The 95,864-nt window shown below is 70.6% G+C and carries 82 protein-coding genes, 1 tRNA gene and 1 pseudogene; 52 read left to right on the plus strand and 32 right to left on the minus strand.

Annotation, left to right across the window (positions count from 1 at the left end):
• Positions 1-419: pentapeptide repeat-containing protein (locus ABT025_RS17090; protein WP_350994699.1), on the minus strand; the 419-nt coding region annotated here is incomplete at its 3' end.
• Between ABT025_RS17090 and ABT025_RS17095 the strand changes: the two genes are divergently transcribed.
• The gene (locus tag ABT025_RS17095) at positions 338-868 is read left to right on the plus strand and encodes a transposase (protein ID WP_350994702.1); all 531 of its coding nucleotides are present in this window, start codon (positions 338-340) and stop codon (positions 866-868) included. The two genes, ABT025_RS17090 and ABT025_RS17095, sit on opposite strands and share 82 nt — an antisense overlap.
• A 463-nt stretch (positions 869-1,331) precedes the next feature.
• Here ABT025_RS17095 and ABT025_RS17100 read toward each other — a convergent pair whose 3' ends face one another.
• Positions 1,332-1,703, minus strand: coding sequence for a DUF6193 family natural product biosynthesis protein (locus tag ABT025_RS17100; protein WP_350994704.1), 372 nt, complete (start codon positions 1,701-1,703; stop codon positions 1,332-1,334).
• A 9-nt stretch (positions 1,704-1,712) separates the two neighbouring features.
• Positions 1,713-6,578, minus strand: coding sequence for an RHS repeat-associated core domain-containing protein (locus ABT025_RS17105; protein WP_502971963.1), 4,866 nt, complete (start codon positions 6,576-6,578; stop codon positions 1,713-1,715).
• Between the two features lie 589 nt (positions 6,579-7,167).
• Here ABT025_RS17105 and ABT025_RS17110 point away from each other — a divergent pair.
• Positions 7,168-7,764, plus strand: coding sequence for a TetR family transcriptional regulator C-terminal domain-containing protein (locus tag ABT025_RS17110; RefSeq protein WP_350994709.1), 597 nt, complete (start codon positions 7,168-7,170; stop codon positions 7,762-7,764).
• Positions 7,765-8,378: 614 nt separating this feature from the next.
• On the opposite strand, the gene ABT025_RS17115 is transcribed toward ABT025_RS17110, so the two are convergent.
• The 3 genes from ABT025_RS17115 to ABT025_RS17125 all read right to left on the minus strand — a co-directional run bounded on the left by ABT025_RS17115 (position 8,379) and on the right by ABT025_RS17125 (position 9,566).
• Entirely contained in the window at positions 8,379-9,050 is a 672-nt protein-coding gene (locus tag ABT025_RS17115; RefSeq protein WP_350994711.1) for a nucleotidyl transferase AbiEii/AbiGii toxin family protein, read from the minus strand.
• The gene (locus ABT025_RS17120; protein WP_350994713.1) at positions 9,047-9,394 is read right to left on the minus strand and encodes a transcriptional regulator; all 348 of its coding nucleotides are present in this window, start codon (positions 9,392-9,394) and stop codon (positions 9,047-9,049) included. The genes ABT025_RS17115 and ABT025_RS17120 overlap by 4 nt, the downstream gene beginning before the upstream one ends.
• 98 nt (positions 9,395-9,492) lie before the next feature.
• Positions 9,493-9,566, minus strand: a tRNA-Gly gene (locus ABT025_RS17125).
• Between the two features lie 503 nt (positions 9,567-10,069).
• Here ABT025_RS17125 and dcd point away from each other — a divergent pair.
• Entirely contained in the window at positions 10,070-10,645 is a 576-nt protein-coding gene (dcd, locus tag ABT025_RS17130) for a dCTP deaminase (protein WP_136326616.1), read from the plus strand.
• 4 nt (positions 10,646-10,649) lie between these two features.
• Entirely contained in the window at positions 10,650-11,150 is a 501-nt protein-coding gene (locus ABT025_RS17135; protein ID WP_350994715.1) for a phosphoribosyltransferase, read from the plus strand.
• Positions 11,151-11,293: 143 nt separating this feature from the next.
• Here ABT025_RS17135 and ABT025_RS17140 read toward each other — a convergent pair whose 3' ends face one another.
• From ABT025_RS17140 to ABT025_RS17155, 4 genes are all read right to left on the minus strand, one after another.
• The gene (locus ABT025_RS17140) at positions 11,294-12,247 is read right to left on the minus strand and encodes a Yip1 family protein (protein WP_350994717.1); all 954 of its coding nucleotides are present in this window, start codon (positions 12,245-12,247) and stop codon (positions 11,294-11,296) included.
• A 109-nt stretch (positions 12,248-12,356) separates the two neighbouring features.
• Positions 12,357-13,589, minus strand: coding sequence for an FG-GAP repeat domain-containing protein (locus tag ABT025_RS17145; protein WP_350994719.1), 1,233 nt, complete (start codon positions 13,587-13,589; stop codon positions 12,357-12,359).
• Positions 13,590-13,800: 211 nt separating this feature from the next.
• Positions 13,801-16,068: a (Fe-S)-binding protein gene (locus ABT025_RS17150; protein WP_350994721.1), complete on the minus strand. Its 2,268-nt coding sequence runs from the start codon at positions 16,066-16,068 to the stop codon at positions 13,801-13,803.
• 92 nt (positions 16,069-16,160) lie between these two features.
• Positions 16,161-16,859 (minus strand): sugar transferase, encoded by a 699-nt coding sequence (locus ABT025_RS17155; protein ID WP_350994723.1) that lies wholly within the window; start codon positions 16,857-16,859, stop codon positions 16,161-16,163.
• A gap of 342 nt (positions 16,860-17,201) precedes the next feature.
• Here ABT025_RS17155 and dnaK point away from each other — a divergent pair, with 342 nt between their 5' ends.
• The 4 genes from dnaK to ABT025_RS17175 all read left to right on the plus strand — a co-directional run bounded on the left by dnaK (position 17,202) and on the right by ABT025_RS17175 (position 21,422).
• Positions 17,202-19,052 (plus strand): molecular chaperone DnaK, encoded by a 1,851-nt coding sequence (gene dnaK / locus ABT025_RS17160; protein ID WP_350994725.1) that lies wholly within the window; start codon positions 17,202-17,204, stop codon positions 19,050-19,052.
• A complete protein-coding gene (grpE, locus tag ABT025_RS17165; protein WP_350994727.1) occupies positions 19,049-19,699 on the plus strand; it encodes a nucleotide exchange factor GrpE in 651 nt (216 codons plus the stop codon). The genes dnaK and grpE overlap by 4 nt, the downstream gene beginning before the upstream one ends.
• A gap of 81 nt (positions 19,700-19,780) precedes the next feature.
• A complete protein-coding gene (gene dnaJ / locus ABT025_RS17170) occupies positions 19,781-20,974 on the plus strand; it encodes a molecular chaperone DnaJ (protein ID WP_350994729.1) in 1,194 nt (397 codons plus the stop codon).
• 1 nt (position 20,975) lies between these two features.
• Positions 20,976-21,422 carry a heat shock protein transcriptional repressor HspR gene (locus ABT025_RS17175; RefSeq protein ID WP_093899393.1) on the plus strand — a complete coding sequence of 149 codons (447 nt, stop codon included), beginning with the start codon at positions 20,976-20,978 and terminating at the stop codon, positions 21,420-21,422.
• 30 nt (positions 21,423-21,452) lie between these two features.
• Here ABT025_RS17175 and ABT025_RS17180 read toward each other — a convergent pair whose 3' ends face one another.
• The 3 genes from ABT025_RS17180 to ABT025_RS17190 all read right to left on the minus strand — a co-directional run bounded on the left by ABT025_RS17180 (position 21,453) and on the right by ABT025_RS17190 (position 24,658).
• Positions 21,453-22,463: a helix-turn-helix transcriptional regulator gene (locus tag ABT025_RS17180; protein WP_350994731.1), complete on the minus strand. Its 1,011-nt coding sequence runs from the start codon at positions 22,461-22,463 to the stop codon at positions 21,453-21,455.
• A complete protein-coding gene (locus ABT025_RS17185) occupies positions 22,460-23,440 on the minus strand; it encodes a LuxR C-terminal-related transcriptional regulator (protein ID WP_350994733.1) in 981 nt (326 codons plus the stop codon). Before ABT025_RS17185 ends, ABT025_RS17180 begins: the two co-directional genes overlap by 4 nt.
• A 192-nt stretch (positions 23,441-23,632) precedes the next feature.
• A complete protein-coding gene (locus ABT025_RS17190; RefSeq protein ID WP_350994735.1) occupies positions 23,633-24,658 on the minus strand; it encodes a helix-turn-helix transcriptional regulator in 1,026 nt (341 codons plus the stop codon).
• Between the two features lie 101 nt (positions 24,659-24,759).
• On the opposite strand from ABT025_RS17190, the gene ABT025_RS17195 reads away from it, so the two are divergent.
• The 3 genes from ABT025_RS17195 to ABT025_RS17205 all read left to right on the plus strand — a co-directional run bounded on the left by ABT025_RS17195 (position 24,760) and on the right by ABT025_RS17205 (position 26,395).
• Entirely contained in the window at positions 24,760-24,999 is a 240-nt protein-coding gene (locus ABT025_RS17195; protein ID WP_350994737.1) for a hypothetical protein, read from the plus strand.
• Position 25,000: 1 nt separating this feature from the next.
• A complete protein-coding gene (locus tag ABT025_RS17200) occupies positions 25,001-25,321 on the plus strand; it encodes a (2Fe-2S)-binding protein (protein ID WP_350994739.1) in 321 nt (106 codons plus the stop codon).
• Positions 25,322-25,516: 195 nt separating this feature from the next.
• Positions 25,517-26,395 carry a hypothetical protein gene (locus tag ABT025_RS17205; RefSeq protein ID WP_350994741.1) on the plus strand — a complete coding sequence of 293 codons (879 nt, stop codon included), beginning with the start codon at positions 25,517-25,519 and terminating at the stop codon, positions 26,393-26,395.
• Between the two features lie 30 nt (positions 26,396-26,425).
• Here ABT025_RS17205 and ABT025_RS17210 read toward each other — a convergent pair whose 3' ends face one another.
• The gene (locus ABT025_RS17210) at positions 26,426-26,830 is read right to left on the minus strand and encodes a pyridoxamine 5'-phosphate oxidase family protein (protein WP_350994743.1); all 405 of its coding nucleotides are present in this window, start codon (positions 26,828-26,830) and stop codon (positions 26,426-26,428) included.
• A gap of 185 nt (positions 26,831-27,015) precedes the next feature.
• Between ABT025_RS17210 and clpB the strand changes: the two genes are divergently transcribed.
• The gene (gene clpB / locus ABT025_RS17215; RefSeq protein WP_350994745.1) at positions 27,016-29,610 is read left to right on the plus strand and encodes an ATP-dependent chaperone ClpB; all 2,595 of its coding nucleotides are present in this window, start codon (positions 27,016-27,018) and stop codon (positions 29,608-29,610) included.
• A gap of 161 nt (positions 29,611-29,771) precedes the next feature.
• The gene (locus tag ABT025_RS17220) at positions 29,772-30,332 is read left to right on the plus strand and encodes a YbjN domain-containing protein (RefSeq protein ID WP_350994747.1); all 561 of its coding nucleotides are present in this window, start codon (positions 29,772-29,774) and stop codon (positions 30,330-30,332) included.
• A gap of 70 nt (positions 30,333-30,402) precedes the next feature.
• On the opposite strand, the pseudogene ABT025_RS17225 reads toward ABT025_RS17220, so the two are convergent.
• Positions 30,403-30,837 (minus strand): annotated as a pseudogene (locus ABT025_RS17225) (aminotransferase class I/II-fold pyridoxal phosphate-dependent enzyme); the annotation flags it as partial.
• Positions 30,838-30,986: 149 nt separating this feature from the next.
• Here ABT025_RS17225 and ABT025_RS17230 point away from each other — a divergent pair.
• Together ABT025_RS17230 and ABT025_RS17235 are read left to right on the plus strand one after the other, a co-directional pair.
• Positions 30,987-31,472, plus strand: coding sequence for a prevent-host-death family protein (locus tag ABT025_RS17230; protein ID WP_350994749.1), 486 nt, complete (start codon positions 30,987-30,989; stop codon positions 31,470-31,472).
• Positions 31,469-31,819: a hypothetical protein gene (locus ABT025_RS17235; RefSeq protein WP_350994751.1), complete on the plus strand. Its 351-nt coding sequence runs from the start codon at positions 31,469-31,471 to the stop codon at positions 31,817-31,819. Before ABT025_RS17230 ends, ABT025_RS17235 begins: the two co-directional genes overlap by 4 nt.
• Before the next feature lie 67 nt (positions 31,820-31,886).
• Here the strand turns inward: ABT025_RS17235 and ABT025_RS17240 are convergent, their stop codons facing one another.
• Entirely contained in the window at positions 31,887-32,276 is a 390-nt protein-coding gene (locus tag ABT025_RS17240) for a hypothetical protein (RefSeq protein ID WP_350994753.1), read from the minus strand.
• Between the two features lie 217 nt (positions 32,277-32,493).
• Positions 32,494-33,678 (minus strand): pyridoxal phosphate-dependent aminotransferase, encoded by a 1,185-nt coding sequence (locus tag ABT025_RS17245; protein WP_350994754.1) that lies wholly within the window; start codon positions 33,676-33,678, stop codon positions 32,494-32,496.
• 736 nt (positions 33,679-34,414) lie between these two features.
• On the opposite strand from ABT025_RS17245, the gene ABT025_RS17250 reads away from it, so the two are divergent.
• From ABT025_RS17250 to ABT025_RS17320, 15 genes are all read left to right on the plus strand, one after another.
• Entirely contained in the window at positions 34,415-34,939 is a 525-nt protein-coding gene (locus ABT025_RS17250) for a DUF2617 family protein (protein WP_350994756.1), read from the plus strand.
• Between the two features lie 84 nt (positions 34,940-35,023).
• Entirely contained in the window at positions 35,024-36,622 is a 1,599-nt protein-coding gene (locus ABT025_RS17255) for a polyamine aminopropyltransferase (protein ID WP_350994758.1), read from the plus strand.
• Positions 36,623-36,708: 86 nt separating this feature from the next.
• Complete coding sequence (locus ABT025_RS17260; RefSeq protein ID WP_350994760.1) at positions 36,709-37,776, plus strand: SRPBCC domain-containing protein; 1,068 nt, start codon at positions 36,709-36,711, stop codon at positions 37,774-37,776.
• Between the two features lie 21 nt (positions 37,777-37,797).
• Positions 37,798-38,595, plus strand: a complete 798-nt coding sequence (locus ABT025_RS17265; protein ID WP_350994762.1) for an aldose epimerase family protein — start codon at positions 37,798-37,800, stop codon at positions 38,593-38,595.
• A gap of 108 nt (positions 38,596-38,703) precedes the next feature.
• On the plus strand, positions 38,704-39,243 hold the full coding sequence (gene pyrE, locus ABT025_RS17270) for an orotate phosphoribosyltransferase (protein WP_311311598.1): 540 nt from the start codon (positions 38,704-38,706) through the stop codon (positions 39,241-39,243).
• Between the two features lie 219 nt (positions 39,244-39,462).
• Positions 39,463-40,485, plus strand: a complete 1,023-nt coding sequence (gene fbaA / locus ABT025_RS17275) for a class II fructose-bisphosphate aldolase (RefSeq protein ID WP_350994764.1) — start codon at positions 39,463-39,465, stop codon at positions 40,483-40,485.
• Between the two features lie 94 nt (positions 40,486-40,579).
• Positions 40,580-41,746 (plus strand): MalY/PatB family protein, encoded by a 1,167-nt coding sequence (locus ABT025_RS17280; RefSeq protein ID WP_350994766.1) that lies wholly within the window; start codon positions 40,580-40,582, stop codon positions 41,744-41,746.
• A 239-nt stretch (positions 41,747-41,985) separates the two neighbouring features.
• The gene (locus tag ABT025_RS17285) at positions 41,986-43,494 is read left to right on the plus strand and encodes an MFS transporter (protein ID WP_350994767.1); all 1,509 of its coding nucleotides are present in this window, start codon (positions 41,986-41,988) and stop codon (positions 43,492-43,494) included.
• 71 nt (positions 43,495-43,565) lie between these two features.
• Complete coding sequence (locus tag ABT025_RS17290; protein WP_350994768.1) at positions 43,566-43,979, plus strand: DUF3151 domain-containing protein; 414 nt, start codon at positions 43,566-43,568, stop codon at positions 43,977-43,979.
• 166 nt (positions 43,980-44,145) lie between these two features.
• Positions 44,146-44,994 carry a tryptophan 2,3-dioxygenase family protein gene (locus ABT025_RS17295; protein WP_350994770.1) on the plus strand — a complete coding sequence of 283 codons (849 nt, stop codon included), beginning with the start codon at positions 44,146-44,148 and terminating at the stop codon, positions 44,992-44,994.
• Positions 44,987-46,183 (plus strand): kynureninase, encoded by a 1,197-nt coding sequence (kynU, locus tag ABT025_RS17300; RefSeq protein ID WP_350994772.1) that lies wholly within the window; start codon positions 44,987-44,989, stop codon positions 46,181-46,183. The genes ABT025_RS17295 and kynU overlap by 8 nt, the downstream gene beginning before the upstream one ends.
• A 260-nt stretch (positions 46,184-46,443) precedes the next feature.
• Entirely contained in the window at positions 46,444-47,319 is an 876-nt protein-coding gene (locus ABT025_RS17305; protein ID WP_350994774.1) for an alpha/beta hydrolase family protein, read from the plus strand.
• 162 nt (positions 47,320-47,481) lie between these two features.
• Positions 47,482-48,801 carry a sensor histidine kinase gene (locus tag ABT025_RS17310; RefSeq protein ID WP_350994776.1) on the plus strand — a complete coding sequence of 440 codons (1,320 nt, stop codon included), beginning with the start codon at positions 47,482-47,484 and terminating at the stop codon, positions 48,799-48,801.
• The gene (locus ABT025_RS17315; protein WP_350994778.1) at positions 48,798-49,475 is read left to right on the plus strand and encodes a response regulator; all 678 of its coding nucleotides are present in this window, start codon (positions 48,798-48,800) and stop codon (positions 49,473-49,475) included. Before ABT025_RS17310 ends, ABT025_RS17315 begins: the two co-directional genes overlap by 4 nt.
• 239 nt (positions 49,476-49,714) lie before the next feature.
• Positions 49,715-50,950 carry a cytochrome P450 gene (locus ABT025_RS17320; RefSeq protein ID WP_350994780.1) on the plus strand — a complete coding sequence of 412 codons (1,236 nt, stop codon included), beginning with the start codon at positions 49,715-49,717 and terminating at the stop codon, positions 50,948-50,950.
• 80 nt (positions 50,951-51,030) lie between these two features.
• Here the strand turns inward: ABT025_RS17320 and ABT025_RS17325 are convergent, their stop codons facing one another.
• Both ABT025_RS17325 and ABT025_RS17330 read right to left on the minus strand, forming a co-directional pair.
• On the minus strand, positions 51,031-52,659 hold the full coding sequence (locus tag ABT025_RS17325; RefSeq protein ID WP_350994782.1) for an ABC transporter permease: 1,629 nt from the start codon (positions 52,657-52,659) through the stop codon (positions 51,031-51,033).
• Positions 52,656-53,582: an ABC transporter ATP-binding protein gene (locus ABT025_RS17330; protein WP_350994784.1), complete on the minus strand. Its 927-nt coding sequence runs from the start codon at positions 53,580-53,582 to the stop codon at positions 52,656-52,658. Before ABT025_RS17330 ends, ABT025_RS17325 begins: the two co-directional genes overlap by 4 nt.
• Before the next feature lie 152 nt (positions 53,583-53,734).
• On the opposite strand from ABT025_RS17330, the gene ABT025_RS17335 reads away from it, so the two are divergent.
• Positions 53,735-54,337: a GbsR/MarR family transcriptional regulator gene (locus tag ABT025_RS17335; protein WP_350994786.1), complete on the plus strand. Its 603-nt coding sequence runs from the start codon at positions 53,735-53,737 to the stop codon at positions 54,335-54,337.
• Positions 54,338-54,560: 223 nt separating this feature from the next.
• Here ABT025_RS17335 and ABT025_RS17340 read toward each other — a convergent pair whose 3' ends face one another.
• Positions 54,561-55,421, minus strand: a complete 861-nt coding sequence (locus ABT025_RS17340) for a diacylglycerol kinase family protein (protein ID WP_350994788.1) — start codon at positions 55,419-55,421, stop codon at positions 54,561-54,563.
• A 186-nt stretch (positions 55,422-55,607) separates the two neighbouring features.
• Here ABT025_RS17340 and ABT025_RS17345 point away from each other — a divergent pair, with 186 nt between their 5' ends.
• Positions 55,608-56,891: an adenylosuccinate synthase gene (locus ABT025_RS17345; protein WP_350994790.1), complete on the plus strand. Its 1,284-nt coding sequence runs from the start codon at positions 55,608-55,610 to the stop codon at positions 56,889-56,891.
• 250 nt (positions 56,892-57,141) lie between these two features.
• On the opposite strand, the gene ABT025_RS17350 is transcribed toward ABT025_RS17345, so the two are convergent.
• Complete coding sequence (locus tag ABT025_RS17350; protein ID WP_350994792.1) at positions 57,142-58,677, minus strand: substrate-binding domain-containing protein; 1,536 nt, start codon at positions 58,675-58,677, stop codon at positions 57,142-57,144.
• A 233-nt stretch (positions 58,678-58,910) separates the two neighbouring features.
• Between ABT025_RS17350 and ABT025_RS17355 the strand changes: the two genes are divergently transcribed.
• Complete coding sequence (locus ABT025_RS17355; RefSeq protein ID WP_502971967.1) at positions 58,911-59,846, plus strand: glycoside hydrolase family 19 protein; 936 nt, start codon at positions 58,911-58,913, stop codon at positions 59,844-59,846.
• A gap of 314 nt (positions 59,847-60,160) precedes the next feature.
• Entirely contained in the window at positions 60,161-61,051 is an 891-nt protein-coding gene (locus ABT025_RS17360) for a glycoside hydrolase family 19 protein (RefSeq protein WP_350994796.1), read from the plus strand.
• A gap of 62 nt (positions 61,052-61,113) precedes the next feature.
• Here ABT025_RS17360 and ABT025_RS17365 read toward each other — a convergent pair whose 3' ends face one another.
• The gene (locus ABT025_RS17365; protein WP_350994851.1) at positions 61,114-62,583 is read right to left on the minus strand and encodes a helix-turn-helix domain-containing protein; all 1,470 of its coding nucleotides are present in this window, start codon (positions 62,581-62,583) and stop codon (positions 61,114-61,116) included.
• A gap of 381 nt (positions 62,584-62,964) precedes the next feature.
• On the opposite strand from ABT025_RS17365, the gene dnaN reads away from it, so the two are divergent.
• Complete coding sequence (gene dnaN / locus ABT025_RS17370) at positions 62,965-64,089, plus strand: DNA polymerase III subunit beta (RefSeq protein ID WP_350994798.1); 1,125 nt, start codon at positions 62,965-62,967, stop codon at positions 64,087-64,089.
• A gap of 118 nt (positions 64,090-64,207) precedes the next feature.
• On the opposite strand, the gene ABT025_RS17375 is transcribed toward dnaN, so the two are convergent.
• Together ABT025_RS17375 and ABT025_RS17380 are read right to left on the minus strand one after the other, a co-directional pair.
• Positions 64,208-66,193, minus strand: a complete 1,986-nt coding sequence (locus tag ABT025_RS17375) for a YncE family protein (RefSeq protein ID WP_350994800.1) — start codon at positions 66,191-66,193, stop codon at positions 64,208-64,210.
• 225 nt (positions 66,194-66,418) lie between these two features.
• Positions 66,419-67,042, minus strand: coding sequence for a hypothetical protein (locus ABT025_RS17380; protein ID WP_350994802.1), 624 nt, complete (start codon positions 67,040-67,042; stop codon positions 66,419-66,421).
• A gap of 211 nt (positions 67,043-67,253) precedes the next feature.
• Between ABT025_RS17380 and ABT025_RS17385 the strand changes: the two genes are divergently transcribed.
• Positions 67,254-68,513 (plus strand): tetratricopeptide repeat protein, encoded by a 1,260-nt coding sequence (locus ABT025_RS17385; protein WP_350994804.1) that lies wholly within the window; start codon positions 67,254-67,256, stop codon positions 68,511-68,513.
• A gap of 68 nt (positions 68,514-68,581) precedes the next feature.
• Positions 68,582-70,108: a nickel transporter gene (locus ABT025_RS17390; RefSeq protein WP_502971966.1), complete on the plus strand. Its 1,527-nt coding sequence runs from the start codon at positions 68,582-68,584 to the stop codon at positions 70,106-70,108.
• Here ABT025_RS17390 and ABT025_RS17395 read toward each other — a convergent pair whose 3' ends face one another.
• The 3 genes from ABT025_RS17395 to ABT025_RS17405 all read right to left on the minus strand — a co-directional run bounded on the left by ABT025_RS17395 (position 70,109) and on the right by ABT025_RS17405 (position 73,418).
• Positions 70,109-72,154, minus strand: coding sequence for a serine/threonine-protein kinase (locus ABT025_RS17395; protein ID WP_350994808.1), 2,046 nt, complete (start codon positions 72,152-72,154; stop codon positions 70,109-70,111).
• A gap of 107 nt (positions 72,155-72,261) precedes the next feature.
• Positions 72,262-72,750, minus strand: coding sequence for a MarR family winged helix-turn-helix transcriptional regulator (locus tag ABT025_RS17400; RefSeq protein WP_350994853.1), 489 nt, complete (start codon positions 72,748-72,750; stop codon positions 72,262-72,264).
• A gap of 68 nt (positions 72,751-72,818) precedes the next feature.
• Positions 72,819-73,418, minus strand: coding sequence for a type 1 glutamine amidotransferase family protein (locus ABT025_RS17405; RefSeq protein WP_350994810.1), 600 nt, complete (start codon positions 73,416-73,418; stop codon positions 72,819-72,821).
• Between the two features lie 170 nt (positions 73,419-73,588).
• Here ABT025_RS17405 and ABT025_RS17410 point away from each other — a divergent pair, with 170 nt between their 5' ends.
• The 3 genes from ABT025_RS17410 (at position 73,589) to ABT025_RS17420 (ending at position 76,624) form a co-directional block, all read left to right on the plus strand.
• Positions 73,589-74,950: an aspartate aminotransferase family protein gene (locus ABT025_RS17410; protein ID WP_350994812.1), complete on the plus strand. Its 1,362-nt coding sequence runs from the start codon at positions 73,589-73,591 to the stop codon at positions 74,948-74,950.
• Positions 74,951-75,033: 83 nt separating this feature from the next.
• Positions 75,034-75,798, plus strand: a complete 765-nt coding sequence (locus ABT025_RS17415) for a GntR family transcriptional regulator (RefSeq protein ID WP_350994814.1) — start codon at positions 75,034-75,036, stop codon at positions 75,796-75,798.
• Positions 75,799-75,973: 175 nt separating this feature from the next.
• Positions 75,974-76,624, plus strand: a complete 651-nt coding sequence (locus ABT025_RS17420) for a putative DNA-mimic protein (RefSeq protein WP_350994816.1) — start codon at positions 75,974-75,976, stop codon at positions 76,622-76,624.
• 53 nt (positions 76,625-76,677) lie between these two features.
• Here the strand turns inward: ABT025_RS17420 and ABT025_RS17425 are convergent, their stop codons facing one another.
• Positions 76,678-77,472: an SLATT domain-containing protein gene (locus tag ABT025_RS17425; RefSeq protein ID WP_350994818.1), complete on the minus strand. Its 795-nt coding sequence runs from the start codon at positions 77,470-77,472 to the stop codon at positions 76,678-76,680.
• A 377-nt stretch (positions 77,473-77,849) separates the two neighbouring features.
• On the opposite strand from ABT025_RS17425, the gene ABT025_RS17430 reads away from it, so the two are divergent.
• From ABT025_RS17430 to ABT025_RS17445, 4 genes are all read left to right on the plus strand, one after another.
• Positions 77,850-78,185: a YbaB/EbfC family nucleoid-associated protein gene (locus tag ABT025_RS17430; RefSeq protein WP_350994855.1), complete on the plus strand. Its 336-nt coding sequence runs from the start codon at positions 77,850-77,852 to the stop codon at positions 78,183-78,185.
• 184 nt (positions 78,186-78,369) lie between these two features.
• Positions 78,370-78,969, plus strand: a complete 600-nt coding sequence (recR, locus tag ABT025_RS17435) for a recombination mediator RecR (RefSeq protein ID WP_266780167.1) — start codon at positions 78,370-78,372, stop codon at positions 78,967-78,969.
• 101 nt (positions 78,970-79,070) lie between these two features.
• The gene (locus ABT025_RS17440; RefSeq protein WP_350994827.1) at positions 79,071-79,730 is read left to right on the plus strand and encodes a DUF5063 domain-containing protein; all 660 of its coding nucleotides are present in this window, start codon (positions 79,071-79,073) and stop codon (positions 79,728-79,730) included.
• Between the two features lie 75 nt (positions 79,731-79,805).
• The gene (locus ABT025_RS17445) at positions 79,806-80,393 is read left to right on the plus strand and encodes a GNAT family N-acetyltransferase (RefSeq protein ID WP_350994828.1); all 588 of its coding nucleotides are present in this window, start codon (positions 79,806-79,808) and stop codon (positions 80,391-80,393) included.
• A 734-nt stretch (positions 80,394-81,127) separates the two neighbouring features.
• Here ABT025_RS17445 and ABT025_RS17450 read toward each other — a convergent pair.
• The gene (locus ABT025_RS17450) at positions 81,128-81,412 is read right to left on the minus strand and encodes a hypothetical protein (protein ID WP_350994830.1); all 285 of its coding nucleotides are present in this window, start codon (positions 81,410-81,412) and stop codon (positions 81,128-81,130) included.
• A gap of 242 nt (positions 81,413-81,654) precedes the next feature.
• Here ABT025_RS17450 and ABT025_RS17455 point away from each other — a divergent pair, with 242 nt between their 5' ends.
• From ABT025_RS17455 to ABT025_RS17475, 5 genes are all read left to right on the plus strand, one after another.
• Positions 81,655-84,192: a hypothetical protein gene (locus tag ABT025_RS17455; protein ID WP_350994831.1), complete on the plus strand. Its 2,538-nt coding sequence runs from the start codon at positions 81,655-81,657 to the stop codon at positions 84,190-84,192.
• A 287-nt stretch (positions 84,193-84,479) separates the two neighbouring features.
• The gene (locus ABT025_RS17460) at positions 84,480-85,751 is read left to right on the plus strand and encodes an aspartate kinase (RefSeq protein ID WP_148019924.1); all 1,272 of its coding nucleotides are present in this window, start codon (positions 84,480-84,482) and stop codon (positions 85,749-85,751) included.
• Complete coding sequence (locus ABT025_RS17465) at positions 85,748-86,812, plus strand: aspartate-semialdehyde dehydrogenase (RefSeq protein ID WP_350994834.1); 1,065 nt, start codon at positions 85,748-85,750, stop codon at positions 86,810-86,812. The genes ABT025_RS17460 and ABT025_RS17465 overlap by 4 nt, the downstream gene beginning before the upstream one ends.
• Before the next feature lie 358 nt (positions 86,813-87,170).
• Positions 87,171-87,746, plus strand: a complete 576-nt coding sequence (locus ABT025_RS17470; RefSeq protein ID WP_350994836.1) for a SigE family RNA polymerase sigma factor — start codon at positions 87,171-87,173, stop codon at positions 87,744-87,746.
• A gap of 98 nt (positions 87,747-87,844) precedes the next feature.
• Positions 87,845-89,053 (plus strand): hypothetical protein, encoded by a 1,209-nt coding sequence (locus tag ABT025_RS17475; protein ID WP_350994838.1) that lies wholly within the window; start codon positions 87,845-87,847, stop codon positions 89,051-89,053.
• Positions 89,054-89,141: 88 nt separating this feature from the next.
• On the opposite strand, the gene ABT025_RS17480 is transcribed toward ABT025_RS17475, so the two are convergent.
• Both ABT025_RS17480 and ABT025_RS17485 read right to left on the minus strand, forming a co-directional pair.
• Positions 89,142-90,011 (minus strand): SURF1 family protein, encoded by an 870-nt coding sequence (locus ABT025_RS17480; RefSeq protein ID WP_350994840.1) that lies wholly within the window; start codon positions 90,009-90,011, stop codon positions 89,142-89,144.
• A 296-nt stretch (positions 90,012-90,307) separates the two neighbouring features.
• Positions 90,308-92,146, minus strand: a complete 1,839-nt coding sequence (locus tag ABT025_RS17485) for a S9 family peptidase (protein WP_350994842.1) — start codon at positions 92,144-92,146, stop codon at positions 90,308-90,310.
• Positions 92,147-92,216: 70 nt separating this feature from the next.
• Here ABT025_RS17485 and ABT025_RS17490 point away from each other — a divergent pair, with 70 nt between their 5' ends.
• Positions 92,217-93,065, plus strand: a complete 849-nt coding sequence (locus ABT025_RS17490; RefSeq protein ID WP_350994844.1) for a class I SAM-dependent methyltransferase — start codon at positions 92,217-92,219, stop codon at positions 93,063-93,065.
• A 75-nt stretch (positions 93,066-93,140) separates the two neighbouring features.
• Positions 93,141-93,542: a nuclear transport factor 2 family protein gene (locus ABT025_RS17495; RefSeq protein ID WP_350994846.1), complete on the plus strand. Its 402-nt coding sequence runs from the start codon at positions 93,141-93,143 to the stop codon at positions 93,540-93,542.
• A 191-nt stretch (positions 93,543-93,733) separates the two neighbouring features.
• On the opposite strand, the gene ABT025_RS17500 is transcribed toward ABT025_RS17495, so the two are convergent.
• Entirely contained in the window at positions 93,734-94,294 is a 561-nt protein-coding gene (locus tag ABT025_RS17500) for a winged helix-turn-helix transcriptional regulator (protein ID WP_350994848.1), read from the minus strand.
• Positions 94,295-94,340: 46 nt separating this feature from the next.
• On the opposite strand from ABT025_RS17500, the gene ABT025_RS17505 reads away from it, so the two are divergent.
• A complete protein-coding gene (locus ABT025_RS17505) occupies positions 94,341-95,777 on the plus strand; it encodes an MFS transporter (RefSeq protein WP_350994850.1) in 1,437 nt (478 codons plus the stop codon).
• Positions 95,778-95,864: the final 87 nt, after the last annotated feature.

The raw sequence follows: 95,864 nt of genomic DNA on the forward strand, positions 1-95,864 counted from the left end.
ATGGAGTCGTCGGCACGAGCCCTCGTCAGGTCGGCGTCGCCGAGGTCGCAGAGGCCGGCGTTCACCCGGGTGAGTGCGGCTCCCGCCAGGCTCGCCCCGCGCAGGTCGGCACCGGTCAGGAAAGCGTCGGTGAGGTCGCAGCCGGTGAGGGTGGCGCTACGCAGGTCCGCATAGCCGAGGTGGACGCCTGCCAGGTCCAGACCCGAGAGATTCGCACCGGCCAGTGGGATGCCGCCCAGGTCGTTCTCGGTGACCCACGGCTGCGTCCATGAGCGCACCATCGCGCGCCAGTCGCCGGTGCCCGCGGTCAGGGCGGACCGGAGCCCGACCAGGAAGGGTGCGTTCTCAGGCTGAGCCCATCGCCTCCGCAACTCGGTTGCGTGGCTCTCTTCGTCCGGGATGCCGGGAGGAGTGGTCATGCGGCTGGCGTTCCGTCTCTCTCGCAGTCCCCGAGGGCCAACGTGAACTCTTCACCGCCTGGCGCTTCCACGCCGCGTTCACCGACAGCACCCTGTCGCTGGCCGACGCCGAGAAGTATCACCGCAGGCACGCGATCGTGGAACAGGTGATCGCAGAGTTGAAGAACGGTCCGTTCGCCCACGCGCCCTCGGGGAACTTCCAGGCCAACGCCGCCTGGCTCGCGCTGGCCGCCCTTGCCTTCAACCTGATGCGAGCCTGCGGCACCCTCGCCGACACCTTTCACGCCCGCGCGACCTGCGCAACCATTGGCGAACACCTGATCAACGTGCCTGCCCGCCTCGCCCGTTCGGCCCGCCGGCTCACCCTGCACCTGCCCGAACACTGGCCCTGGCAAGACGCCTTTGACACCCTCTTCCATGTCGTCCACGTCCCACCCCCACCAGCCTGACCAGGACGTATCCGACCCGCCCGCGAGGGCCCGAGAACTGTGGACAAGTGGAAAAGCTGGGCAGACCAGCGGCCACCCCGCGCCCGAAAACTGAACCACCGACCCGACCACGAAATCAATCACTCACGAACCGAGCCGGTGGATCCAGGATGAGGCAGGATCTTTGACCGCTCGTCTTCGTGCACCGAAAATGCTCGTGGGTCGCCGTCATAATAGGCCTCCCTCCCGAAAATCGGACTCGTTCCACAGTTCCAAGTGAGGGGAGGGAAATAGTCGGACTCGAGCTGGGGATGTCGCGGTCGGCGGCAGGGCGGGGGAAATGACGGTGAAAGCTCGGGTGTCGAATGGGGTGGACTGCCTCAGCCCGCCCTCGTTGGATTGGGCACGGAAGGAGGTGGTAATTTTGCGGCGAGTGGAAATTTCAAGCACCACGTACGCATGCCCGTCGGTGAGATGACAGAGGTCATAGGTCTTCCGCCGTGCCGTCGATTGCTGGTCCACAGCCTTCAGGGAGGTTGGCTGTGATCAGTTCATACGCTTCCTCCACGGTTTCAACTACCCCGATGAGAGTATGGTCGGACTCCCGACGCACGCGGTATCCGCCGACGGCCTGCGGGAAGGCGGTTCCGACGTCGTGTGTCCAGGGGTATTTGATGCACCGGCTCAAGTACAGAACGCCATGGCTGACCATGGGGAAAAGGTTGCGAAGCGGCCGGTGACCATAGGCGGTTCGGGGCACAATCGGGTTGATGCGATCTTGGCCGTAGGCCAGAACCGTCGCCCATTCTGCGGCCACGATGTCTTCTGCATTCTGTGGCGCTTCAATGTTTCTCATGAATTATTATTACCTCAAGCTTTCCGGTAGTCTCGACAGGTCCGGCTGTATTTCTGGAATATCGGGCTTGGGTACTTTGATCTCCTTGTAGCCGCCGTTCTCTTCGTCGCGCGTATACCACTGAATCTCCTCCCAGGGGCGACCGGGGCGCTCGTCCTCGGGATCCCTCCACGCAGCAGCTCCATCGTAGTTGCGGACTGCGTAGGCCACTTCACTCATCTCCCACGCAGTTCCGTCACCGCGGCGAGGGTAGTTGGCTTCATTCGAGGTATTGAACTGCGACCCGTGCTGGGCCGCTCTCTGGAATGCGTCCGTGATGTCTTGTGGGGTGTTCCAGTCGGCTATCTCGCCCCGACTGTTCGGCATTCCGTCGAGGGTGATTGACAGGGTGGTGTCGCGATCTCCGATAGCGCCCATCACGTTCGTCATCCACACAGGGCCTCCGGCCTCCTGGTCGGCGTAGTCCGGGCCGTTGTAGGTATGGGCTCCTGGGTCTCTGTCCCGGTTCGGATCGTGGCCGTCGACCGACGGATCGTTGCGGAGGTAGCTTGCCAGCGACTCCGACGGGTGATTCGGCGGCACATCGACCCCCAGCACCACGCTGTGCCGAGGCCGGCCCGCCGCGCGATGCGGGCACCCTGCCAGCCCCAGCGGGTCGATCCATCGTGTGGGGTTATCGACGTAGGTGGCTGGATTCGGGGCCGGGGTCAGGCCGAGAGGGTCGGGCGAGAGGTAGCGGCCGGACTCGGGGTCGTAGTGGCGGTGGCGGTTGTAGTGGAGGCCGGATTCGGGGTCGAAGTACTGGCCCGGGAAACGCAGCGGGGTGTAGGCGCCGGCGCCACGGTTCCATGAGGTGGTGCCCCACAGGCTGGCGCGGGTGTGCCACGCCACCTCGCCCTGTTCGTCGATGAGTTCACGGGGCGTTCCGACCAGGTCGGTGATGATCGCAAAGAAGCGGTGGTCGACTTCCGACTGGTCAAGAAGCCTGCGTTCCACCTGGGTGACCGGCTTCACACCGTCGTGGTCCCAGGTGAGGACGACGGAGTCCGGGGAGCCCGCTACGGAGCTGACCTGTTCGCACAGGGTGTCGCCGTCCCAGGTGAAGGTCACCTCCTCGGCGACCGTCGCGCCATCCCCCGACAGGCGCTGTTTGGCGGTGCGGCGCCCAAGGGCGTCGTAGATGTAGCGCCAGCGAGTCCCGTCCGGTGTGGTGACCGAGATCAGGCGGTCCTCGACGTCCCAGCCGTAGCGCCAGGTATCGGGCTTGCGGGAGAGGCGGACATTCTGGCGCAGTACCACCCGTCCTTGGGCGTCGTGCTCATATCGGACGCGGCCCGCGCGGGTGATGCGGGTCCCGCTGTACTCGCGCGGACCGGTGGCGTCGCCCGTACCGGGCCAGGTCGCGGTGGTCTGGTTGCCGGCCTCGTCGTATGCGTATCGCTCGGACCAGTTGTCAGCGGTGATACCTGTGACCCGGCCCTCACGGGTAACTTCCAGCCGCTTGCGTCCGCTGGTCAGTTCATCTACCGAGGTGAGGTGGCCGTCGGCGCGGTAGGTGTACGTGCGGCGCTGGAGGGGCCGGGCGCCCGGGGTGCGGACGTGCTGGTCGGTCAGGCGGCCTGCCGGGTCGTAGGTGTACTCGACGGTCAGCGTGTCACCGACCCGGCGTGACCTCTCGCGGCCCGACTCGTCGAAGGCGAAGTCCACATGATGGCCGGAGGCGTTCAGCTCAGCGGTGGAGCCGGATGGGAAGGACCAGGTGCTGACCGCTCCGGACGGGGTCACACGGCGGATGCGCCGTCCGGTTTTGTCGTAGGTGTTGCTCAGTTCGCGATTGTCGCAGATCTCGCGGAGGATCCTGCCCGAACTGTCGCGGACGTAGGAGATCTCCGTGTCCGGGCCTGTCGCCGAGGCGAGGCGGCCGTGGATGTTGTAGGTGAAGTGGGTGACCGTGCCGGCTGCGTCCTTGGCGGTGATGCGGCCGACGAGGTCACGCTCGTAACGGACGGTTTGTCCGAGGCCGTTCGTGCGAGAGACGAGTTGCCCGCAGGCGTCGTGGACATAGCTGAGGGTGCGACCGTCGTAGTCGGTCTCGCCGCTGGTGCGGCCGTTTGCGTCGTAGGTGTAGTCCCAGTTCAGGCCCTGTGGGCTGGTGACGCGGGTCAGACGCAACTCGGTGTCGTGGGTGAACTCCTGGCGGGCGCCGTCGGGTGTGGTGCGGGCGGAGACCAGGTCGAAGTGCGTGTACTCGAAGTGGCTCGCGCCGCCTGCCGCGTCGACGTGGAGCAGGCAGTTGCCCTCACCGTCGTACGTCCAGGACTGCTGCGAGCCGTCGGGTTCCGTCCGCCGGGCGAGTTTGCCCTCGACGGTCCATTCCAGTGCGGTCGTGCGGCCCTGTGGGTCGGTGATCCGTACCGCACGCCCGAACGCGTCACGGGTGTAGCGGGTGACCGTGCCGAGCCGACCGCGGACCGCCAGCGGCAGGCCGGCCATGTCGCAGTGCAGCCGGTCCAGTGCGCCGAGGGAGTCGTCGACTCCGGTGAGCTGACCGTTCGGGCCATGTGTGAGACGGGTCGTCGTGCCGTTCGGCCGGGTGAAGAGCGTCGGGTTGCCCCGGTCGTCGTACTCCTGCCGCGACGTTGCACCGTCGGGCCCGGTGACTGCGGCCAGCTGGTTCAGCTCGTTGTACTCGATCTCGGCGGAGCTGCCGTCAGGGTGTTCGACCCGTGCCGGGTTTCCGCGTTCGTCGTAGGTATAGGTGGTAGTGCGGCCGAGCGGATCGGTTCGGGAGAGTAGCCGGTCGTAGCAATCGAAACTTCGGCGGGTGACGCCACCCAGCGCATCGGTCTCAGCGACCGCCTGGAGAAGGGAGTTGAAGTAGTGCACCTTGGTCGCACCGAGGGAGTTCGTGTATCGGGTGACGCGGTCGCCGGTCTCCGGGTGAGTGTCGTACGCGAACGTGGAGGAGAGATAGCCGTCCGGGCCGAGCGTGCTGACCACCCGGCCCGCGTCGTCGTACACATAGCGGAACGTGGAGTCGTTGCGGTCGGTCCAGGACGTGATCCGAGCATCCACGTCGTACGTGAAACGAAGTGGAATTCCTGAGGAGTTGACGACTCCGTCAAGGTTGCCCAGCGGGTCGTAGTCGTAGCGCATGAGGGTGATCGGTCCGTCAGGCGTACGCAGGGACATCTCCCGAACCCTTGCGTCCTGGACGACCAGATCGATCCGGTAGCCGCCGGAGTGAGTGACCGTTGTCGGGCTGCCGTCACCAGCGCGTGAGAAGGAGATCCGGTTGAGGTTGCGGTCCTCGACCTCCCCAAGCCAGTAGGCCGGCGACGCGTTGTACGGACTGCCTCGGAACGAGCGCGCCAGACCTGTGTACGGATCGGTGATGAGATAGGTGGTCTCTCCGTTGTCGTGTCCGCCGTGCACCAGAGGAAGGCGGGCACCTTCGAGGGGCAGGACACCGTCGTCGTCCGCGGGTAGCGGCAGTCGCGGATAGACGAGGAGCGAACCGTCGTCCCGTGACCACACCGCACCCGCGCCGAGCGGGTCGAGCTCGATCCGTTCGTCCAGCGTGGAGGCCCAGCTGCGGCCGAACCACTGGCCGTAGCGGTAGTCGGAGAGATGTGTCCGGCGCAGGACGAGCGGAAGGACTCCGGGCAGGGCCACATCCGTCTGCGGCAGGGTCATCTCGCCGGTGGCGACGTCCACCGGGTCGTTCTCACAGGTCTTCTTGTCCAGTGAGATGCTGTTGCGGCGCGGCTCGTCCCTGGCACTCTTCAGCGCGTCCGCCTTGGTGCGAGTGGACTCCCGGCGTGCCTTGGCAGGGGGCGGGATGGTCTCTCCGTCGTCCCGGCGCACCTTGTTGAGCCTGTCCTTGATATCCAGATCGATTTTCTTCTGGGCCTCGGATATCTCCCTGACCGCTTTCGGCAGCCCCTCGCCGAGGTGGTCGCCCACCGCCTTGTTGGCCTTGCCGAGAGCTTTCATCGCCTTGTCGATCACGGGGTCGAGGGCGTTGGCGATGTCGTCCCTGCCCCGGGTCCGTCCATGATGCGTCCCGGCCTTGGCCAGCCTGCCCGCGGTTTTCCCGTGAACGTCGACGCTGACCAGACTCAGGTTGGTGCCGGCTCGCTCGTGCTCCGAGTGCTCGATGTGCACACCCTTGCCGGGCGCGGCCCCGGGACCACCGGCCGAAGCGAGGTGGAACGAGTCCTTGGCCCCCGCGACACCTTCGTTGAAGCCCTCCTTGCCCGACTGGCCCACCTGGCTCATGTCGACGCCGTCCTGCAGACCGAGCATGGTGGCGCCGACCTGTACCGCCAGATCCGCGGCCATGCCCTCCAGCGCGGCGACGGCCGGTTCGGTCAGAGCGGAGACGATATAGCTGACGACCTCTTCCAGGCACTCCTTGATGATCCGGCGGATAGCCTGCTGGGCCACCGCGATGGCGCCCCCGCCGATGAGCATGGACAGGCCGCCGGTCACCGGTATCAGGGCCATGGAGATGCCCGCCTTACCGGCCAGCACCCCCAGATGGACAAGAGCCGCATACTTCATGGCTTCTATCGCCGTTGCCGCATTGTCCAGGGCACCCGCGATCGTGCGAGCGCCGTCGGCCAGATCCTTCACATGCTTGTTCTTGACCTTGCCCCAGTGGCCGCCGAGCGCGTCGAGGGCTTCGCCGTAGCCGGACGAGAGCAAACGTTGTACATGCTGATTGGCGAGGTAGCCGTCATCCTCCACATCCTCTGCGAACTCCCGGAGGGCATCAGCCATGTCCCGATACGCGTCTTCATCGACGTTCGGCCAATTGACACCAATGACGTCAAGTAAGGTGTCGGCCCAGTCGGGCACAGTTACAGCCATGGCTCGAAGTCCCCCCGGGCGAACTCGCGTTCACTGAATGCGCGTGCGAACATGATTTCACTCTCCGGCGGTCCTACCAAGGTCTTTCGGGACTGGTGGGCCTGCCAACGGGTGCTGCGGCGGGAAGAAGCTGACGTCGTATCGCCAGGTTTACGCCCGCGAGACAGGGGCGACGAGGTGTGACCGCCGCGACTCCGGCGAGCGGCCAGGAGGTCGCCTGCTGATCGAGGTCGCTGCCGATCCTGCTGTTGGTTGCCGCCTGAGCGAAGACCAGCGAGAGCCCTCCGGTGCAGAGCTGGTGCGGGACGCTTGCTGGTTCAGACAACAAAGAAGCCCCTGGCCGTGCCGGCGTCGTTGGCCTGGGGCTCTTTCATGGAGCGGGTGGCGAGAACCGAACTCGCGGTCCGAGCTTGGGAATCAGCGGTTCTTGGGCCACCGAAGGCGTTCTGGCCGGCGCTTTTCCGTTAGGCGGCTTAGGTGGCCGTGGTCGCTGGGGGCTGCACCTGACCGCTGTTGTCCGCTCTGCTGGGCACGGATGGGGCATGGATGGGGAACGGAGGCGGCCCCGGCACGTGGCTCGGGTTCCGGCTTGTCGGCGTTCGGCCGGCCCTCGCCCCGCCGCAGGTCAACCACGCCGAGCATCATCCGCTCCACCGCCAGAACCAGGGCCAGCGCCACGACACCGACCACGGTCCATCCCGCATCGGGCAGCCACAGCAGGGCCGAGTCGATCGAGCCTCCGAACGCGGAGGGCAGTACCCACCACAACAGCGCCGCCAGGGCGAGCGATCCGGCAAGGGTGAAGCGGCTGCCGATCCGTGACGTCGTTACCGACGGCCTCGCCGAATGGCTCCCGGTGGACCCGCCGCGCCGCTCGGCACACCGCGTGGCGCCGGCCTTCGTCGGCCGCACGGTGGACAGCCCGCGTCTCGCCCACGCCCACGCCGAGACCGGCCACCTCATTCGCTCGATGCTCTCCAGGGCCGTCCACAACGGAAAGGAGTGCGGCGAGGTGCTGGACGACACCAACCCGGAGCTCGCCGCCCTCGAATTGCACAGCTTGGTCGAGGGACTGGCCCTCCAGCTCGGCTTCGATGCCACCGCGGACGACGCCCGCACCTCCCTCGATCTCGTATCGATGCGGGTTCAGGCCGTCTTCCCCGGGCGTTGCCGTCAGTACGAGTGAGCTGTGGTGGCGACTTCGGCGCATACGGATCGGTGAGGCGTCTTCCGCCAGGGTCAGGCCGCTGATGGCGGGCATGGCAGTTCCTCGGCAGGGAGGAGGAGCCGCTCGCGGGGCTTGGAGAAGGGATTCGCCGAGTTCCACGCCCGGGGGAGGAAGTCGCCTGTCGCCGGTGTGGGCTGGTGTCGAGGTTGGGCACCCGACCCCGCCGACTGCCCGGCGCTGTTGGTCGTCCTCGCCGTGCTCACGATGGGGGCAGCCCCCTCGACTCGGCGCCGACCTGGATCCTGACGGTGCCTTGGAATCAGACGTTCGAGGGCACGGGGTTCCGTAGTGGTCCAGACAACAAAGAAGCCCCCGCCATTGGCCTGGGGCTTTTGTGTGGAGCGGGTGACGAGAATCGAACTCGCGCTCTGAGCTTGGGAATCAACGGTTCTCGAACGGCTGTAGTGGCTCTGACCTGTATGTTTGCCTGGATCGGACGAGGCTTACGTGGTCTCTGGGCGCCGTACGTGACCGCTGTTGTCCGCTCCGAGGGGCACGGATGAGGCACGGTCGTTGAGGGCTGAGCAGCCTTAGGTGCATCCTGCCGAGCACGTCCGGTCTGCGTGCGGCCCTCAGTCTTCGTGCGGAGCCTCCTGCTCCTGGAGTCGTTCGCCGATGTCGCCGGCCCATGTCTGTGCCCACTGCCGCAGCCTGGTGATTGCTTGCTCGTCGAGTCCGTAGGCGGCGAATTCCGTGTCGTCGATCCAGTCGGCTCCGTCCAGTCGAGCTTGCAGCTCGCTCAGGTCGAAGGAGTCGCGGGCATGGCGCCGTCCGAGCTCTTCGAGTTCGACGTGACTCCAGTGGTTCGCTGCGGCTTGAACGTCGATCAGGTCTCTGGCGAGCCCGCGGTCGGACAGCGCGCGGACCTTGGTTCCAACGACATCTTCGAGTGACAGCACCAAGCCGTGCTCGGTGTGCACAGGCGGTCGCCAGAGGGCTTCCTTGAGGATGTCGACTTCGCACTCTTCACGGCTGGTGGGATCGGTGACGATCAGGCGCGCGGACAGCGGGTCTGTTTCCAGAGCACTGACCTGCCACCCGCGCTGCTCCAAGCCGATGCGCACGGCAGTCGCAATGTCCTCCATGCGCTCGGGGTTCTCGGTCGCGACGTCGAGGTCCTGGCTGAGCCGGTCGACCAGGCCGTGCGCCTGGACCGCGTAGCCACCGGTAAGCGCCAGAGGGTATGCACCGCCCACGGCAAGTACGTCTGCAAGCAAGCGACGGTGCAGGTCGGTGAGGTTCACGCCGCGGCCTCGGCGCCGTGAGCCAACTCGTCGAAGGAGCGCTCCCAGACTTCACGGACATCACGGCTGATCAGCGTGCGCAGTGTGGGCCACAGGCTGATGAGAAGGCCGTGATTGAGGTACCGGATCAGATCGTCATGCTGGCCCTCGGCCAGGACGATGCGGTAGTAGCTCATCCGCAACCGGGGCTGATCGAGGTTGAAAGTGGTCAATCCCGACCACGCCAGGTGGAGTGGCAGGCTCACTGTGCCGTGCTCGGGGCCGACGAGCTCGGAGAGCGCTGCGGGTGCGCGCCGGGCGAACTTGGCACGGCGGAGATCGGAAAGACTGGGCTGTGATGCCATACCCCGATTATCCAGGGAGGGGCCGCTGGGGGCCGACCGGACGGTGACAAGGTGCTGCATACAAAGAAGCCCCGGGCCGCTGGCCTGGGGCTTTTTCATGGAGCGGGTGACGAGAATCGAACTCGCGCTCTGAGCTTGGGAAGCTCATGTTCTACCATTAAACTACACCCGCGTAACGCACTGGCTGACCGGCGCATCGTCACACACTGTACCCCATCGCAGACCCCCCGAGGCGTGAGCCCGGGTGTGAGGCGTGGTGGGGGTTCGGCGGGGTGTGGGGGGTGGGATGCGGGTGTCCCGGGCGGGAGTTGGGGGCGTAGCGTGGGTGGTCGGAGTGCCGCGTGCGGCGGCGTCCTGTTCATCCCCTAATGTGGCTTTCTCGTCCACGGCTTGATGGGGAAGGGACTTGATGGACTCCATGGAGCGCACCGTCGTCCGCTGTGCCGAAGGGCACGTTTTCGCTACCGCCTCGTTCCCGATGCAGCAGCTCGGGGCCGGGCGGATCGGTCCCGGGCGGCTTATCCGCTGTCCTCGTTGTGCGCGGTTGCGGCATGCCGTGCCTGTGGGGTTCGAGGAGCGGTAGGAGAGCGAGCGGCAGGGGCCTGCGGGAGCAGGCGACAGGCGCGCGGGCGGCCCGATGGGGGCGGACCCGCGCGTTCTGCGTATCCTCGGTGGGTGCTTCTCTCAGACAAGGACATCCGGGCCGAGATCGACGCCGGACGCGTACGTATTGATCCTTTCGATGCGTCGATGGTGCAGCCGTCGAGCATCGATGTGAGGCTCGACCGCTATTTCCGGGTGTTCGAGAACCACCGTTATCCGCATATCGATCCGGCCGTCGAACAGGCCGATCTGACCCGTACCGTCGAGCCGGACGGGGACGAGGCGTTCATCCTGCATCCCGGTGAGTTCGTGCTCGCCTCGACGTACGAGGTCATCTCGCTGCCCGACGATCTCGCGTCGCGGCTGGAGGGAAAGAGTTCGCTCGGCCGGCTCGGGCTGGTGACGCATTCGACGGCCGGGTTCATCGATCCGGGGTTCTCCGGGCACGTGACCCTGGAGCTGTCGAACCTGGCGACGCTGCCGATCAAGCTCTGGCCGGGGATGAAGATCGGTCAGCTGTGCATGTTCCGGCTGAGTTCGCCGTCGGAGTTCCCGTACGGCTCCGAGCGCTACGGGTCGCGGTACCAGGGGCAGCGCGGGCCGACCGCTTCGCGGTCCTTCATGAACTTCCACCGGACGCAGGTGTGATGCCGTGAGCGATGACGCGCGGGAGAACCTGACGTACGAGGGTTTCGGGCATGCCGTGCGGGAGCTGGCGCAGGCCGTCGCCGACGACGGGTACGAGCCGGATGTGGTGCTGAGCATCGCGCGCGGCGGGGTGTTCGTCGCCGGTGGTCTCGCGTACGCGCTGGACTGCAAGAACATTCACCTGGTGAATGTCGAGTTCTACACGGGCGTGGGCACCACGCTGGACATGCCCGTCATGCTGGCGCCCGTGCCGAATGCCATCGACTTCTCGGACAAGAAGGTCCTCATCGCCGACGATGTCGCCGATACCGGGAAAACGCTGAAGCTGGTGCGTGACTTCTGTGTCGACCATGTCGCCGAGGTGCGTTCCGCCGTCATCTACGAGAAGTCGCATTCGCTCGTGAAGTGCGAGTACGTGTGGAAGAAGACCGATCGCTGGATCAACTTCCCGTGGAGCGTGGAGAAGCCCGTCGTGCGGCGAAGCGGGCAGGTCCTCGACGCCTGACAGGTGGAGAGGGCTCGTGGCAGGGCGCGCGGAGAGCGCTCGTGGCAGGGCAGGGCGGCACAGCACCGCGGCACACAGCGGAAAAGAACCCCCGGGGCCCTTGTGGCCGCGGGGGTTCTTGTTCTTCTGGGTCGTGCCCGGTTCTAGATCGTGCCCAGTTTGAGGATCGAGACCAGGGCGAGCAGTTGGATCGCCGACGCGCCCAGTGCCTTCGGCCACGGCAGGTCGTGGGACTTGCTCACCATCGAGGTGAGCAGCGCCGCGGCCGCCAGCCAGGTGAGCCAGCCGAGGATCTGGACCAGGGAGTTCTCGCCGCCCAGGAAGAGCGCGAAGACCAGGCGCGGTACGTCCGTGATCGACATGATCAGCATGGAGAGGCCCACGGTCGGCTGCCATGCGCCGTCGCCGCCGAGCTGGCGGGCGAGGGTGTGGGTGACCGCGCCGAGCACCAGACCGCCGAGCACGAAGCCGATGCCTGTGATGACGACGTAGGGGATGGCGTTGCCGACCGGCGCGTTGATCGCGTCGTCGCGGGCCTGGTCGAAGCCGAACAGCGCCAGCAGGCCGTAGAGGAACGTGACGACGAGCGCCGGGCCCCAGACGGGGTAGTCGCGCATCTGCCAGAACGTCGGGTTGGGGCGCGTCACGATGCCGCTCAGCAGCTGCTTCCAGTGCAGGCGAGGGCCTGCGGGCTGGGCGGGGGTCTGGCCGGCGCGGTAGGTGTTGCCGTCGCCGTAGGGGTCCTCGTTGATGCTGAAGGCCTGGGTGTGACCGGGGCTGTTCGCGTACGGGTCGCCCTGGTGGGGTTGGTGGGCCTGCTGGGGGTGGTGGGGCTGCGGGTACGGGTCGGCGAAGTACTCGGGCTCGTCGGCCCCACCGCCGTTGTAGCCGCCCGCGTTGTAGCCACCGTTGTTGTAGCCGGGGGCGTTGTTGTACCCACCGCCTTGGGGCGGGGCGCCGCTGCCTCCCGTCGGCGGCCATTGCTGCTGCCCGTACGGCGGTGGTGCCTGAGTGCCGTACGGCTGCTGCCGCGGTTGCTGTTGCGCTTGCTGCGGGGTGCGGTTGTCCCGGCCGCGTCCGATCCTGAATCCAGCCACGTAATCGAACGTACCTGGTCCGCGCGGGTCGGGTGGGCGGGGCGGGGGAACTGGGCCGCCTTTGCCGCCTAGCTGTGACATCCCTTAAGGGAACCCTGGGGGGCTGTCCTCAGCCCGCCGTGAACAGGGCGCTGGTGAACGTGACCAGCGGGCGGTCCGGTGTGGCCGCCGGGTACAGCGCGATCAGGTCCGCCGTCACGCCCCGGTGCGTCCGGACCACCGTGTCCGGCTTCCTGTCGCCGTCGAAGTCCGCGTACCGCTGGAGGAGGGTCGTTTCCGCACCCGCGGCGGGGCTGCCCGGGGCCTTGCGCAGGGGCGCCGCCGGGAGGCCTGCGGCCGGGGCCCCGAAGCGGTAGGCGCCGCCCGGGCGGCCCGGTCCGTCGGGGCTGCCGAGCAGCAGCGTGCCCTTGCAGGCGGTGCCGGGTTCGTGGGGGAGGGCGGTGTACACCAGGTCGTCGTAGCCGTCGGCGTTCGTGTCCGTCCGGGGCTCGGGGGCGGACAGGGCGGGACCGGCTCCCGGAACGGTGGCGCCGGCCGTGTGCGGGCGGCCGTCGCGGGTGAAGGGGCCGCGCAGGAAACTGAACCGGCCCGAGCTCGCCGTCACGGCCAGGTCCTCCTCCCCGTCGCCGTCGAAGTCGCCGCAGACGGGGTGGTCGGGCCAGGCGTTGCCGAAGCGGGCCCGGTCCGGGATCCGCAGGGTGACCGCCTTGCCGGTGAGGCCCGCGGGGGAGCCGAACAGGATCTGCAGCGGTACGGGCGGGCGGCCGATTCCGTTGTACGGGGGGTCGGTGGCCACGATCAGATCGGTGAAGCCGTCCCGGTCCAGGTCGCACGACTCCTCGGCGTCGAACGCCGAGGGGAGGGTGTCGCCGACCTTGGCGGCGTTCGTGTGCGCGCTGAGCAGCTGGCGCACCGACGGGTCGAGGCCGCGGGTGGCGGAGCCGTACACGATGCCGATCCCGGCGTCGTCGCCGTGGCTGTCGGCCGCCGGTTCGACCAGGTCGTCGAGGACGAGGTCGCGGTGGCCGTCGCCGTTGAAGTCGTCGGGGGTGTGGCTGCCGGTGCCGTGCGGGACGGCGTGGCGTTCGGCACCGGCCAGGCCGGAGAGGGCGACGGGCGGGGTGTCGCCGTTCTTGGCGGCCGAGGAGGCGGGGGCGCCCGTGCAGGCCGTCAGAAGGAGTACGCAGGCGCAGCCGACCGCCGCGGTGATGGTCGCCGTGGTGGTCGCGGCGGTGGTGGTCGCGGCGGTGGTGGTCGCCGTGCCGGCCCTTCCGCCGGTTCGGGCTGCCGTTGCCGTTGCCGCTGCCGCTGCCGTTGCCGGCTTCGCCCTTGCCGTTGTCATCGTCCTCGGCCTGCGTATCCGCACGGATACCTCCGATACCTGTCCCCGCGGGAATACCTCGTACGTCTCGTCGCGTGCCGGCCGTCCGACGGCGCGCATGCGCCGCACAGCCGCCCCACATGATGCGTCACCCGGGCGGCAAAGCAGAAGCGGCCGGTCCTGCCCCCGAGGCAGGTCCGGCCGCTTGTGCAACGCGGTGGCGCGGTTCCGGTTACTTCACCGGTTCCGGCTCCGGCGCGTCCGCCGGTTCCGGCTCGCCCGCGGGGTCGGCCGGGGTCTTCACGGAGTCGAGCAGCAGCTGCGACACGTCGACCACCTGGATCGACTCCTTCGCCTTGCCGTCGTTCTTCTTGCCGTTGACCGAGTCGGTCAGCATGACGAGGCAGAACGGGCAGGCGGTGGAGACGATGTCCGGGTTGAGGGAGAGGGCCTCGTCGACGCGCTCGTTGTTGATGCGCTTGCCGATCCGCTCCTCCATCCACATCCGGGCACCACCGGCGCCGCAGCAGAAGCCGCGCTCCTTGTGGCGGTGCATCTCCTCGTTCCGCAGACCCGGGACCTTCGCGATGATCTCGCGCGGGGGCGTGTAGATCTTGTTGTGACGGCCCAGGTAGCAGGGGTCGTGGTACGTGATCAGACCCTCGACCGGCGTCACCGGGACGAGCTTGCCCTCGTCCACCAGGTGCTGGAGCAGCTGAGTGTGGTGGATGACCTCGTACTCGCCGCCGAGCTGCGGGTACTCGTTCGCGATGGTGTTGAAGCAGTGCGGGCAGGTCGCGACGATCTTCTTCGACGACTTGGCCTTCTTGGTCGAGTCGTCCTCGTCGTCCTCGCCGAACGCCATGTTCAGCATCGCGACGTTCTCCTGGCCGAGCTGCTGGAACAGCGGCTCGTTGCCGAGGCGGCGGGCCGAGTCACCCGTGCACTTCTCGTCGCCGCCCATGATCGCGAACTTGACGCCCGCGATGTGGAGGAGCTCCGCGAAGGCCTTCGTGGTCTTCTTCGCCCGGTCCTCCAGGGCGCCGGCGCAGCCGACCCAGTAGAGGTAGTCGATCTCCGAGAGGTCCTCGACGTCCTTGCCGACGATCGGGACCTCGAAGTCGACCTCCTTGGTCCACTCGACGCGCTGCTTCTTGGCCAGCCCCCAGGGGTTGCCCTTCTTCTCCAGGTTCTTGAGCATCGTGCCCGCCTCGGACGGGAACGCGGACTCGATCATCACCTGGTAGCGGCGCATGTCGACGATGTGGTCGACGTGCTCGATGTCGACCGGGCACTGCTCCACGCACGCACCGCAGGTGGTGCAGGACCAGAGCACGTCCGGGTCGATGACGCCGTTCTCCTCGACCGTGCCGATCAGCGGGCGCTCGGCCTCCGCGAGGGCGGCGGCGGGAACGTCCTTGAGCTGCTCGGCGGTCGCCTTCTCGTTGCCCTCCATGTCCTTGCCGCCGCCGGCCAGCAGATAAGGGGCCTTGGCGTGCGCGTGGTCGCGCAGGGACATGATCAGGAGCTTCGGGGAGAGCGGCTTGCCGGTGTTCCAGGCGGGGCACTGCGACTGGCAGCGGCCGCACTCGGTGCACGTGGAGAAGTCGAGGATGCCCTTCCAGGAGAACTGCTCGACCTGCGAGACGCCGAAGACGGCGTCCTCCGCCGGGTCCTCCCAGTCGATCTCCTGGCCGCCCGAGGTCATCGGCTGGAGCGCGCCCAGTGCGACCGCGCCGTCGGCGTTCCGCTTGAACCAGATGTTCGGGAAGCCGAGGAAGCGGTGCCAGGCGACACCCATGTTCGTGTTGAGCGCGACCGTGATCATCCAGGTGAAGGACGTGACGATCTTGAGCGCCGCGACGGCGTAGGTGATGTTCTGGAGTGTGCCGAGGCTCAGCCCGTCCAGGGCGGAGACCAGCGGGTACGAGGCGAAGAATCCGGGTTCCCAGCTGGTCACGTGGTGCTGTGCACCCTCGAGGCCGCGCAGCGTCATGATGCAGAGGCCGACGATGAGGATGACGGCCTCGACGAAGTACGCCTGGCCGGTCTTCGATCCCGTGAAGCGGGACTTGCGGCCCGCGTTGCCCGGCCTGCTCAGCTGCCGGATCACGATCAGGGTCACGATGCCGAGGACCGTCATCAGGCCGAGGAACTCGACGAAGATCTCGTACGGCAGCCAGTCACCGATGATCGGGATCAGCCAGTCGGCCTGGAAGAGCTGGCCGAAGGCGTTGACGATCGTGAGCAGCAGCGAGAAGAAGCCCACGGCCACGAACCAGTGCGCGAAGCCGACGATGCCCCAGCGGTTCATACGGGTGTGGCCGAGGAACTCCTTGGCCAGCGTGATGGTGCGCTGCTTGGGGTCACCTGTGCGGGTGCCCGCGGGTACGGGCTGACCGAGGCGCACGTAACGGTAGATCTGCGCGATGGCGCGGCCGAAAAGCGCCACGGCCACCACCGTGATGACCAGCGACACGATGATCGCGGCGAGTTGCATTTGGGGGCTCCTCGGGCCTGCGAGGGTGGGATCCAGCGATGAACACTGCTTACTAAGCGGTAACTTAATCAGTCTGTGCTGACACTATCCACTTATCCCGCCGTCCTGTAGCCGGGCAGGCGGTGATCTGTGTCGCTCAGGTCTGCCTTGCTGCGCCGTGCGAGACCGCGGGCCGCCTCGCGCAGGGGTGTCCCGACGGCCTCCGCGAGGATCGCCAGGTCCAGACCCAGCCGATGGTGCTCGGCGTAGTGCTGGTCGAGGAGATCCGGCTCGTCCCAGGGCATCGCCGAGCGGTGGCGGATCTGGGCCAGGCCGGTCAGGCCGGGCTTCAGCTCCAGTCGCCAGTCTCGCGTACCGGCCGGCCACGCGTGCACGCGGCCCGGCGTGAGCGGGACCGGGCCGACGAGGGAGAGCTCGCCCCGTACGACATGGGGCAGTCGGGAGATCACGTGCAGGCGCAGCCGCCGGGTGCGCAGCGACCGCAGGACGAAGGGTCTGCCGCCCGCTCCCACCCGGGCCGAGCGCGCCAGTACGCCCCCGGAGCCGCGCTGCACGGCAAGGGTCAGGGCGGCCGCGGCGAGCAGCGGGGTGGCCAGGATCAGGAGGGCCGAGCCGAGGGCCAGGTCCAGGACGCGCTTCGCGGTGGGGCGGGGCGGTGTCGCCGGAGTCAGTGCCCTCAGGGCCGCACGGGCGGCCGTGAGGCGGGAGGGTCGCGGTGGCCGCCAGGTTTGCCCGGCGGGTCTCCGCCGCTGTCGCGGCCCGTGCCTCTGCCCTCGCCTCTGCGTCTGCATGGTGCGCACCTGCCTGGGTCGGCTGACTGGAGTCGGCGGACCGTGTGCCGGGTTTGCGCGGCTCACGGCATTTTGTGACAGAACGATCCCATGAGGCCATGATGTGGAGGGGCGTGTGACCCGTGGGGATGGGCGGGTGTCGCCCGTACGCGGGCCGGATTTGCCGCTGATTGCCCGTATGTGGCGTGTGTCCACCGTCGCGCATCACGGTGTTCTGCCTGGTGGCGTGGGCTGTGTGCACGATAGTTGAGTCGACTCGACTCAGGTCTGTTGACACTGAGGCGGGTGTCATGCATCCTTGAGTCAGATCCACTCAAGTAGTCAGTTGTTGGAGGAATTGAAATGGCACGTGCGGTCGGCATCGACCTGGGCACGACTAACTCCGTCGTCAGCGTTCTCGAAGGCGGCGAGCCCACCGTCATCACCAACGCCGAAGGCGCCAGGACCACGCCGTCCGTCGTCGCCTTCGCGAAGAACGGCGAGGTTCTGGTCGGCGAGGTCGCCAAGCGCCAGGCAGTGACGAACGTCGACAGGACGATCCGTTCGGTCAAGCGCCACATGGGCACTGACTGGAAGATCGAGATCGACGGCAAGGGCTTCAACCCGCAGCAGATGAGCGCCTTCATCCTGCAGAAGCTCAAGCGTGACGCCGAGGCGTACCTGGGCGAGAAGGTGGCCGACGCGGTCATCACCGTCCCGGCGTACTTCAACGACTCCGAGCGTCAGGCGACGAAGGAGGCCGGCGAGATCGCGGGCCTGAACGTCCTGCGTATCGTCAACGAGCCGACGGCCGCCGCGCTGGCGTACGGGCTCGACAAGGACGACCAGACGATCCTCGTCTTCGACCTCGGTGGCGGCACCTTCGACGTGTCCCTCCTGGAGATCGGCGACGGCGTCGTCGAGGTGAAGGCCACCAACGGCGACAACCACCTCGGTGGTGACGACTGGGACCAGCGCGTCGTCGACTACCTGGTGAAGCAGTTCGCCAACGGGCACGGCGTGGACCTGTCCAAGGACAAGATGGCTCTCCAGCGTCTCCGCGAGGCCGCGGAGAAGGCGAAGATCGAGCTGTCGTCCTCGACGGAGACCTCGATCAACCTGCCGTACATCACGGCGTCGGCCGAGGGCCCGCTGCACCTGGACGAGAAGCTCACGCGCTCGCAGTTCCAGCAGCTCACCGCTGACCTCCTGGACCGCTGCAAGAACCCGTTCCAGAACGTCATCAAGGACGCGGGCATCCAGCTCTCCGAGATCGACCACGTCGTTCTCGTCGGTGGCTCGACCCGTATGCCGGCCGTCGCCGAGCTCGTCAAGGAGCTCACGGGCGGCCAGGACGCCAACAAGGGTGTGAACCCGGACGAGGTCGTCGCCATCGGCGCCTCGCTCCAGGCCGGTGTCCTCAAGGGCGAGGTCAAGGACGTCCTGCTCCTCGACGTCACCCCGCTGTCCCTCGGTATCGAGACCAAGGGAGGGATCATGACCAAGCTCATCGAGCGCAACACCACGATCCCGACCAAGCGCTCCGAGATCTTCACGACGGCCGAGGACAACCAGCCGTCCGTGCAGATCCAGGTCTACCAGGGCGAGCGCGAGATCGCGGCGTACAACAAGAAGCTCGGAATGTTCGAGCTGACCGGTCTGCCGCCGGCCCCGCGTGGTGTGCCGCAGATCGAGGTCGCGTTCGACATCGACGCCAACGGCATCATGCACGTCGCTGCCAAGGACCTCGGCACCGGCAAGGAGCAGAAGATGACCGTCACCGGTGGCTCCTCGCTGCCGAAGGACGAGGTCAACCGGATGCGCGAAGAGGCCGAGCAGTACGCGGACGAGGACCACCGTCGTCGCGAGGCCGCCGAGTCCCGCAACCAGGGCGAGCAGCTCGTCTACCAGACGGAGAAGTTCCTCAAGGACAACGAGGACAAGGTCCCCGGTGACGTGAAGACGGAGGTGGAGGCCGCGCTCACCGAGCTGAAGGAGAAGCTCAAGGGCGAGGACACCGCCGAGATCCGTACGGCCACCGAGAAGGTCGCGGCCGTCTCCCAGAAGCTGGGCCAGGCGATGTACGCCAACGCCCAGGCCGAGGGCGGCCCGCAGGCCGACGCGCCGGGCGCGGAGCAGGCCAAGGCCGATGACGATGTCGTCGACGCCGAGATCGTCGACGACGAGAAGGACTCGAAGGGCGGTGCGGCGTGACCGAGGAGACTCCGGGCTTCGAGGAGAAGCCCGACGTCCCCTCCGGCGCCACCCCTGACGACGCCGAGCCGAAGGCCGCCACCCCCTCTTCGGAGGAGGCGGCGGCCCCGGCCGGGGACGCGAACCAGACAGCCGGTCTGACCGCTCAGCTGGACCAGGTCCGCACCGCGCTCTCCGAGCGCACGGGCGACCTCCAGCGGCTCCAGGCCGAGTACCAGAACTACCGCCGCCGTGTGGAGCGGGACCGGGTCACGGTCAAGGAGATCGCAGTCGCGGGTCTCCTGTCCGAGCTCCTGCCCGTGCTCGACGACGTCGGCCGGGCCCGCGAGCACGGTGAGCTCGTGGGCGGGTTCAAGTCGGTGGCCGAATCGCTGGAGACGGTCGTCGCCAAGCTCGGACTGCAGCAGTTCGGCAAGGAGGGCGAGCCCTTCGACCCGACGATCCACGAGGCCCTGATGCACTCGTACGCGCCGGACGTCACCGAGACGACCTGCGTGGCGATCCTGCAGCCGGGTTACCGGATCGGCGAGCGCACCATCCGCCCCGCGCGGGTGGCGGTGGCCGAACCCCAGCCGGGGGCCACGCCCGCGGCCGCGAAGGAAGAGAAGACCGACGACGAGGAGAGCGGTGGCGGCGAGGAGGTCTGACATTCCGTCCGACCACCTGGCAGCACACCGCTCGCCCACCCGCCCGGCCATCTGGCCGGTCGTCCGGAAGGAGGGACGTCGATGAGTACGAAGGACTTCGTCGAGAAGGACTACTACAAGGTTCTCGGCGTCCCGAAGGACGCCACCGACGCCGAGATCAAGAAGGCGTACCGGAAGCTCGCCCGCGAGTTCCACCCGGACGCCAACAAGGGCGACGACAAGGCGGAGGAGCGCTTCAAGGAGATCTCCGAGGCGAACGACATCCTCGGTGACACCAAGAAGCGCAAGGAGTACGACGAGGCGCGCGCCCTCTTCGGCAACGGCGGCTTCCGCCCCGGACCCGGCGGAGCCCAGGGCAACTTCAACTTCGACCTGGGGGACCTCTTCGGAGGTGCCCCGGGCGGGGGCCAGAGCGGCGCCGGCGGGTTCGGCGGCGGCGGAGGCCTGGGAGACGTCTTCGGCGGCCTGTTCAACCGGGGCGGAGGCGGCGGTACCGGCACACGGGTGCAGCCGCGCCGCGGCCAGGACATCGAGTCCGAGGTGACGCTCAGCTTCACCGAGGCGGTCGACGGGGCCACGGTCCCGCTGCGGATGTCCAGCCAGGCGCCCTGCAAGGCGTGCTCCGGCACCGGCGACAAGAACGGCACCCCCAGGGTCTGCCCGACCTGCGTCGGCACCGGGCAGGTCTCGCGCGGCAGCGGCGGCGGGTTCTCGCTCACCGATCCCTGCGTGGACTGCAAGGGCCGGGGCCTCATCGCCCAGGACCCCTGTGAGGTCTGCAAGGGCAGCGGCCGGGCGAAGTCGTCCCGCACCATGCAGGTCAGGATTCCGGCGGGCGTCCTCGACGGCCAGCGGATCCGGCTGCGCGGCAAGGGCGCTCCGGGCGAGCGCGGCGGACCGGCCGGCGACCTCTATGTCGTCGTCCACGTCGACGCCCACCCGGTCTTCGGCCGCAAGGGCGACAACCTCACGGTCACCGTGCCCGTCACCTTCACGGAGGCGGCGCTCGGCGGCGAGGTGAAGGTCCCCACGCTCGGCGGACCGCCGGTCACCCTGAAGGTTCCGGCCGGCACGCCCAACGGGCGCACCATGCGGGCCAGGGGCAAGGGCGCGGTCCGCAAGGACGGCACCCGCGGCGACCTGCTGGTCACCGTCGAGGTGACGGTCCCCACGGACCTGGGCCCCGAGGCCCGGGACGCCCTGGAGGCCTACCGAAAGGCGACCGCGGACCAGGACCCGCGGGCGGAGCTGTTCCAGGCAGCGAAGGGAGCTTGAGGTGGACGGCCGACGACGTAATCCGTACGAACTCACCGATGAATCCCCGGTGTACGTGATCTCGATCGCGGCCCAGCTCTCGGGCCTGCATCCTCAGACGCTGCGCCAGTACGACCGCCTCGGCCTGGTCTCGCCCGACCGCACGGCCGGACGCGGACGGCGCTACTCGGCCCGTGACATCGAGCTGCTGCGCACCGTGCAGCAGTTGTCGCAGGACGAGGGCATCAACCTGGCCGGCATCAAGCGCATCATCGAACTGGAGAATCAGGTCGCGGCCCTCCAGCAGCGTGTCGCCGAGCTCTCGGCGGCCGTCGACGGGGCGGCGGTGGCCATGCAGCAGCGCGAGGCGCAGGTGCATGCGTCGTACCGGCGCGACCTGGTGCCGTATCAGGATGTGCAGCAGACCAGTGCCCTGGTGGTCTGGCGGCCGAAGAGGCCGAAGGACTGAACGGGGACCGTTTCCCGTGCAAGGAGCCCGTCACCCCGCAACGTCGGGGGTGGCGGGCTCCTCCGCTGTGCGCGGCGGTACGGGCTCGGCGATGCCGGAGCGGACGAGGAGGGCGCCGAGGTGGGTGCGGCTGGTGGCGTCGAGCGTCTGCATGAGTTTGGAGATGTGGGCGCGGCAGGTGCGGACGCTGATGCCGAGCCTGTGGGCTACGGCCTCGTCCTGGTTTCCCTCGATCAACAGGCGCGCGATGCTCTGCTGCACGGCGGTGACGGGGGCGCCGGGGACGGTCGTGGGGAGTTGCTGGGTGAACGGGGTGGCCAGGGCCCAGAGGGTCTCGTACATCTGGGCCAGGAAGGCGACGAGCGCGGGGTGGCGGATCTCCAGGGCGACGCTGCGGTCGGCCTCGGCGGGTACGTAGGCGACCTTGCGGTCGAAGATCATGAGAACTTCGATCGCCTGCTCCATCGTGCGGACCTGGAGGAGGCTGCTCGGCAGCTGGTTCACGTACGCCTTGAGGGCCGGGCTGTAGCGCGCCGAATGCTGGTAGATGTGCCGCACCTGAACGCCCCGCTCCACCGTGGGCAGCGTGCCCGACAGGGCCACTCGCAGATCCTCCTGGGGCCGCGTGCTACCGGGCTGGAGGGTGAGGATCTCCTCGGTCACCTCCTGCGCGGAAGCGTTGATGGACGCCTGGACCGTCGAGCGCCCCTTGAGCACGGTGATGGCGAGGTGGGGGGTGTCGTGGTCGAGGAAGGTCAGCGGCACCAGCGCCTCGGCCAGGCGGTCGGAGATCCGCACCTGGTCCAGGAGTCCCTGGGTGATGGGGTGCAGCAGGTGGGCAAGGGCCGCTGACGGCGGTACGGGGCGCAGGAGCCGGCTGTCGAGCGGGTCGGGCCGGAGGAGAGCCGTGCCGATGAGGCAGGGCGCGGCGGCGACCGCTGACCGGGCGATGCCGCCCTCGGACAGTGCGCCGGTGTAGAGGACGACGGCCTCGTCGCAGAGGTCGCGGTCGCTGTGGGCGTGGTGGTGTGGTGCTGTCATGTTCCGCCGCGCTCCACGATGCCGGACTGGACGAGCAGTGCGCCGAGTTGGGTGCGGCTGGTGGCGTTGACGGTCTGCATGAGTTTGGAGATGTGGGCGCGGCACGTGCGGACGCTGATTCCCAGCTTGCGGGCCACGACCTGGTCGACGTGGCCGTCGACCAGGAGCCGCGCGATGCTGAGCTGGACGGCGGTGACGGAGGCGCTCGACGGGGGAGTCTGCAGGGGTTCCGTGAGGGGGGTGGCCTGGGCCCACAGGACCTCGTACACCTGGATCAGGTAGCGGACGAGTGCCGGATGGCGGATCTCCAGGGCCACGTCACGTTTGGCGTTGGCGGGGATGAAGGCCACGGTGCGGTCGAAGACGAACAGCCGCTCGACCGTCTGCTCGATGGTGCGGACCTGGATGTGGCCGGGGGGAACCTCGTCCAGATACGTCTTGATCGCGGGGCTGTAGCGGGCCGGGTGCTGGTAGATGTGGCGCAGGGTGGCGCCGCGCTCGACCGTGGACAGGGCACGTTCCAGCGCCTTCTTGAGCTGGTCCACCGGGCTGCTGCTGTCCGGCTGCAGGGTCAGGATCTCCTCCTGCGCACTGTCCAGGGCGTTCTGAATGGTCCCCTCGATGAGCGGGATGCCTTCGAGGACGGTGATGGCGAGGTTGGGGTCGGCGCTGGCGACGGAGGCCAGCGGAGCCAGCGAGTCCGCGAGTGCGGCGGAGAGCCTGATGCGCTCGTGGATCTCACGTATGACGGGCTGCAGCAGGTGGGCGAGGGCCGCGGACGGGGGCACCGGACGTATCCAGGCGTCGTCCTGGGGGTCGGGGTGCACCAGCGCCAACTCGGTGAGGCAGGGCGCGGGTTCGAGGGCGGACCGGGGTATCCGCCCGGCGCTCAGCGCCTCTGTGTAGATCCTGACCGCGGCGTCGCACAGCTCGCGGTCTCCGTGTGCGTGTGTCGGTGTGTCCCCATCCTTGCCCATTCGTGACCCCCCACTTTTGGCAGTGCAGCAAGATGACGGTGGTGGAAGCGTAGTCCTCGGGTCAGTGTGGGCGTGTCGGGGGAGCCGGGAACTCTCCCGGCTGGAAAAGGGCGTGGCCATGCCTCTCCCCCGTTGCGTGGCTGCGCCTGCCCGGCCCGGGGGGTGGGGATCTTTCTCCGGGGGCCGGCCCGGTCAGGAATCCTGGTCGAGGATTCCTGACTGGGCGATCAGATAGCCGAGTTGGGCGCGGCTGGTGCTGCCCAGTACGGCAGACAGCTTGGCCACGTGCGCCCGGCAGGTGCGGACGTTCATGCCGAGGCGGCGGGCTATCGAATCGTCGACATGCCCCTCGACGAGGAGCTGGGCGATGGAGCGTTGGACACCGCTGATGCCTTTGGGCGCCGGATCGTACGGCAGCTCGCCCAGCAGGGGTGACGCGCGCTTCCAGAGCTGCTCGAACACTTTGATCAGGTAGTCGACCAGTCCGGGATGGCGCAGCTCCAGGGCGACCTGGTCGTCGTTGCTGGCGGGGATGAAGGCGACGGTCCGGTCGAACACGATCAGGCGCGCGATGAGTTCCTCGAGCGTGCGGATCTCCACCTTGCCCTCGGCCATCTTGCCCTCGGCCATGCGTTCCGCGTAGGCGAGTGTGCCCTGGCTGTGCCGGACGGTGTGCTGGTACAGGGTGCGCATGCTGACCCCGCGGTGGACCACCAGCAGGCCTCGCTCCAGGCCCTCTCGCAGGCGGTCCTCGCCGCGGTCCCCTCCGGGCTGCACGGTGAGGACCTCGGTGCGGCATTCGGCCGTGGCCAGGTCCAGGGCCGCGTTGATCCGGTGCTTGCCCTCCAGCACGGTGATGGCGTGGGTGATCGGCGGATCCTGTGCGCTGATGTCCATGAACGGTTCGAAGGACTCGGCCAGTTCGAGGGACAGCCGCCGGCGTTCCTGGATCTCGCGCTCTATGGGGTGCAGGCGCTGGGCGAGCGCGGCGGAAGGCGGCAGCGGGCGCAGCCAGTCGGGGTCGTCGGGATCCGGGTGCAGCAGGGCGAAGTCCATCAAACAGGGTGCGGGAGCTACTTCGGCTCGCGGTATGCGTCCCGAACGCAGCGCGCTGGCGTAGAGATGTGCTCCGTCGGCGCAGAGTTCGGTGATCCCGTGATGATGTGTCTCTTTTATGTTATCTGTGCCCATATCTACACCCCCCAGGTTCCTGAACATGCAGGAACATGATGCATCGACTCGGTGGTGTTCGTGTGCCCAGGTGAGACATCGTCTTAGGTGCGGGGGAGAAGAATCCACAAGTGAGGACGAAGCCGACCATGTATAAGCGAATGCTTCGCTCGGCGCTTGCCGTCTCATTCATCGCAGTCCTGGGCCTCGCCGTTCTGGGCAGCAGCGGTGAGATCAGTTGGAGTGCCGAGGCGGCTGCCGGGCCCGGTGAGATCAGCTGGAGCATCGAGGCTGCGAGCTCGCCCGGCGAGATCAGCTGGTTCGCGCCGGCGTCGACCGGGCCCGGCGAGATCAGTTGGTCGCCCGGCCATGACCGCGTGGGTGCCTGACATGACCACCCCGCCGGACGACCGGACCTTCCGGCGAGAGATGGCAACCGCCTACCGCTCAGGGTGGCATTTCATCGACCTCGTCACGGCACTTCCCCACCGTGGTGATTCGTTGATGGTCACTCTGTTCGGTGACCCGGTCGTTGTCGCCCGTGAGGACGACGGGGAACTCCGCGCCTACCGTTGCCTCCGCAAGCCGCGCGGAGCGCCGCAGCCCGTGCGCTGCGCCATTCGGTACGACATGATTTTTGTGAACCTCGCGCAGCGTGACCACCAGCTGTTCGAAACCGAAGCCATTTCCGCCACCCCCCGCAGTGCCTGAGCGATCCCCCGTCGTTCCACGTCGCTCAGACACTCCCCCACACAACGGCGCCACCGTGACCTGAACACGGTGGCGCCGTTGTGCTTCTCCCGGAGACATTCCGGTCGGAGCAATGCAGAAGGTGTCAAAATGCACCGGCTGTGTGGGTGGGGACACGGTCCTCCATGCTCCGCCCTTCCATCCCAAGGGTCATTCATGAGCGGACACGAGGTCGAAAAACTGCCGGGCCGGTGCGGGGATGACGGCGATGCCGCATACCTCGACAGGACGTTGCTCCACCGCGAGGTGGAGGTCTCCTTCGACGACACGGTGAACGGGAAGGTCTTCCTGGCGGTATGGCTGCGGGCCGCCGCCGTGGCGTTCGCCGTGCTTCTCCTCTTCGGCTTCGTCGGGCTCGTCGCTCTGGCCGGTGATCCGGACAGCGGCCTCGGGATCATGGGGGTCGGTGCGCAGATCGCCGTGATCGCCTTCGTCGCCGTCTTCCTGACGTCGAGGATCACCGAACCGGTCGGTGAGTGGCGGGTCCTGGCTGCCGGCCAGGGCGAGCGCGCCGAATCGGCGTACACCGAGATCGCCAGGGTCGTGCAGGAGCGCGGGCTGCCGGTCGTGCCGGTGTTCCGCCGCATCCGCACCGGGGGTGAGCACCCCCTCGTGACCCACCGGATGGTGCTCAGGGACGGGAGTTACGTCGCGTACCTCTCGGTGTTCGCCTACGGCACCGGCCTCTATCTGGGCTGGGTGATGTGGCGCGAACGGCGCGGCACCGAACTCGTCGGGCAGTTCGTCTCGGACCTCGTCCGGGGCTTCGGCGGTGCCGACATGGAGAAGGCCGCGATGCGGGCCGAGCTGCCGCGCGCCATGCGGGAAGCCCTGCACGCCGCCGCGCGGGAAGGGCTGTACGCCGCCGTCGACGGGCGCGCGGCCGCCCCCGAACCGGCATTCCCGCACGGCCTCCCGCCGATCGAGGAGGAGAACGAGGTCGCCGCACCCCTCCCGGCCCAGGCGCAGGCGCCCGCGCCGATGGCGCCGCCGCCCGTGCCGCGCCGCCGGCCCTGGTCGGCGGGCGGCAGCTGACGGGGTGCGGTGCGCCCGGGGCGGCTGCGGTCAGCCCCGGCCGAGCGCCCGGTTCAGGCTGATCTCGATGACGACCCGGTCCGGGTTGGGCGACGGCGTGCGCTCGTAGCGCTCCGTGTGGCGGCGTACCGCCTCGTCGACCCTGTCCTGCTCCGTACGCACCCTGGCGACGCCCTCCAGCGTCGCCCAGCGGCGTCGGTGCACCTGGCAGGCCGCGACCCGGGCGCCGTCCGGGCCCGCGGCCAGGATGTGGGCGACCTTGCGGCTGTTCCTGTTGGTGATGATGCGGGCGAGGCCGGCCTCGGGGTCGTACGTCACGCACACGGGCACCACGTGCGGGGTGCCGTCGGGGCGGGGTGTGGTGAGGGTGCAGATGTGGGACTCGCGCCAGAACGCGAGGTACTCCGGGCCGGGGTTGCGTACGTCGACTGCCATGGGGCCAGCGTAGGCAGTGGGTGCGGCGCGGTGGCGGGCGGCCGGAGCGGCCGGTTCACTCGGAGCGGGGCCGGGGGCCCGGAAGTGGTCCGTTTTTGCCTTGAGTGGAATAGACTCAACTTTGTGCACGTTGATCGTGTCAGTAGTGAGGACGGACCAGTCACCGCAAGGAGGAGAGAGCGCACGTGGACGCCGAGCTGACCAACAGGAGCCGGGACGCCATCAACGCGGCCACCAGCAGGGCCGTGAAGGACGGGCACCCCGATCTGACCCCGGGGCATCTGCTGCTCGCGCTGCTCGCGGGCGAGGACAACGAGAACATCATCGATCTGCTGGCTGCCGTCGAGGCGGACCAGATCGCGGTACGCACCGAGACCGAGCGGCTCCTGGGCGCGCAGCCCAGCGTCACCGGCTCGACCGTCGCGCCGCCCCAGCCCAACCGTGAGCTGCTCGCCGTCATCGACGACGCCGCCCGGCGGGCCAAGGAGCTCGGCGACGACTACATCTCCACCGAGCACCTGCTCATCGGTATCGCGGCCAAGGGCGGCCGTGCCGGTGAGATCCTCGACGGGCAGGGTGCCAGTGCGAAGAAGCTGCTGGACGTGTTCGAGAAGAGCAGGGGAGGGCGCCGGGTGACCACACCCGACCCGGAGGGCCAGTACAAGGCCCTGGAGAAATTCGGCACGGACTTCACCGCCGCCGCCCGCGACGGCAAGCTCGACCCGGTCATCGGGCGCGACCAGGAGATCCGCCGCGTCGTCCAGGTGCTCTCGCGACGCACCAAGAACAACCCCGTGCTCATCGGCGAGCCCGGCGTCGGCAAGACAGCCGTCGTCGAAGGGCTCGCCCAGCGCATCGTCAAGGGCGACGTCCCCGAGTCCCTGAAGAACAAGCGGCTCGTCTCGCTGGACCTGGGCGCCATGGTCGCGGGCGCGAAGTACCGCGGCGAGTTCGAGGAACGCCTGAAGACCGTCCTCTCCGAGATCAAGGAGAGCAACGGCCAGATCATCACGTTCATCGACGAGCTCCACACCGTCGTCGGCGCGGGCGCCGGAGGCGACTCGGCCATGGACGCGGGCAACATGCTCAAGCCCATGCTGGCCCGGGGCGAGCTGAGGATGGTCGGCGCCACCACGCTCGACGAGTACCGCGAGCGGATCGAGAAGGACCCGGCGCTGGAGCGCCGCTTCCAGCAGGTGCTGGTGGCGGAGCCGTCCGTGGAGGACACCATCGCGATCCTGCGCGGGCTCAAGGGCCGCTACGAGGCCCACCACAAGGTGCAGATCGCGGACGCCTCCCTGGTCGCCGCCGCCACGCTCTCCGACCGCTACATCACCTCCCGCTTCCTTCCCGACAAGGCCATCGACCTCGTCGACGAAGCGGCCTCCCGGCTGCGCATGGAGATCGACTCCTCGCCCGTCGAGATCGACGAACTCCAGCGCGCCGTCGACCGGTTGCACATGGAGGAGCTGGCCCTCAAGAACGAGACGGACCAGGCGTCCAAGCAGCGGCTGGAGAAGCTGCGCCGCGACCTCGCCGACAAGGAGGAGGAGCTGCGCGGTCTCAACGCCCGCTGGGAGAAGGAGAAGCAGGGCCTCAACCGCGTCGGTGAGCTGAAGGAACGCCTCGACGAACTGCACGGCCAGGCCGAACGCGCCCAGCGCGACGGCGACTTCGACACCGCGTCCAAGCTGCTGTACGGGGAGATCCCGGGTGTGGAGCGGGAGCTGGCCGAGGCAGCGGAGGCCGAGCAGGAGGCCGCGAAGGAGCCCAAGGAGACCCTGGTCAAGGACGAGGTCGGACCGGACGACATCGCCGATGTCGTCGGTGCCTGGACCGGCATCCCGGCCGGCCGGCTGCTGGAGGGCGAGACCCAGAAACTGCTGCGCATGGAGCAGGAGCTGGGCCGGCGCCTCATCGGCCAGACCGAGGCCGTGCAGGCCGTCTCGGACGCGGTACGCCGCACCCGGGCCGGTATCGCCGACCCCGACCGGCCCACCGGATCGTTCCTCTTCCTCGGCCCCACCGGTGTCGGCAAGACCGAGCTGGCGAAGGCCCTCGCGGACTTCCTCTTCGACGACGAGCGGGCCATGGTCCGCATCGACATGAGCGAGTACGGCGAGAAGCACAGCGTGGCCCGGCTGGTCGGCGCTCCGCCCGGGTACGTCGGCTACGAGGAGGGCGGCCAGCTCACGGAGGCGGTCCGCCGCCGCCCGTACAGCGTCGTCCTGCTGGACGAGGTGGAGAAGGCGCACCCCGAGGTCTTCGACATCCTGCTCCAGGTCCTCGACGACGGCCGGCTCACCGACGGACAGGGCCGGACGGTGGACTTCCGCAACACCATCCTGATCCTGACGTCCAACCTCGGCAGCCAGTACCTGGTCGACCCCCTGACCAAGCCCGAGGAGAAGAAGAAGCAGGTCCTGGACGTCGTGCGGGCCTCGTTCAAGCCGGAGTTCCTCAACCGGCTCGACGACCTGGTCGTCTTCTCCGCCCTGTCCGGCGACGAGCTCGCCCACATCGCGGGGCTGCAGATCGACCGGCTCGCCAAGCGGCTCGCCGACCGGCAGCTCACCCTCGACGTCACCCCGGCCGCCCTGGCCTGGCTGGCCGAGGAGGGCAACGACCCGGCCTACGGTGCCCGGCCGCTGCGCCGCCTCATCCAGACGGCGATCGGTGACCGGCTCGCGAAGAAGATCATCGCGGGCGAGATCACGGACGGCGCCACGGTCCGCGTCGACCGTGAGGGCGACGGCCTGAGTGTCGGGGCGTCGGCCTGAGCGTCGGCCCGGTGACCTGACCGGAGCACATGTGGCGTAACCGGCGGCCCCGGTCCCCACCGGCTGGATATCAGCTTGTGGCGGATCGGGGCCGTCCGGGCTTGCCACGCCCCGCCCGGCATGGGAGAGGATGGCAGCCAACCGCACGAAGGGAAATTACGGTGAGCATCGATCCGTCCTCGATTCCTAACTTCGGGGGCCAGCCCGAACCGCAGGCGGCAGGACCGGAGGGCCCCGTCGTCCCTGACCAGGACCTCGTCAAGCAGCTCCTGGAGCAGATGGAGCTGAAGTACGTCGTCGACGACGAGGGCGACCTCGCGGCGCCGTGGGAAGAATTCCGCACGTACTTCATGTTCCGTGGCGAGGGCGAGCAGCAGGTCTTCTCGGTCCGTACGTTCTACGACCGCCCGCACGACGCGGACCAGCGCCCGGTCCTCCTCGACGCGATCGACGACTGGAACCGCCGCACCCTGTGGCCCAAGGTCTACACGCACACCCACGAGCCCGAGGAGGGCTCCGAGGAAACCGGCACCTCGGTCCGGCTGATCGGTGAGGCGCAGATGCTCATCGGCACCGGCGTCGCGCTGGAGCACTTCGTCTCCTCGACGGTCAGCTGGGTGCGCGCCTCCATCGAGTTCGACAAGTGGCTGCTGGAGCGCCTCGGCCTGGCCCCGGCCGAGGAGAAGGCGGACGACGCGGAGCAGGACGCTCCCGAGGCCTGAGCCTCATCTGCCCCACGAGAGCCCGGCGCGGGGAACGGTCCGACCGGACCGTTCCCCGCGCCGGGCTCCGTCACAGGCCCTTCAGCCGGGAGACGGCCTCCTCCAGCACCTCCGTGCGCTTGCAGAACGCGAAGCGAACAAAGGGTGCGCCCTGCTCCCGGTGGTCGTAGAAGACCGCGTTGGGCACGGCCACGACCCCGCACCGCTCCGGCAGCGAGCGGCAGAACGCGAAGCCGTCGCCGCTGCTGTCGAGCGGGCGGATGTCGGTGGTGACGAAGTACGTGCCCGCCGGGCGGTAGACCTCGAAGCCGGCCTCCGTGAGTCCGGTGCTCAGCAGGTCCCGCTTGGCCCGCAGATCCGCGCGCAGCGTGTCGAAGTAGCTGTCGGGCAGGTTCAGCGCCTCGGCGACGGCGTACTGGAACGGCCCTGCGGAGACGTAGGTCAGGAACTGCTTGGCCGAGCGGACGGCCGTCACCAGCTCGGGGCTCGCGGTGATCCAGGCGACACCTCGTTCACGCACTCATTCGCATGCGACCCGCCCGGCCCGACGCCGACGTCGGCGCTGGAGGAGGCAGATCGTCGCAGGAAGGGTCCTTCATTGCCGTCCCACCTTCCGCCCTCGCAATCAGAGTGCAATCAGAGTACGGTCTGAGTATGAGCCTTGCGCACCTGGCACCCGAATCGGAATCCGTCTCGTTCACCGATCTGTCCCGGAACCCGAAGGCCGTCGCTGCCAGGGCCGCCGCCCTGGGATGTCTGCGTGTCACGCACCGGGACGCTCCTGACATGGTGCTGACCACGGCCACACACGCAGAGCGCAGTGAGGAGAACCTGACTACCGCGTCCCGACTGTTCCTTGCTCTGATGAAGCAGGACGGTGGTGTCAGGTCGCTTCTGCTCGCGCTGCCTGAGGTGTTCCCGTGGGTACGTCACCTGGACGACGAAGAAGTCCGGGAATTCACCGTCGAGCTCCTGGACGCGCTGTCCGACGCCGCCGAGCTGGGCGCCAGGGAGGCTGTGCACCGAGCGATCGTCTCGTGGCGGGCAACCGCCCGCATCAACGCCGACCCTGACCAGCTCAGGGAAGCAGTCCGTCCGCTTGGGGGCGTCGACCTCGGCCCGGTCGAGGTGCACGAATGAGCCCGAAGAAAGGCGATCGGGTCAGTGTTCCCCCGCTGAGCGGCTGGAACGTCATTCACGGGACCACGGAGGCCGCGACCGGTTGGGAGGAGCTGTGCCGGGTGGCGTTGCCGAACGCGCATCGCTGTCTGGAAGCCCTTCGCACGGACCCGCTGTCGCGCGCCAACTGGAACCGCCAGCACCAGCTCCGCGGCAGGCATGCCACCAGGGAGTGGAAGGGCTCCGAGCTGGAGCAGTGGGAGTACGAGATCACCAGCGGCGGCCGGGTTCGCTATCCGGCCAGCCCGGAGACCTCCACCGTGATCCTGGTGTACGCCTCCCCGCGGCACCCCAAGGACACCGAATAGCGTCAAGCGCTTCGTGCTTTCCCGGCCTCGACAACCTCGTCCTGCCCGGCGATGGTGGGTTGGTGAGTCAGCGGAGCCAGGGGGTGAGCACCTGCACGAGTACGGCATATGCGGGGTCGGTGGGGAGCCAGAGAAGTTTGTGCTGGGCCCCGTCATGCATGCGCACGGTGAGTCGGTCGGCGGTGATGCCGCGACGTAGATGGGCGGAGGCAATGCCGGCCAGAGGGATCACTTTGTTGGTCCGGTGCTCCGCCCGGATCCGCGCGGTGGCAGCCGCGGTGACGTCAGTCTCCGGCAACGGCACGACCACCGTTGGCCCCTTCGCGTTCGCCAGGGTGGCAGTGAACCCGAGCCGCCGGCGGACCAACGAGGACGGGAGCAGCCACAGCTCCCCGTGAATCCAGTCGCCCCACCCGGTCGTGCAGCTGCGCGTCAGCAGTCGGGCTCGTTCATCCATCGCGCCACCGTAGGGCTTGCGTCATCTACGAGCTACAGCGTGATGTTCCTCCGTGCGTCCGCCTGTGGTCCTCGTGGCGGTGCTCACGTGCTCCGTCGGTGCGGCGGCTCTCTCGCCGACGGTTGATGTTCAGTCACCGGCGACAGGTGCCGGTGCGCGGCGGCTCGGAGCAACCAGGCCATGTGGCCGGTGCCTTTGCTGGTATGCCTGTTGGTTGTTACGCGGCCAGCGTCTTGAGCCGGGAGACGGCCTCCTCCAGCACCTCCGTGCGCTTGCAGAACGCGAAGCGAACAAAGGGTGCGCCCTGCTCCCGGTGGTCGTAGAAGACCGCGTTGGGCACGGCCACGACCCCGCACCGCTCCGGCAGCGAGCGGCAGAACGCGAAGCCGTCGCCGCTGCTGTCGAGCGGGCGGATGTCGGTGGTGACGAAGTACGTGCCCGCCGGGCGGTAGACCTCGAAGCCGGCCTCCGTGAGTCCGGTGCTCAGCAGGTCCCGCTTGGCCCGCAGATCCGCGCGCAGCGTGTCGAAGTAGCTGTCGGGCAGGTTCAGCGCCTCGGCGACGGCGTACTGGAACGGCCCTGCGGAGACGTAGGTCAGGAACTGCTTGGCCGAGCGGACGGCCGTCACCAGCTCGGGGCTCGCGGTGATCCAGCCGACCTTCCAGCCCGTGAAGGAGAACGTCTTGCCGGCCGAGCTGATGGTGACCGTGCGCTCGCGCATGCCGGGGAAGGCGGCCAGCGGCAGGTGCTCGCCCTCGAAGACCAGGTGTTCGTAGACCTCGTCGGTGACGACGAGGAGATCGCGCTCGCAGGCGAGGCCGGCGATCGCGTCGAGTTCCTCACGGGTCAGGACGGTTCCCGTGGGGTTGTGCGGGGTGTTGAGCAGGAGCAGCCGGGTGCGGGGGGTGACGGCCGCGCGCAGTTCGTCGAGGTCCAGCCGGTACGTGCCCGTGGACGGTTCGGGGTGCAGCGTCACGGGGACGCGGGTGGCGCCCGCCATGGCGATGCAGGCGGCGTACGAGTCGTAGTACGGCTCCAGCGCGATGACCTCGTCGCCGGGCTCCAGGAGCGCCAGCAGGGTGGCCGCGATGGCCTCGGTGGCGCCCGCGGTGACCAGGACCTCGGTGTCGGGGTCGTACGTCAGGGCGTAGCGGCCCTGCTGGTGGGCGGCGATAGCGGTACGCAGTTCGGGGACGCCGGGCCCCGGCGGGTACTGGTTGCCGTGCCCGGCGCGCAGGGCGCGGACCGCGGCCTCGCGGACCTCCTCGGGGCCGTCGGTGTCGGGGAAGCCCTGGCCGAGGTTGATGGCGCCGGTGCGGACGGCCAGCGCGGACATCTCCGCGAAGATCGTCGTGCCGAACTCGGCGAGGCGGCGGTTGAGCAGCGGTCGTCCCTGTGTCATGACGCCATCCTGGGCGGAACCTCTGGAGTTGCTCAAGTCTGCTTTGGCCGTACGGGAGCGAGGGCATCCCCCTGGCACGCAGGAATCGGTGCGGAGCGGGGGGCCTCGCTTCGGGGGACGGAAGGACGTGAGGTCCGTGGACGTGGGCATAGCGCTGACCGTGGTCGTGGCGGTCGTGATCGCCGTTCTGGTCAGGGGGAATGTCGCGAACCACCGCAGGCGGGCGCCCAAGCGGCGCAGGCCGGGCGGCGGGGGCGGCGGCGACGCCGGCGGCAGTGCGTGGGTCGGGGGCGGCGACTCCGGCGGGCACTCCGGCGGGCACTCGTGCGGCGGAGGTTCCTCGTGCGGCGGCGGTTCCTCCTGCGGTGGCGGGGGCGGATGCGGCGGAGGCAGCTGACACGGGGCAGCTGGTCCGCGGCCGGGCGGAACGGCCGGCCGGTGTCCGGCGGGACTCAGGGGGGAAGCTCCCGATCTAAGTCCCGCCGGACATCTTTTCGTTGGGCCGTGGGGCGCGTCCCTGGTGAACACCTGAACCGGCAGGCCCCCCAGGGGATGGAAACCACGCCAAGTTGGGTAAAAACGCTGCGAGTGCGGCGTAGTTCGTGATTCCCTCGGTTGAGAGAACATCCAGCCCTCGGACCCCAGTTGGACCTGATCGGGCGCTTCCCACCTCCCACGTGCACCACGTCGGGGCGCCCCATGTCCACGTGTCCATGTGTGTTTGCGGAGCCGACCCATGCTCACGACCCTTCATACGGCCTATTCCGACACCTGTGCCGCCGATCTGGCCTGGGCGCTGGGGCGCGAGCCGCTCCCGGCGCTGGCCGTCCTCGACCTCCGGCTCGGCGGCGCGCAACTGCAGCTGCGCCTGCTCGGCGCCTCTCACCAGGTGCTTCTCGAGGAAGAGCGCGGCAGCTGTTCCGAAACCGTCGCGTGCATCCCCGGCAGCAGCACCCCACTGCCCTTGGGTGTCTCCAAGCGGCTGGGTGACTGGGAGTACGAGTTCGCGGCGCGGGTCGAGACCCTCGGCGCGGGCTCCTTCGCGGGTCGCGCGCAGGAGCTGCTGGCGCTCGTCGCCGATCATCCGCACGGACTGGCCGGGACGTTTCCGGGGAGTCCGCACGCCTTCACCGCCATGCTGGCCCAGCGGACCGAGGGTCAGGTGCGGTGGCGCACCTGGCACGCGTATCCGCAGGAGGGCCGGCTGGTGGTGACGCGGACCCGGGTGGGCGTGCGGATGCCGGCATCGGCGGCGCTGTGACCGGCGCCAACTCCGTTGGGAGTGCGCCGATTACACCCTTGTGGGTGACAAGCGGCCACGTTTCAGTGACGTAGCGTTCGCGGCATGATCGACCAGCAGGTGCCGCTGCGACGGGGCGCGGCGCGGCTTCCCGTGCGACCGAGGACCGGCAGGTACCTCGTGCTGGCCACCGTCTTCATCTGTGCCGCCTGCGGGCTGGTGTACGAGCTCGAACTGGTCGCACTCGCCTCCTATCTGATCGGTGACTCGGTCACCCAGGCGTCCGTCGTGCTGTCCGTGATGGTGTTCGCCATGGGCATCGGCTCACTGCTCGCGAAACGTTTACGCAGCCACGCCGCGGTCGGCTTCGGGCTGATCGAGGCGGCCCTCGCCCTGGTAGGCGGATTCTCCGCGCTGGTGCTCTACGCGTCGTTCGCCTGGATCGGGGAGTCGCGGTACGCGCTGGTCGGGTTCTCGCTGGCGATCGGGATTCTGATCGGTGCGGAGATCCCGCTGCTGATGACGCTGATCCAGCGGGTGGACCGGCAGGACGCGGGTGGTGCCGTGGCCGACCTCTTCGCCGCCGACTACGTGGGCGCGCTGGTCGGGGGGCTGGCGTTCCCTTTCCTGCTGCTGCCGATGCTCGGGCAGCTCACGGGCGCGCTGTTCACAGGTGCGGTCAACGCGGCGGCGGGCGGTGCGCTGGTCCTGTGGGTGTTCCGGCGGGACCTCACGGCCCGCTCCCGGTGGCTGCTGGTCGTCGCGAATGTGACGGTGATCGCCGTGCTCGCCTCGGCCGCGGTGCTGGCCGACGACTTCGAGCGGGCGGCGCGGCGGGCGGTGTACGGGGACCAGGTGCGCGTCGCGGTGCAGACCGAGGTCCAGGAGGTCGTGCTGACCGGCCGGGACCGGGGCTCCCTCGACCTCTATCTGGACGGGCGCCTGCGGGTCAGCTCCCGCGACGAGTACCGCTATCACGAGGCGCTGGTGCACCCGGCGATGAACGGGCCGCACGGGAGGGTGCTGATCCTGGGCGGCGGCGACGGCCTGGCCGCCCGTGAGGTGCTGCGCTACCCGGACGTGCGGGGCGTGACCCTGGTGGAGCTGGACCCCGGCGTCACCCGGTTGGCCCGTACGGACCACGCGCTGTCCGCGCTGAACGCGCACGCCTACCGGGACCCGCGGCTGACCGCCGTGACCGGGGACGCGTTCAGCTGGCTGCGGGCGGCGCACGACCGCTACGACGTGGTGATCGCGGACCTGCCGGACCCGGGGATCTCGGCGAGCACGAAGCTCTATTCGGCGGAGTTCTACGGACTGGCTGCCGAGGTTCTGACGCCGGGCGGCCGGCTGGTGGTGCACGCGGGGCCGGCGGTGAGCCGGCCGCGTACGTACTGGACGGTCGAGGCGTCGATGCGGGCGGCGGGGCTGCACACCCGCCCCTATCGGATCAGCGGGCGGTACTCGGGGTTCGCGGTGGGCCCCGACCGGTCCACGGGTCCCACGGCCGAGGTGCACGGCTGGGGATTCGTGCTGGCCGGCCCCGGCGCGGCGCCGGGCCTCGGACTGGACTCCGGGGTGCCCCGGCTGCGGTCCCTGACGGGCCCGGCGCTGCTGGACGCCGGCCGGCGGGCGGAGTCCGGGCGGCTGCGGGGCCAGACGCCCTCGACGCTCGTGCACCCGCGGTACTGGGAGCAGCGGTGAGCGGGGCGTGCCGGGCCTGTGGCGGCGGCCTTCCGGGGGCGCCGAAGCGCTGACGAGGTGGCCGGGGCTGAGTAGGCTCGGTTTCCATGGAGCATGAGGTGTTCGTTCCGGTTCCGGTCCCGGCCCTTCGGCGGACGCTGGGCGATCCTGCCCGGGTCGCGCGCTGCGTGCCGGGGCTTCAACAGGATGCCGACGCGTCCGCGGGTCCGCTGACAGGCAGGCTCAAGGTCAGGGTCGGCGGCCACACCATCACCTACCGGGGAGCGCTGCGGCTCACTCCGCTGACGGCACCCCCGGCGGGGGACGCGGGCCACGGCCTCTCCGTGGCGGGCGAGGGTGCGGAGGCGCGGGGCAGCGGTTCGGCGAAGCTCGCCCTGACCGTCCGCCTCACCGAACGCGACGGCGGTACGGCGATCGCCTTCGAGGGCACGGTGAGCGGTGACGGCCGCCTGCTGGAGCTGGACCCGGCGGCCGCGCTGTCGGCTGCCCACCGTCTGCTGGACCGGTTCGCCCAGCAACTGGTGACCGAGTCCCTCGCCGGTGACGCGGGGGCGGGGGACACCACGGACGGTGCGGACGGTGCGGCGGACGGCCGTGCGGGCGGGGCCGTAGACGGCAGTGCGGACAGTGCGGCGGACGGGCCCGCGGGCGGCGCTGGGGACGAGGCTGCGGATGACGGGGACGCCGATGCCGCGGTCGAGCCCGGCGCAGCCGTCGCCGCCGAGGAGCAGGCCGTCGGGGAAGCGGTGGAGCAGGCCATCGAGGAGGCCGCCGAGGAGGCGGACGTCCCGGGGGCCGCCGAGGCCGAGCCCCGGCACGAGGCGGACGCGGACGACGCGTCGGCGGGGGACCAGCCGTCGGACCAGGCCTCCGTCTTCGACACCCCGGTGCCGCCGTCTTCGCTGGATCCGGTGGCCGGGATCGAGTTCACCGTCCCGGACGGGCCGCCGGCCGAGGCGGCGCATGCCCGTCGCACCATGATCGGCCGCAGCGCGGAGGAGGTCGACCACGCTCCGCCGCGCGGCCGGTACGCCCCAGTGCCGTCACCCGATTCGGCCGGTGCGGGCGCCACGCTCCGCTGGGTGGCCCCTGCGGCCGCGCTCGCTCTCGCCTCCGCAGTGGTGGTGAGCCGGGCGCTGCGGCGACGGAGGTAGGCGCGCCAGTAGGGTCGTCGTGTGAGCAGCAGCGAGAAGGACGTCCGGCTGTCCGTCGGCGACGCAGAGTTGACCGTGAACCCCGCCAACGGCTGCCGTATCAGCAGTCTGCGGATCGGCGGTACCGAACTGCTGCGGCAGGGGGAGCGGTACGGCTGTTTCCCGATGGTGCCGTGGTGCGGGCGGACGGAGAACGGGCAGTTCCGCAACGGCGGCGTGCTGCACCAGCTGCCGCTGACCGCTCCGCCGCACGCCATCCACGGCACGGGCCGTGACACGGCCTGGCGAACCGCGCGGGCGAGCGGGACGGAAGCCGCGTTCTACTACGACCTGGCCGACCCCTGGCCGTACCCGGGCCGCGTGACGCAGACCTTCGAACTGACCGAAACCGCACTGACGTTGGCGTTCGGCATCGAGACGTACGGGGACTCCTTCCCGGCGCAGGCCGGCTGGCATCCGTGGTTCCGGCGCAACCTCGGCAGCGGCGAGGACGTCCGGATCGGCTTCGATGCCGCGTGGCAGGAGGAGCGGGGCGAGAACCATCTGCCGACCGGTCACCGGATCCCTCCCCTGGCCGGACCGTGGGACGACTGCTTCGGCATGCCCGACGGCGTCGATGTGACCCTCACCTGGCCGGAGCAGCTGGAGCTCACGGTGAAGAGCCGGACCGAGTGGGTCGTGGTCTACGACGAGCAGGACGAGGCGGTCTGTGTGGAGCCGCAGTCGGGCCCTCCGAACGGGCTGAACACCGCGCCGCGCTATGTCACTCCGATCGAGCCGCTGGAGATCGCGACGACCTGGAGCTGGCGCAGGCTCTGAGACACGGGCGCGAACCGGAGCCGGCGCGGGTTCCGGGTACAGCCGTGAACGGGAGCAGGCGCAGGTTCTGCGTACGGGCCGCCACCGGGCGCCCTTATCCTCGTAACCATGACTGACGTACGCGCTGAGCTGTTGCAGCAGATCAAGGACAAGGCCGTGGTTCACGGCAAGGTGACGCTCTCCTCCGGTCTCGAGGCCGACTGGTACATCGATCTGCGCCGCATCACGCTGGACGGCAAGGCCGCTCCGATGGTCGGTCAGGTCATGCTCGACGCCACCGCGGAGCTGGACTACGACTGCGTGGGCGGGCTGACGCTGGGTGCCGACCCGGTCGCCACCTCGATGCTGCACGCTTCCGCCGCCCGCGGGCAGGAACTGGACGCGTTCGTGGTGCGCAAGGCGCAGAAGGCCCACGGCATGCAGCGCCGGATCGAGGGCACGGACGTCAAGGGCCGTCGCTGCCTGGTCGTCGAGGACACCTCGACGACCGGTGGTTCGCCGCTGACCGCCGTCGAGGCCGTGCGTGAGGCGGGCGGCGAGGTCGTCGCCGTCGCCGTGATCGTGGAGAGGGGTGCCGCTCCGGCCATCGCCGAGGCGGGCCTCCCGTACGTCCACGTCTACTCGGTACCGGACCTCGACCTGTCCTGACCTGTCTGACCCGTCTGACCTGCGGATTCCCTCAAGGGGGGCCGGTTTCACGTGAAACCGGCCCCCCTTGTCGTATCTCTGCGGCGGTAGCCCGGGGACGCTGGGGGAGTACACCGGGTGGAGCCGGGACGAGAGTCTGGGAAGATGGGGGCGACGATGACGTCGCCCCCAGGTCAGGGAACCAGCAACGCACACCCGCACATCCCAAGGAGCGGACAGATGCCCATCGCAACCCCCGAGGTCTACGCCGAGATGCTCGACCGGGCGAAGGCAGGCAAGTTCGCCTACCCGGCCATCAATGTGACGTCGACGCAGACCCTGCACGCTGCGCTGCGCGGTTTCGCCGAGGCCGAGAGCGACGGCATCGTTCAGATCTCCACCGGTGGGGCGGAGTTCCTGGGCGGCCAGTACAACAAGGACATGGTCACGGGCGCCGTTGCCCTCGCCGAGTTCGCGCACATCGTCGCCGCCAAGTACGACATCACGGTCGCGCTGCACACCGACCACTGCCCCAAGGACAAGCTGGACACGTACGTCCGTCCGCTGATCGACATCTCCGCGGAGCGTGTCGCCAAGGGTCTGAACCCGCTGTTCCAGTCCCACATGTGGGACGGCTCGGCCGAGACGCTGGCCGACAACCTGGCCATCGGCCAGGAGCTGCTGGCCAAGGCTGCCGCTGCCAAGATCATCCTCGAGGTCGAGATCACCCCGACCGGTGGCGAGGAGGACGGCGTCACCCACGAGATCAACGACGAGCTCTACACGACCGTCGACGACGCGCTGCGCACCGCCGAGGCGCTCGGTCTGGGCGAGAAGGGCCGCTACCTGCTGGCCGCGTCCTTCGGCAACGTGCACGGTGTCTACAAGCCGGGCAACGTCGTCCTGCGTCCCGAGCTCCTCAAGGACCTCCAGGAGGGCGTTGGCGCCAAGTACGGCAAGACGTCCCCGTTCGACTTCGTCTTCCACGGCGGCTCCGGCTCCACCGCCGAGGAGATCGCCACCGCGCTGGAGAACGGCGTCGTGAAGATGAACCTCGACACCGACACCCAGTACGCCTTCACCCGCCCGATCGTGGACCACGTGTTCCGCAACTACGACGGCGTCCTGAAGGTCGACGGCGAGGTCGGCAACAAGAAGGTCTACGACCCGCGCAGCTGGGGCAAGTCCGCCGAGGGCGGCATGGCCAAGCGCGTCACGGAGGCCTGCGCCAACCTGCGGTCCACCGGCACCAAGCTGAAGTAATTCCGTACGGATTTCTGCGTGGGCCCGGTATCCCTTGGGATGCCGGGCCCACTGCATGTCCGCACCCGGCTGGAACGACGTGAGGGGAACACCTGTGAGCGCTTCCTACGACTTCGACACCGTGATCGACCGCCGCGGCACCTGGTGCGTCCAGTGGGACGGGGTCGCGGACCGGTTCGGTGTGGACGGACTGCTGCCGTTCACCATCTCGGACATGGACTTCGAGACGGCCCCCGAGGTGCTGGCCGCCCTGCGGGACCGGCTCGACCACGGCGTGTTCGGCTACACGGACTGGTGGCAGGACGACTTCCGCTCGGCGATCGCCCACTGGTACACGACCCGGTACGGCACGACGATCGACACCGGCCGGCTGGTGTACGGGCCGTCCGTGCTCAGTCAGCTGTCGCAGCTGCTCCAGATGTGGACGGCCGCGGGGGACGGTGTGGTCGTCCACACCCCGACGTACGACGGCTTCCGCAAGGCGATCACCGGGCTCGGCCGTGAACTGCGGGGCGTGGGCCTCGGGGACACGGCCGCGCTGGAGCGGGAGCTCGCGCGGGAGGACAGCAAGGTCCTCGTGGTCTGCTCGCCGCACAACCCGTCGGGGCGGGTGTGGACGGAGGCGGAGCTCGTGGAGATGGCCTCCCTCGCGGCCCGGCACGGGGTCGCCGTGATCAGCGACGAGATCCACGCGGACTTCGTGCACGACGGGCGTCCGCACGTGCCGTGGACGCGGGTGGGAGGTGACGGGCGCTGGGCGCTCATCACCTCGGCCTCGAAGGCGTTCAACTTCCCGGCACTGACCGGTTCGTACGGGCTCATCGGCCGCTCGGAGGACCGCACGGAGTTCCTGCGGCGGATGGAGACCGCCGAGGGCCTCGCCTCCCCGGCGGTGCTCTCGCTGACCGCTCACATCGCCGCGTACCGGGACGGCGCCGCGTGGCTGGACGCCGTGCGCGCGTATGTCGCCGGGAACCTGGCGCTGGTCGCGGAGCGGCTGAACGGCGCGTTCCCCGAGCTGGGGTGGGAGCTGCCGCAGGCCGGGTACCTCGCCTGGATCGACCTGCGACGGGCGGGCGTCAAGGACGACGAGGCGCTTCAGCGCGTGCTGGTCGAGCGGGAGCGGGTCGCCGTGATGCCGGGGAGCGTGTACGGGGCGGATGGCTTCGTACGGCTGAACGTGGGGTGCGCACGGAGCAAGGTGGAGGCGGGGGTGGAGGCGTTGATCCGAGGGGTGGAGACGGTGCGGGGGGCCGCATAGCGGCCGTGCGGGGGCGGGGGGCATGGGCCGAATCGGGGGCGGGGGCGTGGGCCGAATCGGGGGCGCTGCCCCGGACTCCCGCTCCTCGATCGCCGGAGGGGGGTGATTGTGCCCGGCAGCGGCAGCGGCAGCGGCAGCGGCAGCGGCTGTGGCTGTGGCTGACCGGGCCGGAGCGGTCGATCCTGCCGGGCAGCGCCTTTGAACGGGCTGGAGGGGCTTGATCTTGCGATGCTGGGGCCATGGCGGAGCAAGCAGCAGGTTCCGGCGGCATCCGTGTCGCCTCCCCCACCGGGCGCTGGGTCGTTCTCACCACCGTGCTCGGGTCGAGCATGGCCATGCTCGACTCCACCGTCATCAACGTCGCCCTGCCCCGCATCGGCGAGGACTTCGGCACCGGCCTGGCAGCCCTCCAGTGGACCGTCAACGCCTACATGCTGACCCTGGCCGGGCTGATCCTCCTCGGGGGAGCGCTCGGTGACCGTTACGGGCGGCGGCGGGTCTTCGTCGTCGGCGTCGTGTGGTTCGCCGCCGCCTCGCTGCTCTGCGGTCTCGCGCCCGACGCCGACGTGCTCATCGCCGCCCGTGCCCTCCAGGGTGTCGGCGGCGCCCTGCTCACGCCCGGGTCGCTGGCGCTGATCCAGGCGAGCTTCCACCCGGACGACCGGGCCCGCGCGGTCGGGCTGTGGTCGGGGCTCGGCGGGGTCGGCGCCGCCGTCGGACCGTTCGTCGGCGGGTGGCTCGTCGACGGGCCCGGCTGGCGGTGGGTGTTCCTGCTCAACCTGCCGCTCGCCGCGATCTGTGTGCCCGTCGCCCTGCGCCACGTACCGGAGTCCCGGGACCCGTCCGAGCACGGCCGCTTCGACGTCCTGGGGGCGGCTCTCGGTGCCCTCGCGCTCGCGCTGGTGACGTACGCGCTGATCGAGGCGCCGGGGCGCGGCGCGTCCCCGGCGGTGATCGGTGCGGCGGTGGGCGGGGTGCTGCTCGGCGCCGCGTTCGTCGAGGTCGAGCGGAGGCGGCCGGACCCCATGCTGCCGCCGTCGGTTTTCGCGTCCCGGCAGTTCACCGCCGTCAACATCGTCACCCTCTGCGTGTACGCGGCGCTCGGCGGTTTCTTCTTTCTCTCCGCCATCCAGCTCCAGGTGGTGGCGGGGTACTCCGCGCTCGGCGCGGGCACCGCCCTGCTGCCGACCACCGTCCTGATGCTGCTGTTCTCGGCCCGGTCCGGGGAACTGGGCCGGCGCATCGGCCCCCGCATCCCGCTCACCGCCGGTCCGCTGATCGCCGCCGCCGGAATGCTGCTGATGCTGCGGGTGGGACCGGGGTCCGACTCCGTGACCGGATACCTGACCGACGTACTCCCCGCCGTCGCCGTCCTCGGCGTCGGCCTCGTCACCCTCGTGGCACCCCTCACCGCGACCGTCCTGGCCTCCGTGGACACCGCCCGGGCCGGCCTCGCCAGCGGGATCAACAACGCCGCGGCCCGCGCCGCCGGGCTGATCGCGGTGGCCGCCCTGCCCCTCCTCTCCGGGATGGGGCCGGAGGCCTACCGGGACGCCGGGGAGTTCGCCGCGACCTTCCGGCGGGCCATGCCGATGTGCGCCGGACTGCTGGTGCTCGGCGCCCTCATCGCCTGGGCGACCGTCCGTACCCCGCCGGCCGCGGTGGAGGAGACAGCGCAGCCGGAGTGCACGGTGCACTGCGGCGTCACGAGCCCCCCGCTCGAACCCGCACCGGAAACCGGTCGGTAACGCCGACGCAGTCGCGGACATTGTGCGCACCGAGTGCCCGGGTGGCCCCGGTGCCAGGCACACTTGAACCCATGTCGATCCACGAGAACCTGCTCGGGGGCCCTGCCCCGACCCACCTGCCCGACGACCCGGAGCCGCGCGAGATGCTGGCCGCCGGCACCGCGCCCGCCGATGTCGCGGCGAAGTACCCGACCTCCTCGCTGGCCTGGGCGCAGCTCGCCGACGAGGCGTTCGAGGGCGGCCGGGTCATCGAGTCGTACGCCTACGCCCGCACCGGCTACCACCGCGGTCTCGACGCCCTGCGCCGGGCCGGCTGGAAGGGCCACGGCCCCGTACCGTTCGAGCACGAGCCGAACCGCGGTTTCCTGCGCGCCCTGCACGCCCTCGCACGCGCCGCGCAGTCGATCGGTGAGCAGGAGGAGTACGAGCGCTGCTCGACGTTCCTCCGCGACTCCTCGCCGACCGCCGCCCAGACGCTCGGCTAGCCGAAGCGCCCACCTGCCGGGCCCCGTGGACGGTCACCGTCCGCGGGGCCTCTGCGCTGTCGGGGTGCCGGGATCTCCGCTTAGGATGCGGGCAGGGGACCGGAGCTCCACCACCTCACCGGTGGGGGCGGACCGCTACCCGGAAGCTCGTGTCGAGGAGACAGCGATGTCGACGATTCCCCCCGACCCCGAAGCCACCGGTGCGCAGACCCCGCACCTCGACTTCGCGGGAACGACTCCGTACGAGGACTATGTCCAGGCGGATGTCCTCACCCACCTCCAGCACCTCCGCTCGGACGATCCCGGCGAGATGGTCTTCCTGGTCACCACCCAGGTCATGGAGCTTTGGTTCACCGTCATCGTCCATGAGTGGGAGACCGCCGCGCACGCCATGCGCCAGGACCGGCTGAGCGTCGCACGCGACGCGCTGAAGCGGTCCGTGCGGGAGCTGGAGGCGCTGAACGCCTCCTGGACGCCGCTCGCCCAGCTCACCCCCGCCCAGTTCAACTCCTACCGGTCCGCGCTCGGCGAGGGCTCCGGATTCCAGTCGGCGATGTACCGGCGGATGGAGTTCCTGCTCGGCGACAAGTCCGCGTCCATGCTCGTGCCGCACCGGGGCGCGCCCCGTGTCCATGCCGAACTGGAGAAGGCGCTCGGCGAGCCGGGTCTGTACGACGAGACGCTCGCCCTGCTCGCCCGGCGAGGCCACGCGATCCCGGCTGCCGTCCTCGGCCGCGACCTCACGCAGAAGTACGAGCCGTCGCCCGAGGTCGAGGCCGTCTGGGCGGAGATATACGCCCACCCCGACCAGCACGACGAGCTGGTCCGGCTCGGCGAGGCGCTCACCGACGTCGGCGAGCTGGTCTGGCGATGGCGCAACGACCACCTCGTCGCCACCCGGCGGGCCATGGGGTCCAAGACCGGCACCGGCGGCTCGGCCGGGGTCGCCTGGCTGGAGAAGCGCGCGACGAAGAACGTGTTCCCCGAGCTCTGGACGGCCCGCAGCCATGTCTGACCTGCGGGAGCGCGCACAGGCGCTCGACACCGCCGACGGACTCGCGCCGCTGCGCGACCTGTTCACCCTCGACGACACCGTCTACCTGGACGGCAACTCGCTCGGCGCACTGCCCCGCCATGTCCCGGCCCGGCTGCAGGAGGTCCTCACCCGCGAGTGGGGCGAGCTGCGCATCCGGTCCTGGGACGAGAGCGGCTGGTGGACCGCGCCGGAGCGGATCGGCGACCGCATCGCCCCGATCGTCGGGGCGGCCCCGGGACAGATCGTCGTCGGCGACTCGACGAGCGTGAACGTCTTCAAGGCCGTCGTCGCCGCGATCCGGCTGGCGCCGCAGGGCCGCGACGAGATCCTGGTCGACGCCTCCACGTTCCCCACCGACGGATACATCGCCACCTCGGCGGCCCGGATGACAGGCCACCGGATCGTCCCGGTCGCCCCCGCCGACGTCCCGGGCGCCCTCGGGCCGCGTACCGCCGCCGTGCTGCTCAACCACGTCGACTACCGCTCCGGCCGGCTCCACGACCTGCCCGGCCTCACCGCCGCGGTGCACGCCGCGGGCGCGATCGCCGTCTGGGACCTGTGCCACAGCGCGGGCGCGCTGCCCGTCGGACTGGACGTCCACGGGGTGGACCTGGCGGTCGGCTGCACGTACAAGTACCTCAACGGCGGCCCCGGTTCGCCCGCGTACCTGTACGTCGCCGAGCGCCATCAGGCGGCCTTCGACTCGCCCCTTCCGGGGTGGACGTCGCACGCCGACCCGTTCGCGATGACGCCCGGCTACACGCCCGCCGACGGCGCGGTCCGGGGCCGGGTCGGGACGCCCGACATCCTGTCCATGCTGGCCCTGGAGGCGTCCCTCGACGTCTGGGACGGGGTAGGGATCGAGGCGGTGCGGGCCAAGTCCCTGGCGCTGACGGACTTCTTCCTGGAGTGCGTCGACGCGTACGCCCCCGAGGGCCGGGTGACCTCGGCCACCCCGGCCGCCCACACGGAACGCGGCAGCCAGGTCGCGCTGCGGTGCGAGGACGCCGGGCCCGTGATGAGTGCGCTCATCGCGCGCGGCGTCGTCGGCGACCTGCGGCGGCCGGACGTGCTGCGGTTCGGCTTCACACCGCTGTACGTGGGGTTCGCCGACGCGGAACGTGCGGCGCGGGCGCTCGCGGACGTGCTGGCCGGTTCGGCCGCGTAGGCTGCCGGATCAGTCCGGCGACCGGCTCGCCCCGGTCGCCGGACGGTCCCGGAGCTGCCGTGAGGGCAGCGGAACGGGTGTGACGACGACAGCCGACGACAGCCGACGGCCGGGGAAGTCGCACCTGATGCTCGTACTACGCCCGGCCCGGACGGGTCTGAGGCCCAACTGCCCGCCACCGGGAAAGAGTACGGCTCCATACTGATACCGTCCCCGCAGGTCAGGCCAGTTGGGCATGTCACAGGGACGGTTGGAGCAGCATGTCGGATTCTGCCGCGCGTGATCAGGACGCAGCCGAGACCGAGTCGGCGTTCTCGCATCCGGTGGTCGCCCCCGATGTCTCCGCCGCCTACGGCAGCCACCCGGACCAGGTGATCGACTTCTACGCCCCTCGCGACGGGCGCTCCGGTGCCCCCGTCGTGGTCGTCCTGCACGGCGGGGCATGGCGGGCCCCGTACGACCGGCTCCACATCTCACCGTTCGCGGACTTCCTGGCCCGTCGCGGCTTCGCCGTCGCCAGCGTCGAGTACCGGCGCGGCAGCGAGCTCCCGCAGCAGCGGGGCTCCGGCCCCGTCGCCGGCCGCTGGCCGGAGACCTTCGACGACGTCGCGGCCGCGATGGACGCGCTGCCGGACCTGCTGGCGCGGGAACTGCCCGCGGCGGATGCCCGGCGGATCGTCGTCACCGGGCACTCCGCGGGCGGGCAACTGGCCCTGTGGGCCGCCGCCCGGCACGTTCTGCCGGAGGGCTCGCCGTGGCGGCTGCCGCGCCCGCCCGCGCTGCGCGGCGTGGTGGCGCTCGCCCCGATCGCGGACTTCACCGCGGCGATCGAGCTGGATGTGTGTTCCGGCGCCATCGGGCAGTTCCTGGGGCGGGAGGAGGACTTCGCCGAGCGGAGCGCGCACGCGGACCCGGCCCTGCTGCTGCCCACGGGCATCGCGACCGTGGTCGTGCAGGGCAGCACCGACCTCACCGTGCCGCAGGCCGTCTCGGAGGCGTTCGTCGACGCGGCGGCGAAGGAGGGCGAGACGGTGGGGCTGACGCTGCTGCCGGACGTCGGGCACTTTCCGCTGATCGATCCGGCGGCCGACGCGTGCGCGGTGGTCGCCGAGGAGCTCGCCCAGCTGGCCTGGTAGGTCTGGCAGTTCTGGCAGGTCTGGCAGTTCTGGCAGTTCTGGCAGGGCCTGGTAGGCCTGCCCCGTGGCGCCGCGGCGGACCCGGGTAGTACTTGCGACGGACGGTTCAGGATCCGTATCGGTGCTGACGACCGGGGGCGCCGCGCCCCCTACCGTGGAAACGTGACCAAGACCAAGACCAGAAGCCCGGAACTCCGGGTGGCCGCAGGGGCGATAGGCGGCCTGCGCCAGGACCTCGTCCACGACGCGTTCGCCTACCGCCCGCTGCCGCCGATGCGGACCGACGGGGCGCTGACCCGGCGGCTGCCGGAGCGGCTCCGGGCGCGTGCCGAGTGGACTCCGCACGCGGTGGTCCTGGCGGCCGCGCTGTTCGCCTTCATGATGGGGTTCTCCATCACGGGCAACGCCGGAGTCCTCGTGTCGGGGCTGCTGCCCGCCGCCTGCATCGGAATGACCCTGATCCGGCCGGTGGGGGCGTTCTGGATGTCGATGGCGCTCATCCCGGTGACCATGGTGGTCAACGGCGTCGACGGACCATGGGAGCCGAGCAGCTTCTTCGCGCACCTGGTGGTGCTGGTCGTCGTCGCGGCGAGGACCCGGCCGCGCACCGCGGCGTGGATGTGGGGCCTGACCGTGCTGGTCGGCACGCTCCTGGAAAACGCCGCGGGATGGGACGCCGCGCCTTCCACGGCGGCCATGGCGGTGGCGTCCGCGTTCGCACTGCTCCTGGTCACCGTCGTGCAGGTCCGCCGGGAGGCGGAGCGCGAGGTCACCGTGCAGCGCACCGTCACCGCCGTCGAGCGCGACCGGCGCACGCTGCTGGAGGAGCGCACCACCATCGCCCGCGAACTGCACGACGTGGTCGCCCACCACATGTCGGTCGTGGCGATCCAGGCCGAGGCCGCCCCGTACCGGGTGGAGAACCCGCCGCCCGAGCTGGAACAGGCCTTCGTCACGATCCGGGAGAACGCCGTCGCGGCCCTCACCGAACTGCGCCGGGTGCTCGGCGTCGTACGGGCCGAGGACTACGAGGCGCCGGACGCCCCGCAGCCCACCCTGGCCGAGCTGGACGGGCTCCTCGCCAATGTCGGCGAGGCCGGGCTGCCGGCGGAGAAGACCGTGACCGGCGCGGTGCGCGAACTGCCGCAGGGCGTCGAGCTGTCGGCGTACCGGATCATTCAGGAAGCCCTCAGCAACAGCCTGCGGCACGCACCGGGTGCCACCGCCAAGGTCGAGATCGGCTATGTGCTGGGCGGGCTCGGTCTGCGCGTCGTCAACGGTCCGCCGACCGGTCCGGTGAAGCCCTCGCCCGGCGCCGGACACGGGATCACGGGCATGCGGGAGAGGGTGGCGATGCTGAACGGCGAGATGACGGCGGAGGCGACCGCGGAAGGCGGTTACGAGGTCACCGCGTTCATCCCCGTGCAGTCCGCGCCGTCCGACGCGCCCTCCTCCACCTCCACCTCCCAGGAGCAGTCATGACGGCCCCCGCCGCCGCGCCGATCCGGGTGCTGATCGTCGACGACCAGATGATGGTCCGTGAGGGCTTCTCGGTGCTTCTCAACGCGATGCCGGGCATCGAGGTCGTCGGCGAGGCGGTCAACGGGCGCCAGGCCGTCACCCAGGTCGCTGCGCTCCGGCCCGACGTGGTGCTGATGGACATCCGGATGCCGGAGCTCAACGGCATCGAGGCGACCCGTGAGATCGTCGCCGCCGACGCGGACGCGAAGGTGCTGGTGCTCACCACCTTCGACCTCGACGAGTACGTCTACCAGGCGCTGCGCGCCGGTGCGTCCGGCTTCCTCCTCAAGGACGCCTCGGCCCGGCAACTCGCCGACGGTGTGAGGGTGGTGGCGTCCGGCGAGGCGCTTCTGGCTCCCACGGTCACCCGACGCCTGATCACGGAGTTCTCCAAACTCGCCGCGGCCCCGCGGCCGCCCGCCCTGGCCCAGATCGGTGATCTCACGGAGCGCGAGACGGAGGTGCTCGTCCTGATCGCCCAGGGGCTGTCGAACGCCGAGATCGCCTCGCATCTGGTGGTCGCCGAGTCCACCATCAAGACCCATGTGAGCCGCATCCTGGTGAAGCTGGGCCTGCGCGACCGCACCCAGGCGGCCGTCTTCGCCTACGAGGCCCGGCTGGTCACACCGTCGTGAGGCGGGCCGAGCGGTTGTCGGGCGAGCCGTGCGGTCTGTGAGTCGGGCCGGGCGGTGGTGGGGCGAGTCCTCCGGTGTGAGTCGGGCCGTGCGTTGTGGGGTGGGCCGCGCCTGCGGCGAATGGGCGGGACCGGGGCGGGCCGTGCCTGCGCGAATGGCCGGGACAGGGACAGGGGCAGGGACAGGCGGGGACCGGGGCAGGGCTGGCCCGGGCGCGGGTGGCCGGTTAGCGTCGGTCCATGGACCAGCCCACACCCCCAGCCGCCGGCACCGACGCCCCGTTCGATCCCTGGTCGGCGGCGTTCGTCGCCGATCCGTACCCCGCCTATGCCGAACTGCGAGCCACCGGCCGGGCGCACTGGTTCGAGCCGACCGGCCAGTGGCTCGTCCCGCACTACGCCGACGTGTCGGCACTGCTGCGCGACCGGCGGCTGGGCCGGACGTATCTGCACCGGTTCACGCACGAGGAGTTCGGCCGCACTCCGCCGCCCGCCGCGCACGAGCCGTTCGAGACGCTCAACGGGCAGGGGCTGCTGGACCTGGAGCCGCCGGACCACACGAGGATCCGCCGGCTCGTCTCCAAGGCGTTCACCCCGCGCACCGTCGAACAGCTCGTCCCGACCGTCCGGCGACTGGCCACCGGACTCGTCGACGACTTCGTCGCGCAGGGCGGCGGCGATCTGCTGACTGCGGTCGCGGAGCCGCTGCCGGTCGCCGTGATCGCCGAGATGCTCGGTATCCCGGAGTCCGACCGCGCGCCGCTGCGGCCCTGGTCGGCGGCGATCTGCGGAATGTTCGAGCTCAACCCGTCCGAGGAGACGGCCCGTGCCGCCGTCCGCGCCTCCCTCGACTTCTCCGCGTATCTGCGCGAGCTCATCGCCGAACGGAGAGGGAACCCGGGTACGGATCTGATCTCCGCGCTCATCGCCGCCCATGACGAGGGCGAGCGGCTGACCGAGCAGGAGATGGTCTCCACGTGCGTGCTCCTGCTGAACGCGGGCCACGAGGCGACCGTGAACACCACCGTGAACGGCTGGTGGACGCTGCTGCGCCACCCGGAACAGCTGGCCGCGCTGCGGGCGGACCACGGGCTGCTGTCCACCGCGGTCGAGGAGCTGATGCGCTACGACACCCCGTTGCAGATGTTCGAGCGCTGGGTGCTCGACGACATCGAGATCGACGGCACGGTCATCCCGCGTGGCTCGGAGGTGGCCCTGCTCTTCGGTTCGGCCAACCGCGACCCGGCCCGCTTCACCGACCCGGACACGCTGGACCTCTCCCGGCAGGAGAACCCGCACATCACCTTCGGCGCGGGCATCCACTTCTGCCTGGGAGCGCCGCTGGCCCGCGTGGAACTGGCCGCCTCCTTCGGCGAGTTGTTGCGCCGGGCGCCCGGCATGCGACTGGTGGCGGAACCGGAGTGGAACCCGGGCTACGTGATCAGGGGCGTGAAGGAACTGCGCGTCGAGCTCTGACGCGGAGGGGACGGGGCGGCTTGCGGGCCGCCCCCTTCCCTCTCCCGTTCCCTTCGCCGTCCCCCCTCCCGGCCGGCGCCTCAGTTCAGCATGTCGCGCCGCCGCAGTGCCGCCAGGCCGCCGGTCACCAGCACCCCCGCGACGGCGGTGAGCAGCACCACCGGCCCCCACTCCATGCCTGCCGCCCCCGGAAGCTTCGGCAGGTGGGTGAACGGCGATATGTCCATCACCGGCTGCGGCAGATCCAGGGCGGGGCCGATCCAGCCCAGGGCCAGGCAGAGCCCGACCAGGCCCCAGCCCGCGGCAGCGGCCTTCGGCAGCGCCCCGTACAGCAGGACCGTCACCCCGCCCAGCAGCCAGATGGCCGGGAGCTGCACCAGCGAGGCGCCGAGCACGGCGGGGAGTTCGTGTCCGTAACCCACCGCAAGACCGAGGCCGCCGACCGTCATGATCAGGGCCGGGCCGCCGAAGGCGATGAGCAGATGGCCGGCCGCCCAGCCGATCCGGCCGACCCCGCCCGCGAGCACCGGTTCCGCGCGCCCGGCGGTCTCCTCGCCGTGCAGCCGCAGTACCGAGGAGGCGATGTACAGCGCCGCCACCGTGCCGAGCACGGAGACCATCGAGGCGAGGAACGCGTCGGTCAGACCGGACTGTCCGCCCATCCGCTCGAAGATCTCCTTGGTCTTCTCGTTGTCCCCGACGAGATCGGCCGCGCCGCCGGTCAGCCCACCGAAGACGATTCCGACCGCGGCGAACGACAGGGCCCACCCCAGGAGCGCACCGCGCTGGAGGCGCACCGCGAGGCCGAGGGCGGTGGAGATCCGGCCCCGGGCGGGCCCGGCCCGCGTCGCCAGGAAGCTCATGCCGACATCCCGGCGCCCGGTCAGCGCGTACGCCGCGGCGCACTGGACGGCCACGGCGCCGCCGATCACGAGCAGCACCCACCACCGCGCGTCCGCGTACGGCCGGACGTTCTCCGCCCAGCCGAGGGGGGAGAGCCAGGTGAGGACGGAGGAGCCGTCGTCCGTCGCGGAGTCGCCCGCCGCCTTCAGGACGAACGCGGCGCCGATCACCGCCGCCGTCAGCCCCTTCGCGAGGCGCGCGCTCTCGGTGAACTGGGCGGCGATCGCGGCGGTGCAGGCGAACAGCGCACCGACCCCGGCGACGGCCGACGCGAGCGCCACCGCCCCGGACCCGCCCGCACCCGATCCGGCCATCCCCGCCACGATCACCAGGCCCAGGGCGGCATTCGCGATCAGTGCGGCGAGCAGGGCCGCGGTGAGCGGGGCCCTGCGGCCCACCATGGCGGAGGAGAGCATCTCCTGGCGGCCGGTCTCCTCTTCCTCCCGGGTGTGGCGGACAACGACGACCAGGCTCATCACCGCGGCCAACGCGGCGCCGAAGGCGATCATGCGCCAGCTGACGAGGCCGCCCACGGAGTCGCCGAACACGGGCCCGTACATCGCCCGCACCGAGCTGTTGCCGTTCATCGACGCGGCGAGCTCGGCCCGCTGCGGGGCTGTCCCGTAGAGCGAGGCGATGGACTGTCCGACGGAGGAGAACGACCCGCCGAGCACGATCACCCAGACGGGCATGATGATCCGGTCGCGCCGCAGGGCGAGCCTCAGCAGGGCCCAGGTGCCCGCGAGCTGCCTGGTCCCGGTCCGGCTTCCCGCGCGGGCCGTGGCGGTCATGGTGACGGCGGTCATCGCGGCGCCACCTCCGCGCCCTGCTCCGCGCCCTGCTCCGCGCCCGTCGTGTAGTGCCGCAGGAAGAGCTCCTCCAGCGTGGGCGGCGCACTGGTGAGTGACCGGACCCCGGACGCGGAGAGCGACTTGATGACGGCGTCCAGCTTGTCCGTGTCGACCTGGAGCGAGACCTGCCGTCCCCGTACGTCGAGGTCGTGGACCCCCGGCAGCCGCGCCAGGTCGTCGGGGGCGGCCACCAGCTCGGCGCTGATGTTCGTACGCGTCAGGTGGCGCATACCGGCCAGCGAACCGGTCTCCACCGTCCGGCCCTGCCGGATGATGCTGACCCGGTCGCAGAGCGACTCGACCTCGCTGAGGATGTGGCTGGAGAGCAGGACCGTCCGCCCGCGGTCGCGTTCCTCGGCGACGCAGCTCTGGAAGACCTCCTCCATCAGCGGGTCCAGCCCGCTGGTCGGCTCGTCCAGGATCAGCAGGTCGACATCGGAGGCGAACGCGGCGACCAGGGCCACCTTCTGGCGGTTGCCCTTCGAGTACGTCCGCCCCTTCTTGGTCGGGTCGAGCTCGAACCGGTCGACGAGGTCGGCGCGCCGGGCGTCGTCGAGACCGCCACGCAGCCGCCCGTACAGATCGATCACCTCACCGCCGGAGAGGTTGCGCCACAGCGTGACGTCGCCAGGGACGTACGCCACGCGCCGGTGCAGCTCCACCGCATCGCGCCAGGGGTCGCGGCCGAGGAGCTGGGCGGCGCCGGAATCGGCCCGCAGCAGGCCCAGCAGGACCCGGATGGTGGTGGACTTCCCCGATCCGTTCGGCCCGAGGAAGCCGTGGACCTCGCCGGACTCGACGGCGAGGTCCAGCCCGTCCAACGCGTGTGTCCGGCCGAACGACTTGTGCAGTCCGGCCACGGTGATTGCCTTCGTCATGATTCTGAACGTACGCTACTTTCACAAACTTGTGAAGTTAAGGAAGTGTATAAACTCGGACGAGTGACGAGTGACGGGAGCGGGCACGGAGATCCAGGCCGGGGGCCCACGCCGTGGCTGCACGCCCGGGACGCACGGAGGACGAGGGGCTGATGAGTAGCGAATCCGCAGAGAGCGCGGCCGAAGGTCGGGGCGCGCGCGAAGGGCAGAGTGTGGTGCAGGCGCGGCAGGAGAGGGAAGCACGCGAGGAGCGTGAGGCGCGGGACGCGGAGGCGGTCTCGCGGTTCGTCGAGCGGTTCGCGTCCGAGATGACCGAAGCGGGAATGCAGCGGATGGCGTCCCGCGTCTTCGCCGCGCTCCTCGCCGACGACGACGCCTCCATGACCTCGGCCGAGCTCGCCCTCGCCCTGCAGATCAGCCCCGCCGCCGTGTCCGGCGCGATCAACTACCTCACGCAGGTCAGCATGGTCGGCCGTGAGCGCGACCCGGGCTCGCGCCGCGACCGCTACCGGCTGCACAACGAGATCTGGTACACCACCTTCGCGAGCCGCGACCGAGTGCTCACCCGCTGGGAGCAGACCCTCAGGGAGGGTGCGCGCACGCTGGGGGAGCACACGCCGGCGGGCGCCCGGATCGCCGAGACGGCGGCGTTCTTCGAGTTCATGCAGTCGGAGCTGGGCGCCATGATGGACCGCTGGGAGGCCCACCGGAAGACGCTCGACCTTCCGGCGGCCGAGCCCTCGCAAGGCGCCTGACGGCGGTGGAAGGGGCGCCGGCCGGCCGGCCCGCGCAGGTCCGACGGTGACCGCGCAGGTCCGACGGTGACCGGGAGGGGCCCGACGGTGACCCGGACGGGCCGCGCGCCGCGGCCCGGACCCGGCTGCCCCTACCCTCCGCTACCCGACCGCAGCCCCGACCGCTCCCGCTACCCGGACCCGGCTGCCCCTGCTACCGGCCGCCCGCTACTCCGCGACTCCTCTACCCCTCCACCGGCACCGGCAGCATCAGCCCCCAGGCCCCCGCCCGTACCGTCCACGTCCGGGTCCGTACCGGGCCGCCGACCTGTATGTCCGCCCGGTAGCGGAAGTCCGCGCCGGAGACCGTGACGGCCTTGGCCTCAGTGGTCACCGGGGCGCCGTCCGGCGCGTGGATCGTCACCTCGGCGAGGCCGCCGTCGCCGCAGCCCGAGGTCACCGTCACCGATTCGACCGGGCGGCCCAGATCGTTCAGCACGACACCGTCCGCCTCGACGCGCAGCCGGTGCGTGGCCGGCGCGGCGGGTGAATCCGGGGGCGCGGGGCGCACCAGGGTGCGGACCAGGGAGCGGCAGGTGTCCCAGACCGCGGTGACGCCCGTGCGGTCCGACCCCGTGCCCGGGGCGCCGCTCAGGGGCGGGATGCGCAGCGCGCCCAGGACGACGCCGTCACTGTCGTCGACCAGCAGGTCGAGTCGGCGCACCGCCCCGTCCAGCGCCGTGCGCGCCGCCGCCACCGCGCCCTTCGGCACGCCGAGCGAATGCGCGAGTTCCAGCGCCGCCGCAGTCCCCACCGGGATGAGGGAAAGGGCGCTCATGGCTGGTTCTCGCTCCCGGTGGAGCAGGGCAACCGCACGCCGCAGCGCCCGGTCGTCACCTATCACCACCGGCCTTCGGGTACCCCGGCGGGAGAGGGCCCGAGCGAACTCCTCGGGCCCCTCGGGGAGGCAGATCTTGACGTGCGAACCGGCGCTCAACACGTCCTTTGCGATCCGGACGGACTCGCCGTCCGTCCGGCGGGCGACCGGATCGATCACCACCAGCAGATGGGGCGCACCGTTACCGGGGGGCTGGGCAGCCGACACCTCGGTCCTTCCTCGGGTAGCATCTTGGTGCAAGAGCCCCTTGCGCTATTGCGCCAGGGGCTTCGTCTATTCCGGGGCACCCGGTTCGACGGTTCAGGCCTTGTCGTACAACGTCGTGCGGCATGTACGGCGTTTACGTACGCCCCCTGACCTTGGACATGCCCCGCCCGGAAGGGGTGTACGCCTGTGCCCGCACTTGTGCTGCTCGGTGCTCAGTGGGGTGACGAGGGCAAGGGAAAGGCCACCGACCTCCTCGGTGGATCCGTGGACTATGTGGTGCGCTACCAAGGCGGCAACAATGCCGGCCACACGGTGGTCGTCGGTGACCAGAAGTACGCACTTCATCTCCTCCCCTCCGGAATCCTTTCACCGGGGTGTACCCCGGTCATCGGTAACGGTGTCGTCGTCGACCCGGCGGTCCTGCTCTCCGAGCTGAGTGGGCTGAACGACCGCGGCGTGGACACGTCCAAGCTGCTGATCAGCGGTAACGCTCATTTGATCACCCCGTACAACGTCACGGTCGACAAGGTGACGGAACGCTTCCTCGGCAAGCGCAAGATCGGTACGACCGGGCGCGGCATCGGCCCGACCTACGCCGACAAGATCAACCGGGTCGGCATCCGCGTCCAGGACCTCTACGACGAGTCGATCCTCGTGCAGAAGGTCGAGGCGGCCCTGGAGCAGAAGAACCAGCTTCTGGCCAAGGTCTTCAACCGGCGCGCCATCGAGGCCGACAAGGTCGTCGAGGACATGCTCCAGTACGCGGAGCAGATCAAGCCCTACGTCGCCGACACGACGCTGATCCTGAACAACGCCATCGACGAGGGCAAGGTCGTCCTCTTCGAGGGCGGTCAGGGCACGCTGCTCGACGTCGACCACGGCACGTACCCCTTCGTCACCTCGTCGAACCCGACCGCGGGCGGCGCCTGCACCGGTTCCGGCGTGGGCCCGACGAAGATCAGCCGGGTCATCGGCATCCTCAAGGCCTATACGACGCGTGTCGGCGCCGGTCCGTTCCCGACGGAGCTGCTCGACGAGGACGGCGAGGCGCTGCGCAGGATCGGTGGCGAGCGCGGTGTCACCACCGGCCGTGACCGCCGCTGTGGCTGGTTCGATGCCCCGATCGCGCGGTACGCGACCCGGGTCAACGGCCTGACCGACTTCTTCCTCACCAAGCTCGACGTCCTGACCGGCTGGGAGCAGATCCCGGTGTGTGTGGCGTACGAGATCGACGGCAAGCGCGTCGAGGAGCTCCCGTACAACCAGACCGACTTCCACCACGCGAAGCCGATCTACGAGATGCTGCCGGGCTGGTCCGAGGACATCACGAAGGCGAAGACCTTCGGTGACCTGCCGAAGAACGCGCAGGCGTACGTGAAGGCGCTGGAAGAGATGTCCGGCGCCCCGATCTCCGCGATCGGTGTCGGCCCCGGCCGTACCGAGACCATCGAGATCAACTCGTTCCTGTAGTCACAAGGGAGCGGAAGGAGGGCCGGGGCGACGCAATCGCCCCGGCCCTCCGGCGTACGTGGGCCTCGGGTCTCCCGCGTAACCCCGCGGACGCCCTCAGGCCCCCCCCCGCGTAGTCCGCTCGGACGCCCACGCAGACGCCCCGGGCCTGCCGCGTAGCCCCTTCGGACGTTGCGTACCCGCCCTCGGGGCCCCTGCATCCCCTCAGGTGCCCGAGTATCCGCCCTCGGCCCGTCACGCGTATCCGGCCTCAGCCCTCGCCGCAGATCCGCAGGCCCTCCGGTGTCGCGCACGGCAGGTGGCCGTGGGTGCGGATGACGTCCTGTCCGCTGCCGCGGCTGAGGTAGGAGAGGAAGCTGGAGGCCAGCGAGTCGGCGGGCGGGCTGCCGTAGGTGTACGCGTACTCGATCTCCCGGTACGGGTAGGCGCTGGTGCCGATCGTGTCGACGGACGGGGCGGTGCCGTCGATGGCGATCCGGTGCGCCCCGGCCGGTTTGGTCCCCGTGCGCAGTTCGCTGTAGCCGATCGCGCCGTCGAGCCGGCCGACCTCGGCCAGGACCTGGTCGGTGGAGTCGAGTTCGCAGCGGATGACCGGGGCCTCGGGGTCGTCCTTCGTCGTGCAGTCGCGCGAGGACTGCGCGGGTTCGTTGCGGCCCAGGACCCGGCGCTGGAACACCTCGCGGGTACCGGAGTTGGCGTCGCGGCTGACCAGGAGGACGGGAAGGTCCGGGCCGCCGAGCTGCTTCCAGTTGCGGATGTCGCCGCGGTAGATGCCGCGGATCGTGTCACGGGTGAGGTTCTTGAGCGGGACCTTGTCGTTGACGACCAGGCGGAAGAGCGAGACGGCGACGCGGTTCTCGCGCAGTTGCGGGAAGCCGCTCGGTTTGGGGCCGTCGGAGAGGGCCACGAGGGCGGGCGAGCCGGACTTCCCGGCCTGGGCGCCCCGTTCGGCCAGTTCTCTTATTCCGGCGGTGCTGCCGTGCGGGTCCACGGTGATCGTGGCGCCCTCGCAGGCCTTGCCGTACTTCTCCGCCAGTTCCCGCAGGACCGGTTCGAAGGCGGTGGAGCCGGTCACGGTCAGCTCGCCGCGGGCGCAGCCGATCGGGGGCGGGGTGTCGTCCCGGACCAGGATGATGGAGGCCAGCGTGATGACGCAGACGGTCAGGGCCACGGTGATGAACCGGGCGGCCCGGCCGAACAGCGGGGGCTTCTCGTCCGGGCGGGCCGCGGTGTTCGGCCGTACCTCGCCGTCCCGGATGCCACCCGTGATGCGGATGGGGCTGCCCACGCGTGAACCGGTGAGCAGGACCAGGAGTTTGAAGTGCTCGCCCCGGTTGAGCGGGACGCGCGGCAGCCGGATCAGCGACCCACTGCCGCGGAGTCCCTCGGACGGCGTGAAGTGGTCCATGAGGTGGTCGGCGCCCGGGGAGTGGGTGACGGCGATGCCGCGCACCCGGCGTTCGGTGAACTCGACCACCAGTCCGTGGAGTTGTCCGTCCGGCCCGGTGTAGTCGCCGCGGTCGACGGACTGCGAACCGTCGTTCTCGATGCGGAGCAGGACGAGGGTTGCGTCCGCCATGTCCGGGGTCTCGTCGAAGAGGCCGAGCCGCACGTTGGCCCGAGCCTGGCTGACATCGCTGCCGATAGGCGTGTCCATCTGTACGCGGTAGCCGATGCGCTTGCGGCGGGGCACGCGTCGTTCGTACCAGAGCACGCCCACGGAGGCGAGAACGCCCAGCACTGCGGTGAGTACGGCCACGATGTTCTCGGCGCTGAACCACTCCACGGCCCGTTCCCCCTCGGCTGCCGGACGTCTGTACGAGTGCGGGTCACCGTATGCAGCCGGGGGCGCGGGCGGTGGCGCGTACCGGATTCCGTCGCCAGGTGTTCGCCCGCCGTTCGGACTGCGGGCGATTGGTCCGGACCTTGACAGGTCCAGACCAATCGGGATTGGGTGGCGGGGTGCCCGACGGCATGCCGGAGCCTGTTCGGGGTGCCCTGCCGAAGGAGTGAGCAGCGCTGAACCGCATCAAGAGTCTTCTGACCGTACTGAGTGCCGTCATCGCGACGGCGGCCTTCCTCCCAGCCACTGCGGGCGCCTCCACCGCCGGCGCCGCCACCGTGAACGCCACCAGCGCGGACACCGCCCACACGACTGCCGCGCCCGCCGCCCCGGCCGCGTGCGCACCTCTCTGGAGCTCCTCGGCCTCCTATGCGGCCGGCGGCACCGTCGCCCATCACGGCCGCAACTGGACGGCGAAGTGGTGGACGCGGAGTGAGAACCCGGGAGCCGCCTCCGTCTGGGAGGATCGCGGCGCCTGTACGGGCGGGGTCTCCGACTTCGTCATCGGCGAGGCGGAGTTCGACGAGATCTTCCCGGACCGCGACCCCTTCTACACGTACCAGGGCCTGATCGACGCCCTGCACGCCTACCCGCGCTTCGCGAACACGGGAACCGAGGCGACCAGGAGCCGGGAGGCCGCGGCGTTCCTGACGCACGCCGACTTCGAGTCGGTCGGCCTGCAGTACGTGAAGGAGATCAACGAGGCCAACTACTGGATCAAGTGCGACTACAGCCGGCCGTTCGGCTGCCCGGCCGGGCAGTCCGCGTACTACGGGCGCGGCCCGATCATGTTCAGCTGGAACTTCAACTACAAGGCGGCGGGTGACGCGCTCGGCCTCGACCTGCTGAACAACCCGTGGCTCGTGGAGCGGGATCCCTCGGTCGCCTGGCGGACGGCGCTCTGGTACTGGAACACCCAGAACGGCCCCGGGACCATGACCTCGCACGACGCCATGGTCGGCGGCGCGGGCTTCGGTGAGACGATCCGGTCGCTCAACGGGTCCCTGGAGTGCGACGGGGGCAACCCCGCTTCGGTGCGCGCGCGGGTCGCGAAGTACGAGCGGATCACCGGAATCATCGGCACGGACCCCGGCGCGCGCCTTACCTGTTGAGGTGCGCCCCGACGCGCCACTGAACGGCCGGGGCGGTCCGCGTCCCGCATGCTGGACGGGTCCGAAGGTTTTTTGCCCTCGGGCCCGTCACCGGGACCTGTGTCGTTCTGGACGGTCCCCCTCCGGATCGCGCCTGTTGAGGCGTACTTCCCGTAACCGGATGGTTGACAGCGGCTGTTGAGCGCGTGGCGTCGGGCGGGCATCCCCATGTTGGTCTAGACCTTGACAGGTTCAGACCAGCAGCGCTTGAGTGGCGACACCCCCCATGGCGGCGCGCCGACGAGCTCGGTGCGCCGCGCCGAAGGAGTGCTCACATGATCAGACGCATCATGGGCCTGCTCGCCGCGCTGGGCGCGGTCGTCGCGACGCTCGTCATCCTCCCCGCCACCACCGCCTCGGCGGCCGAGTGCGCGGCTGCCTGGAACTCCTCCTCCGTCTACACGGGCGGCGGCGCCGCCTCGTACAACGGGCACAACTGGACCGCCAAGTGGTGGACCCAGAACGAGACCCCCGGCAGTTCCGACGTCTGGGCCGACCAGGGCAGTTGCGGCGGCGGTACGGACCCGGGCGGCCCGGGCTCGTCCGACGGGTTCGTCGTCAGCGAGGCGCAGTTCAACCAGATGTTCCCGAGCCGCAATTCCTTCTACACCTACAGCGGTCTGACCGCTGCGCTGAGCGCCTACCCGGGCTTCACCAACACCGGCAGCGACACGGTGAAGAAGCAGGAGGCCGCGGCCTTCCTCGCCAACGTCAGTCATGAGACGGGCGGCCTGGTGTACGTGGTCGAGCAGAACACGGCCAACTACCCGCACTACTGCGACACCAGCCAGTCCTACGGCTGTCCCGCGGGCCAGGCCGCGTACTACGGCCGCGGGCCGATCCAGCTCAGCTGGAACTTCAACTACAAGGCCGCCGGGGACGCGCTCGGCATCAATCTGCTGGCCAACCCCTACCTGGTCGAGCAGGACGCGTCCGTGGCCTGGAAGACCGGTCTCTGGTACTGGAACACCCAGAACGGCCCCGGCACCATGACGGCCCACAACGCCATGGTGAACGGCGCCGGATTCGGCGAGACGATCCGCTCCATCAACGGCTCCCTGGAGTGCAACGGCGGCAACCCCGCCCAGGTCCAGAGCCGGATCGACAAGTACCAGGCCTTCGTGCAGATCCTCGGAACGACGGCCGGATCGAACCTCGGCTGCTGACGGCTGAACTCCCCGGGAACGAGGGGTGCGTCAGGCCGGGAGGCCCGGCGCACCCCTCGTCGTCATCCACCGTCCGCGAGGTCCAGGGCCCGGAAGGCCAGCCACAGGTCGTAGCGGGCACTGGGCGTCCGCAGCAGCGAGCGCTGGAGCACGGCCTCCAGTCGGCTCAGCCGCTTGCGTGCCCCGGGCACGGAGATGCCCAGCGCCGCGGCGCACGGCCCTAGTTGGGCCTCGCACGCCAGCCAGGTGCGGAGTGTGGTGTACGGGGCCGCGGTGCTGCCGGCAGCACCCGGATCGCCGAGTGGCCGCAGCTGCTGCACCGCCCAGGAGCGGACCGCCGGCACGCGCAGGATCTCGTCCGGTGAGCGCACGGGCTCCGGCGGAGTGCGCCCCGGCCGGGCGGGCCGGGGCAGTGCGGGCGTGGCGCGGATGCGCAGGGCCAGGTCGATCGCGGACTGGTCGGCGACCTTGTGCAGGTCCAGCTCCAGCAGCTCCCCGATCAGCCGAAGCCGCGCTGCCAGGGTGTTGCGGTGGATCTTCAGGTGGTCGGTCGCGTGCGAGGAGAACGCGAGCCAGGAGGTGAGCGTCGCCGCGAGTTCCTGGCTTCCCGGGTCCTGGCCGCGCCGTGGCAGATGGGCGAGCAGCGGGGCCAGCAGCGCGTCCGCCCACCGGGCGCCCTCGGCACCGGCCACCAGGGCGAGTTCGGGGGCGGAGCCGAAGCGGGCGTGCCGCTCCGGGAGCCCGCGGGCGACGGCGAGCGCGTGGAACGCCTGGCGGTACGCGGTCGCAGTGTCGGCCAGCGTCACGTCCTCGCTGATGCCGACGAAGCAGTCGTCCACCACCGAGGCGACCTCTGGTCCGAGACGCCCGTCCGCCCGCCCGGGTTTCGCGGGCACGACGAGGATCAGGTGGCTTGCGTACACCGGGCACCGCACGATCCAGGACCGTCCCCCGGACAGGTCCGCGCAGATGCGGGCCACCTCGTCCCGGTCGCGGCCCGAGCACTCGACGACGCAGACCCGGACCGGGTCCGGCAGGCTGGGCTTCAGGGCGCCCGCGACCTGGTGCGCGATCGACAACTGGCCGGTCATCAGCAGATGGAGCACCGCTTCCCGGCCGCGGGACTCCGCCAGGTCGACACGGCGGCGCTTGCGCTCGACGGTCTCGGCCGCCCAGCACATCGCCAGCGGAAGGGCCGCGTCGGCAAGGAGTGTGGGCAGTCCGTCCGGCAGCGGCCGCCGGCCGACCACGGCGAGCACCGGCGCGGGAACGTCCGGCGGCGCGTCCAGGGAGTACAACAGCGCGGCGTGCGTGCCCTTGTCGAAGGAGAAGGAGCGGGCGCCGAGTGCGGTCAGCTCCCTGGCGCAGTCGGCCGCGAGGGCGGCCGATCCGACGCCCGCGGAATCGGCGACCCGGGCGACGCCGTGCAGAACGGTTCCGTCGCCACCGAGCAGCCCCGCCCAGCCTTCCGCGCGCCCCGACACCCAGCGCAGCAGCTCCTGGGTGCCGCCCGACCGGGCCAGTCCGTGCATCCGTATGACGTCGTCCGCCCGCATCCGCGCGTGCACTTTCCCGCCGCCCCCGTCCTCTGTTCGCCGGCTCGTGGCTCGTGGCCAGTGGTCCCTGAGCCCTGTGGCCGCCAAAAACCGGAGTGCAGCGTACCGGTTCGGCTGTGCGAACTGATACCTCTGCGCGACCACACCGTGCGAACTGAATCTTTCCCTCTCCTGCCCCGCAACCTAGAGTCCGAACGCGGTTGCGGGCCTTTCGGGGGAGAGGCACGGGGGACGACGGCATCGGCTCACGGGGGTGGCCGCTGTCGTCGGCCGCAGCCGCCTCTGCGTCGCGTTGTCAGTGGTGCCCCTTAGCGTCGGAGACCGGAGACGGTCGGCACGCGAGGAGAGGTCACCACCATGGAGTTCCGGATCGAACGCGGCGAACTCGCGGACGCGGTGGCCTGGGCGGCCCGGGTGCTGCCGACGAGGTCGCCCGTTCCCGTGCTGGGCGGTCTCCTGCTGGAGGCGGCCGACGGCCTGCTCCGCATTTCCGGCCTCGACTACGAGGCGTCGGCCCGCATCGAGGTGCCGGCCGAGACGGAACGGGCGGGCAAGGTGCTGGTGATGGGCCGCCGGCTGCTGGATGTGTGCCGCGTGCTGCCCCAGGGGGCGGTGGAATGCGCGGTCGAGGGGTCCCGCTTCACCGTGACGGGCAGCGGCGCGGGATTCGGTCTGGCGGTGCTGCCGCTCGACGACTATCCGGCTCTGCCGCCGCTGCCCGAGGTGCTCGGGGCGGTGGACGGCCAGGAGTTCGCGGATGCCGTCGCGGATGTGTCGGTGGCCGCGGGCCGGGACGACACCCTGCCGGCACTCACCGGGATCCGGCTGGGGCTCGACGGGGACCGGATGACCCTGGCGGCCACGGACCGGTACCGCTTCGCGGTCCGCAGGCTGGAGTGGAAGCCCGCGGCGGCGGACGTCTCGGCCGATGTCGTCGTCCCGTCCCGCCGGCTCTCCGAGATCGCCCGCTCCTTCGGCCGTGCGGGCACGGTCAGCCTGGCGCTGGACAGGGGCTCCGCCGGGTTCGAGCTGGACGGGATGCGGACGACGGTCCGGCTTCTGGACGGTCGGCTCCCGCGTCACGACAAGTTGTTCACGCTGTCCGACCCGGTCACGGCGGTCACCGGACGCGAACCGCTGGTCGAGGCCGTGAAGCGGGTCTCGGTGGTGGCGGACGGCGACAGCCCGCTCCAACTCGCCTTCAGCACCGATTCGGTACTTCTCCAGGCAGGTTACGAGGACGACGTGGCATCCCAGCGGCTGCCTGCCGAGCTGGCGGGGACACATGAGCTGACGGTCGCGTTCAACCCCTCGTACCTGATGGACGCGCTGTCCTCGTTCGACACCCCGGTCGTCCGGTTCCAGCTGATGGGCCCCGGCCAGCGCGCCATGGTCACCGGGCACGCGGACCGGGAGGGGGCGGCGGGCACGGCGGAGCCGTCCCACCAGCACCTGCTCATGTCGGTCAAGCCGCTGATGTAGGGCCTCGTCCGCCCGGGCTCGTCCCGCTGACGCCCCGCTTCCGCGCGGGCGGCCGGACACGGCTGCGGGGCCGGGCTGTTTGCGCCCGGCCCCGCAGCTGTTCGGCGTATCCGCCCGGCTACTTGGTGAAGTAGAAGTACTTCCAGGCGCCGTGGGTGGTCGAGTTCACGTTGTCGCCCGACGTGTTGTTCACGTAGGAGGAGCGGACACGCATGCGGTAGCCCGTCTCATGCGTACCGGTCAGCGTCACGGCCGTGCCCGCGGGGCCGAGCTGGAAGTACTGCGAGCCCGCCGCGTACCACTTGCCCCCGTAGTAGAGCTCCAGGGAGAGCCGGAGCTTACGGCCCTTGTAGTACGTCATCTTCGTGGTGAAGACCGGGTTGGTCTTCTTGTGGAAGTACGCGTACGACGCGGAGCCGATCTTGACGTTCTTGTACTGCTTGGAGACGGTGGTCGAGACCGCCACCTTGGCGTACGCCGTCGACGTGACCGTCTTGGGCGCGTAGCGGGCGTCGCCCTTGAAGACGGCGGTGACGGTGGTGTCCCGGGTCATGTCGACCGTGGTGGACAGATTGCCCTTGGAATTGACCTTGCCGGTCTTCACCAGCTTCTTGGGCTTGTCCGTGCCGAACGGGTCCACCCACAGCTCGACGGTGCGGTTCTTGTACGTCGTGCCGAGGTGCGCGGTGAACGACACATCGGTGCCGTACGCGTACAGCGCCTTGTTGCGGTTCAGCGTCAGCGAGGTGGCCGCGCGGGAGACGGCGACCTTGTCGCTGCCCGACCCCGGGGAGTGGGTGGCGTCACCCGCGTACGACACCTTGTACGTGACCGTGCCGCCGGCGGGCGGGGTGTCGGTGAAGGAGAACGTGCCGTCCGACTTCAGCGACACCGCGGGCAGGGCCTTGCCCTTGGGCGACTCGATGTCGGTGCGCGTCACCGTGGCCTTGGCGCCTGCGGTGAACGCCGCGTTCGACGTCGCCTTGCCGGTGACCGTGAGCTTCTTGGCGCGCGTAGCCTTCGCCGGGGCGGTGACCGTGACCGTGGTCACGGACCTGTTGGGGTCGGTGAGCACCCGCAGCGAGCGGACGCCGAGGCTGTTCACGGTGACGGCGAACAGCCGGCTGGTGTCCGGTGCCCAGGCCAGTCCCGCCGGATCCAGGGTGTCCGAACCGCTGGAGGAACCGGTGTTGGGGAAGTCGTACGTCCGGACCGGCTTGGCGGTGACGCCCTGCTTGTACACATAGACATCCGGCTCGTACCAGCCGTCGATGCCTGCGGCGACCGTCCCGTCCGGGGCGATGTCGATGGCGTTGGGGTACGCGTCGGACGGGTACGAGATGTCGGGCGTGAGGTCCGAGGTCCGGTAGGCCTGGTGGTTGTACGGTGACCCGCTGGCCACCACGACCTGAGTGCCGTCCGGGGTCAGTGCGAGATCGCGCAGATTGGCCCCGGTGGACGTGTACGCGGTGCGCGTGGCCGTACCGGAGGCCACGTCGTACGTGGCCAGCTCGGTCGGGCTCTGGCTCTCGACACCGGCCGCCAGCACACCGGGCGCGCCGGGAGTGGAGGCCAGGGTGGGCGCCATGTACCAGGGGCTCTCCGTCTCCTGGCCCAGGTCCACGACCGGCTCGGCGCCGGTCAGGTCGAGCGAACCGATGTGACCGGCGCCGACCGGTCCGTACCCGAACCAGAGCTTGCCGCCCGCGAGCGCCGGGTACTTCGGGCCCGTGCCGCTGCCGGTGTCGTACCGGGCGGACTCCGTGAGTGCCGCGGTGTCGATCGTGACGATGGCGTCGGCGCCCGGTACTGCGGCGAAGAGCGTGCCGGAGTCGGCGGACAGGTCGAGACCGGTCACTCCGGGAAGCGACGGGATCGTCGCGACGACCGCACCGTTGTAGTCGGTGACGAGGACCTTGCCGCCGGTCGGGTCGCTGATGAAGACGCGCTTGTGCACGCCGTCGGTGACGATGTCGCCGACGGACGCGGCAGGAAGAACCTTGCTGGAGTCGGCGGCGGCCGGGTTCGCCGCACCGCCGACCAGTACTACTGAGCTGAAGAGAACCGCGAGCGCGGTCGCGGTGGAGATTCTTCGAGTGCGCATGATGATGACTTCTACCCCCACGGTGAAGGGGCCGCATGACACCCGTGGACGGGACCGGGGTGCGGCCGAGGACCGTAGGGTATGCCATGGACTTCACAGGATGCGCACAATTACCGGCCGGGTGCCGGCGGTCCGAACGGGCCGGAGCCCGGCCGGTCCCGAGAAGGGGATCAACCGGACACCGGCCCGTGCGGAGCCACTTGGGGAGTGCCGGACCCGTGCGGGTCAGAAGCCCGGGAATCCGGTCGGCGTCCGGCCCGGGATGTAGTCGAAGTTCGGGGTGAGGGTGCCGAGCAGGCTGCCGACGCGCGGACCCTCGTCGCCGGTCACCTCGGCGAACAGCTTCGACGCCTCGGCAGTGATGCGGAACGGCACCTTCTCCAGCCGGAAGCCGGTGGGGCTGGGGCGGGCACCGAGGAGGGCCTCGGCGGGGGTCGTGTCCGCGATCATCACCTCGTCGGCGCGCGGCACGCCGTTCACCGTGACACCCGCCGAATAGCCCGGCGTCGGCATCACACGGATGTAGGTGGGCTTCAGCGTGATGGTCTTGTCGGACGCCGCGTGGTGGAAGTTGAGGCCGCCGGGGTAGAAGATGCGCCCCCGGGAGTCGAGGCCGTCCCCCGCCGTCGAGCCGATCGGCATGGAGAAGCTGCGGCCGTCCGGGGCCATCACGAACGGGCTGATGGCGTCCAGCGTGATGCCGTGGTCCCGCATCCAGCCCAGCAGTTCATCGCTGAGCTCCACATCGGCGTCACCCCACGGGGAGATGTACACGCCCGGGAACGGGTCGGCTGCGGACGCCGTGGGGGCGGCCGGGACCAGGGTGTCGGCAGCTCCGGCGGATGCCATGCCGAACGGCACGGACAGTGCGGCAACTGCAGCAGAACGGTGAGATGACGGATCGCGCGCATACGCATGAAACCTTCCAGGTCCGATGAAGCGTGGAGGGTTGCGGACGCGATGGTCCGGGAGGCTCCACCGCCCTGGAGGTCGCGGACGCGCAGCGCACCTTTCCGTATCTCAACCTGCCGCACGCGGGCCCGTGAGGCGCCTGTCCCTCGTGAGCTGCGGAGCGGTGGCCGTGGCCGGATGCGTGGCGGGACTGCTGCACCTCGGTCCCGCCGGTGACACGCGCCCGGCGCCCGCCGCTCCGCGGGCCGGCGCGGTGCCCGCGGCCGCGGACCTCGCGGTCACCACCGCCCGCAAGCGCACGGAACGCTATCCGGACGACCCGGGGTCCTGGTCGGGCCTGGCCCGCGCCGAGGCCGATGAGGCCAGGGTCACCCTGGACGCGAGCCGTCTCGACGCGGCCGACGAGGCCCTGCGCCGCTCCCTGGCGCTCCAGCCGGCGGACAACTACGCCGCCGTGACGGGGCAGGGGCTGGTGGCCAACGCCCGCCACGAGTTCGTCGAGGGCCGCGACTTCGGGCTCCGCGCCACCCGGATGGCGCCCGACCGGCCGGACGGCTACGCCGTGCTGGCCGACGCGCAGATCCAGCTCGGCGACTATCCGGCGGCCCGGGCCGCCGCCCAGCGCCTGCTGGACATCGCACCGGCCGGGGCGGCGTACAGCAGGGCGGCATACGACCTGGAGACCAACGGCAGACCGCAGGACGCCGCGATCGCCCTCCGGCGGGCCGTGGACAGTGCGGCGACGGCTGACGAACGGGCCTTCGTGCAGGCCAGGTTGGGTGAGCTGGCCTGGTCGCAGGGCGCGGTGGACCGGGCGGAGCGGCACTTCAGGCTGGCCGTGGACGCCGTACCCGGCTACGCGTACGGGGTGTCCGGACTGGCCAGGGTGTGCGCGGCGCGCGGCAGTCCGGCGAAGGCCCTGGGCATGTACCGGGAGCTCACCGCGCGCACACCCCTGCCGCAGTTCCTGCTGGAGACGGTGGAGTTGGGCGGCGGCGCCGCGGTCCGGCCGGAGAAGGCGGCACTGGACGCCCAGGTGCGGCTTGAGCGGGCGTCGGGCGGTGCGGTCGATCCTCATCTTGCCCTGTACGCCGCCGACCACGGCGATCCGGACGCGGCCGTGGAGCTCATGCGGGGCGAGTGGAAACGCGCCCGGAGCGTCATCGTCGCCGATGCGCTGGGCTGGGCCCTGCACCGCGCCGGGCGCGACTCCGAAGCCGTCGGATACGCCCGCAAGGCCGCCAGGACGGGCTGGGACAACGCGCTCTTCCGGTACCACCGGGGGGCGATCGAGCATGCGCTCGGGCTGCCCGAGGGCGACCGGCATCTGCGTGAGGCGCTCGCCCTGAACCCGTACTTCTCCCCGTACCACGCACGGCTGGCGCGACAGCTGCTGAAGCAGACCTGACCCAGAGGGGCTTCCGGCCGCAGCCGGCCGGAAGCCGATCCGAAGAGGACCGAGTCACCGAGTTGATGATGCGAACCGTGCGTGCACTGCCCGCCGCACTGCTTCTCTGCCTGTCCGCGGCGCCCCTCGCGGGCGCCTCCCCGGCCGCGCAACCCGCCCACCCGCTGGGCAACTTCAGTCTGAACCGGTACGACGGGCTACGGCTCGCCCGGGACGCGATCACGGACACCGCCGTGGTCGACAGTGCGGAGATCCCCATGGCCCAGGACGAGGACGCGACCGACGGGAACGGGGACGGGACGGTCTCGGTCGCAGAGGCGTCCGTCCGTGCCGCTGACCGGTGTGCGGCACTCGCCGGGCGGACCCGGGCCTCGGTGGACGGCGAGCCGGTGATCTGGCGGGTGGGCAGCAGCGCGCTGACGTACGGCAGGGGAGCGGCCGGTCTGCCCATCGCCAGGCTGACCTGCGTGCTCAGTGCCGACGCCGATCTCTCCCGGCCCGTCGGCGTGGCCTTCACCTCGGCCGCCGAGGCCGGCCGGACCGGCTGGAAGGAGGTCACAGCGGTCGGCGCGGACGGGGTACGCCTGGTCCGGTCGTCGGTCCCGGCGCGGAGTTCGAGCGACGTGCTGCGCCGGTACCCCTCCGGAGGAACACCGCTGGACGTGGTCGGTGCGGACCTCCGGACGGAACCCGGGGCGGCCGCCGCCGCAGGCCCCGGCCGCCCCGCCGCCGCCCCGGCCGTGGACCGGGACGCGATTCTCTTCCCGGCGCTGGAGGACCGGCTCACCGGGCTGACCTCGGGCCGGGACCTGACGCTGCCGGTGGGGCTGCTCGCGGTTCTGCTGACGGTGCTGCTCGGTGCCGGTCACGCGGCACTGCCGGGTCACGCCAAGCTGGCGGTCGCGGCCTGCCTGGCGCGCCGGGAGGGCGGGGTGCGGGCCGCGTTCGCCGTCGGTGCGACGGTGACGGCGACGCACACCGCGGGGGTGCTGGCCGTGGGCCTCGCGCTGACCACGGGCGGCGGGTTCCTCGGCGACCGGCTGCTGGGCCGGCTGGGCGCGGTGAGCGGTGCGGTGATCGCCGTGCTGGGCGCGGGACTTGTACGGACAGCGGTACGAGAACTACGAGCGGGTGAACCGGCGCGACACAGCCGCGGTCATGCGCACGGCCACGGGCATGCGCACGGTGAGGACGGTCATGCGCACGGCCGCGGTCATGCGCACGGTGAGGGCGGGCATGTCCACGAGCTGCGGCCCGGGGCCGGTCCGTCCCGGACCAAGGGGTTGCCCGCGCTGCTGGGTGTCGGGCTGGCCGGCGGGCTGGTGCCCAGCCCGTCCGCGCTGGTGGTCCTCCTGGGTGCCGTCGCGCTCAGCCGCACGTTCTTCGGTGTGCTGCTGGTCGTCGGCTACGGCGTGGGCATGGCTCTCACCCTCGTCGCCGCCGGCCTGTTGCTCTCCGGCGGCGGGAACAGGGTGGCCGCGCTGGCCGGGCGCCGACTGCCCTCGCTGCGGCGCTGCCTCCCCTACGGGAGCGTCCTTACCGCGGTGGCGGTACTCGCGGTGGGTGTCGGTCTCGTGCTGCGCAGTCTGCCCTGATCAGCCGGACTTCGTGTAGGTGAGCTTCTCGCCGGAGTCCGTGTTCACCCGGCTCAGGGTGCCGTCCGGGAGGAGCGTGAGCAGGGTGGCGCTGCCCGGGGTGCAGGACGTCATCGGTTCGCCCAGCGCCACCGTGGAGGGGCCGAGGCTGACCGGTTCGCCGTCGGCCGGTTCGACCGCCAGGTCCGCCTCGAACACACAGCGGTAGGTGCCGCCGGTGTCCAGCGGTCCCTCAGCGGTGAGCGTGAGCACGGCGTCGCCGACCTGGCCCTGCTGGATGACGAGTTCGCGGGTGGAGTGTCCGGCGGCGTTGTCGATGCTGCCGGTCCAGGTGCCCAGATAGCCCTCCGGGACGTCCCCCTCGACGTTGCCGCCCTGCCCGTCGTCGTCGTTCTTCCCGTCGTCGCCGGCCGACGGGTCCTGCGAGTCCTCGGAGGAGGGCGAGCCGGAGGAACCGTGCGACGGAGAGGGGTCCGTGGGGGAGGCGGTGGTGGTCGCGTCGCGGTCGCTCATGACCGCGTAGACGGACCCGCCGGCCCCGATGGCGACGAGTACGGCGATGGCGACGAGGGCGACCGTCGAGCCGGCGCTCCGGCGTGCGGGCGCGGGGGCCGGCGGCTGGATGCCGGCCGGGTGGGGCGGGCCGTACGGGGGCGTGGGGCCGAAGCCCGGCTGCTGCGGATAGCCGTACGCGTAGCCCTGGCCGGGGTTCTGCTGGTGCGGATATCCGTAGCCCTGGCCCGGGTGCGGCTGGGCGGGCTGCTGCGGATAGCCGTACGTGGGTGAGGGCGTCCCGTACGTGGGCGAGGGCGTCCCGGACGGTGGCGGTGCGGTCGGCGGGGCGGCGGGTGTGGGGGGCCCGATCGTGGTGGGGACTCCCACGACGCTGCCGGGCGCGGGTGGTGCCGGTGGTGCGGCTTCGGCCGGTGCCTGGCCGACGGGCGGCCGGGGTGTGTTCCCGGGCGGTGCGGTGTCAGCGGGTGCGGCATCTGTCGGGACCGCATCCTTCGGGGCCGCGTCCTTCGGGACCGTATCGGCCGGGGCCGCGTCGGTCGGAACTGCGCTCGCCGGAACCGGGCTCGCCGGGATCGTGTCCGTCGGGATCGTGCCCGTCGGGTCCTCCGAGTCGAGCAACCCCACCGCATGGCGGCCGAGTTGGGCGATGAGCGCGCCCGGCAGCCAGGGTTCGGCGGTGTCGCCCTCGTCCAGCCGTTCCAGGATCTCGTCCGTGGACGGACGGGCTTCGGGGTCCTTGCGGAGGCAGTCCTGGATCAGTTCCACGAGGTCGACCGGCACCCCGGTCAGGTCCGGGTCCTCCTGCGCGATCCGGAACAGCAGTGCGTGCACCCCGCTGGCCGCCGCACCGAACGGAAGACGCCCGGTCGATGCGTACGCCAGCACCGAGCCCAGGCAGAACACGTCGCACGCCATGGTCACGCGCTCGCCGCGCACCTGCTCGGGCGACATGAAGCCGGGCGAGCCGACCAGTGCGCCGGTTCGGGTGAGGCCGCCGTCCGTGACGGTGTCGAGGGCCCGGGCTATGCCGAAGTCGATGACGCGCGGGCCGTCGATCGTCAGCAGGATGTTGGACGGCTTGAGGTCGCGGTGGATGAGCCCCGCGGAGTGGATGGCCCGGAGTGCGTGGGCGAGGCCGGTGCCCAGGATGTGAACCGAGCGGTCGGGCAGCGGGCCGTACGCCCCGGGGGCCGGGCCCGCCGAGGTGCTCGCGCGCCCCGAGACGGTGGCCTGGAGGGACGGGCCGGCGACGTAGCCGGTGGCGACCCACGGAACGGCGGCCTCGGTGTCGGCGTCCAGTACGGGGGCGGTCCAGGTGGAGCCGACCAGGCGGGCGGCCTGCACCTCCTTCCGGAACCGGTCGCGGAACTCCTGCTGTTCGGCGAGTTCCTCGCGGACCAGTTTGAGCGCGACCACGCGTCCGCGGTCCGAGCGGGCCAGATACACCTGGCCCATGCCACCCGCACCGAGCCGGCCCAGCAGCCGGTAGGCGCCGATGCGTTGCGGATCGGTGGCCCCGAGCTTCTCCATGGTGTGCAGTCCTCCCCCGTACGGCGACACACCGGACGGGTCGAGAATAGCGGCGCGGGTGTGCGGCGACGGGGTTGCGGTGCCTGGTCCGTGCCCCGGCCGTGCCCTCAACCGCCGGAAGGGCCGGGGGAGTCGGCCGGACCAGGGGTGTCGGGACCGGTCAGTGTCCGCATGGCCCGGGTCAGGTCCTCCAGGACCCGCACCGTCTCCGTGAAGGCCTCGTCCCCCAACTCCTGTGCGAGGCGCGCCGCGAACTCCGCGTGGCCCGGGTTGATCCGGGACATCGCCGTGCGGCCCTCCTCCGTCGGGCGGAGCAGCTTCGCGCGGCGATGGGCCGGGTTGGGGACGTACTCCGCGAGTCCCTTGCCCACCAGCAGGTCGGCGATGCGCTGCACGGCCTGCCGGGTGATGCCCATCGACCGGGCGATTCCGGAGACCGGCAGCGGCTCGGTGATCACCGCGCCGAGCACCTGCCACCACGCGGCGGTCAGTCCGGCCGGAGCGGCCAGCTTCTCCGCCACGGAGAGGAACCGGCCGTTGAGGTGGAAGATGCCGAGGGCGGTCCGGCTCAGCCGGTCCTGGTCGGCGTTGCTCAGCCGGTCCTGGTCCGCGTTGCTCAGCTGCTTTTGCTCGGCGTTGCTCAGCCGGTCCCGGTCCGCGTCACTCATCCCTGCAGCACCTCGTACGCGCTCGCGTCCGAATCGTGGAAGAGCCTGAACCAGGCGTCGAGCTTCTTCTCGTCGTACACCCCGAGGCGGGCGAAGACCTCGCGGGCGAACGCGACCGGTTCGGTGGGTCCTGCGGTGATCAGGTCGCCGTCGGTGACGGCATCGGCGTCGGTGTAGCGCGCGGCGCCCGCATAACCGGTGGCCGCCAGATAGAAGGAGACCGCGCTCGTGTGCGCCCGCTCGTCGAGCAGCCCCTCGCGGGCCAGTCCCGCCGTCGCCCCGCAGATCGCGGCTACCGGCACCCCCGCGTCCAGGAAGGTGCGTGCGGTACGGGCGAAGGGGGCGAGCGCGTCGCCGGAGTCCCACAGCGAGGCGCCCGGCAGGATCAGCAGAGCGCTGTCCTCGGGGCGCAGCTCCGCGAGCGCCAGATCGGGGCGCACACGCAGTCCGCCCATGCTGGTGACGGGAGCGGTGGTGGGTCCGACGGTCCGGACGGTGAAGCCGTTCCGGGCGAGGTGGGCGGTCGTGTGCCCGGTCTCCCAGTCGGCGTAGGTGTCGTACACGGCCAGGTGCGCGGTCCTCGTGCTGCGGGTCATGACGGCCTCCTCGACGGGAAGAACACTTATGACAACATGCTGTCGTGTCGACAGCATGTTGTCAACACCTCCTGGGCTTGCGACGGACCCGACACCCTGCCGAACCAGGCGGCCCACGCCATACAAGGTGGCCATCCCGCCGCGGCCCCGACGCCGCCTACGCTCGTCGCATGACCCCTCATCCCCCTGTCGACTCCGCCGCCGGCGCGGCCGTCAAGGCCGCCGACCGCGCGCACGTGTTCCACTCCTGGTCCGCCCAGGGCCTGATCGACCCGCTCGCCGTCGCCGGCGCCGAGGGGTCGTACTTCTGGGACTACGACGGCAACCGCTACCTCGACTTCACCAGCGGCCTCGTCTTCACCAACATCGGTTACCAGCACCCCACCGTCGTCGCCGCGATCCAGGAGCAGGCGGGGAAGATGACGACCTTCGCGCCCGCCTTCGCGGTCGAGGCGCGCTCCGAGGCCGCCCGCCTCATCGCCGAGCGCACCCCCGGCGACCTGGACAAGATCTTCTTCACCAACGGCGGCGCCGAGGCCGTCGAGAACGCCGTCCGGATGGCCCGGCTGCACACCGGCCGTACGAAGGTGCTCTCCGCCTACCGCTCGTACCACGGTGCCACCTCCACCGCGATCAACCTGACCGGTGACCCGCGCCGCTGGGCGTCCGACAACGGCTCGGCGGGCGTCGTCCGCTTCTGGGCCCCGTTCCTCTACCGCTCGCCGTTCTACGCCGAGACCGAGGCGGAGGAGTGCGCCCGCGCGCTCCAGCATCTGGAGGACACCCTCGCCTACGAGGGTCCTTCGACCATCGCCGCGATCATCCTGGAGACCATCCCGGGCACGGCCGGCATCATGACGCCGCCGCCCGGCTATCTCGCCGGTGTCCGCGAGATCTGCGACCGGTACGGCATCGTCTTCGTCCTCGACGAGGTCATGGCCGGCTTCGGACGCACCGGCAAGTGGTTCGCCGCCGACCACTTCGACGTCACCCCCGACCTGATGACCTTCGCCAAGGGCGTCAACTCCGGTTACGTACCGCTCGGCGGCGTCGCCATCTCCGCCGAGATCGCCGCCACCTTCGACACCCGTCCCTACCCGGGCGGCCTCACCTACTCCGGCCACCCGCTGGCCTGCGCGGCCGCCGTCGCCACCATCCACGTGATGGAGGACGAGAAGGTCATCGAGAACGCCGCCCACATCGGCGAGACGGTCCTCGGCCCCGGTCTGCGCGAGCTCGCCGAGAACCACCCGTCGGTCGGCGAGGTCCGCGGCCTCGGCGCGTTCTGGGCGCTGGAGCTGGTCCGTAACAAGGAGACCCGCGAGCCGCTGGTCCCGTACAACGCGACGGGCGAGGCCAACGCGCCGATGGCGGCCTTCGGCGCTGCGGCGAAGAAGAACGGCCTGTGGCCCTTCATCAACATGAACCGCACGCACGCCGTTCCTGCGTGCAACGTCACCGAGGCCGAGGCCAAGGAGGGCCTGGCGGCTCTCGACGCCGCGCTGTCGGTGGCCGACGAGCACACCGCGTAGCGCCGCCCGCGGGCGCCGGCGACCCGCGCCCCTCCCCTTTCCCTCGTCTAAGGTGACCCGAGGCCGAAATGGGGAGGGGCGCCATGCGCGCGAGCGGAGCGGTCACCCGCAGTACGCTGCGGCAGCAGATCGCGGACGCGCTGCGTGACGAGGTGCTGGCCGGGCGTCTGCAGCCGGGACGGGAGTTCACCGTCAAGCAGATCGCCGAGCAGTACGGCGTCTCCGCGACGCCCGTACGCGAGGCACTCTTCGATCTCTCCGCGCAGGGCCTGCTCGAATCCGACCAGCACCGCGGATTCCGGGTCCACGAGTTCACCGTCGCGGACTACCGCGCGATGGTGGAGGCACGCGCCCTGGTCATGGACGGGGTCATCCGGGACGTCTTCAAGGGGGCGCTCCCCTCGCCGCCGCAGCAGGCCGCCTACCGTGACGCCCTCGTCTCCGTACGCCGCCGGGCCGAGGAGGCCTCCCGCGCGGCGCGCTGCGGCGACCTGGACATTCTCATCGGCTACGACCTGCGCTTCTGGCGCGAGGTGGGCGCGCTCGTCGGCAACAGCTACATCACCGACTTCCTTCACCGGCTGCGCGTCCAGGCCTGGGTCTTCGCCGTCCCTTACCTGCGCGGCGACGCGGACGTGCGGGACTGGCTGTGGAACGGGCACTCCGAACTCGTCGCCGCGATCTCGCACCGGGACCGCGACGCCCTGCGCAGGGCCGTCGAGGACTACAACGGCCACGCCCTGAGCTGGGCGGACCGGCTGGCGGCCGGAGACCCGGCTCACCCGGGACACACGCCGCGGCCGGACGGTACGGAGGGTCCCACCGCCAACGGGCGCCCGAGGACCTGACCCCGGTCCGGGCGGACGGCGGGGCGGACCGGCGACGGCGGGGCGACGACGGTGGGGCGGGCCGAGTCGGTCGTGAGGGAGCACTGTCCGCGACGTCCCGGCCGCATTACGCTGTCCCGACCATCGCACCACCGCATGCACCACCGCACGCATCCCCGTATGAGAGCGAGACTTCGTGGCCTGTGACCTGTGGCTGGTCCCCCTCGTCGATGTGCTGTGCCACAGCCCCGACAACCCCTTCGCCGAAGAGATAGCCGTCTACGACAAAGCGCTCGTCGAGGCAGGGCTGCCGCCCGTGCCCGTCTACGCGTACATGCCCGGACTGACCGGTGACGTGGCCCCGGTCGCGGGCTTCGACTACGACGCGCTGCACTTCCTGCGCCGCGCCTACCTCCTCCACCTCAGCGGCCTCGCCGTCACCCCAGTCGACGAACTCGGCGGGGACTACGAGCAGTTGCTGGAGATGTTCGAGCCGGCCGCCCAGCAGTCGCACCTGGTGTGGCACTACGACCATGCGGGCGCGTACGTCCCCGTGGACTTCGCCGGGCCGCTGTCCACCGATGCCCTGCTGGAGGGCGGTGGTCCGCTCGGTTCGGCGCACGGGCTGCTGCGGGAGCTGCAGTTCGTCGCCCCGTCCATCGGTATCGATCCGGCCAACCCGCCCCCCGCCCCGCTGCCGCCCGCCGCGCCCACCGCGCTGGAGGAACCGGCGTTGCCGATCCCGTACGACGACAACCCGTTCGCCCGGGAACGCCACGTCTGGCTCGGCCTGCACGCGGCGGTCACCCGCAGCCTCGCCCAGGGCTCGATGATCATTTTCAGCTGAGGGCCTGACAGGCACGGACCCCGCAGCTCCCCGCGGTGCTCACCGGTGACCGGTCACCGCGGGGACTCCGGCGGCCGCTGGCGCGGCATGTTCGGCCGGCTCATCGACTGCAGCGGGAACCTTCCCTGCTGAGCCCCCGGCTCCGTGCGCCCACCGCCCGAGCCGCCCGAGACCAGCGCCTGCATCCCCATGGGCGCGGGACCGGCCCGGAACTCCACCATCCAGTCCGCGGTCTCCGACCGTACGAGCTCCGTGATGTCCTCCGAGAAGCGCCGCAGCACCCCCAGGCACCGCTCGGCCGCCTCGCTCGCCGTCCCCTCGGCCGGGCCGAGCACCTCGCGCACGCACTCCGACGCCCAGTCGAACTGGAGCACCTGGAGCCGCCGCTGCACGGCTTGCGCCGTGGCGAGACTTCTTATCCAGCCAGAGGTCAGCCCGAAGTACCGGTCGCACGCCATGCACGCGGCGCCCAGCAGCAGCGACAGGTACCCCCAGCCGGCTGCGCCGTGCAGTGCGCCCGTCAGGTCGAGCAGCGGCAGCGCGGCGCCCGCCACCGCCCCGGCAGCGGTCCCCAGCCGCAGCGCCCTGGCGCCGCGCCGCTTCCACACCCGGTCGCCCAGGTACCAGTCGGCGGTGCGCAGCGCATCGGCCTCGATCCAGCGGTACAGCTCGTCCAGCCGCTGGGCGGGTTCGCCCCAGTCACCGAGCGGGAAGGGCGTCCCGGTCAGGTCCCTGCCCTGTGCTTCACGGCTCCGGGTGCCGGAGCCCGCACCGGAGGAAGCGGCCGAACCGGGCACACCGGGTTCGTTGCGGGGCGGCCCTTCGGGCTGCATCTCCGGCTGACTCACCGGGGTACTCCTCTGCATGCTGGATAGCGACGCGTGTTCTCGACCGCGTACTCGACGATGGGCGGATCTCTGCTCTCTGTGCACTCGCTGCTCACTGGCCCGGTGCGACCCGCAGTTCCTCGTGCGTAACCTTGCGTGACGAGAGATGCGCGTGCGCGTCCCGGGACGCACCCCTTCCTACCGCCGAATGGTGGGCCGTGGGGTCGAAATCGCGGTATTCCCGGGTGCACAGGGCCTCTGGTCAGGTATAGGAGTCCTGCCACGGCCTGCCCGAACTCACTCGAAAGAGTTGCTCGCCAGTGGGTGGGGCGCGCCGCCCAGGGACCACGTAGGCTCGGCTTACCGAAACATTTGTCGTCGAAATGCCTGGAGTGACCGTGATTCCCGGTGGTGGTCAGCCCAACATGCAGCAGCTGCTGCAGCAGGCTCAGAAGATGCAGCAGGACCTTTCCGAGGCGCAGGAGGAGCTTGCCAGGACCGAGGTCGAGGGCCAGGCGGGCGGTGGCCTCGTGAAGGCGACGGTCACCGGCTCCGGCGAGCTGCGCGGCCTCGTGATCGACCCGAAGGCGGTGGACCCGGAGGACACCGAGACGCTCGCGGACCTGGTCGTGGCGGCGGTCCAGGCGGCGAACGAGAACGCCCAGCAGATCCAGCAGCAGAAGCTGGGCCCGCTGACCCAGGGCCTGGGCGGCATGCCCGGCCTCTCCTTCTGACCCCGGACGTACCGCGTACGACCCCAGACGTACCGCGTACGACCGCGGACGTACCGCGTACGACCCCAGACGTACCGCGTACGACCGCGGACGCACCGCATACGACCGCGGGCGTACCCAAGACCGTACGTACCCCCTACGGTACGTACCACGACGCAGCCGACCCGGCCCGAAAGGCGTTCCGTTGTACGAAGGCGTGGTTCAGGACCTCATCGACGAGTTGGGCAGGCTGCCCGGCGTCGGTCCCAAGAGCGCGCAGCGGATCGCCTTCCACATCCTGCAGGCCGAGCCCACGGATGTGCGCCGTCTCGCCCATGCGCTGCTGGAGGTCAAGGACAAGGTCCGCTTCTGCGCCGTGTGCGGCAACGTGGCCCAGCAGGAGGAGTGCGGGATCTGCCGGGACCCGCGCCGCGACCGGACGGTCATCTGCGTGGTCGAGGAGCCGAAGGACGTCGTGGCGATCGAGCGGACCCGTGAGTTCCGGGGCCGCTACCACGTCCTGGGCGGGGCGATCAGCCCCATCGAGGGCGTCGGCCCGGACGACCTGCGCATCCGTGAGCTGCTGGCCCGTCTCGCCGACGGCTCCATCACCGAACTGATCCTGGCGACCGACCCCAACCTGGAGGGCGAGGCCACCGCGACGTACCTGGCGCGGATGGTCAAGCCGATGGGTCTGCGCGTCACCCGGCTGGCCAGCGGCCTGCCGGTGGGCGGCGACCTGGAGTACGCGGACGAGGTCACCCTCGGCCGCGCCTTCGAGGGGAGGCGTCTGCTCGATGTCTGATCGTCTTCCGGCCGTCGGCCGGCGGCCTCACGACGGCTTTACGTTCAGCGCAGCTATCTTCTACTCACCGTCTGCGACCGTGCCCACGGGAGGTCTCCTCGATGTCTGACGCCACGCTGAACACTGTCACGCAGGACCCCGACGACTTCGCGGTCCAGATCGCCGACCAGATCAAGACGTTCATCGTCGCGGTCACCGAGGTTTCCATGGTCGAGGAGCCCGAGGAGGCCGTCCCGGTCCTGCTCCTCCAGGTCTCCCAGCTCCTGCTGGCCGGCGGCCGGCTGGGCGCGTACGAGGACATCCTTCCCGACGAGCGCTACGAGCCCGACCTGGGCGCCGAGCCGGACGCGGACGGCCTGCGCGAGCGCTTCGCGGCCCTGCTGGAGCCGATCGACGTCTACTCCGAGGTCTTCGACCCGTACGAGCCCCGCAAGGCCCCGGTCCCGGCACGCATCTCCGACGACCTGGCCGACCTGGTCACGGACCTGCGCCACGGCCTAGCCCACTACGAGGAGGACCGCACCACGGAGGCCCTGTGGTGGTGGCAGTTCTCCTACTTCTCCAACTGGGGCTCCACCGCCTCCGCCGCCCTGCGCGCGCTCCAGTCCCTGATCGCCCACATCCGGCTGAACCAGCCCCTCCAGGAGCTCGACGGCCTGGACACCGACCAGGACGCCGGCGACGAGGACCTGGCCGAGGAGGCCGGCCGCGTCATGGTCGAGGAGATCGCGGGCCCGCTGGGGCTGCGGCCGGTGAAGTAGCTCCCCGCGGGGACCTCGGGCCGGGTGGTCCGGAACAAGATCGCCACAGGGCCGCTCAAGTTCTACGATCACCGGATGATCGAAGGTACGACGGTAAGGCTCCGCGCACTGCGCGCGCAGGACGCGGAGCATCATGTCCGGTGGCGCAACGACCCGGAGGTGGTGCACTGGGCGGCGGCCGGTGACCCGGTATTCGGGCCGGTCACGGCGGAGGCCATCGGGAACGCCTTCGAGACGATGCTGCGGTTGAACCCGAGGGATTCAGCCGTCTTCACGGTCGAGGACCTGACCGACGGCGCGGTGATCGGGATGGTGGACTACCGGGACCTGGACCCCTTCGCGGGGCTGGTCACGGTGGGCGTCACCATCGGCAGCCGGGACCACTGGGGCGGCGGGTACGGCTCGGAGGCGTTGAGGCTGCTGGTGGGGCACCTGTTCGGGGTCTTCGGCCTGCACCGGATCGAGCTCGACACCTGGAGCGGCAACGAGCGGGCCGTCCGCGCCTTCACCAAGGCGGGCTTCCGGGAGGAGGGCCGGCGCCGGGAGACCGTGCTGGTGGCGGGCAAGCGGTACGACACCGTGCTGTTCGCGATGCTGCGCGCGGAGTGGCCGGGTTCGGTCGCTCAGGGTCCGGGCCCACAAGAGGTGCGGGGAGCCGCCTGACGGGGACCCTGCTCGCCGTGTGAAGAATGCCGGTGCCGTTGTCGGTGCCCGCTGCTGAGGCCTGTCCTGCTGCTTGGCGTGATCCGCATGGAGGCTCTGGGGTGTGAGGAGTCAGCCGACCTCATTGAGCGGACGGCGGGCGGCGGACGGAATATGAGCGACGACCGGCGATGGTTCAGTCCGGCTGCAGCGACTCCGAAGGTTGTAACTGCGTCGAGGCCGCCCTGAGTCGGCGTACATCCACGTACAGCGGGTCCGAGGGCGACAATTGCGTCCTTCTGTAGGAATGGGTGGTGGGGTTGCACCCGCCCACCCTCCCAAGTCCCGTGCACACCTGCGTGGATGACTTTCGGTGACCGGTTTGCGTCACAGCGTGTGCACGCTGTGGGTTCGGCGTGACAGTCCTTGAAAAGGACGATCCCGGCGGTGCACCAACACCAACCGGGATCTCGTCCTGACAGATCGAAAGCGACTCGATCCACATGCCTTCCGCCCATGTTGGTGCTGCCCTGCGCGCGCCTGCCCATCGCTTGGCCAAAGCGGGTTTCGGTAAACGGCACGTCCCCGACGAAGCCCCGTGCGGCGCGGCCGCCCGCGACGAGGCGAAGGGCGCGACGGGCGACGTCCCGGACACGTTCCTGGCCCGCCCCCGGCAGCGTACGGACGTCGCGGCCGGGGTGGCGGGACTGCGGGCGGCCAGTGGGGCCCAGGTCCCGTTCGGTGATGGCCGTGGGTCAGCCGCCGTCGCAGCGAAGGTCCTGCGGCCGCATGTAGCCCAGCTGGGCCCCGTTGTCGGTGCGGGACACCCGCCACAGCTCGTCCGCCCCGGAGCGCGTGCCGTTCACGGGGATGCCGGGGTCCAGGTAGCCGACGACATCGGTCCACGGGTTGGAGCCCGCGTAGATGGGGGCGTCGGCGTGCGTCGCGAAACAGGTGCCGCCGGCGTGGGCGGGCGAGGCCGCCAGCGGCACGGCGGACAGGGGCAGGAGCAGGGGGAGTGCGCGGAAGGCCTTGCGCATGGGGACTCCGGAGGGGGACGGGCCCGGGGGCGTGGGCGCGGCGACGACCGGTAAGACCTGCGCACGGTCCGGCGGGCGCAAACGCCACCGGACACTCCGTCACTCCTCCGGCGCAGTGGACGGGCGCACCGCAGATGTCCGGCGGCGCGCAGCAGGCGACACGCGATACGGACATTGGTGATCATATAAATATAAAGCGGTAGTTTGCGGCCTCGGTGACATTCGCACTGGGGAGTTCACTTGTGAGACGGCCACATATCCGTACGTCGCGCCGAGGGCCCGCGTTCAGGGCCGTTCTGGCCGTCCTGTCGCTGGTGCTAGCGGGCTCGTCCGTCGGCGCCGGTGCCGCGGCCGACGTTCCCGCCCCCGCCGCCGGCACCTCCGTCATCACGGTGAAGACCGGGGGCGACCGCCAGGGCGACTCCGCTGTGACCCCGCTCGCGGGGGTCCGGCTGGCGCTGTACGACAGCGAGGACGCCACCGCGCCCGTCACCGGTGACTGGGGCCGGTGCGAGTCCGATGCCGACGGTGACTGCAGTTTCACGGTGCCGGACACCGGAAGCGGCGGGGCCAACGAGGGCGCACGCTTCTGGGTCGGACAGCCCGACGGCGGCGTACCGGACGGCTGGTTCACGAATCCGGCCCTGCGCACGGGCGACGGCAGCGGCTCGGGGTCGGTGGAGTCGGCGTACCGGTTCCGCGCCCCCGCGCCGGCGGACGGGGAGACCTACTCCTCCACCCGCGACTTCATGATCGGTACCGACTGGTCGGCCAGTCCCTACGCAGCCTCCGGCGGCATCTGGCAGCAGTCCCGGGTGAATCCGCGGAAGCCGGAGTCCTGCGGTCTGGACGTCGCCGTGGTGCTGGACATGTCGGCGTCGGTCGGCAGCGCGCTGCCGCAGCTCAAGCAGGCCACCGACAAGCTGGCGGACGCGCTGACCGGCACGCCCTCGCGCATGGCGCTCTTCTCCTTCGACCGCAATTCGCCGAGCTCGGGTACGGCCAACACGCCCGAACTCATGCAGGTGTCCACGCAGTCCGGGGCCGACGCCTTCAAGAAGCTCTACGCGGACTGGGCCCTGAGCTCCGGTACCAACTGGGACCAGGGGCTGAACGCGGTGGCACACGCGGAGCCGGTCTACGACCTGACCGTCGTGCTCACCGACGGCAATCCGACCCGCTGGAGCAAGCCCTACACGGGCGACGGCTCGCACACGCACTTCGCCGATGTCGAGGGCGGCGTCTTCTCCGCCAACGCGGTCAAGGCGCAGGGCACCCGCGTGGTGGCGGTCGGGGTAGGCAAGGGAGTGGAGGGGATCTCCGGCCTCAACCTGAAGGCGATCTCGGGCGAGACCGCGTTCGACGACGAGGCCCCGAACCCGTCGACCGCGGACTACTACCAGACCACCGACTTCGCCGCAGCGGGCGAGGCCCTGCACGAAATGGCGCTGACCCACTGCGACGGCTCGCTGTCCGTCATCAAGCAGATCGTTCCCTCGGGCACGACGGGCGAGGACGTGACGGGAGCCGAACCTGCCGGTCCGGGCTGGCAGTTCGACGCCTCGACCACCGAAACGGGGGTGGGTGGGCTGCCGGACACGCAGACCACGACGGACGACGGAACGGGCGGCGTGGTGTTCACGCCCTCCTTCCCGAACACCGTCCCCGCCGCGGACGTCACGGTCGCCGAGACCCAGCAGCCGGGCCACACGCTGGTCACACAGGACGGCGACAACGCGGTCTGCACCGATGTCGGCGACGGATCACCGGTCGACGTGGCCAACACCGGTACGGGCGGTGCCCCCGGCTTCACCGTGGAGGTGCCGCGCCTCGGGGCGGTCAGCTGCGTCGTCTACAACCGCGCGACCGCCGGGGCGGACGTCACCGTCCACAAGAGGTGGACGGTGGACGGCACGACGTACGACCACGCCGACCGCCCGGACGGCCTCGACGCGGACCTGGCGCTGACGGGACCCGCCGGAGTGGAAGCCTCCGGTCCGACGGGACCCGCCGGAGCGGAATCCTCCGCCCAGGACTGGGATGTCACCCGCGAGGGCTACGACGCCGGTGACACCACGACGATCGCCGAGACCCCGACGGTGCCCGCGTCCTGCACGCTCGACGGCAGCCGGCTCGTCTCGGCCAACGGCGCGGACATCGACGAGGCGCTGCCGTACGACGCGGAACTGGCCGCCGGGCACAACACGTTCACGGTGGAGAACCGGGTCAACTGCAAGGCCGGGCTGACCCTGGTGAAGCACGTGGTCAACGGCCACGGCGGCACCGCCTCCCCCGCGGACTGGACGCTCGGCGCCACCGGACCGAGCACCGTCTCCGGGCCCTCCGGGGCCGACGAGGTGACCGGGGCCGAGGTGGAGCCCGGCACGTACACGCTGTCGGAGTCGGACGGCCCGCAGGGGTACGAAGCCGGGGACTGGGCGTGCGAGGCCTCGCGTGACGTGCTCCCGGTGACGGGCGGGACGGTGGACGTCGCGACCGGAGCAGCGGTGACCTGCACCCTCACCAACACGGAGAAGGAGCCCAGGCCCACGCCGACACCGACGCCCACGAAGCCGACCCCTCCGCCCGGCGGCGGCCACGGCGGCGGTGGCCACGGTGACGGCGGCCACGGTGACGGTGACGGGAATCTGGCCGAGACCGGTGGCGTCATCGGCTGGTGGCCAGGGCTCGTCGCCGCGCTGCTGGTGGCCGTCGGTGCGGGGCTCACGCTCCGGCGCCGCGGACGGACTGCGGCGCACCGGGGCGCGGCTCCCCGCTGAGGGGGATCCCGCGTACGCGTCGCGGGGCACGGCCGGTGAGGCCGTGCCCCGGGTCCGTGCCCGGCGACGCGGGTCGCCCGGGCCTTCCGCGACTCGGTGTGTGGGCTGGGACACACAGGGGAGTGGGCGGGCGATCGGCGGGCAGCAGCCTCGTACGAGCAGTTCGGTGCGACACGCCGATGATCACTTGGTGAGCGGGACATCTCAGCATGTGATATCGGCGGGGCGTTTCCGGACTGCTCGTTAAACTGAGCCGACAGTCGTAATGGATTGAGCGAGGAGCGCACGTGGGCCTTGTCGTGCAGAAGTACGGAGGCTCCTCCGTAGCCGATGCCGAAGGCATCAAGCGGGTTGCCAAGCGAGTCGTCGACGCCAAGAAGAACGGCAACCAGGTGGTTGTCGTGGTGTCAGCGATGGGCGACACGACGGACGAGTTGATCGATCTCGCCGAGCAGGTATCTCCGATGCCGGCCGGGCGTGAGTTCGACATGCTGCTGACCGCCGGAGAGCGGATCTCCATGGCCCTTTTGGCGATGGCGATCAAAAACCTGGGCCACGAGGCCCAGTCGTTCACGGGCAGCCAGGCCGGTGTCATCACCGACTCGGTCCACAACAAAGCGCGCATCATCGATGTCACGCCGGGCCGCATCCGGACCTCGATCGACGAGGGCAACATCGCCATCGTCGCCGGGTTCCAGGGTGTCAGCCAGGAGGGCAAGAACATCACGACCCTCGGCCGCGGCGGGTCCGACACCACCGCGGTGGCACTCGCGGCGGCACTGGACGCCGAGGTCTGTGAGATCTACACCGATGTGGACGGTGTCTTCACCGCCGACCCGCGGGTCGTGAAGAAGGCCCGGAAGATCGACTGGATCTCCTTCGAGGACATGCTGGAGCTGGCCGCGTCCGGTTCCAAGGTGCTGCTGCACCGCTGTGTGGAGTACGCACGCCGCTACAACATTCCGATCCACGTCCGCTCGTCCTTCTCGGGGCTGCGCGGGACCTGGGTCAGCAACGAGCCGCAAGGGGACCAGCAGGTGGAGCACGCCATCATCTCCGGAGTCGCCCACGACGTCTCCGAGGCCAAGGTCACGGTCGTCGGCGTGCCCGACAAGCCGGGCGAGGCAGCCGCGATCTTCCGTGCCATCGCGGACGCCGAGATCAACATGGACATGGTGGTCCAGAACGTCTCCGCCGCATCGACGGGTCTGACGGACATCACCTTCACGCTCCCCAAGGCGGAGGGCCGCAAGGCCATCGACGCCCTGGAGCGCAGCCGGGCCGGCATCGGCTTCGAGTCGCTGCGTTACGACGACCAGATCGCGAAGATCTCCCTGGTCGGCGCGGGCATGAAGACCAACCCGGGCGTCACCGCGGGCTTCTTCGAGGCGCTGTCCGACGTCGGTGTGAACATCGAGTTGATCTCGACATCCGAGATCCGCATCTCGGTGGTCACCCGTGCCGACGACGTCAACGAGGCGGTGCGCGCCGTGCACACCGCCTTCGGTCTCGACAGCGACTCCGACGAGGCAGTCGTGTACGGGGGCACCGGCCGATGACCGCACGCCGCCCTTCTCTCGCGGTCGTCGGCGCGACCGGGGCGATCGGCGGCGTCATGCTCCAGATCCTCACGGAACACGCGGATGTCTGGGGCGAGGTGAAACTGATCGCCTCACCGCGTCTCGTCGGCCGCAAGCTGGTCGTGCGCGGTGAGGAGGTCGAGGTCCTCGGACTCACCGAGGACGTCTTCGACGACGTCGACGTGGCGCTCTTCCTGGTGCCCGACGAGGTCTCCGCGCGCTGGGCGCCGCTCGCCGCATCGAAGGGCGCCGTCGTCATCGACGACTCCGCCGCCTTCCGGAAGGACGGGGACGTACCGCTCGTCGTCCCCGAGATCAATCCCCATGCCGTACGGATCAGGCCGCGCGGCATCGTCGCCAGCCCGAACTGCACGACGCTGTCGCTGATCGTCGCGGTCGGCGCCCTGCACGCCGAGTTCGGGCTGCGGGAGCTCGTCGTCTCCTCGTACCAGGCGGTGAGCGGGGCCGGACGCGAAGGCGTCGCCGTACTGCGCGAACAGCTGTCGATGGTGGCCGGCACCGAACTCGGCACGAAGCCGGGCGACGTACGCCGCCTGGTGGGCGACACGGACGACGGCCCGTTCGCCGCACCCGTAGCCCTCAACGTCGTGCCGTGGGCCGGCACGGACGCGGGCGACGGCTGGTCGTCCGATGAGCTGGCGATCCGCGACGAGTGCCGCAAGATCCTTGATCTGCCCGCACTGAAGGTCTCGGCGACCTGTGTGTACGTACCCGTGATCGCCACGCATTCGATGTCCGTGCACGCCCGCTTCGAGAACGAGGTCGCGGTCGACCGGGCCCACGAGATCCTGGCAACCGCGCCGGGTGTCGTGCTGTACGACAACCCGGGAGCCGGAGATTTCCCCACCCCGTCCGATGTGGTGGGCACCGACCCGACATGGGTCGGCCGGGTCCGCCGTTCGCTGGACGACCCCAGGGCGCTCGAGCTCTTCCTCTGCGGCGACAACCTCCGCAAGGGGGCGGCGCTGAACGTCGCGCAGATCGCCGAAGCGGTGGCTGCCGAATTTCCCCGGTCCTGATCGAACCTGTTTTGTACGCTCTGTGAACGCCCTGTGAGCAAGTTGCTGGTCTGAACCTCTTGAGCTGGGGTATCGCGGTGGCCGACGATGACCTTTCGGCCCGTCGCAACCGCCGGCCGGGTGGCAGGCGTCTCAGTGGTCACTTCCTGCGCGGCGGGGCGCACATTCGGGGCATTCGGGGAAGAACGGGTCGTATGAAGGCATATCGCATGGAGTCAAACGCGGTGCCGTATGCGTACAACCCTGACGGGGGGAAACGTGTCCAACTGGCGTGGCAGAGGTTCTCGATATCACAGTGGTGGGCCCCCTGCGCGGCGCTTCGGTGCGACCGCTCAGACGGCCCCGCGCGTCCGGTGGTATGCCGGTGATCGCGCCCATGCCCGCAGCGCGGCCTGCGGGGCTGCCGTCGCAGCGCGAGGGCGCTGAGGAGAGCGTGGCAGCCGGAACCACCGTCGACCATCTCACCGAGACCTACCGCGCCCACTACCGTTCGCTGCTCGGCCTCGCCGCCCTGCTGCTGGACGACACGGCCTCCTGTGAGGACGTCGTGCAGGAGGCGTTCATCCGCGTTCATTCGGCGCGCAACCGGGTACGCGAGCCGGAGAAGACGCTCGCGTACCTGCGCCAGACCGTCGTGAACCTCTCCCGCTCCGCGCTGCGCCGACGCATCCTCGGCCTGAAGCTGCTCTCCAAGCCCATGCCGGACATGGCGAGCGCGGAGGAGGGGGCGTACGACCAACTGGAGCGGGACGCGCTGATCAAGGCGATGCGGGGGCTGCAACGGCGCCAGCGGGAGGTGCTGGTCCTGCGCTACTTCTCAGACATGACCGAGGCGCAGGTCGCCGAGACGCTGGGGATATCTCTGGGTTCGGTGAAGGCGTACGGCTCCCGCGGTATCGCGGCGCTGCGCGTGGTGATGGAGGCGCAGGCATGAACCGGCGCCACGACGACGATCACGGGCGCGAGGACGGGAACGGAGTCCGGCGCGGGCCTGCTCGCGGACATCGGAATGACCGGACTGGAAACGGAATTGTGAACCACGGGCCGGAGAACACCTCGCACACGGACCGCGACGCGGGGGAGGGCGCGCACCCCGCTCCCTTCGGCGCCGCCTCTTCCGGTGGGTCCGGCCGGTCCGCCGTGGACGCGGACACCCGGGGACTCGGAGGCCCGTCCGGTCTCTTCGGCCAGGGTTCCGGCCCCTTCGACGGTGATTCCCTCGACGAGGCCGCGCTGCGCCGGATGATGCACGGTGCCGTGCAGAGTCTCGAACCGAGCGACGGAACCCTCGACCATCTGTTCCGCGCGGTGCCCGCCCGGCGTGCGCGTCGTCGGCAGGCCCTTGTCGGGGTGGCCGCGGCCGCACTGCTCATCGGCACCGCGGTCCCCGCATTCGTCCATGTCGCCAACTCCGAGGGTTCGAGCACCGCCAGCCCCGCCATCGCCGGTCACGGCGAGCAGGCGCAGGGCGGCAACGGCGAGGAACCCGGCGCGGAATCCGTCAACGGGGGCGGCACCGGCGGCGAGGGCCAGCACAGCGGTGCCCAGGGCCTCCCGGACAGCACGGCCTCCCCGTCCGACAGCAGCGGCCAGGGCACGGACGAGAAGGTGGCCGGCGGACCCTCGGACGGCCCGGCCGCCAGTGCGCAGGCGGACATGCCGGCCTGCGCTCCCGAGCAGCTCGGAGTCGCCTCGGCGAGCACCGGCACGGCCGGTGCCGACGGCACGGTGTACGGAAGCTTCCGCATCGTCAACGTGTCCGGCAAGAACTGCTCGGTGAGCAGCAGCGGCACGATGGGCTTCGCGGCGACGGGGGCGGCCGACCCGGCCAAGATCATGGTCGTCCGGCACACCCAGGGGGACCCGGCGTCCGGACTGCCCGATCCTGCGCAGGAGGAGGCGACGGTGCTCCTGAAGCCGGACATGGCCTACGAGGTGATGTTCGCCTGGGTGCCCCAGGAGACCTGTCCGACCACCGGTAGTTCGCCCTCCCCGAGTCCCACGGACGGCGCGGCCGGTAGTACGGGGGTCGCGGCCGGGTCCACCACGGGCAGTGGGGCCACGGACAGCGCAGCGGGTACGGAGACGCAGTTCGGCAGCGAGGAGGGCGACGGCACGGCACAGGGCACCGTGTCCGTGCAGCACACGCCTGAACCGGGAGCGCCGGTCGCCGAGACGACGATCGCCAACGCCTGCGCGGGCACGATCTACCGGACGGGCGTGCTCGAAGCCACGTCGTGAGGGCGGGCGGTGAGGCGGGACAGGGCCCGGTGCGGGGAACGCCGACGGGCCCGTTCCGGCCGCCCTGTACCTCTGGGACCGCGGACGGTCAGCTCGCGGCGGTGTCCTCGTCGGCGATCAGGCCGAGCTTCAGATCCCGGGCCGCTTCGGCCTCGCGCCGCAGCAGGCGGAACCACATGAAGATCACGAACGCCGCGAAGACGAACCACTCACCCGTGTAGCCGAGGTTCTGGAACGCCTTCAGGTCGAGCCCGCTGCCCTGCGGCGCGGCAGCCGGTACGGGACGCAGCGCATCGCCGCCCTTGCCCGGGGTGTCGGTGAGGGCGGCGTCGGTGGTCCCGGAGGCACCGGTCCCGGAGGCACCGGTCCCGGAGGCACCGGTGCGGGCGTCGGTCTCCTGGAGCGTCACCCAGGCGTCGTAGACGTCGTACGACACGAGGTTGACCAGGGACGCGGCGCTGATCATGCCGACCTGGCCGTCAGGGAGGCCGCCCTTCGCGTCGACCCCGTCGGTGCCCGCGTTCTCCGAGGCCTGGAGGTCGCCGGTCACGGTGACCCGGCCGGTCGGCGCGTCCGGCACCGGGGTGTGTCCGGCCTTCCCGGGCAGCCAGCCGCGAACCACCGGCAGGGCCTTGCCACTGTCGGTGCGCAGCATGTCCAGGACGTAGAAGCCGCTGCGGTCGTCCAACTTCCGTCCGGGCACCAGGAACTGATCGGCGTACCGGCCGCTCGCGGTGGCGGGACGGCCGGAGGTCACCGTGTCGACGGGCAGCAGCTCGTCCAGCGGTTCGGCGGCCATCGTGCCCGGAGCCGGCTGCTTCTCGGCGGCCTCGTGCGTCTGCACGCGGTCTTCGAAGCGGCCGAGCTGCCAGGTGCCCATGAACACGCAGAACGGGATGGCCAGCACGACGAAGAGGTTGATCCCCCACCATCGCGGGGTCAGCAGGAACCGGTACACCCCTCCACGGTACGGTCCCCGCTCCCGCCCGCCGGAGCGGGGGCACCCGAGAAGCCACCTTTTATCCGGCCCTTACGCAGATTCACGCAGCCCTGAGCAGACCTGCGCAGCTCTGCGCAGTGCCACGGAGCTCTACGCAGCTCTGTGCAGTGCCACGGAGCTCTACGCAGCTCTGTGCAGTGCCGTGCGGTGCCACGCAGCTCTGCGCGGTGCCACGGAGCTTGCCGCAGTGCCGGCAGGCGCTCCGGCCCGCCGGCGCAGCGCGCGCAGCGGTCCGGAGCGGCCGCGGCCCGCCTCTACGCGCCGTCCTCCGCGTCTCCCAGGTGGCGGCGGGCGAAGTCGATTTCCAGCCGCACCTGCTTGATGCGCTCCTCGACGACGAGCGAGCCGTGTCCCGCGTCGTACCGGTAGACCTCGTGCACGGCGTCGCGGGCCTTCAGCCGGTCGACGTAGTTCTCCACCTGGCGGATCGGGCAGCGCGGGTCGTTGACGCCCGCCGAGATGTAGACGGGTGCCCGCACGGTGTCGACGTAGGTGAGGGGTGACGAGGCCTCGAACCGCTCGGGCACCTCCTCCGGGGTCCCGCCCAGCAGGGTGCGGTCCATCGCCTTCAGGGCCTCCATCTCGTCGTGGTATGCCGTGACGTAGTCCGCGACCGGGACCGCGGCCAGGCCCACGGCCCAGTCGTCGGGCTGCGTGCCGAGGCCGAGCAGGGTCAGATAGCCGCCCCAGGAGCCGCCGGCCAGGACCAGCTTCGCCGGGTCCGCGAGGCCGGACTTCACCGCCCACTCCCGCACCGCCGCGATGTCCTCCAGCTCGATCAGGCCGACCCGGTGCTTGAGCGCGTCCGTCCACGACCGCCCGTAGCCCGTCGAGCCACGGTAGTTGACCCGGACGACCGCATATCCGTGGTCGACCCAGGCCGCGGGACCGGCCGCGAAGGCGTCGCTGTCGTGCCAGGTCGGGCCGCCGTGGATCTCGAACACGGTCGGGAACGGTCCCTGGGCCTCGCCGGCCGGCCGCTGGACGAGCGCATGGATGCGGCCCCCGGGACCGTCCACCCACACGTCCTCGACCGGGACGGACACCGGGGCCTTCGCGCCGGGCGGATCGAGCACCACCGCACCGGTAGTGGAGCGGACGACGGGCGGCTCGGCCGCCGACGACCACAGGTACTCCACCGTGCCGTCCGGCCGGGCCGTGGCACCCGAGACCGAACCGGCGGGTGTCTCCACCCGCACCAGGGCCCCGCCGGCCGCGGCCGGCTCGTACCGCCAGAGCTCGCTGCGGGCCTCGAAGCCGTGCTCGACCAGCAGCGCGGAGCCGTCCGGATACCACTCGGCACCCACGTCGCCGGGCAGATCGATGGCGAGGTCCGTCTCCGTGCCCGCCACCGGGTCCCAGATCATCGGCTCCCAGCGGCCGCGGCGCTGGTGCCCGACCAACAGCCGGGCGTCCCCGGCGACCGGCGCGAAACCGAGGACCGCGAGGCCGAGCTCCTTCGTGCCCCCCTCGGTGTCGTCCAGCTCCGCGACCGTGCTGCCGTCCGGGCGCACCACGCGCAGCGCGGAGTGCATCGCGTCGCCGTGCTCGGTGTGCTCCAGCGCGATCAGCGAGCCGTCGTGCGACAGGTCGCCGACCCCCGCCGATTCACGGTGGCGGTAGATCTCCACGGGCGCCGCCCCGGACCGTACGACGTGGACCGTCGTGCCGTCCTCGTCCGTCGAACGGCCGATCACCGCGGTCCCGTCGCGGCCGATCGCGAGCCCGGCCGGGTAGGACGGCTCAAGACCGGGGGCGGCCGGCTTGTCCTCCGCGCCCTCACCGCCGGCACGGAACGGCTGGCGCATCCACACTCCGAACTCGTCCCCGTCGGTGTCGCTGAACCACCACACGGCCTCGCCGTCCGGTGTCAGCACGCCGTCCGTCGTCCCGTTCGGCCGGTCCGTCACCTGGCGCTGCCCGCCCGTCGACCGGTCCCATGCGTAGAGCTCGTACGTCCCCGTCGCATTGGAAACGAACAGGGCGCGGTCCGGAGCGTCCTCCGCCCAGTCGGGCAGCGACACCCGGGGAGCCCGGAAGCGCTGTTCCCACGCCGGGACGGAATCGTTCGTCGAACCAGTGGTCTCAGTCATGCCCCCATTCTGCGCCGGACGGCCGACAAACCGTTCGCGTCGTCCGCAGCCTGTGGATAACCTCGCCGGCATGCCTCTTCCGATACCTGCCGACTGGCGCGAGGCCAACCGCGCGATGTGGGATGAGCGTGTGCCCATCCACGCCGAGAGCGACTTCTACGACCTCGACTCCTTCCGCGCGGGCAAGGACGCCCTGCGGGACTTCGAGCTGGCGGAGGTCGGGGACGTGACCGGCCGGACGCTGCTGCACCTGCAGTGCCACATCGGGGTCGACACCCTTTCCTGGGCCCGGCACGGTGCCGCGCAGGTCGTCGGCCTCGACTTCTCCGAAGCGGCCGTCGAGACCGCCCGCGGGCTCGCCCGGGAGCTGGGCCTGGGTCCGGACCGGGCGGCGTTCGTCGCCGCGGACGTCCACGACGCGGCCGAGGCCGTGCCGGACTCCTCGTACGACATCGTCTACACGGGCATCGGTGCGCTGAACTGGCTGCCCGACATCGACCGCTGGGCCGAGACGGCGGCGTCGCTCGTCGCACCCGGCGGGTTCCTCTACCTGGCGGAGTTCCACCCGCTCACCGACTGCCTCGACGACGCGACCGGTTCGAGGGTCGTCCACGACTACTTCAGCCGCGACGCGTGGGTGGACGAGACGCCGGGCACGTACGCGGACTTCGACGCGCCGACTGTCCACAACCGCAGCGTCGAATGGCAGCACCCGGTGGGGAGTGTGGTCTCCGCTCTGGCCGCTGCGGGCCTGCGGATCGAGTTCCTGCACGAGCACGACGCCTCGCTCTTCGCCCGCTTCCCGGTGCTGGAGCGTGAGGCGGACGGCTTCTACCGCTTCCCGGCGGAGCGGCCGCGGATTCCGCTGATGTACTCGATCAAGGCGACCCGGCCGGACGGTCCGGGCAGCGGCCGTTAGCGCAACGGGGCGGCCGGGCGGGGGCGTTCGCCCAGGTCGGGGCCGATTGTCAGTGGTGGGGTCCAGACTCGCACCATGAGCACGACTGCTGATTCGACTGCCGATCTGCGTGCTGCTGTCGAGCGTTACTGGACCGCGGCCGACCTCCGTGAATGGGACACCTTCGCGGCGACGCTCGCCGACGAGGTGCTGTACGACCTTCCGCAGACGCGCGAGCGCATTCGTGGCAAGGAGCGGTACGTGGCGTTCAACCGCGAGTACCCGGGGGACCGGCGAGTGCGCGTCGAGCGGATCGTGACCGATCAGGGCGGGCGGCAGGTCGCCGTCCGGACGCTGTTCACGGACGGCGGGCAGGAGTCGCACGCCGTCCACTTCTTCACGTTCGACGAGCAGGGGCGGATCAGCGAGATCACCGACTTCCGGCCCGAACCGTACGAGCCCCCGGCAGGCCGGGAGCACCTCGTCGAGCGGTACTGAGCCGAGCGGGGCCGGTAGAGGCGACGGGGCGGGAGGGGCGCTGGGCCGGGAGGTACCGAGCAGGCAGGGGCCGGTAGAGGTGCCGGGGCGGGAGAGGTGCCGGGCCGAGGGGTGCTGGGCCGGGAGGCATTGAGCGGGGAGGGGTGCTGGGCCGAGCGGGCCCGAGAGGCGGTCGCGTCCTGGCCCGATGCTCAGGCGGGTGGCACCGGTCCCGACCGGTCCCACCCCGGGGCGCGGACGTCCACGCTGAGCGTGTTCATCGCGATCTCCTCGCCGCAGGTCCGGCACACCCACGCCGCGTCGAGCTCGTGCGCGTGGGGTTCCCCGTGGCCCGCGCCCGTACGGCCGTCGCCGGCGGCAGCTTCATGCACCATCACCACCGGCCGCTCCTCCAGCACCCACCGGTCACCCCAGTCCAGCAGTGCCCGGATCACCGGAGCGAGATCGCGCCCCGACTCGGTGAGGTGGTACTCGTAGCGCGGCGGCCGTTCGTTGTACGGCCGGCGCTCGACCACGCCCGCCTGTTCCAGTGAGCGCAGCCGCGCGGCCAGCCGGTCGCGCGGCGCACCCGTGTTGCGCGCGATCGCCTCGAACCGGTGGTTGCCGAAGAAGATCTCCCGCACCGCCAGCAGCGCCCACTTCTCGCCCACGACATGCAGGGCAGCCGCTGCGGAACAGGGCCGGCCCGGCAGCGGGGCGGTCAGGACGGCGGTCGGGTCTGCGGGGGCGTCGGAATCACGTGCGGCACTCATCCCTACAAGGTTGCCATCTCAAACTCACTGGCGCTACCTTGCCGCCATGACAGTTGGAAAATCAAACTCACTCATGCCCGGAGCCCTGGGAGCGGCCGCGGTACCCGGCGCTCCCGCCACCTCGCGCGCCACCGTCTGGATCATCTCGGCCGGCGTCTTCGTCGTGAATCTCGATCTGTTCATCGTCAACGTCGCGGTCCCCGCACTCGGCGACGCCTTCGACGGCAGCTCGCTCGCCTCGCTCTCCTGGGTCCTCAACGCGTACGCGATCGTCTTCGCCGCCCTGCTCGTCGTCGCGGGCCGGCTCGCCGACCGCTACGGCCACCGGCGGGGTTTCCTGTTCGGCCTCGGGCTCTTCACCGTCGCCTCCGCGCTCTGCGCGCTCGCTCCCGGCGTCGGCTGGCTGGTCGCCGCCCGCGTCCTCCAGGCCGTCGGGGCCGCCGCGCTCATGCCGACCTCGCTCGCCCTGCTGCTCGTCAACACTCCGCCCGAGCGCCGCCCCCGGGCCATCCGCAGCTGGGCCGCGATCGGCGGGATAGCCGCCGGACTCGGGCCCGTGGTCGGCGGAGCGCTCGTGGAGGCGGACTGGCGCTGGGTGTTCCTCGTCAACGTGCCGGTCGGTGTGATCGGCTTGATCGCCGGTGTGCGGCTGCTGCCCGACGTCCGCCCGCACCGCGAAGGCCCCTTCCCCGATCTGGCCGGAGCCGCCCTGCTCACCCTTGCCATCGGGGCCCTGGCGCTCGGCCTGGTCAAGGCCGACGCCTGGGGCTGGGGCTCGGCGCGCGTACTCGGTTCGCTGGCTGCGGCGGTGCTGCTCACCGGCGCCTTCTGGCTCAGGTCGGCCCGGCATCCCGCACCGGTCGTCGAACTGCCCCTGCTGCGCTCGCCGTCCTTCGTCGCCGCGACGCTTGCCGCGCTGCTCTTCACCGCGGCGTTCGCGGCGATGCTGCTGACCTCGGTGCTCTGGTGCCAGCAGGTGTGGGGGTATTCGGCGATCCGGACCGGACTGGCCATCGCCCCGGGGCCGTTGGTCGTCCCGCTGCTGGCGGTGTCCTCCGGCCCGGTCGTCCGCCGTCTGGGCGCGGGCCGCACCGCCGCCCTGGGCTGCCTGCTGTTCGCGGCGGGCCTGGCCTGGTGGGCCGTCGCGCTCGATCCGGCTCCCAGCTACGCGGCGGGCCTCCTGCCCGGAATGATGATCACCGGCGTCGGTGTCGGCCTGGCGCTGCCCACCCTCGTCGGTGCGGCCGCGGCGGCTCTCCCGCCGACGCGGTTCGCCACCGGCTCGGCGGTCACCACGATGGCCCGCCAGACCGGTTCCGTCCTGGGTGTCGCCCTGATGGTCACCCTGCTGGGCGCCCCGAGCTCCCCGGCACTCGCGCTGGAGGCGTTCCGCCGCGGCTGGTGGGTGGCTGCCGCCACTGCCGTACTGGCGGCAGCCACCGCCCTGGCGCTGCACCGGCGCGCAGCCGACGGCCGTACCTGAGCGCGAAAGCGGCGCGGCATCGTCCCGGCGCGGAGGAACCGGCCGGCTGAGCGCCCGGGCCGGCCCTGCCTATGGACCGCGCCCACA

It is taken from the genome of Streptomyces sp. NPDC002809, from assembly GCF_040295435.1.
Taxonomy (GTDB): domain Bacteria; phylum Actinomycetota; class Actinomycetes; order Streptomycetales; family Streptomycetaceae; genus Streptomyces.

Bases quoted from the DNA above. Each gene is read 5' to 3' on its own strand.
- ABT025_RS17290 (WP_350994768.1), top strand. From the start codon at position 43,566: ATGTCGATCCACGAGAACCTGCTCGGGGGCCCTGCCCCGACCCACCTG.
- ABT025_RS17465 (WP_350994834.1), top strand. From the start codon at position 85,748: ATGACCGCACGCCGCCCTTCTCTCGCGGTCGTCGGCGCGACCGGGGCG.
- ABT025_RS17500 (WP_350994848.1), bottom strand. From the start codon at position 94,294: ATGAGTGCCGCACGTGATTCCGACGCCCCCGCAGACCCGACCGCCGTC.
- ABT025_RS17295 (WP_350994770.1), top strand. From the start codon at position 44,146: ATGTCGACGATTCCCCCCGACCCCGAAGCCACCGGTGCGCAGACCCCG.
- ABT025_RS17105 (WP_502971963.1), bottom strand. From the start codon at position 6,578: ATGGCTGTAACTGTGCCCGACTGGGCCGACACCTTACTTGACGTCATT.
- ABT025_RS17185 (WP_350994733.1), bottom strand. From the start codon at position 23,440: ATGGGCAAGGATGGGGACACACCGACACACGCACACGGAGACCGCGAG.
- ABT025_RS17195 (WP_350994737.1), top strand. From the start codon at position 24,760: ATGTATAAGCGAATGCTTCGCTCGGCGCTTGCCGTCTCATTCATCGCA.
- pyrE (WP_311311598.1), top strand. From the start codon at position 38,704: ATGACTGACGTACGCGCTGAGCTGTTGCAGCAGATCAAGGACAAGGCC.
- ABT025_RS17395 (WP_350994808.1), bottom strand. From the start codon at position 72,154: ATGGAGAAGCTCGGGGCCACCGATCCGCAACGCATCGGCGCCTACCGG.
- ABT025_RS17230 (WP_350994749.1), top strand. From the start codon at position 30,987: ATGAGCCTTGCGCACCTGGCACCCGAATCGGAATCCGTCTCGTTCACC.
- ABT025_RS17380 (WP_350994802.1), bottom strand. From the start codon at position 67,042: ATGGCATCCGCCGGAGCTGCCGACACCCTGGTCCCGGCCGCCCCCACG.
- ABT025_RS17495 (WP_350994846.1), top strand. From the start codon at position 93,141: ATGAGCACGACTGCTGATTCGACTGCCGATCTGCGTGCTGCTGTCGAG.
- ABT025_RS17285 (WP_350994767.1), top strand. From the start codon at position 41,986: ATGGCGGAGCAAGCAGCAGGTTCCGGCGGCATCCGTGTCGCCTCCCCC.
- dnaN (WP_350994798.1), top strand. From the start codon at position 62,965: ATGGAGTTCCGGATCGAACGCGGCGAACTCGCGGACGCGGTGGCCTGG.
- ABT025_RS17415 (WP_350994814.1), top strand. From the start codon at position 75,034: ATGCGCGCGAGCGGAGCGGTCACCCGCAGTACGCTGCGGCAGCAGATC.
- ABT025_RS17150 (WP_350994721.1), bottom strand. From the start codon at position 16,068: ATGCAACTCGCCGCGATCATCGTGTCGCTGGTCATCACGGTGGTGGCC.
- dnaK (WP_350994725.1), top strand. From the start codon at position 17,202: ATGGCACGTGCGGTCGGCATCGACCTGGGCACGACTAACTCCGTCGTC.
- ABT025_RS17405 (WP_350994810.1), bottom strand. From the start codon at position 73,418: ATGACCCGCAGCACGAGGACCGCGCACCTGGCCGTGTACGACACCTAC.
- ABT025_RS17190 (WP_350994735.1), bottom strand. From the start codon at position 24,658: ATGTTCAGGAACCTGGGGGGTGTAGATATGGGCACAGATAACATAAAA.
- ABT025_RS17470 (WP_350994836.1), top strand. From the start codon at position 87,171: ATGCCGGTGATCGCGCCCATGCCCGCAGCGCGGCCTGCGGGGCTGCCG.
- ABT025_RS17375 (WP_350994800.1), bottom strand. From the start codon at position 66,193: ATGCGCACTCGAAGAATCTCCACCGCGACCGCGCTCGCGGTTCTCTTC.
- ABT025_RS17485 (WP_350994842.1), bottom strand. From the start codon at position 92,146: ATGACTGAGACCACTGGTTCGACGAACGATTCCGTCCCGGCGTGGGAA.
- ABT025_RS17180 (WP_350994731.1), bottom strand. From the start codon at position 22,463: ATGACAGCACCACACCACCACGCCCACAGCGACCGCGACCTCTGCGAC.
- ABT025_RS17365 (WP_350994851.1), bottom strand. From the start codon at position 62,583: ATGCACGGACTGGCCCGGTCGGGCGGCACCCAGGAGCTGCTGCGCTGG.
- ABT025_RS17505 (WP_350994850.1), top strand. From the start codon at position 94,341: ATGACAGTTGGAAAATCAAACTCACTCATGCCCGGAGCCCTGGGAGCG.
- ABT025_RS17155 (WP_350994723.1), bottom strand. From the start codon at position 16,859: ATGCAGACGCAGAGGCGAGGGCAGAGGCACGGGCCGCGACAGCGGCGG.
- ABT025_RS17360 (WP_350994796.1), top strand. From the start codon at position 60,161: ATGATCAGACGCATCATGGGCCTGCTCGCCGCGCTGGGCGCGGTCGTC.
- ABT025_RS17145 (WP_350994719.1), bottom strand. From the start codon at position 13,589: ATGACAACGGCAAGGGCGAAGCCGGCAACGGCAGCGGCAGCGGCAACG.
- ABT025_RS17325 (WP_350994782.1), bottom strand. From the start codon at position 52,659: ATGACCGCCGTCACCATGACCGCCACGGCCCGCGCGGGAAGCCGGACC.
- ABT025_RS17410 (WP_350994812.1), top strand. From the start codon at position 73,589: ATGACCCCTCATCCCCCTGTCGACTCCGCCGCCGGCGCGGCCGTCAAG.
- ABT025_RS17235 (WP_350994751.1), top strand. From the start codon at position 31,469: ATGAGCCCGAAGAAAGGCGATCGGGTCAGTGTTCCCCCGCTGAGCGGC.
- ABT025_RS17255 (WP_350994758.1), top strand. From the start codon at position 35,024: ATGATCGACCAGCAGGTGCCGCTGCGACGGGGCGCGGCGCGGCTTCCC.
- ABT025_RS17315 (WP_350994778.1), top strand. From the start codon at position 48,798: ATGACGGCCCCCGCCGCCGCGCCGATCCGGGTGCTGATCGTCGACGAC.
- ABT025_RS17245 (WP_350994754.1), bottom strand. From the start codon at position 33,678: ATGACACAGGGACGACCGCTGCTCAACCGCCGCCTCGCCGAGTTCGGC.
- ABT025_RS17390 (WP_502971966.1), top strand. From the start codon at position 68,582: ATGCGAACCGTGCGTGCACTGCCCGCCGCACTGCTTCTCTGCCTGTCC.
- ABT025_RS17120 (WP_350994713.1), bottom strand. From the start codon at position 9,394: ATGGCATCACAGCCCAGTCTTTCCGATCTCCGCCGTGCCAAGTTCGCC.
- ABT025_RS17205 (WP_350994741.1), top strand. From the start codon at position 25,517: ATGAGCGGACACGAGGTCGAAAAACTGCCGGGCCGGTGCGGGGATGAC.
- ABT025_RS17440 (WP_350994827.1), top strand. From the start codon at position 79,071: ATGTCTGACGCCACGCTGAACACTGTCACGCAGGACCCCGACGACTTC.
- ABT025_RS17320 (WP_350994780.1), top strand. From the start codon at position 49,715: ATGGACCAGCCCACACCCCCAGCCGCCGGCACCGACGCCCCGTTCGAT.
- kynU (WP_350994772.1), top strand. From the start codon at position 44,987: ATGTCTGACCTGCGGGAGCGCGCACAGGCGCTCGACACCGCCGACGGA.
- ABT025_RS17200 (WP_350994739.1), top strand. From the start codon at position 25,001: ATGACCACCCCGCCGGACGACCGGACCTTCCGGCGAGAGATGGCAACC.
- ABT025_RS17330 (WP_350994784.1), bottom strand. From the start codon at position 53,582: ATGACGAAGGCAATCACCGTGGCCGGACTGCACAAGTCGTTCGGCCGG.
- ABT025_RS17250 (WP_350994756.1), top strand. From the start codon at position 34,415: ATGCTCACGACCCTTCATACGGCCTATTCCGACACCTGTGCCGCCGAT.
- ABT025_RS17100 (WP_350994704.1), bottom strand. From the start codon at position 1,703: ATGAGAAACATTGAAGCGCCACAGAATGCAGAAGACATCGTGGCCGCA.
- dnaJ (WP_350994729.1), top strand. From the start codon at position 19,781: ATGAGTACGAAGGACTTCGTCGAGAAGGACTACTACAAGGTTCTCGGC.
- ABT025_RS17490 (WP_350994844.1), top strand. From the start codon at position 92,217: ATGCCTCTTCCGATACCTGCCGACTGGCGCGAGGCCAACCGCGCGATG.
- ABT025_RS17445 (WP_350994828.1), top strand. From the start codon at position 79,806: ATGATCGAAGGTACGACGGTAAGGCTCCGCGCACTGCGCGCGCAGGAC.
- ABT025_RS17240 (WP_350994753.1), bottom strand. From the start codon at position 32,276: ATGGATGAACGAGCCCGACTGCTGACGCGCAGCTGCACGACCGGGTGG.
- ABT025_RS17450 (WP_350994830.1), bottom strand. From the start codon at position 81,412: ATGCGCAAGGCCTTCCGCGCACTCCCCCTGCTCCTGCCCCTGTCCGCC.
- ABT025_RS17260 (WP_350994760.1), top strand. From the start codon at position 36,709: ATGGAGCATGAGGTGTTCGTTCCGGTTCCGGTCCCGGCCCTTCGGCGG.
- ABT025_RS17305 (WP_350994774.1), top strand. From the start codon at position 46,444: ATGTCGGATTCTGCCGCGCGTGATCAGGACGCAGCCGAGACCGAGTCG.
- ABT025_RS17335 (WP_350994786.1), top strand. From the start codon at position 53,735: ATGAGTAGCGAATCCGCAGAGAGCGCGGCCGAAGGTCGGGGCGCGCGC.
- fbaA (WP_350994764.1), top strand. From the start codon at position 39,463: ATGCCCATCGCAACCCCCGAGGTCTACGCCGAGATGCTCGACCGGGCG.
- ABT025_RS17210 (WP_350994743.1), bottom strand. From the start codon at position 26,830: ATGGCAGTCGACGTACGCAACCCCGGCCCGGAGTACCTCGCGTTCTGG.